Annotated in this window: 106 protein-coding genes, 2 tRNA genes, 1 other RNA gene, 1 pseudogene and 1 riboswitch (2 of these 111 only partly in view); of the genes and pseudogenes, 70 read left to right on the forward strand and 40 right to left on the reverse strand. The window is 70.9% G+C overall.

Annotated features, from left to right (window positions below):
• From ACFC51_RS05585 to ACFC51_RS05600, 4 genes are all read left to right on the forward strand, one after another.
• Nucleotides 1-663, forward strand: the end of a protein-coding gene (locus ACFC51_RS05585) for a serine/threonine-protein kinase (protein ID WP_376375057.1). 984 nt of this gene lie to the left of the window's left edge; only the last 663 of its 1647 coding nucleotides appear in the window; the start codon falls outside the window, past its left edge; it ends in the stop codon at nt 661-663.
• 146 nt (nt 664-809) lie between these two features.
• Nucleotides 810-2048 (forward strand): serine/threonine-protein kinase, encoded by a 1239-nt coding sequence (locus ACFC51_RS05590; RefSeq protein WP_376527106.1) that lies wholly within the window; start codon nt 810-812, stop codon nt 2046-2048.
• Nucleotides 2049-2117: 69 nt separating this feature from the next.
• Complete coding sequence (gene prfB, locus ACFC51_RS05595) at nt 2118-3224, forward strand: peptide chain release factor 2 (RefSeq protein ID WP_376375052.1); 1107 nt, start codon at nt 2118-2120, stop codon at nt 3222-3224.
• Nucleotides 3225-3582: 358 nt separating this feature from the next.
• Nucleotides 3583-4206, forward strand: coding sequence for an LPXTG cell wall anchor domain-containing protein (locus ACFC51_RS05600; protein WP_376527108.1), 624 nt, complete (start codon nt 3583-3585; stop codon nt 4204-4206).
• Nucleotides 4207-4338: 132 nt separating this feature from the next.
• On the opposite strand, the gene ACFC51_RS05605 is transcribed toward ACFC51_RS05600, so the two are convergent.
• Nucleotides 4339-4530 carry a hypothetical protein gene (locus ACFC51_RS05605; RefSeq protein WP_376375046.1) on the reverse strand — a complete coding sequence of 64 codons (192 nt, stop codon included), beginning with the start codon at nt 4528-4530 and terminating at the stop codon, nt 4339-4341.
• 258 nt (nt 4531-4788) lie between these two features.
• Between ACFC51_RS05605 and ftsE the strand changes: the two genes are divergently transcribed.
• From ftsE to ssrA, 5 genes are all read left to right on the forward strand, one after another.
• On the forward strand, nt 4789-5478 hold the full coding sequence (gene ftsE, locus ACFC51_RS05610) for a cell division ATP-binding protein FtsE (RefSeq protein WP_014046319.1): 690 nt from the start codon (nt 4789-4791) through the stop codon (nt 5476-5478).
• 23 nt (nt 5479-5501) lie between these two features.
• Nucleotides 5502-6422 (forward strand): permease-like cell division protein FtsX, encoded by a 921-nt coding sequence (gene ftsX, locus ACFC51_RS05615; protein ID WP_376375042.1) that lies wholly within the window; start codon nt 5502-5504, stop codon nt 6420-6422.
• 68 nt (nt 6423-6490) lie between these two features.
• Complete coding sequence (locus ACFC51_RS05620) at nt 6491-7678, forward strand: S41 family peptidase (RefSeq protein ID WP_376375039.1); 1188 nt, start codon at nt 6491-6493, stop codon at nt 7676-7678.
• Nucleotides 7679-7696: 18 nt separating this feature from the next.
• The gene (gene smpB, locus ACFC51_RS05625; protein WP_376375036.1) at nt 7697-8185 is read left to right on the forward strand and encodes an SsrA-binding protein SmpB; all 489 of its coding nucleotides are present in this window, start codon (nt 7697-7699) and stop codon (nt 8183-8185) included.
• A gap of 120 nt (nt 8186-8305) precedes the next feature.
• Nucleotides 8306-8692, forward strand: a transfer-messenger RNA (tmRNA) gene (gene ssrA, locus ACFC51_RS05630).
• A 113-nt stretch (nt 8693-8805) separates the two neighbouring features.
• Here ssrA and ACFC51_RS05635 read toward each other — a convergent pair.
• The gene (locus ACFC51_RS05635) at nt 8806-10053 is read right to left on the reverse strand and encodes an MFS transporter (RefSeq protein WP_376527110.1); all 1248 of its coding nucleotides are present in this window, start codon (nt 10051-10053) and stop codon (nt 8806-8808) included.
• A 28-nt stretch (nt 10054-10081) separates the two neighbouring features.
• On the opposite strand from ACFC51_RS05635, the gene ACFC51_RS05640 reads away from it, so the two are divergent.
• The 13 genes from ACFC51_RS05640 (at nt 10082) to ACFC51_RS05700 (ending at nt 26209) form a co-directional block, all read left to right on the forward strand.
• Complete coding sequence (locus ACFC51_RS05640; protein WP_376527112.1) at nt 10082-11053, forward strand: LysR family transcriptional regulator; 972 nt, start codon at nt 10082-10084, stop codon at nt 11051-11053.
• Between the two features lie 168 nt (nt 11054-11221).
• Nucleotides 11222-11875: a hypothetical protein gene (locus tag ACFC51_RS05645; protein WP_376375104.1), complete on the forward strand. Its 654-nt coding sequence runs from the start codon at nt 11222-11224 to the stop codon at nt 11873-11875.
• Nucleotides 11876-14068 carry a glycosyltransferase gene (locus ACFC51_RS05650; protein ID WP_376375027.1) on the forward strand — a complete coding sequence of 731 codons (2193 nt, stop codon included), beginning with the start codon at nt 11876-11878 and terminating at the stop codon, nt 14066-14068.
• Nucleotides 14065-15471 (forward strand): acyltransferase family protein, encoded by a 1407-nt coding sequence (locus ACFC51_RS05655; protein WP_376375024.1) that lies wholly within the window; start codon nt 14065-14067, stop codon nt 15469-15471. Before ACFC51_RS05650 ends, ACFC51_RS05655 begins: the two co-directional genes overlap by 4 nt.
• A 180-nt stretch (nt 15472-15651) precedes the next feature.
• The gene (locus ACFC51_RS05660; protein WP_376527114.1) at nt 15652-16983 is read left to right on the forward strand and encodes a nitrate/nitrite transporter; all 1332 of its coding nucleotides are present in this window, start codon (nt 15652-15654) and stop codon (nt 16981-16983) included.
• 130 nt (nt 16984-17113) lie between these two features.
• On the forward strand, nt 17114-18259 hold the full coding sequence (locus ACFC51_RS05665; protein ID WP_376527116.1) for a uroporphyrinogen-III synthase: 1146 nt from the start codon (nt 17114-17116) through the stop codon (nt 18257-18259).
• Between the two features lie 21 nt (nt 18260-18280).
• A complete protein-coding gene (locus ACFC51_RS05670; protein WP_376375015.1) occupies nt 18281-18844 on the forward strand; it encodes a GNAT family N-acetyltransferase in 564 nt (187 codons plus the stop codon).
• Between the two features lie 172 nt (nt 18845-19016).
• Nucleotides 19017-19610: a CGNR zinc finger domain-containing protein gene (locus tag ACFC51_RS05675; RefSeq protein WP_376375012.1), complete on the forward strand. Its 594-nt coding sequence runs from the start codon at nt 19017-19019 to the stop codon at nt 19608-19610.
• 122 nt (nt 19611-19732) lie between these two features.
• Nucleotides 19733-20320, forward strand: coding sequence for a sigma-70 family RNA polymerase sigma factor (locus ACFC51_RS05680; protein WP_376375009.1), 588 nt, complete (start codon nt 19733-19735; stop codon nt 20318-20320).
• Nucleotides 20317-21189: an anti-sigma factor family protein gene (locus tag ACFC51_RS05685; protein ID WP_376375006.1), complete on the forward strand. Its 873-nt coding sequence runs from the start codon at nt 20317-20319 to the stop codon at nt 21187-21189. The genes ACFC51_RS05680 and ACFC51_RS05685 overlap by 4 nt, the downstream gene beginning before the upstream one ends.
• A gap of 84 nt (nt 21190-21273) precedes the next feature.
• Nucleotides 21274-23643 (forward strand): HelD family protein, encoded by a 2370-nt coding sequence (locus ACFC51_RS05690; protein WP_376527118.1) that lies wholly within the window; start codon nt 21274-21276, stop codon nt 23641-23643.
• Between the two features lie 450 nt (nt 23644-24093).
• Nucleotides 24094-25527: an NAD-dependent malic enzyme gene (locus ACFC51_RS05695; protein ID WP_376375000.1), complete on the forward strand. Its 1434-nt coding sequence runs from the start codon at nt 24094-24096 to the stop codon at nt 25525-25527.
• A 400-nt stretch (nt 25528-25927) separates the two neighbouring features.
• The gene (locus ACFC51_RS05700; RefSeq protein WP_003968811.1) at nt 25928-26209 is read left to right on the forward strand and encodes an HU family DNA-binding protein; all 282 of its coding nucleotides are present in this window, start codon (nt 25928-25930) and stop codon (nt 26207-26209) included.
• A gap of 386 nt (nt 26210-26595) precedes the next feature.
• On the opposite strand, the gene murA is transcribed toward ACFC51_RS05700, so the two are convergent.
• Entirely contained in the window at nt 26596-27936 is a 1341-nt protein-coding gene (gene murA, locus ACFC51_RS05705; RefSeq protein WP_376527120.1) for a UDP-N-acetylglucosamine 1-carboxyvinyltransferase, read from the reverse strand.
• A 297-nt stretch (nt 27937-28233) separates the two neighbouring features.
• Between murA and ACFC51_RS05710 the strand changes: the two genes are divergently transcribed.
• The 11 genes and pseudogenes from ACFC51_RS05710 to ACFC51_RS05760 all read left to right on the forward strand — a co-directional run bounded on the left by ACFC51_RS05710 (nt 28234) and on the right by ACFC51_RS05760 (nt 41723).
• Nucleotides 28234-28794 carry a YqgE/AlgH family protein gene (locus ACFC51_RS05710; protein WP_376379022.1) on the forward strand — a complete coding sequence of 187 codons (561 nt, stop codon included), beginning with the start codon at nt 28234-28236 and terminating at the stop codon, nt 28792-28794.
• Between the two features lie 30 nt (nt 28795-28824).
• On the forward strand, nt 28825-29124 hold the full coding sequence (locus ACFC51_RS05715; protein WP_267075389.1) for a DUF3039 domain-containing protein: 300 nt from the start codon (nt 28825-28827) through the stop codon (nt 29122-29124).
• 331 nt (nt 29125-29455) lie between these two features.
• Nucleotides 29456-30760, forward strand: a complete 1305-nt coding sequence (locus ACFC51_RS05720) for an extracellular solute-binding protein (protein ID WP_376527122.1) — start codon at nt 29456-29458, stop codon at nt 30758-30760.
• A 2-nt stretch (nt 30761-30762) separates the two neighbouring features.
• The gene (locus tag ACFC51_RS05725; RefSeq protein ID WP_376379029.1) at nt 30763-31734 is read left to right on the forward strand and encodes a carbohydrate ABC transporter permease; all 972 of its coding nucleotides are present in this window, start codon (nt 30763-30765) and stop codon (nt 31732-31734) included.
• Nucleotides 31731-32579 (forward strand): carbohydrate ABC transporter permease, encoded by an 849-nt coding sequence (locus ACFC51_RS05730; RefSeq protein WP_376527124.1) that lies wholly within the window; start codon nt 31731-31733, stop codon nt 32577-32579. The genes ACFC51_RS05725 and ACFC51_RS05730 overlap by 4 nt, the downstream gene beginning before the upstream one ends.
• Nucleotide 32580: 1 nt before the next feature.
• Nucleotides 32581-34212 carry a beta-N-acetylhexosaminidase gene (locus ACFC51_RS05735; protein ID WP_376379035.1) on the forward strand — a complete coding sequence of 544 codons (1632 nt, stop codon included), beginning with the start codon at nt 32581-32583 and terminating at the stop codon, nt 34210-34212.
• Between the two features lie 249 nt (nt 34213-34461).
• Nucleotides 34462-35358 (forward strand): FAD binding domain-containing protein, encoded by an 897-nt coding sequence (locus tag ACFC51_RS05740; RefSeq protein ID WP_376379038.1) that lies wholly within the window; start codon nt 34462-34464, stop codon nt 35356-35358.
• Nucleotides 35355-36908, forward strand: a complete 1554-nt coding sequence (locus ACFC51_RS05745; RefSeq protein WP_376527126.1) for a (2Fe-2S)-binding protein — start codon at nt 35355-35357, stop codon at nt 36906-36908. Before ACFC51_RS05740 ends, ACFC51_RS05745 begins: the two co-directional genes overlap by 4 nt.
• Nucleotides 36909-36984: 76 nt before the next feature.
• The gene (locus ACFC51_RS05750) at nt 36985-39318 is read left to right on the forward strand and encodes a xanthine dehydrogenase family protein molybdopterin-binding subunit (RefSeq protein ID WP_376527128.1); all 2334 of its coding nucleotides are present in this window, start codon (nt 36985-36987) and stop codon (nt 39316-39318) included.
• A 67-nt stretch (nt 39319-39385) separates the two neighbouring features.
• Nucleotides 39386-40324 carry an aldo/keto reductase gene (locus ACFC51_RS05755; RefSeq protein WP_376527130.1) on the forward strand — a complete coding sequence of 313 codons (939 nt, stop codon included), beginning with the start codon at nt 39386-39388 and terminating at the stop codon, nt 40322-40324.
• Nucleotides 40325-40740: 416 nt separating this feature from the next.
• A pseudogene (locus ACFC51_RS05760) lies at nt 40741-41723 on the forward strand (MarR family transcriptional regulator).
• A 335-nt stretch (nt 41724-42058) separates the two neighbouring features.
• On the opposite strand, the gene ACFC51_RS05765 reads toward ACFC51_RS05760, so the two are convergent.
• The 4 genes from ACFC51_RS05765 to ACFC51_RS05780 form a co-directional block, all read right to left on the reverse strand.
• Nucleotides 42059-42622: a hypothetical protein gene (locus ACFC51_RS05765; protein WP_376379062.1), complete on the reverse strand. Its 564-nt coding sequence runs from the start codon at nt 42620-42622 to the stop codon at nt 42059-42061.
• Nucleotides 42623-42710: 88 nt separating this feature from the next.
• Nucleotides 42711-45011, reverse strand: a complete 2301-nt coding sequence (locus ACFC51_RS05770) for a hypothetical protein (protein ID WP_376527132.1) — start codon at nt 45009-45011, stop codon at nt 42711-42713.
• Between the two features lie 37 nt (nt 45012-45048).
• The gene (locus tag ACFC51_RS05775; RefSeq protein ID WP_376379068.1) at nt 45049-45543 is read right to left on the reverse strand and encodes a hypothetical protein; all 495 of its coding nucleotides are present in this window, start codon (nt 45541-45543) and stop codon (nt 45049-45051) included.
• A 440-nt stretch (nt 45544-45983) separates the two neighbouring features.
• A tRNA-Cys gene (locus ACFC51_RS05780) sits at nt 45984-46055 on the reverse strand.
• Between the two features lie 187 nt (nt 46056-46242).
• Between ACFC51_RS05780 and ACFC51_RS05785 the strand changes: the two genes are divergently transcribed.
• From ACFC51_RS05785 to ACFC51_RS05800, 4 genes are all read left to right on the forward strand, one after another.
• A complete protein-coding gene (locus tag ACFC51_RS05785) occupies nt 46243-47709 on the forward strand; it encodes an MFS transporter (RefSeq protein WP_376379070.1) in 1467 nt (488 codons plus the stop codon).
• A 208-nt stretch (nt 47710-47917) separates the two neighbouring features.
• Entirely contained in the window at nt 47918-49699 is a 1782-nt protein-coding gene (locus ACFC51_RS05790) for a DEAD/DEAH box helicase (protein ID WP_376379073.1), read from the forward strand.
• Nucleotides 49700-50190: 491 nt separating this feature from the next.
• Entirely contained in the window at nt 50191-50832 is a 642-nt protein-coding gene (locus tag ACFC51_RS05795; protein WP_109881333.1) for an IclR family transcriptional regulator, read from the forward strand.
• Between the two features lie 187 nt (nt 50833-51019).
• The gene (locus ACFC51_RS05800; RefSeq protein ID WP_376380871.1) at nt 51020-51808 is read left to right on the forward strand and encodes a S16 family serine protease; all 789 of its coding nucleotides are present in this window, start codon (nt 51020-51022) and stop codon (nt 51806-51808) included.
• On the opposite strand, the gene ACFC51_RS05805 is transcribed toward ACFC51_RS05800, so the two are convergent.
• From ACFC51_RS05805 to ACFC51_RS05840, 8 genes are all read right to left on the reverse strand, one after another.
• On the reverse strand, nt 51738-53057 hold the full coding sequence (locus ACFC51_RS05805) for an MFS transporter (protein WP_376380868.1): 1320 nt from the start codon (nt 53055-53057) through the stop codon (nt 51738-51740). The genes ACFC51_RS05800 and ACFC51_RS05805 overlap by 71 nt on opposite strands.
• A 2-nt stretch (nt 53058-53059) precedes the next feature.
• Nucleotides 53060-53242, reverse strand: a complete 183-nt coding sequence (locus ACFC51_RS05810) for a hypothetical protein (protein ID WP_376380865.1) — start codon at nt 53240-53242, stop codon at nt 53060-53062.
• A 13-nt stretch (nt 53243-53255) separates the two neighbouring features.
• Nucleotides 53256-53867 carry an ArsR/SmtB family transcription factor gene (locus tag ACFC51_RS05815; protein WP_376380862.1) on the reverse strand — a complete coding sequence of 204 codons (612 nt, stop codon included), beginning with the start codon at nt 53865-53867 and terminating at the stop codon, nt 53256-53258.
• 259 nt (nt 53868-54126) lie between these two features.
• Complete coding sequence (locus ACFC51_RS05820) at nt 54127-55095, reverse strand: glycine betaine ABC transporter substrate-binding protein (protein ID WP_376380860.1); 969 nt, start codon at nt 55093-55095, stop codon at nt 54127-54129.
• Nucleotides 55092-55946: an ABC transporter permease gene (locus tag ACFC51_RS05825; protein WP_376527134.1), complete on the reverse strand. Its 855-nt coding sequence runs from the start codon at nt 55944-55946 to the stop codon at nt 55092-55094. The genes ACFC51_RS05820 and ACFC51_RS05825 overlap by 4 nt, the downstream gene beginning before the upstream one ends.
• Nucleotides 55943-57214, reverse strand: a complete 1272-nt coding sequence (locus tag ACFC51_RS05830) for an ABC transporter ATP-binding protein (protein WP_376527135.1) — start codon at nt 57212-57214, stop codon at nt 55943-55945. Before ACFC51_RS05830 ends, ACFC51_RS05825 begins: the two co-directional genes overlap by 4 nt.
• On the reverse strand, nt 57207-57854 hold the full coding sequence (locus ACFC51_RS05835; RefSeq protein ID WP_376380853.1) for an ABC transporter permease: 648 nt from the start codon (nt 57852-57854) through the stop codon (nt 57207-57209). Before ACFC51_RS05835 ends, ACFC51_RS05830 begins: the two co-directional genes overlap by 8 nt.
• 16 nt (nt 57855-57870) lie before the next feature.
• The gene (locus ACFC51_RS05840; protein ID WP_376380850.1) at nt 57871-58344 is read right to left on the reverse strand and encodes an Lrp/AsnC family transcriptional regulator; all 474 of its coding nucleotides are present in this window, start codon (nt 58342-58344) and stop codon (nt 57871-57873) included.
• 122 nt (nt 58345-58466) lie between these two features.
• Here ACFC51_RS05840 and hppD point away from each other — a divergent pair, with 122 nt between their 5' ends.
• Entirely contained in the window at nt 58467-59612 is a 1146-nt protein-coding gene (gene hppD, locus ACFC51_RS05845; protein ID WP_376380847.1) for a 4-hydroxyphenylpyruvate dioxygenase, read from the forward strand.
• 166 nt (nt 59613-59778) lie between these two features.
• On the opposite strand, the gene ACFC51_RS05850 is transcribed toward hppD, so the two are convergent.
• A complete protein-coding gene (locus ACFC51_RS05850) occupies nt 59779-61431 on the reverse strand; it encodes a hypothetical protein (protein ID WP_376527137.1) in 1653 nt (550 codons plus the stop codon).
• Between the two features lie 97 nt (nt 61432-61528).
• Between ACFC51_RS05850 and ACFC51_RS05855 the strand changes: the two genes are divergently transcribed.
• Nucleotides 61529-62896 (forward strand): FAD-binding oxidoreductase, encoded by a 1368-nt coding sequence (locus tag ACFC51_RS05855; RefSeq protein ID WP_376380057.1) that lies wholly within the window; start codon nt 61529-61531, stop codon nt 62894-62896.
• 17 nt (nt 62897-62913) lie between these two features.
• Here the strand turns inward: ACFC51_RS05855 and ACFC51_RS05860 are convergent, their stop codons facing one another.
• The gene (locus tag ACFC51_RS05860) at nt 62914-63390 is read right to left on the reverse strand and encodes an SsgA family sporulation/cell division regulator (RefSeq protein ID WP_376527139.1); all 477 of its coding nucleotides are present in this window, start codon (nt 63388-63390) and stop codon (nt 62914-62916) included.
• 217 nt (nt 63391-63607) lie between these two features.
• Between ACFC51_RS05860 and ACFC51_RS05865 the strand changes: the two genes are divergently transcribed.
• A complete protein-coding gene (locus ACFC51_RS05865; RefSeq protein ID WP_376527141.1) occupies nt 63608-65101 on the forward strand; it encodes an RDD family protein in 1494 nt (497 codons plus the stop codon).
• Nucleotides 65102-65192: 91 nt separating this feature from the next.
• Nucleotides 65193-65852 (forward strand): RDD family protein, encoded by a 660-nt coding sequence (locus ACFC51_RS05870; RefSeq protein ID WP_376380065.1) that lies wholly within the window; start codon nt 65193-65195, stop codon nt 65850-65852.
• A 16-nt stretch (nt 65853-65868) separates the two neighbouring features.
• On the opposite strand, the gene ACFC51_RS05875 is transcribed toward ACFC51_RS05870, so the two are convergent.
• Entirely contained in the window at nt 65869-66156 is a 288-nt protein-coding gene (locus ACFC51_RS05875; RefSeq protein ID WP_376527143.1) for a hypothetical protein, read from the reverse strand.
• Between the two features lie 390 nt (nt 66157-66546).
• Between ACFC51_RS05875 and ACFC51_RS05880 the strand changes: the two genes are divergently transcribed.
• A complete protein-coding gene (locus tag ACFC51_RS05880; RefSeq protein ID WP_376380071.1) occupies nt 66547-68946 on the forward strand; it encodes an immune inhibitor A domain-containing protein in 2400 nt (799 codons plus the stop codon).
• A gap of 122 nt (nt 68947-69068) precedes the next feature.
• Complete coding sequence (locus ACFC51_RS05885; protein WP_376380074.1) at nt 69069-69413, forward strand: hypothetical protein; 345 nt, start codon at nt 69069-69071, stop codon at nt 69411-69413.
• A gap of 37 nt (nt 69414-69450) precedes the next feature.
• Here ACFC51_RS05885 and ACFC51_RS05890 read toward each other — a convergent pair whose 3' ends face one another.
• Together ACFC51_RS05890 and ACFC51_RS05895 are read right to left on the reverse strand one after the other, a co-directional pair.
• Nucleotides 69451-70035, reverse strand: a complete 585-nt coding sequence (locus tag ACFC51_RS05890) for an isochorismatase family protein (RefSeq protein WP_376380077.1) — start codon at nt 70033-70035, stop codon at nt 69451-69453.
• A 163-nt stretch (nt 70036-70198) separates the two neighbouring features.
• The gene (locus tag ACFC51_RS05895) at nt 70199-71527 is read right to left on the reverse strand and encodes a nicotinate phosphoribosyltransferase (RefSeq protein ID WP_376380079.1); all 1329 of its coding nucleotides are present in this window, start codon (nt 71525-71527) and stop codon (nt 70199-70201) included.
• A gap of 88 nt (nt 71528-71615) precedes the next feature.
• Between ACFC51_RS05895 and clpS the strand changes: the two genes are divergently transcribed.
• From clpS to ACFC51_RS05930, 7 genes are all read left to right on the forward strand, one after another.
• Nucleotides 71616-71924, forward strand: coding sequence for an ATP-dependent Clp protease adapter ClpS (gene clpS, locus ACFC51_RS05900; RefSeq protein ID WP_376380082.1), 309 nt, complete (start codon nt 71616-71618; stop codon nt 71922-71924).
• A gap of 43 nt (nt 71925-71967) precedes the next feature.
• Nucleotides 71968-72555, forward strand: coding sequence for a DUF2017 domain-containing protein (locus tag ACFC51_RS05905; RefSeq protein WP_376380085.1), 588 nt, complete (start codon nt 71968-71970; stop codon nt 72553-72555).
• 314 nt (nt 72556-72869) lie between these two features.
• A complete protein-coding gene (locus tag ACFC51_RS05910) occupies nt 72870-74300 on the forward strand; it encodes an amino acid permease (protein ID WP_376380088.1) in 1431 nt (476 codons plus the stop codon).
• 112 nt (nt 74301-74412) lie between these two features.
• Complete coding sequence (locus tag ACFC51_RS05915) at nt 74413-74847, forward strand: Mov34/MPN/PAD-1 family protein (RefSeq protein WP_376527145.1); 435 nt, start codon at nt 74413-74415, stop codon at nt 74845-74847.
• 119 nt (nt 74848-74966) lie between these two features.
• Nucleotides 74967-75080 carry a putative leader peptide gene (locus ACFC51_RS05920; RefSeq protein ID WP_015577357.1) on the forward strand — a complete coding sequence of 38 codons (114 nt, stop codon included), beginning with the start codon at nt 74967-74969 and terminating at the stop codon, nt 75078-75080.
• Between the two features lie 112 nt (nt 75081-75192).
• The gene (locus ACFC51_RS05925; RefSeq protein WP_376380094.1) at nt 75193-75471 is read left to right on the forward strand and encodes a MoaD/ThiS family protein; all 279 of its coding nucleotides are present in this window, start codon (nt 75193-75195) and stop codon (nt 75469-75471) included.
• Complete coding sequence (locus tag ACFC51_RS05930) at nt 75471-76421, forward strand: cysteine synthase (protein WP_365774433.1); 951 nt, start codon at nt 75471-75473, stop codon at nt 76419-76421. Before ACFC51_RS05925 ends, ACFC51_RS05930 begins: the two co-directional genes overlap by 1 nt.
• A 66-nt stretch (nt 76422-76487) precedes the next feature.
• Here ACFC51_RS05930 and ACFC51_RS05935 read toward each other — a convergent pair whose 3' ends face one another.
• Nucleotides 76488-76970 (reverse strand): type II toxin-antitoxin system PemK/MazF family toxin, encoded by a 483-nt coding sequence (locus tag ACFC51_RS05935; RefSeq protein ID WP_376367359.1) that lies wholly within the window; start codon nt 76968-76970, stop codon nt 76488-76490.
• 173 nt (nt 76971-77143) lie between these two features.
• On the opposite strand from ACFC51_RS05935, the gene ACFC51_RS05940 reads away from it, so the two are divergent.
• Nucleotides 77144-77896, forward strand: coding sequence for an MBL fold metallo-hydrolase (locus ACFC51_RS05940; protein ID WP_376367357.1), 753 nt, complete (start codon nt 77144-77146; stop codon nt 77894-77896).
• Nucleotides 77897-77969: 73 nt separating this feature from the next.
• Here ACFC51_RS05940 and ACFC51_RS05945 read toward each other — a convergent pair whose 3' ends face one another.
• Both ACFC51_RS05945 and ACFC51_RS05950 read right to left on the reverse strand, forming a co-directional pair.
• Entirely contained in the window at nt 77970-79235 is a 1266-nt protein-coding gene (locus ACFC51_RS05945) for a PTS transporter subunit EIIC (RefSeq protein ID WP_376367355.1), read from the reverse strand.
• Between the two features lie 251 nt (nt 79236-79486).
• Nucleotides 79487-80743 carry a PTS transporter subunit EIIC gene (locus ACFC51_RS05950; protein WP_376367354.1) on the reverse strand — a complete coding sequence of 419 codons (1257 nt, stop codon included), beginning with the start codon at nt 80741-80743 and terminating at the stop codon, nt 79487-79489.
• A 221-nt stretch (nt 80744-80964) separates the two neighbouring features.
• Between ACFC51_RS05950 and ACFC51_RS05955 the strand changes: the two genes are divergently transcribed.
• From ACFC51_RS05955 to rdgB, 4 genes are all read left to right on the forward strand, one after another.
• Nucleotides 80965-81198: a glucose PTS transporter subunit EIIB gene (locus ACFC51_RS05955; protein WP_014156020.1), complete on the forward strand. Its 234-nt coding sequence runs from the start codon at nt 80965-80967 to the stop codon at nt 81196-81198.
• A gap of 124 nt (nt 81199-81322) precedes the next feature.
• A complete protein-coding gene (gene rph / locus ACFC51_RS05960; RefSeq protein ID WP_376367352.1) occupies nt 81323-82060 on the forward strand; it encodes a ribonuclease PH in 738 nt (245 codons plus the stop codon).
• A gap of 102 nt (nt 82061-82162) precedes the next feature.
• Nucleotides 82163-82558 carry a hypothetical protein gene (locus tag ACFC51_RS05965; protein WP_376367350.1) on the forward strand — a complete coding sequence of 132 codons (396 nt, stop codon included), beginning with the start codon at nt 82163-82165 and terminating at the stop codon, nt 82556-82558.
• Between the two features lie 21 nt (nt 82559-82579).
• Nucleotides 82580-83182 carry an RdgB/HAM1 family non-canonical purine NTP pyrophosphatase gene (gene rdgB / locus ACFC51_RS05970; protein ID WP_376367348.1) on the forward strand — a complete coding sequence of 201 codons (603 nt, stop codon included), beginning with the start codon at nt 82580-82582 and terminating at the stop codon, nt 83180-83182.
• A gap of 52 nt (nt 83183-83234) precedes the next feature.
• Here rdgB and ACFC51_RS05975 read toward each other — a convergent pair.
• From ACFC51_RS05975 to bcp, 5 genes are all read right to left on the reverse strand, one after another.
• Nucleotides 83235-83309: transfer RNA gene (locus ACFC51_RS05975), tRNA-Leu, on the reverse strand.
• Nucleotides 83287-84162, reverse strand: coding sequence for an HNH endonuclease (locus tag ACFC51_RS05980; protein ID WP_376527147.1), 876 nt, complete (start codon nt 84160-84162; stop codon nt 83287-83289). The genes ACFC51_RS05975 and ACFC51_RS05980 overlap by 23 nt, the downstream gene beginning before the upstream one ends.
• Nucleotides 84159-84785, reverse strand: coding sequence for an HNH endonuclease (locus tag ACFC51_RS05985; RefSeq protein ID WP_376527149.1), 627 nt, complete (start codon nt 84783-84785; stop codon nt 84159-84161). Before ACFC51_RS05985 ends, ACFC51_RS05980 begins: the two co-directional genes overlap by 4 nt.
• 142 nt (nt 84786-84927) lie before the next feature.
• Complete coding sequence (gene proP / locus ACFC51_RS05990; RefSeq protein WP_376367344.1) at nt 84928-86424, reverse strand: glycine betaine/L-proline transporter ProP; 1497 nt, start codon at nt 86422-86424, stop codon at nt 84928-84930.
• 128 nt (nt 86425-86552) lie between these two features.
• A complete protein-coding gene (gene bcp / locus ACFC51_RS05995; protein WP_376527151.1) occupies nt 86553-87020 on the reverse strand; it encodes a thioredoxin-dependent thiol peroxidase in 468 nt (155 codons plus the stop codon).
• Between the two features lie 128 nt (nt 87021-87148).
• Here bcp and ACFC51_RS06000 point away from each other — a divergent pair, with 128 nt between their 5' ends.
• From ACFC51_RS06000 to ACFC51_RS06010, 3 genes are all read left to right on the forward strand, one after another.
• Nucleotides 87149-87499, forward strand: a complete 351-nt coding sequence (locus tag ACFC51_RS06000) for a DUF3618 domain-containing protein (RefSeq protein ID WP_376367340.1) — start codon at nt 87149-87151, stop codon at nt 87497-87499.
• A gap of 79 nt (nt 87500-87578) precedes the next feature.
• Complete coding sequence (locus ACFC51_RS06005; protein ID WP_099173024.1) at nt 87579-87914, forward strand: co-chaperone GroES; 336 nt, start codon at nt 87579-87581, stop codon at nt 87912-87914.
• A 60-nt stretch (nt 87915-87974) separates the two neighbouring features.
• A riboswitch (guanidine-III (ykkC-III) riboswitch) is annotated at nt 87975-88040 on the forward strand.
• Nucleotides 88041-88076: 36 nt separating this feature from the next.
• Nucleotides 88077-88397 (forward strand): DMT family transporter, encoded by a 321-nt coding sequence (locus tag ACFC51_RS06010; RefSeq protein WP_376367338.1) that lies wholly within the window; start codon nt 88077-88079, stop codon nt 88395-88397.
• Between the two features lie 9 nt (nt 88398-88406).
• Here the strand turns inward: ACFC51_RS06010 and ACFC51_RS06015 are convergent, their stop codons facing one another.
• On the reverse strand, nt 88407-90908 hold the full coding sequence (locus tag ACFC51_RS06015) for a transglycosylase domain-containing protein (protein ID WP_376527152.1): 2502 nt from the start codon (nt 90906-90908) through the stop codon (nt 88407-88409).
• Nucleotides 90909-91054: 146 nt separating this feature from the next.
• On the opposite strand from ACFC51_RS06015, the gene ACFC51_RS06020 reads away from it, so the two are divergent.
• From ACFC51_RS06020 to ACFC51_RS06035, 4 genes are read left to right on the forward strand one after another with little or no spacing between them, the layout of a single operon-like run.
• Nucleotides 91055-91855 carry an ABC transporter permease gene (locus ACFC51_RS06020; protein WP_376367334.1) on the forward strand — a complete coding sequence of 267 codons (801 nt, stop codon included), beginning with the start codon at nt 91055-91057 and terminating at the stop codon, nt 91853-91855.
• Complete coding sequence (locus ACFC51_RS06025; protein WP_376367332.1) at nt 91848-92717, forward strand: ABC transporter permease; 870 nt, start codon at nt 91848-91850, stop codon at nt 92715-92717. The genes ACFC51_RS06020 and ACFC51_RS06025 overlap by 8 nt, the downstream gene beginning before the upstream one ends.
• A gap of 9 nt (nt 92718-92726) precedes the next feature.
• Nucleotides 92727-93704 (forward strand): ATP-binding cassette domain-containing protein, encoded by a 978-nt coding sequence (locus ACFC51_RS06030; protein ID WP_376527153.1) that lies wholly within the window; start codon nt 92727-92729, stop codon nt 93702-93704.
• 34 nt (nt 93705-93738) lie between these two features.
• On the forward strand, nt 93739-94452 hold the full coding sequence (locus ACFC51_RS06035; RefSeq protein WP_376367329.1) for a DUF1707 domain-containing protein: 714 nt from the start codon (nt 93739-93741) through the stop codon (nt 94450-94452).
• A 191-nt stretch (nt 94453-94643) separates the two neighbouring features.
• On the opposite strand, the gene ACFC51_RS06040 is transcribed toward ACFC51_RS06035, so the two are convergent.
• A complete protein-coding gene (locus ACFC51_RS06040) occupies nt 94644-95906 on the reverse strand; it encodes an SGNH/GDSL hydrolase family protein (protein WP_376367327.1) in 1263 nt (420 codons plus the stop codon).
• A gap of 153 nt (nt 95907-96059) precedes the next feature.
• On the opposite strand from ACFC51_RS06040, the gene ACFC51_RS06045 reads away from it, so the two are divergent.
• The gene (locus tag ACFC51_RS06045) at nt 96060-97511 is read left to right on the forward strand and encodes a DUF445 domain-containing protein (RefSeq protein WP_376527155.1); all 1452 of its coding nucleotides are present in this window, start codon (nt 96060-96062) and stop codon (nt 97509-97511) included.
• A 174-nt stretch (nt 97512-97685) separates the two neighbouring features.
• On the opposite strand, the gene ACFC51_RS06050 is transcribed toward ACFC51_RS06045, so the two are convergent.
• Both ACFC51_RS06050 and argG read right to left on the reverse strand, forming a co-directional pair.
• Nucleotides 97686-97988 carry a hypothetical protein gene (locus ACFC51_RS06050; RefSeq protein WP_376367324.1) on the reverse strand — a complete coding sequence of 101 codons (303 nt, stop codon included), beginning with the start codon at nt 97986-97988 and terminating at the stop codon, nt 97686-97688.
• Between the two features lie 84 nt (nt 97989-98072).
• On the reverse strand, nt 98073-99521 hold the full coding sequence (gene argG / locus ACFC51_RS06055) for an argininosuccinate synthase (RefSeq protein WP_376367322.1): 1449 nt from the start codon (nt 99519-99521) through the stop codon (nt 98073-98075).
• A 155-nt stretch (nt 99522-99676) separates the two neighbouring features.
• Between argG and ACFC51_RS06060 the strand changes: the two genes are divergently transcribed.
• The 3 genes from ACFC51_RS06060 to ACFC51_RS06070 are packed head-to-tail and all read left to right on the forward strand — an operon-like array spanning nt 99677 to nt 102340.
• Nucleotides 99677-101149 carry an MFS transporter gene (locus tag ACFC51_RS06060; RefSeq protein ID WP_376367320.1) on the forward strand — a complete coding sequence of 491 codons (1473 nt, stop codon included), beginning with the start codon at nt 99677-99679 and terminating at the stop codon, nt 101147-101149.
• On the forward strand, nt 101146-101760 hold the full coding sequence (locus ACFC51_RS06065) for a TetR family transcriptional regulator (protein WP_376527157.1): 615 nt from the start codon (nt 101146-101148) through the stop codon (nt 101758-101760). Before ACFC51_RS06060 ends, ACFC51_RS06065 begins: the two co-directional genes overlap by 4 nt.
• Nucleotides 101761-101806: 46 nt before the next feature.
• Nucleotides 101807-102340 carry a hypothetical protein gene (locus ACFC51_RS06070; protein ID WP_376367316.1) on the forward strand — a complete coding sequence of 178 codons (534 nt, stop codon included), beginning with the start codon at nt 101807-101809 and terminating at the stop codon, nt 102338-102340.
• A gap of 15 nt (nt 102341-102355) precedes the next feature.
• Here the strand turns inward: ACFC51_RS06070 and ACFC51_RS06075 are convergent, their stop codons facing one another.
• The gene (locus tag ACFC51_RS06075; protein WP_376367314.1) at nt 102356-103135 is read right to left on the reverse strand and encodes a DeoR/GlpR family DNA-binding transcription regulator; all 780 of its coding nucleotides are present in this window, start codon (nt 103133-103135) and stop codon (nt 102356-102358) included.
• Nucleotides 103136-103161: 26 nt separating this feature from the next.
• Nucleotides 103162-104004 carry a ketose-bisphosphate aldolase gene (locus ACFC51_RS06080; protein ID WP_376527159.1) on the reverse strand — a complete coding sequence of 281 codons (843 nt, stop codon included), beginning with the start codon at nt 104002-104004 and terminating at the stop codon, nt 103162-103164.
• Between the two features lie 254 nt (nt 104005-104258).
• On the opposite strand from ACFC51_RS06080, the gene ACFC51_RS06085 reads away from it, so the two are divergent.
• Nucleotides 104259-105203, forward strand: coding sequence for an RCC1 domain-containing protein (locus tag ACFC51_RS06085; RefSeq protein ID WP_376527161.1), 945 nt, complete (start codon nt 104259-104261; stop codon nt 105201-105203).
• Between the two features lie 19 nt (nt 105204-105222).
• Here the strand turns inward: ACFC51_RS06085 and ACFC51_RS06090 are convergent, their stop codons facing one another.
• Nucleotides 105223-106113 (reverse strand): helix-turn-helix transcriptional regulator, encoded by an 891-nt coding sequence (locus ACFC51_RS06090; RefSeq protein ID WP_376527163.1) that lies wholly within the window; start codon nt 106111-106113, stop codon nt 105223-105225.
• A gap of 138 nt (nt 106114-106251) precedes the next feature.
• Here ACFC51_RS06090 and ACFC51_RS06095 point away from each other — a divergent pair, with 138 nt between their 5' ends.
• Together ACFC51_RS06095 and ACFC51_RS06100 are read left to right on the forward strand one after the other, a co-directional pair.
• Nucleotides 106252-106947: an SDR family oxidoreductase gene (locus tag ACFC51_RS06095; RefSeq protein ID WP_376367307.1), complete on the forward strand. Its 696-nt coding sequence runs from the start codon at nt 106252-106254 to the stop codon at nt 106945-106947.
• Nucleotides 106948-107283: 336 nt separating this feature from the next.
• A complete protein-coding gene (locus ACFC51_RS06100) occupies nt 107284-108213 on the forward strand; it encodes a Ku protein (RefSeq protein ID WP_376527165.1) in 930 nt (309 codons plus the stop codon).
• 51 nt (nt 108214-108264) lie between these two features.
• On the opposite strand, the gene ligD is transcribed toward ACFC51_RS06100, so the two are convergent.
• Entirely contained in the window at nt 108265-109224 is a 960-nt protein-coding gene (gene ligD, locus ACFC51_RS06105) for a non-homologous end-joining DNA ligase (protein ID WP_376527167.1), read from the reverse strand.
• Between the two features lie 136 nt (nt 109225-109360).
• Here ligD and ACFC51_RS06110 point away from each other — a divergent pair, with 136 nt between their 5' ends.
• The gene (locus ACFC51_RS06110) at nt 109361-109711 is read left to right on the forward strand and encodes a hypothetical protein (RefSeq protein WP_376367301.1); all 351 of its coding nucleotides are present in this window, start codon (nt 109361-109363) and stop codon (nt 109709-109711) included.
• Between the two features lie 97 nt (nt 109712-109808).
• On the opposite strand, the gene ACFC51_RS06115 is transcribed toward ACFC51_RS06110, so the two are convergent.
• The 4 genes from ACFC51_RS06115 to ACFC51_RS06130 form a co-directional block, all read right to left on the reverse strand.
• Nucleotides 109809-111149 (reverse strand): SGNH/GDSL hydrolase family protein, encoded by a 1341-nt coding sequence (locus tag ACFC51_RS06115; RefSeq protein WP_376527169.1) that lies wholly within the window; start codon nt 111147-111149, stop codon nt 109809-109811.
• 172 nt (nt 111150-111321) lie between these two features.
• Complete coding sequence (locus ACFC51_RS06120; RefSeq protein ID WP_376367298.1) at nt 111322-111906, reverse strand: cysteine hydrolase family protein; 585 nt, start codon at nt 111904-111906, stop codon at nt 111322-111324.
• A gap of 21 nt (nt 111907-111927) precedes the next feature.
• Nucleotides 111928-112215, reverse strand: a complete 288-nt coding sequence (locus ACFC51_RS06125; RefSeq protein ID WP_376527171.1) for a hypothetical protein — start codon at nt 112213-112215, stop codon at nt 111928-111930.
• 124 nt (nt 112216-112339) lie between these two features.
• Nucleotides 112340-113347 carry the 3' portion of a cellulase family glycosylhydrolase gene (locus ACFC51_RS06130; RefSeq protein ID WP_376527173.1) on the reverse strand. 672 nt of this gene lie beyond the right edge of the window, so 1008 of the gene's 1680 nt are visible here — the last part of the coding sequence; its start codon lies off the right edge, out of view — the gene reads right to left on this strand; the stop codon is at nt 112340-112342.

Here is a 113347-nt window from a genome sequence, read left to right on the forward strand (position 1 = left end):
GACCCCGCCGCCCCGACCAGCGTGATGCAGCAGACCCCGGGAGCGGGCGGCGGGGCCGACCCGACCGCGATGATGCCGCCCGTGCCGCCCGGCCCGCCGCGGCCCGACGAGCCGCACCCCTGGCAGTCCCAGCTCAGGGCGGCCCGGGACCGCAACGAGCAGACGCAGGTCCAGTACCTCGACCCCGGCCAGGACCCGCTGCGCCGCCGGCCTCAGCGCCAGCAGCCGCCGCAGAACCAGCACCCGCAGGGCCGGCAGGACCAGCGCCCGCAGCCCCAGCAGCAGCGCGCCCAGCAGTACCCGCAGCAGCAGCCGCAGCGCTACCAGCCGCAGCCCCAGCAGCAGCGGCCCCAGCAGCCGCAGCGGCAGCAGTACGCGCCTCCGCAGCAGCCGCCTCCGCAGCAGCCGGCCCCGCGCCAGCCGAGGCAGCGCAGCGCCAATCCGATGCGCATCCCCGGCCTCGGCTGCCTCAAGGGTTGCCTTTTCTCGGTGGTGCTGCTGGTCGTCGCCGCCTGGCTCATCTGGGAACTGACGCCGCTTCAGGACTGGGTCGCCCAGGGCAAGAGCTTCTGGGACGCCATAGGGGACGGCATCACCACGGTCACCGACTGGTTCGAGGAGCTCGGCGGGAGCGGTGGCTCCGGGGGCACGACCGGTCAGTAGCATCACCCACTCTGTGCCTTTGTCGACTTCTGCGGGCCCAATTCGCCCGCAGAAGTGAAGGTTGGCGCCATCCAGGGCACGCAGCACCCCGTTCGCCGCGTAACTTTGTCGACCGGGGGTCACCGCCAGCCGCTGAGGGAGCAGTCTTGGCACGGAATATCGGCAGCCGGTACACCGCGCACCAGATCCTGGGGCGCGGCAGCGCCGGCACGGTGTGGCTCGGCGAGGGGCCCGAGGGCCCGGTCGCCATCAAGCTGCTCCGCGAGGACCTCGCGTCCGACCAGGAGCTCGTGGGCCGCTTCGTGCAGGAACGCACCGCGCTGCTCGGGCTCGGGCATCCGCACGTCGTCGCCGTCCGCGACCTCGTGGTGGACGGCACCGACCTGGCGTTGGTGATGGACCTGGTGCGGGGCACCGACCTGCGCACCCGTCTCGACCGGGAGCGCCGCCTCGCGCCCGAGGCCGCCGCGGCGATCGTCGCGGACGTCGCCGACGGCCTCGCCGCCGCGCACCGCGCCGGCGTGGTGCACCGCGACGTCAAGCCGGAGAACATCCTGCTCGACATGGAGGGCCCGCTCGGCCCCGGTGGCTCGCACCCGGCGCTGCTCACCGACTTCGGTGTCGCCAAGCTGATCGACACCCCGCGCCGCACCAAGACCACCAAGATCATCGGTACCCCGGACTACCTGGCCCCGGAGATCGTCGAGGGCCTCCCGCCGCGTGCCGCCGTGGACATCTACGCCCTGGCGACCGTGCTCTACGAGCTCCTCGCCGGCTTCACCCCCTTCGGCGGAGGCCACCCCGGCGCCGTCCTGCGCCGCCACGTGACCGAGACGGTCGTCCCGCTCCCGGGCATCCCCGAGGAGCTCTGGCAGCTCCTGGTGCAGTGCCTGGCCAAGGCCCCGGCGTCCCGGCTGCGCGCCTCCGAGCTCGCGACCCGGCTGCGCGAGCTGCTCCCGCTCCTGTCCGGGATACCCCCGCTCGACGTCGACGAGCCGGACAACGAGTCCGAACCGCAGGCGTACGACGAGCAGCAGTACACCCCGGCCCAGGAGGAGCCCCGCCGTCGCGGCGCGGTGCCCCTGGTGCCCGGCTCCTCCCCGGACTCCAACCGGGACACCCACACGAGCATGCGGGTGCCCGCCCCCGACGAGCTCTCCGGCGGCCCCCTCGGCACGGCCCGCGCCCCGCGCGCCCCCGGCCGGCCGCGGCCCGGCTCGGCGCGGAACAAGTCGGCGGCCGTACGCAAGCGCAGGATCACTCTGGGCGTCGCGGCGGTGGCCCTGTGTGCGGCGGTCGGGGTGGGCGGCTGGCTCGCCACGAGCGGCGACGACCCGGGGTCGGCCCCCGAGGACACGCGGAATTCGGCGCCGGCGGCCCCCTGAGAGCCGTCCCGGGGAGGCCGGGATCCGGGGGAGGGACAGGTTCACCCGCCCAGCCGTTACGCTGGACCCGTGGCAGTCGTCGATATTTCCGAAGAGCTGAAGTCCCTCTCCTCGACCATGGGGTCGATCGAGGCCGTCCTGGACCTGGATGCGCTGAGGGCCGACATCGCCGCGCTCGAGGAGCAGGCGGCGGCCCCGTCCCTCTGGGACGACCCGGAGGCGGCGCAGAAGATCACCAGCAAGCTTTCGCACCTCCAGGCCGAGGTCCGCAAGGCCGAGGCCCTGCGGAGCCGTATCGACGATCTCGGAGTCCTCTTCGAGCTCGCCGAGGACGAGGGTGACGCCGACACGCAGGCCGAGGCCGAGGCGGAGCTCGAATCCGTCCGCAAGGCGCTCGACGAGATGGAGGTCCGTACCCTCCTCTCCGGCGAGTACGACGCGCGCGAGGCCCTGGTCACGATCCGGGCCGAGGCGGGCGGCGTCGACGCGGCGGACTTCGCGGAGAAGCTCCAGCGCATGTACCTCCGCTGGGCGGAGCGGCACAACTACAAGACCGAGGTCTACGAGACGGCGTACGCCGAAGAGGCCGGCATCAAGTCGACCACCTTCGCGGTGGAGGTCCCGTACGCCTACGGCACCCTCTCCGTGGAGCAGGGCACGCACCGCCTCGTTCGCATCTCGCCGTTCGACAACCAGGGCCGGCGCCAGACGTCCTTCGCGGGCGTCGAGGTGCTGCCGGTCGTCGAGCAGACCGACCACGTCGAGATCGACGAGTCCGAGCTGCGCGTCGACGTGTACCGCTCCTCGGGCCCCGGCGGCCAGGGCGTCAACACCACGGACTCCGCGGTACGCCTGACCCACCTGCCGACCGGCATCGTCGTCTCCTGCCAGAACGAGCGCTCGCAGATCCAGAACAAGGCGTCCGCGATGAACGTCCTCCAGGCGAAGCTCCTCGAGCGCCGCCGCCAGGAGGAGCAGGCCAAGATGAACGCGCTCAAGGGCGACGGCGGCAACTCCTGGGGCAACCAGATGCGTTCCTACGTCCTGCACCCGTACCAGATGGTCAAGGACCTGCGTACGGAGTTCGAGATGGGCAACCCCGAAGCGGTCTTCAACGGCGAGATCGACGGCTTCGTCGAGGCCGGCATCCGCTGGCGCAAGCAGAGCGAGAAGTAACTCCAGCCGTGAGGCTGCGGGGCCCGGACGGGATTCACCGTCCGGGCCCTTCGCATTCCCATCCCGCCCGATGTACAGGGCAGTTGAGGGGAACGTGTGGCGAACGCGTCACAGTCGTGATTCCTATTAGCCGTCAAGAACCCTCATAGCGGCTCTTATCCCCCCGGAACGTCCTTGACGTACTCCTTATCTCTGGACAGGGTGCTGAAGCAGCACGCGTATGTCTGGGACAGGTGTGATCGGGGGAGGGCGGGATGACCACGGTACGGCGTGGCCCTGCAGAGCGAGTGACCCCGCAGGGCCGTGGACCACATATGGCTGCTCCATCGACGAGATCAGCTACTGGGGGTAGCAACAGATGACGAAGAAGACGCGAATCCGCGTCGCGCGGATAGCCGCTGGTGCGGTTATTGCCGCGGGTGCCTCGCTCACGGCGGCGGGCGCCGCACAGGCCGCGGGCATCGGCCTCGGCCTCGGGATCGACGGGGACGACGCCACCACGAGCGTGAGCCTCACGGTCGGGGAGGAGGACCCGACCGTCGAGCCGCCGAACCCGGGTGAGACCACGGAGGAGCCCCCGACGGAGGAGCCTCCGACGGAGGAGCCCCCGACCGAGGAGCCTCCGACGGAGGAGCCTCCCACGGAGGAGCCCCCGACCGAGGAGCCTCCCACGGAGGAGCCCCCGACCGAGGAGCCCCCGACCGAAGAGCCGACCGACGAGCCGACCGACGGCCCGACGGAGGAGCCCAGCGACGGGGTGACCACCGCCCCGTCCGACCCGTCCTACCCCGACGCCGGTGACAACACCGACACGGACAGTGTCGGCAACCAGCCGGTCGAGCAGGGCAAGGGCAAGGACGAGCTCGCCGAGACCGGTGCGGCGGAGACCACGTTCCTGCTGCTCGGCGCCGCGACGATGATCGCCGGCGGCATCGGCTTCCGCATCCTGCCGCGCCTGGCCGGCGGCCGCACGACCGCCTGAGCCTCACGCGCACGCTGAAGGGCCCGGGAGAGCCTTCGAGGCCTCCCGGGCCCTTTCGTGTACCGGAGCCGCTCGTGCGGCCGTACGCGCACGCCTCAGCCCTGCTGGGCGGGCGGCGACGCGGCTTCCCGCTCAGACGGCCTGGTGTGCCAGCAGGGCCAGGGCGGCCACCAGGATCACCATCAGCGCTATCAGCATCGCGGGGTTGAGCCCCGCGAACATCCCCTGCTCCTGCATGCGCTCCCGGCTCGCCCGGCAGACACGGCAGCGGCCCTCGCTCACGGGCGCCGCGCAGTTCGCGCACACCAGTCGGTCATAGGTCATGCGCACTCCTCCTCCCGCGCGGCGGAGCCGCATCCACGTTCTCTCCGCACAACGCTCAGGGAAACGCAACCGTTCCCCCTACCACTGTGCCAGCTCGCGGCGGTTTCGGCGCGGCCCGCCGGACAAGGTCCGGCACGCCCCGTTTCGTTCCGTACCGCGTTCCGTCACAAATCCCTCATTGCCGGACGCCGACTGCACGCGCTCACCCGGTTCGCGTATGGTCACGCTCACCTACCCCCGGCCGACCGTGGTGCATCCGTGATCCGATTCGACAACGTCTCCAAGACCTACCCGAAGCAGAGCCGCCCAGCTCTCCGGGACGTCTCACTCGACATCGAGAAGGGCGAGTTCGTCTTCCTGGTGGGCTCCTCCGGCTCCGGCAAGTCCACCTTCATGCGGCTCATCCTCCGGGAGGAGCGCGCCAGTCAGGGCATGGTCCATGTCCTCGGCAAGGACCTCGCGCGGCTGTCCAACTGGAAGGTGCCGCAGATGCGCCGCCAGCTGGGCACGGTGTTCCAGGACTTCCGCCTCCTCCCCAACAAGACCGTCGCCGAGAACGTGGCCTTCGCGCAGGAGGTCATCGGCAAGCCCCGCGGTGAGATCCGCAAGGCGGTGCCGCAGGTTCTCGACCTCGTCGGACTCGGGGGCAAGGAGGACCGGATGCCCGGTGAGCTCTCCGGCGGTGAGCAGCAACGTGTCGCGATCGCGCGGGCGTTCGTCAACCGCCCCATGCTGCTGATCGCGGACGAGCCGACCGGCAACCTCGACCCGCAGACCTCCGTGGGCATCATGAAGCTGCTGGACCGGATCAACCGGACCGGCACCACCGTGATCATGGCGACCCACGACCAGAACATCGTCGACCAGATGCGCAAGCGCGTCATCGAGCTCGAGCAGGGCCGTCTCGTACGTGACCAGGCGCGTGGCGTCTACGGCTACCAGCACTGAGCATCGAGTACTGAAAGGACGCCATGCGCGCCCAGTTCGTCCTGTCGGAGATCGGCGTCGGTCTTCGTCGCAACCTCACGATGACCTTCGCGGTCGTGGTCTCCGTCGCCCTCTCGCTCGCCCTGTTCGGCGGTGCGCTGTTGATGCGCGAGCAGGTCAGCTCGATGAAGACCTACTGGTACGACAAGGTCAACGTCTCGATCTTCCTCTGCAACAAGAACGACGCCAAGGACGTCCCCAAGTGCGCCAAGGGCGCCGTCACGGCGGAGCAGAAGAAGGAGATCAAGGCCGACCTCGAGAAGATGGAGGCCGTCCAGAAGCCCGTCCTCTTCGAAAACGTCGACGACGCGTACAAGCACTACCAGGAGCAGTTCGGCGACTCGCCGATGGCCGGCAACATCACGCCGGACCAGATGCAGGAGTCGTTCCGGGTCAAGCTCAAGGACCCGCAGAAGTACAAGGTGGTCGCGACGGCCTTCGCGGGACGTGACGGGGTGCAGTCCGTCCAGGACCAGCGCAGCATCCTCGACAACCTCTTCGGGCTGATGAACGGCATGAACGTGGCCGCGATCTTCCTGATGGGGCTGATGCTGGTCATTGCGCTGATGCTCATCGTGAACACCGTCCGCGTCTCGGCGTTCAGCCGGAGGCGGGAGACGGGCATCATGCGGCTGGTGGGGGCCTCGGGCTTCTACATCCAGATGCCGTTCATCATGGAGGCCGCCTTCGCCGGTCTGATCGGCGGACTGCTCGCCTGCGTGATCCTGATAGCCGCTCGGTACTTCCTGATCGACGGTGGTCTCGCGCTCCAGGAGAAGCTGAACCTGATCGACTTCATCGGCTGGGACGCGGTGCTCACGAAGCTTCCGCTGGTGCTCGTGATCGGTCTGCTGATGCCCGCGGTCGCCGCCCTCTTCGCCCTGCGCAAGTACCTCAAGGTGTGACGAGCGCCCCGTCCCGCATGCGGCCAACGCGCCGTGTGCGGACGGGGCGTTGTCCTACACTCGGCCACATGCCGGGCCATACGTACCATTTGAAACCCCGCGGTGTCCGCCGCGGGGCGGCCCTGACGTTGGTGTTCGCGAGTGTGCTGGCCACCGCCGCGGCCACCGGGTCCCTGCCCCGCGAGGGCGGCACGGGCACCGAGATAAGGACCCGCGCCGTGTCCTCCACCGTCGGTTCCGTCGACCGCGAGGAGATCGCGGAGGCCGTCGCCGACGCCGAGGCCGACGGGAAGTCGGGCACGGACGCCGCCGAGGAGGTCGTCAGCCGCAGCGGCGACCGCTGGGGGGCGGTCTACGACGAGCGGGAGTACGAGGAGCTCGAGCAGGCCCTCGACGGCTCGTACACCGGTGTGGGGATCTCCGCCCGCCGCTCGGCCCGTGGCGAGGTCACGGTGACGGCGGTCCAGCCCGGCGGGCCGGCGGACCGGGCGGGCGTGCGCAGGGGCGACCTGGTGCGCACCCTCGACGGCCGGCCCGTGGAGAAGCGCCCCGTCGCCGAGGTCGTCGCGCTGCTGCGCGGGGACCGCACCAAGGCGGCCGAGGGCTCCTCCGTCGTCCTCGGGCTGAGCCGCGGCGGTCACTCCTGGACGACGACCCTGCGCAGGGCGCGGCTCAGCACCGACCCGGTGAGCGTCCGGCGCCTCGGGCGGTCCCCTTCCTCCGCCGTGCTGATCAAGGTCTCCGCGTTCACCAAGGGCGCCGGAACCGCCGTGCGCGACGCCGTGGACGAGGCGCCGGGGGACGCGGGCATCCTCCTGGACCTCCGGGCCAACGCGGGCGGTCTCGTCACCGAGGCCGTCACCGCCTCCTCCGCCTTCCTCGACGGCGGCCTGGTCGCCACCTACGACGTGCACGGTGAGCAGCGCGCGCTGTACGCCGACCCCGGAGGGAACACCGAGCGGCCCGTGGTGGTCCTGGTGGACGGGGGCACGATGAGCGCCGCCGAACTGCTGACCGGTGCGCTCCAGGACCGGGGCAGGGCCGTCACCGTCGGGTCCCGCACCTTCGGCAAGGGCTCCGTGCAGATGCCCAGCAAGCTCCCGGGCGGTTCGGTGGCCGAGCTGACCGTCGGGCACTACCGCACTCCGGCCGGCCGCAGCGTCGAGGGGAGCGGCATCACACCGGACGTCGGGGCGGGCCCGGAGGCCCAGCAGCGGGGCGAGACGGTATTGAGTGGCCTCGGGGGTGGGTCGTAGTGCGAAAATGACCGCACTATGGCCAAGGAAAAAGACACCGGGCGCAAGATGATCGCGCAGAACAAGAAGGCGCGGCACGACTACCACGTCCTCGACACCTACGAGTGCGGTCTCGTACTCATGGGTACGGAGGTCAAGTCGCTGCGGATGGGCAGGGCGTCGCTGGTCGACGGCTTCGTCCAGATCGACAACGGCGAGGCGTGGCTGCACAACATCCACGTCCCGGAGTACGTGCAGGGCACGTGGACCAACCACGCGGCCAAGCGGAAGCGCAAGCTGCTGCTGCACCGGGCCGAGATCGACAAGCTGGAGTCCAAGTCGCAGGAGACGGGTCACACCATCGTGCCCCTCGCCCTGTACTTCAAGGACGGCCGGGTCAAGGTCGAGATCGCGCTCGCCAAGGGCAAGAAGGAGTTCGACAAGCGGCAGACGCTGCGCGAGAAGCAGGACACGCGGGAGACGAACCGCGCGATCGCGGCGGCCCGCCGGCGCCAGCGCAGCGCGTAGGCACCACCCGGTCCGGGGCGCGCGCCCGGGGCCGCCGGAATACGGTGGCATCCGTGCGCGTTGGTCACGTACGATGGGCCGTGCACCTCAGCGAAGGTGCGCGATTTGAAAAATCAACATGGGGATGATCGGTTTCGACAGCGGATGTCGAGGCAGGGGAAGCGAGTCGAGGAAGCGACAATGATCTCGTAAACCATATGTCGCAAACAATAATCGCCACTTCTAAGCGCGATTCCTCCGCCTTCGCCCTCGCTGCCTAATTAGCAGCTAGCGAAGACTCTGCGGAGTGTCAGCCCGGGGGTGATCCCGACCCGGATCCTGGCATCAACTAGGGATCTAAACTTCTAGGCCCGGTCACGGGGCCTGGAAGGAAATCAAACAGTGGCTGAGCCTGTCGGAGGCTTGTTCGCGTGACCTCCGGGGCCGAGAAAAGCGCAGCGAACTGCACTCGGAGAAGCCCTGGTTCTGCACCGTTGGACGCGGGTTCGATTCCCGCCATCTCCACAATTCCCATGTGAACGAGGACCCCGTTGCCCCTGGCAGCGGGGTCCTCGTTTTTTGTGCCGCCCCATCGGGGCCCGTCTCCGCCCCACCGGGTTCCCCTCTCTGTCCCGCCGGCCTCAGGCTCTGCGTGTCCCGACCGCGGCGACGGCCAGGGCGAGGGCCGCCGCGCACATGGGGACGGCGTAGCCGGTCACCGTGCCGGAGTGCTCCACCGTCCAGCCGCCGACCGCAGAACCCGCGGCTATGCCGCCCAGCAGCGCGGTGACGGCGAGCGTCATGCCCTCGTTCAGCTGGGCCCGCGGGGTCAGCCGCTGGATCAGGGTCATGCCCGTGACCATGGTCGGCGCGGTGGCCGCGCCCGCCAGCAGCAGGCAGCCCGCGAGGACGGGCAGGGAGCCGGTCGTCGCCGCGGCGGCCAGGGGGAGCGACATCAGCGCGGTCATCCCCGCCAGGCAGAGCATCAGCAGGTGTCCGGCGTGCGCCGCGGGGCGGAGGGAGCCGTAGAGCAGCCCGGCCACGCAGGAGCCGCCGGCCTGGAGGGCGAGGATCGCGCCTCCGGCATGGGCGATCGAGACGACCTCCATGGCACCGAAGACCGCGCCCGTCGCGAGGAAGACGGCGAGCAGCGCGGGGACCCCGGGGGTGCGCAGAGGTGAGGCGGTCCGGGTGCGGGGTGCCACCGGGGGTTCCGTCGCGCGCTGCGCGGCGAACACGAGGACCCCGGTCATCAGCAGGATCGCGCCGGTGAGGGTGCCGGCCTCGGGGAAGAGCGCCCCGCAGAGGGAGGCGGCGAGCACCGGACCGAGCATGAAGCACAGCTCGTCGGCGGCCTGTTCGAAGGAGTTCGCCGCATGCAGGGCCGCGGTGTCGCCCTGGTGCAGATGGGCCCAGCGGGCCCGTGACATGCCGCCGGTGTTGGGGGTGGTGGCCGTCGCGGCGTAGGCGGCGAAGAGGGTCCAGACCGGTGCGTCGTGGTGCACGCAGAGGACCAGGGCCACGGAGCCCGCCACCGCCACGGCGGTGGCGGGTACCGCGACCCGGGCCTGGCCGTACCGGTCGACGAGGCGTGCGGTCCAGGGGGCGACCAGGGCGGTCGCGGCCAGTCCGGTCGCGGTGACGGCCCCGGCCAGGGCGTACGAGCCGTGCGCCCCGGCGATCATGATGACGGCGCTGACGCTGAACATCCCCATGGGCAGCCTGGCGAGCAGGTTCCCCGCGGTGAAGGCACGGGCGCCGGGGGTGGCGAGCAGCCGGAGGTACGGGTGGCGCGATGCCGGAGGGCGGGCCGGGGCGGTGGTTTCGTGGGACACGCGTTCACCCTCGGGCCGGCGCTCCGCGGCGTCCAACACCTGTTCGGAGCACATTCACGCACATCTGTTGTAAGTTACGGGCGTGGCCGTCCCCGACATCGATCCCCGGCTCCTCCGTGCGTTCGTCGCCGTCGCCGAGGAACTCCACTTCACCCGTGCCGCCGCCCGGCTCTACGTCGCCCAGCAGGCCCTGAGCCGGGACATCCGCCGGCTGGAGCGCGAGCTGGGGAGCGGCCTCTTCGTCCGCACCACGCGGCAGGTGTCGCTCACCGCGGACGGTGAGCGTCTTCTGCCGTTCGCCCGCCGGGTGCTCGACGCGCACGCCGCGCTCTCCGCCGCCTTCGCCGACCCGGCGGACCGCCCGCTCCTCGTCGATCTCAACACCGACGGGATGACGGCGGCGCGCGTGCTCGCCCGCGCGCGGGAGCTCGCGCCGGAGTGCGAGCTGATGGCGCGCTTCGAGAGCGGACTGGCCTGGGCGGCGGACGAGGTGCTCGCGGGACGGCTCGACGTATCCTTCGGGAGGGCGGCCGGTCTCGATCCCGCGGTGCTCGCCCGTCTCTCCGTGCAGCCGGTGCGGTACGAGCCGATGGCCGTCCTCCTGCCGGACGACCATCCGCTGGCCGGGCGTGAGACGGTCGCCATGGGCGAACTGGCCGGTGAGACCGTCTACGCCGGTGCAGGCAACGCGCGTACGTCCGAGTGGACGGATCTCGCGACCGCGCTCTTCGCGGAATGGGACATCGTCCTGGCGCCACCCGCCCCGCTCGCTGTCGGAGTGGCCGAATTCCAACGGGTCATGGCGAAGACGGGGAACCCCGTGCTGGCCGTCGCCGGCTTCCCGCCGCTGCCCGGGACGGTGCTGCGTCCTCTTGTGCGCCCGGTGCCGCTCTCCCCGCTGCTGATGGTGTGGCGCAAGGGTTCCGAGCACCCCGGACTGGCCGCGTTGAGGGCTGCGATCAGGGAACTCGCCGCAGTGGAAGGGTGGATGGTGCGACCACCCACCTCGTGGCTGCCCGAAGCCGATTCGTCACTCATGCGTCACTGTTCATGAACAACACGTGAGACCGCCCCCTGGCCGTCGCCGCCGTGCGCTACATTCGGTGCTTCGGGTGCACGGTGGCAGGTGGCGCGCGGACGGGGTGGGGGCTCCGATCCGATGGCAGGATTCCAGTCATTTCCCGCGCACCTGTTTCATTGAGTGGGGGAAGTGCAAACACCTGTGGAAAATTGGCGCGAAGGTACCCGAACCGGGCACACGCATGAGCCGAGCGATGTCACCGTCCAACTGGACGGACTGGGCCGTCAGCTCTCCGAACTACCTGTTGAACCCGGCGTTCCGGACCCGTCCGACGGGCCGGTGTTCGTCGACGAGAGCGGGCGCCGCAGCAAGACCTACCGGCGTGCGGGCTGGGTGCTCGCCACGATCTGTGCGGTCTACGCGGTGACCCTCGTGGTCGCGGTGGTCGGCGGGAACTCCGCCGCTCCCTGGCTGCCGCTGTCCGGACAGGACGAGAAGCACGCGGAAGAGGTCGAGGTGCGGCCCGCCCCGAGCGACGACGTCGTGTCCCGGAGCCCGGGAGCCACGCCCGACGCCTCCGCCCCGGCCTCCGGATCCGCCTCGGCGACCCCGTCGGACGGCGCGTCCGCGACGGCCCCGTCCGCACCCGGCGCGAGTTCCCCGGCCTCCGCGTCCGTCAGGCCTCCCCGGGAGAACACCTCTTCCGCGCCCGCCGTCCCGGGCCATTCGGCCTCCACGACGCCGGGCGGTGAGCCGTCGGTGTCCACCAGCCCCGAGCCGCCCGTCGAGGAGAGCCCGCCGGCCTCCCCCGACCCCTCGGAATCCCCGGTGCAACCACAAGAAGGCACTCAGTAAATGACGACCCCCGTTTCGCGGGGCAGGCACAACCGGAAGAAGAAGCGGACCGTCCGGCGCAGGCTTCCCATGCGCTATCTGCTTCCGTCGCTCCTTCTTGTGGCCCTGCTCGCCATGCTCATGCTGCGCGGATACGTGCACAGCGAGATCCTCGCCGACCACCGGATCCAGGCACCGGCCGCCACCACCCAGGTGCCGGACGACGTCCTCGACGGCGGGCCGGTCATCGACGCCCGTACGGCGGGCCAGGACGCCAAGACGCTCCGGATACCCGACCACAAGATCGTCCTGACCTTCGACGACGGCCCCGACCCGGTCTGGACCCCGCGGGTCCTGGACGAGCTCAGGAAGCACCACGCGCACGGCGTCTTCTTCGTCACCGGCACCATGGCGTCGCGCTACCCGGACCTGGTGCAGCGGATGGTCGACGAGGGGCACGAGGTCGGACTGCACACCTTCAACCACCCCGACCTCTCGTTCCAGTCCACCAGCCGCATCGACTGGGAGCTCTCCCAGAACCAGCTGGTGCTGGCGGGAGCGGCCGGCATCCGTACGTCGCTGTTCCGCCCCCCGTACTCCTCGTTCTCCGACGCCATGGACAACAAGTCCTGGCCGGTCACGCAGTACATCGGCAGCCGTGGCTACCTCACCGTCGTGAACAACACCGACAGCGAGGACTGGAAGCGCCCCGGCGTGCCCGCGATCATCGAGCGCGCCACACCCGAGCACGGTGAGGGCGCCATCATCCTGATGCACGACTCCGGCGGCGACCGGTCCCAGACCGTGTCCGCGCTGGGGGAGTTCCTCCCGCAGATGCAGAAGCGGGGCTACGAGTTCACCGACCTCACCTCGGCACTCGGTGCTCCCAGCGCGCACACCCCGGTCACCGGGTTCGCGCTCTGGAAGGGCAAGGCGTTCATCGGGGCGGTGAAGATCTCCGAGAACGTCACCGGCGTCCTGGTGGTCGGCCTCGCCGTCATCGGCGTCCTGGTGATGGTCCGCTTCGGGCTGATGCTGCTGCTCTCCTTCCTGCACGCCAGGAAGGTGCGCCGCAGGAACTTCAGCTGGGGCGAGCCCTTCACCCGCCCGGTGTCCGTCCTGGTGCCCGCCTACAACGAGCGCGAGTGCATCGAGGCCACCGTGCGCTCGCTGGTGGCCAGCGACTACCCGATCGAGGTCATCGTCATCGACGACGGCTCGACCGACAACACGGCCGACCTGGTCGAGGCGATGTGGATCCCGAACGTCCGGGTCGTCCGCCAGCGCAACGCGGGAAAGCCCGCCGCCCTCAACAACGGCATCGCGCACGCCCGTTACGACATCGTCGTGATGATGGACGGCGACACGGTCTTCGAACCCTCCACCGTGCGCGAGCTCGTCCAGCCGTTCGCCGACCCCCGGGTCGGAGCGGTCGCGGGCAACGCCAAGGTCGGCAACCGCGACTCGCTGATCGGGGCCTGGCAGCACATCGAGTACGTGATGGGCTTCAACCTCGACCGCAGGATGTACGACCTCCTGGGCTGCATGCCCACCATCCCCGGTGCGGTCGGCGCCTTCCGGCGGGACGCGCTGGACCGGATCGGCGGCATGAGCGAGGACACCCTCGCCGAGGACACCGACGTCACCATGGCGCTGCACCGCGACGGCTGGCGCGTCGTCTACGCGGAGAACGCCAGGGCCTGGACCGAGGCCCCCGAGTCCGTGCAGCAGCTGTGGTCGCAGCGCTACCGGTGGTCGTACGGCACGATGCAGGCCATCTGGAAGCACCGCCGCGCGGTCGTCGAGCGGGGACCCTCGGGCCGCTTCGGGCGGGTGGGACTGCCGTTCGTCTCGCTGTTCATGGTCGTCGCCCCGCTGCTGGCCCCCCTCATCGACGTCTTCCTCCTGTACGGACTGGTCTTCGGCCCGACGGGGAAGACGGTCGCGGCCTGGTTCGGCGTCCTGCTGGTGCAGGCCGTCTGCGCCGCGTACGCCTTCCGGCTCGACCGGGAGCGCATGACCCATCTGATCTCCCTGCCGCTCCAGCAGATCCTCTACCGGCAGCTGATGTACGTCGTGCTGCTCCAGTCGTGGATCACCGCTCTCACCGGCGGCCGGCTGCGCTGGCAGAAGCTGCGGCGCACGGGCGTGGTGGAGGCACCGGGCGGCACACAGAACCGCCGCAAGGAGACGGACCGGAGGCCGGTGGCATGACCTACCCCGACCGTCCGCGCCACGACGGCGCCGGACACGCGGAAGGCGCCGGCGGCGCCCGGCCGTCCTCCGGCCCCGCCTGGACGCCGTCGCCCCCGCCGGGCGGTGCCACCCGCCCGGCGCACGCCGGCGCCGCGTCCACCGCTCCGTATCCGCCCGCCTCCGGGTACCCCGCCCCGTCGGGCCACCCGGGGCAGGCCCCCGTCGTCACCGTCCCCGCCCCCGCGGCGCACCGGGAGCCGTCGGACACCGTCCCGGGGACCGCTCCCGCACCCCCGGCCGGACCCGGCCGTGACCGCTACCTCGACCTGCTCAGGGCCGTCGCCCTCGTACGCGTCGTCGTCTTCCACCTCTTCGGCTGGGCCTGGCTGACCGTCCTCTTCCCGTCCATGGGCGTGATGTTCGCCCTGGCCGGATCGCTGATGGCCCGCTCACTGTCCCGGCCCGCCCTGAGCGTCGTACGGGGCCGCCTGCGCAGGCTGCTCCCGCCGATGTGGGCGTTCTCGCTCGTCGTCGTGCCGGTGATGTTCGCGCTGAGCTGGAAGCCGGTGAGGGAGGAGGGGCTGTGGTGGTTCATCAAGCTCGGCAGCTACCTCCTCCCGCTCGGCTCGCCTCCGTACCCCGAGGAGAGCGGTTCCGCCGGGGGCTGGCTGGAGCTGAGCTGGGCGGACCAGGCGGCGGGACCGCTCTGGTACATCCGGGCCTACCTCTGGTTCGTGCTCGCCTCGCCCCTGCTGCTCAAGGCGTTCCGCAAGCTGCCGTGGGTCACGCTGCTCGCCCCGGTCGCCCTCACCGCCGTGATCGGGACCGGCCTCGTCACGGTGCCCGGCACCTTCGGTGAGGGGCTCGTCGACTTCGCGGTGTTCGGCTCCTGCTGGATCCTGGGCTTCGCGCACAACGACGGGCTGCTGAAGCGGATCCCGCGCTACCTGGCGGTGTCGTCGGCCGCGATCGTCATGGGCTTCGGCCTGTGGTGGGCGTCCGGCCACCTCACCGAGGAGGGCTGGAACCTCGACGAGATCCCGCTCGCCCAGGCCACCTGGTCCCTCGGCTTCTGCGCGATCCTGCTCGTCTACGCACCGTCCTGGCAGAAGCTCCCCGGCCGGCTCGCCGGGTGGGACGGCCTGGTCACGCTGGCCAACAACAGGGCCGTGACGATCTACCTGTGGCACAACCTGCTGCTCATGGCGGCCGCGCACCTCGTGGACGAGCTCTGGTCCGTCCCGTGGCTGGGCGACACGTTCGGTACGTACATAGAGCAGTCGTACGAGGTGCTGGTCCTCCTCGCGATCTGGCCGCTGATCGGGCTCGCGATCCTGGCGTTCGGCTGGGTCGAGGACGTCGCCGCCCGACGCCGGCCGCGTCTCTGGCCCAACGGGGCCGGCCGGAGGCGCCGGGCCTGAGACCGGCCGAGGGGGTGTGGCGGGTCCGGCTCACCGCACCCCCGAGGGGGGTCCGGCTCACCGCACCCCCCTCGGCCGAGTGAGAGCAAGGTTGCGCACCGGTCACCTCACGGCACCGCACCGAAACGCGGACTCCCTAGCGTCGGCAGGACAACACCCCGACCCCTGTGGAGGCGCGTGATGGCCGGTCGTTGGATCGAGCAGTGGGAGCCGGAGGACGAGACCTTCTGGCGAGAGAAGGGCGAGAAGGTCGCCCGGCGGAACCTGTGGTTCTCCGTGCTCTCCGAGCACATCGGGTTCTCGATCTGGTCCCTGTGGTCCGTCATGGTGCTGTTCATGGGGCCCGAGTACGGCGTGGACCCGGCCGGGAAGTTCTTCCTCATCTCCACGGCCACCCTGGTCGGCGCCCTCGTCCGGGTGCCGTACACCTTCGCGGTCGCGCTGTTCGGCGGGCGCAACTGGACGATCTTCAGCGCCCTGTCGCTCCTGGTGCCGACCGGCGCCGCCTTCTGGGTGATGGAGCCCGGCACCTCGTACACCACGTTCATCGTCGTCGCCGCGCTCACCGGCGTCGGGGGCGGCAACTTCGCCTCCTCGATGACGAACATCAACGCCTTCTTCCCGCTGCGCAAGAAGGGCTGGGCGCTCGGGCTCAACGCCGGCGGCGGGAACATCGGCGTCCCGGTCGTCCAGCTCATCGGTCTCCTGGTGATCGGCACCGCCGGCGCCGCGCACCCGCGGATCGTGCTCGGGGTGTACATCCCGCTGATCGTCGTGGCGGCGCTCGGCGCCGCCCTGCGCATGGACAACCTCCGGCCCGTCCAGAACGACACCGGGGCGGCGCTCCAGGCCGTGCGGGAGCCGCACACCTGGATCATGGCGGTCCTCTACATCGGTACCTTCGGCTCCTTCATCGGCTACAGCTTCGCCTTCGGACTCGTCCTGCAGACGCAGTTCGGCCGGACCCCGCTGCAGGCCGCCTCCCTCACCTTCATCGGCCCGCTGCTCGGCTCCCTGATCCGGCCCGTCGGCGGCCTGCTGGCCGACCGCTTCGGCGGGGCGCGGATCACCCTGTGGAACTTCGCGGGCATGGCCGCCGCGACCGGGGTCGTCGTCCACGCGTCCGGCATCGAGTCGCTCTCGGTGTTCCTCCTCGGCTTCATCGCCCTGTTCGTGCTGACGGGACTGGGCAACGGGTCCACCTTCAAGATGATCCCGGGCATCTTCCACGCCCAGGGGATCGCCAAGGGCCTGGACGGCGAGGAGGCGGCGGCCTACGGGCGGCGGCTCTCCGGGGCGTCCATGGGGCTCATCGGGGCGATCGGGGCCCTGGGCGGTCTCGCGATCAACCTGGCGTTCCGTCAGTCCTTCGCGACCTCGGGCACAGGGACGGCCGCCTTCTGGTGCTTCCTCGGCTTCTACGCCGTCTGCTTCATCCTCACGTGGGCGGTATACCTTCGCCGTACCGAAGCGGTGGCCGCGAAGCCCCAGCTCAGCTACGCCGAGGTGTGAGGATGACCACAGCGCGTCGCAGGACGTAACGGGCGGGAAATACAGGAGAACCGAGACTGTCACGCAGCGTTGACAGTCTCGGTCATCCGCATCATCGAGCAACAGCGGGACGAGAGCCGGGTATCACGCCATGCACGACGACGACGCACAGCACGGGCCCCTGGCGGGCTTCACGGTCGGGGTGACCGCAGCCCGTCGCGCGGAGGAGCTCGGGACGCTCCTCACGCGCAGGGGCGCCTCCGTCATGCACGCGCCCGCCCTGCGGATCGTGCCGCTCGCGGACGACAGCGAACTCCTGGCCGCCACCAAGGAGCTGATCGACACCCCTCCCGACGTCGTGATCGCCACCACCGCCATCGGTTTCAGGGGCTGGGTGGAGGCCGCCGACGGCTGGGGCATCGGTGACGAACTCCTCGACCTGCTCCGCGGCATAGAGGTGCTCGCCCGTGGGCCCAAGGTCAAGGGCGCCATCCGCGCGGCCGGGCTCACCGAGGAGTGGTCGCCGCAGTCCGAGTCGATGGCCGAGGTCCTGGACCGGCTGCTGGACGAGGGCGTCTCGGGCCGCCGGGTCGCCCTCCAGCTGCACGGCGAACCGCTGCCCGGTTTCGTCGAGTCGCTCCGGGCGGCGGGTGCCGAGGTCGTCGGCGTGCCCGTGTACCGGTGGATGCCCCCGGAGGACATCGCCCCGCTCGACCGCATGCTCGACGTCACGGTCGCCCGCGGCCTGGACGCCCTCACCTTCACCAGCGCTCCCGCCGCGGCCTCCTACCTGAACCGCGCGGAGGCCCGGGGCATCCTCCCGGAGGTCCTGTCGGCGCTGAGCCACGACGTCGTCACCGCCTGCGTGGGACCGGTCACCGCCCTTCCCCTGCAGGCCAAGGGCATCGACACCGTCCAGCCGGAACGCTTCCGGCTGGGGCCGCTCGTCCAGGTGCTCTGCGCCCAACTGCCCGCCCGCGCCCGCACGCTGCCCGTCGCCGGCCACTCCGTGGAGATCCGTGGCCACGCCGTGCTGGTCGACGGCGCCCTGCGCTCCGTGCCGCCGGCCGGCATGGCCCTGCTGCACACGCTGGCCCGGAGGCCGGGCTGGGTGGTCGCCCGCGCCGACCTGCTGCGGGCCCTGCCCGGCAGCGGCACCGACGAGCATGCCGTGGAGACGGCGATGGCCCGGCTGCGCTCGGCGCTCGGGGCACCGCGGCTGATCCAGACGGTCGTCAAGCGCGGTTACCGGCTGGCGCTGGACCCCGCTGCGGACACCAAGTACGACGGCGCCTGAGGCGGGGGCTAGCGTGCGGGGATGACCAACGACATCCATCCCCTGCCCGGCGGGGTCGCGCTCAGACCGGTGACCCTCGACGACGCGGAGTCCTTCGCGGCGGCGCTGACCCGCAGCCGCGCGTACATGCGGCGGTGGGAGCCCGTGCGCCCGGACGCCTTCTACACCCCCGAGGGCCAGGTCCAGCGGCTCACCGGGCTGCTGGCCGACCGGGACGCGGGGCGTGCGATGCCCTGGGCGCTGGTCGACGACGAGGACCGGGTCGTGGGGGCCATGACGCTGGCTTCGATCGAACGCGGCCCCTTCCGCAACGCCCGGCTCGGCTACTGGATCGACGTCGACCGGGCCGGCCGCGGTCTGGCGACCGCCGCCGTCACCCGCGTCTGCGAACTGGCGCGGGACGGGCTGGGACTGCACCGGATCGCCGCCGGCACGGTCCTCGACAACACCGCCTCGCAGCGCGTCCTGGCCAAGTGCGGGTTCGAGCGGTACGGCACGGCGCCGCGCTACCTCCACATCAACGGCGCCTGGCAGGACCACCACATGTTCCAGCGGATCCTGCACGACGGCCCTCCGCAGGGCTGAGCGGCGCCTCCCGGGACTGCCGCCGGCCGTCCCTGGGCGGTCCGGCAGGGACGGCCCCGGCCCCCGGCGCCGGGACAGGTTCCGGGCGCCGGGAGGGGTTCCGGGCCGGGACGGTTGCGGGCACTCTGGGGGTGGCTTCCCCCTGGGCGACCCCTGAGGCGGTGACGGGCTCATGACGGCGGGCACGGGTGCGTACGTCCGGCGGTTCGACTCCGGTCGCGTCTGCCTGGACCTGGTGGCGACGGGGGCGGAGACCTCCGGTGCGTGCGAGCGGCTCGGCTCGCCCCCGCTCCTCGCCGAGTGGCTGGTGGCGTCGCGGCTGGTGCCCCGCGGGACCCCGCTGGCAGCCGTCGACGACTCCTGGGTGGCGCGCTTCCTGCACCTGCGCACGTGTGTCGACGGGCTGATGACGGCCCAGCTGGCCGGCGGCACGGCCGACGAGGCCCTGGAGCGCGTCAACGCGCTCGCCGCGGGCGCACCTCCGGGCCTGCGCGCCGTGCGGGCCGAAGGCGGGGTGCTCGTACGGGCGCTGAGCGCCGATCCGGCGTGCGGGGCGCTGCTCGCCGCGGTGGCCCGGGACGCCGTGGATCTGCTGACGGACCCGGTGGCGCGGGCCGGGCTGCGCCGGTGCGAGGGGGACGCCTGCCGGCGGCTCTACCTGGACACCTCGCGGGGGCGGCGGCGCCGGTGGTGCTCCAGCGAGGTCTGCGGCAACCGGGAACGGGTGGCACGCCACCGGCGCCGCGTCAGGGCCGTACGGCCGTGAACGTCACGAACGGTCCCAAAACCGCACCTGTGAAAGAAAGTTGCCCGGTCCTTGAATGAACCGGCGTCCACTTCCGTACCGATGGCCACAGAGCTCGACAGGGTCTCGACCGGGAGGTTCGGGTGCGCAAGGATGCGGCCGTGGCCGATGACCGTCCGCACAGGGCTCGACATCGCGGTGCCCCGCCCCGCTCTCCTTCGGACGTTCCCGACGAGGAGCTGATGCGGGCGCTCTACCGTGAACACGCGGGCCCACTGCTGGCGTACGTCCTGCGACTCGTCGCGGGCGACCGCCAGCGGGCCGAGGACGTGGTGCAGGAGACGCTCATCCGTGCCTGGAAGAACGCCGGTTCGCTCAACCGGGCCACCGGCTCCGTCCGACCCTGGCTGGTGACGGTCGCCCGGCGCATCGTCATCGACGGCCACCGCAGCCGGCAGGCCCGGCCGCGCGAAGTCGATCCGTCGCCGCTGGAGGTCATCCCCGCGGAGGACGAGATAGACAAGGCGCTGTGGCTGATGACCCTCTCGGACGCCCTCGACGATTTGACCCCGGCCCACCGGGAAGCATTGGTCGAGACCTACTTCAGGGGACGTACGGTCAACGAGGCCGCCGAAGTGCTCGGCATACCCAGCGGGACCGTGCGGTCCCGGGTGTTCTACGCACTCCGTTCCATGAAGCTCGCACTCGAGGAGAGGGGGATCACGGCATGAGCGACAGCGACTGGCAGCCCTTCGGGCCCCGGCCGGCCGGTCCCCGCGGACCGTCGGGCCCGCCGGGACCCACCGGGCCGGACGCTCTCTTCGGCTTCCCCCCGGAGGGCCCCGGACACGACGCGGCCGGCGCCTACGCCCTGGGCATCCTCGACGACGCCGAGGCGAGCGCCTTCGAGGCCCATCTGGCCGGATGCGCGCTCTGCGCCGCCCACCTCGACGAGTTCGCCGGTATGGAGCCCGTGCTGGCCATGCTGGCGGAGTCCCCGGCGGCCGCCCCCGGCGCGCGCCCCGTCCCGCACGTCCCGGAACGCCCCGCGCCCCGGCTGCTCGACGGTCTGGTCGACGAGGTCGCGCGGAAGCGGTCGCAGCGCCGCAGGCGCGCCCGGTTCCTGATCGCCGCGGCGGCGGCCCTCGTGATCGGCGGCCCGGTGGTCGCGGTCACCGCCACGGCCGGCGGCGACCCGGGCCGGCAGGTCGAGGCGGCCGACCCGCATCCCACGAGCCCCGCCGAGGACGCCTTCTTCCACCACATGCCGGAGAAGGTACGGGCCACCGACCCCGTCACCCGGGTCGACGCCACGGTCGGCATGGAGCCCAAGGCCTGGGGCACGCACACCGTCCTGGAGCTGAAGAACGTCAAGGGCCCGCAGAAGTGCAGCCTGGTCGCCGTGTCCAGGAGCGGAGAGGAGGAGGTCGTCACCTCCTGGTCCGTGCCGAAGTGGGGATACGGGATCGAGGGTTCCACCCACGAGAGCGCGGCACGCCCGCTCTACGTGCACGGCGGCGCGGCGATGGCGCGCGGGGACATCGACCACTTCGAGGTCCGCACCTTCGACGGCGAGCGGCTCGTGGAGATCGACGCGTAAACGCGACCCGGACGGCAGGTGCGCTCGGGGCCCCCTTTCGCGTACGGTTGACGGCTGCCCGATGCACGTCAGAAGGGGGCCTCGGTGGCCGCGCAGGATGCCGCTGTCGATTCGTTGCGGGACCGGGAGATCGGTGTCGAACAGACACATCTGGACCGGGTCTACCGCCGTCTCGAAGAGAAGATCGACGAGGCGGAATTTCTCATGCAGGACGCCAGCAAACGGGGCCAGGTAGGCACCCCCGGGGCGCTCGCCGAACGGGACGCCCAGGTCTTCCGGGCCGGGGTCCACCTCAACCGGCTGAACAACGAGTTCGAGGACTTCCTCTTCGGACGGATCGACCTGCTGCGGGGCAAGGACGGCGAGCGCGGCCCGGACGGCGCCTTCACCTCGGTGGAGGCGGCCGACGACGCCGTGGGGGAGGACGGCACCGCCGAGATCGCGGAGACGCTCCACATCGGCCGCATAGGAGTACTCGACTCCGACTACGCGCCGCTGGTCATCGACTGGCGCGCGCCGGCCGCCGCGCCGTTCTACCGGTCGACGCCGAAGGAGCCCGGCAGGGTCGTGCGCCGCAGGGTCATCCGCTCCAAGGGCCGCAGGGTCCTCGGTGTCGAGGACGACCTCATGCGCCCGGAGCTGACCGCCTCCCTGGGCGGGGAGAAGCTGCCCGTCATCGGCGACGGCGCCCTCATGGCCGCACTGGGCCAGGCCCGCAGCCACACCATGCGGGACATCGTCTCGTCGATCCAGGCGGAGCAGGACCTGGTGATCCGCGCCCCCGCCGCGTCCGTCACCGAGGTCTCCGGCGGCCCCGGCACCGGGAAGACGGCCGTGGCCCTGCACCGGGCCGCGTACCTCCTCTATCAGGACCGGCGGCGGTACGCGGGCGGCATCCTCGTGGTCTCGCCTACGCCGCTCCTGGTCGCGTACACCGAAGGGGTGCTTCCCTCGCTCGGCGAGGAGGGCCAGGTCGCGATCCGCGCCGTCGGCTCGCTCTCCGACGAGGCCGCGGGCGTGGAGGGCGCGACCACGTACGACGATCCCGCCGTCGCCCGGATCAAGGGCTCGTCCCGGATGCTCCACGTGCTGCGCAAGGCCGCCCGCGGGGCGCTGGAGCAGCCCGCGGCCAGGCCCGCCCCGCAGGAGGGGCAGCTGGAGTTCGGCGAGGCCCCGGCCGAGACCGGTACGCCCACCCGGCTGAGGGTGGTGGCCTTCGGCGCCCGCGTCGAACTGGAGGCGGACGAGCTCCGGCGGATCCGGCACAACGTCCTCGGCGGCACCGCGCCCGTCAACATGCTGCGCCCGCGCGCCCGCAAGCTGCTCCTGGACGCCCTGTGGAACAAGTCGTCGGGGCGGGGCCGCTACACCGACCCCGAACTGGTCGCGGAGCTGCGTTCCTCGTTCGACGAGGACGTGTCCACCGAGACCCCCTTCCTCACCTTCCTGAACGCCTGGTGGCCGGAACTGACCCCTCGCCAGGTGCTGGCCGCGCTCTCCGACGAGCGCCGCCTGAACCGGTGGGCACGCCGGATCCTCAACCAGGGCGAGGTGCGCCGCCTCGCCCGTTCGCTGAGACGGCTGGACGGGGACGGCAAGGGACCGCTCTCCGTCCACGACGTGGCGCTCCTGGACGAGCTCCACACGCTCCTGGGCACTCCCGCCCGTCCCAAGCGGAAGCGGGAGGCCGACCCGCTGGACCAGCTCACGGGGCTGGAGGAGCTGATGCCGCAGCGCGAGGAGACCCAGCGCGAGCGGGCCGAGCGGCTGGCGGCGGAGCGCACCGAGTACGCCCACGTCATCGTCGACGAGGCGCAGGACCTGACGCCGATGCAGTGGCGGATGGTCGGCCGCCGGGGCCGGCACGCCACCTGGACGATCGTCGGCGACGCCGCGCAGTCCTCGTGGTCCGACCCGGACGAGGCGGCGGCCGCCCGGGACGAGGCGCTGGGCAACCGGCCGCGGCGCCGGTTCACGCTCACCGTGAACTACCGCAACCCGGCGGAGATCGCCGAGCTCGCGGCGAAGGTGCTGGCGCTGGCCATGTCGGGGATGGAGTCCCCGTCCGCGGTCCGCTCGACGGGCGTCGAGCCGCGCTTCGAGACCGTCCGGGACGGGGATCTCGCCTCGACGGTCCGCGAGGAGGCCCGCAGGCTCCTCGCCCAGGTGGACGGCACCGTCGGTGTGGTCGTCGCGATGAACCGGCGTGCGGAGGCCCGCGCCTGGCTGGAGGAGCTCGGCGAGCGGGTCGTGGCGCTGGGCAGCCTGGAGGCGAAGGGCCTGGAGTACGACGCCACGGTGGTGGTCTCTCCCGCGGAGATCGCCGACGAGTCGCCGGCGGGACTGCGGGTGCTGTACGTGGCGCTCACCCGTGCGACGCAACAGCTCACCGTCGTCTCCGGGGAGCGTGACATGCCGGACGAGGACGGTGTCCCGGACCTGCTGAGGGACTGAGAGGGGCAGCCGGTGTCCCGCGTGCGGAGTACTTCTCCGAGTCAACACGTCGCGCGGGAATCACTTCTCCGGGGTCTTTGTTAGCCTGGTGTCGGCACCGGTTCGATCCAAGCCCCCGGGCCCAACCTTCGTCGCTACGAGCGACCACTTGCCGCGAGGCGAGCATGGCGGGCCGGTGCCACCCAAGTGAAGAAGACAGACCCGCGTCACCTGCCGGTGACGCGGGTCTGTTTCTGTTTGCGGTGGCGCAGACCCGGCCCGGATCCGGAGTTTCACCGCCTGTCCGGGGTTACGCGGAACGGCTACTTCTCGTATGGTGGAAAAAAGTTTCCGAAAGGTGGCAGTCATTACCTGCTACCGGCCGGTAGGTGCGACGATCGGAACGCACGTGCGGGGCTCTGTCCCCTTCTGCGTGCGGCAACGAAGCTCAGGAAAGCGAAGGACTCGGCCATGGCAACGGCGCCCAGCGTCTCGTACTCGATGACGGTCAGGCTGGAGGTGCCCGCGAGCGGCACAGCGGTCTCCCAGCTCACCACGGCCGTGGAGTCCTCCGGAGGCTCGGTCACCGGCCTCGACGTGACCGCTTCCGGCCACGAGAAGCTGCGGATCGACGTCACGATCGCGGCGTCCTCGACCTCCCACGCGGACGAGATCGTCGAGGGACTGCGCGACATCGAGGGTGTCGTCCTCGGCAAGGTCTCCGACCGTACGTTCCTGATGCACCTCGGCGGCAAGATCGAGATGGCGTCCAAGCACCCCATCCGCAACCGTGACGACCTCTCGATGATCTACACCCCCGGTGTGGCGCGGGTCTGCATGGCGATCGCCGAGAACCCCGAGGACGCCCGCCGTCTGACCATCAAGCGCAACTCCGTCGCGGTGGTCACGGACGGCTCGGCCGTGCTCGGCCTCGGCAACATCGGGCCGATGGCCTCGCTCCCCGTCATGGAGGGCAAGGCGGCCCTCTTCAAGCGCTTCGCCGGCATCGACGCCTGGCCGATCTGCCTGGACACCCAGGACACCGACGCCATCGTCGAGATCGTCAAGGCGATCGCCCCGGGCTTCGCGGGCATCAACCTGGAGGACATCTCCGCACCCCGCTGCTTCGAGATCGAGGCGCGGCTGCGTGAGGCCCTGGACATCCCCGTCTTCCACGACGACCAGCACGGCACCGCCATCGTCGTCCTGGCCGCGCTGACCAACGCGCTGCGCGTGGTGGGCAAGGGGATCGGCGACGTACGGGTCGTCATGTCCGGCGCCGGAGCGGCCGGTACGGCCATCCTGAAGCTGCTGATCGCCGCGGGCGTCAAGCACGCGGTCGTCGCCGACATCCACGGCGTGGTGCACGCGGACCGCGAGGACCTGGTGGACGCCACCCCGGACTCCCCGCTGCGCTGGATCGCCGACAACACCAACCCCGAGGGCTACACCGGCACCCTCAAGGAGGCCGTCGTCGGCTCCGACGTCTTCATCGGCGTCTCCGCCCCCAACGTCCTGGACGGCACCGACGTGGCGGCCATGGCGGACGGCGCCATCGTGTTCGCGCTCGCGAACCCGGACCCCGAGGTCGACCCGGCAATCGCCCGCGAGACGGCGGCTGTTGTCGCCACCGGGCGCTCCGACTTCCCGAACCAGATCAACAACGTACTGGTCTTCCCGGGTGTCTTCCGCGGCCTGCTCGACGCCCAGTCGCGGACCGTCAACACGGAGATGATGCTCGCCGCCGCGCGCGCCCTCGCCGACGTCGTCGCGGAGGACGAGGTGAACGCGAACTACATCATCCCGTCGGTCTTCAACGACAAGGTCGCGGGCGCCGTCGCGGGCGCCGTACGGGAGGCCGCGAAGGCGGCCGGTGTCGCCGAGGCCGCGGGCGACCCGGCGTAGGAACGTCCTCCGGACGGCCCCACCACACGCCGTCCGCGGGGGTCGGCCACGGCTCCTGCGGACGGTGCCGCAGCTCACGTCCGCGCCGTCCGTACGGCGCGTCGCGGGTCGCGGCGTCCCAAACGCCCCTTTAGGGTGGGCGGGCAGCGAGCCCCACAGGCCCGGCATCCGCTGCGGACCGCTCCAACAAGTCGACGGAACGTCATCACAGGCAGTCGGTGGTGCTTTTCGTGTGACGTCAGGGGTTCCGGATTGGCGTTAGCGCCGCAGGTGGGGGCAGGATGCGTATTCGGGCGCGAGGGTCTGACATCAGACCCGGGTCCGGGGACTGTCAGAGGGCCCTGGCAGCATCGGCTTCGATCTCACGCCTCACAGGCAAGAAGAACACGGGAGTACAAACATGAACCGCAGTGAGCTGGTGGCCGCCCTGGCCGACCGTGCCGAGGTGACCCGCAAGGACGCCGACGCCGTTCTGGCCGCCCTCGCCGAGACCGTCGGCGAGATCGTCGCCAAGGGCGACGAGAAGGTCACCATCCCCGGCTTCCTGACCTTCGAGCGCACCCACCGTGCCGCTCGCACCGCTCGTAACCCGCAGACCGGCGACCCGATCAACATCCCGGCCGGCTACAGCGTGAAGGTCTCCGCGGGCTCGAAGCTCAAGGAAGCCGCCAAGGGCAAGTAAGGCCTTCCAGGCGTCAAGAAGGGCGGCCGTCCTGACCGGGGCGGCCGCCCTTCGGCGTACCCGGAACCCCGTCCCGGACCCTTCGCTCCCGCGCACACCGCCCGTGCGGGCGCTGTGAGGCGGGCTGCGGCCCTCGGACGCCGCGACGGTCCCCCGGGAGGGCCGGACGCCGCGTTCGGCCCTGTACGGGCGTTCTGCGGCGTCCGCCTCTCAGGGGGCCGGGGTGACAGGACCGGGGACCGGGGCGGACGGACCCGGCCGGCTGCCCGGGACCTGGCGTCCACGGACGGAGAAGCCCGCCGCCCCGGCCCCTCGCAGGGGACCGGGGCGGCGGGCTCCGGTGCGCAATGCTGTGTGCGGCAGCACTGTGCGCGCGGTCAGGTGCCTCAGACGAGTGAGCCGCCCGGCAGCTCGACCTTGGCGCCGAGCTTCTCCAGCTTGTCCATGAAGTTCTCGTAGCCGCGGTTGATCAGGTCGATGCCGTGCACCCGGGACGTGCCCTGGGCCGCCAGCGCGGCGATCAGGTACGAGAACCCGCCGCGCAGGTCGGGGATGACCAGGTCCGCGCCCTGGAGCTTCGTCGGCCCGGACACGACCGCGGAGTGCAGGAAGTTCCGCTGCCCGAAGCGGCAGTCGGAGCCCCCGAGGCACTCGCGGTAGAGCTGGATGTGCGCACCCATCTGGTTCAGCGCGGAGGTGAAGCCGAGCCGGGACTCGTAGACCGTCTCATGGACGATCGAGAGGCCGGCGGCCTGCGTCAGCGCCACCACGAGCGGCTGCTGCCAGTCGGTCTGGAAGCCGGGGTGCACGTCCGTCTCCAGGGCGATGGCGTTCAGCGCGCCGCCCGGGTGCCAGAAGCGGATGCCCTCGTCGTCGATCTCGAAGGCACCTCCGACCCGGCGGAAGGTGTTGAGGAACGTCATCATCGAGCGCTGCTGGGCGCCGCGCACGTAGATGTTGCCCTCGGTCGCCAGTGCCGCGGACGCCCAGGAGGCCGCCTCCAGGCGGTCCGGGATCGCCCGGTGGGTGTACCCGTCGAGCCGGTCGACACCCGTGATCCGGATGGTCCGGTCGGTGTCCATGGAGATGATCGCGCCCATCTTCTGCAGTACGCAGATGAGGTCCTCGATCTCCGGCTCGACGGCCGCGTTGGACAGCTCGGTGACGCCCTCGGCGAGGACGGCGGTCAGCAGCACCTGCTCGGTGGAGCCCACCGACGGGTACGGCAGCCGGATCTTCGTGCCCCGCAGCCGCTGCGGCGCCTCCAGGTACTGGCCGTCCGCCCGCTTCTCGATGGTCGCGCCGAACTGGCGCAGCACCTCGAAGTGGAAGTCGATCGGCCGGCCGCCGATGTCGCAGCCGCCGAGGCCCGGGATGAAGGCGTGGCCCAGCCGGTGCAGCAGCGGGCCGCAGAAGAGGATCGGGATGCGCGACGAACCCGCGTGGGCGTCGATGTCGGCGACGTTCGCGCCCTCGACATGCGACGGGTCGAGGATGAGTTCGCCCGGCTCGTCACCGGGGCGTACGGTCACGCCGTGCAGCTGCAGCAGCCCCCGGACCACCCGCACATCGCGGATGTCGGGCACGTTGCGGAGCCGGCTGGGCCCGCTGCCGAGCAGCGCGGCGACCATTGCCTTCGGCACCAGGTTCTTGGCGCCTCGGACGCGGATCTCGCCCTCCAGCGGGGTTCCGCCGTGGACAAGCAGGACATCGTCTGTGCCGGTCATGTATCTCGCGTTCCGGAGTGGTCGGGCAGGGGGCCATCAAAAGGGTAATGGGCTTCCGCACCCCTTCCGTAAGGCGCCGGGGGCCGTACGGACGTCATGATTACGCCACACCACGCTCTGCTCCAGGAGTCTCGCGGAGCGTCACCGCCCGCAGAGGCCCTCCGGACGGCCCGCGCGCGTGCGCTCCCCGTGCGCCTGTGCGGCGTCCGTGCGCCCTGAGCTGCGGAGGGGCGCCGTCCGGGAACGGGCGGGCCACTTGGACCCCGCCGAGGGCGAAGATGCGGGATCATCTGTGCCATGACGGAGGTGTCCTCGCTCACAGGACGGCTGCTCGTGGCCGCGCCCGCTCTTGCGGACCCGAATTTCGACCGTGCGGTGGTGCTGCTCCTCGACCATGACGAGGAGGGTTCGCTCGGCGTGGTCCTGAACCGCCCGACCCCGGTCGGCGTCAGGGACATCCTGGCGTCCTGGGCCGGCCTGACCGGTGAGCCGGACGTGGTCTTCCAGGGTGGGCCGGTCTCCCTGGACTCGGCGCTGGGCGTGGCCGTGATCCCCGGGGACGAGGGGCCGCTGGGCTGGCGCCGGGTGCACGGGGCGATCGGTCTGGTCGACCTGGAGGCCCCGCCGGAGCTGCTCGCGGCGGCGCTCGGTTCGCTGCGGATCTTCGCCGGATACGCGGGCTGGGGGCCCGGTCAGCTGGAGACGGAGCTGGCCGACGGTGCCTGGTACGTGGTCGAGTCGGAGCCCGGCGACGTCTCGTCGCCGCGCCCGGAGAACCTCTGGCGTGCGGTTCTGCGGAGGCAGCGCAGCGAGCTGGCGATGATCGCCACGTATCCGGACGACCCTTCGCTGAACTGATGCGCGGAGCTTTCAGTACGCTTGGCAGTTATGAGCACTCTTGAGCCCGAGCGCGGGGCAGGTACGGGGACCCTCGTAGAGCCGACGCCGCAGGTGTCGAACGGCGACGGCGACCACGAGCGCTACGCCCATTACGTCCAGAAGGACAAGATCATGGCGAGCGCCCTGGAGGGCACTCCCGTGGTGGCGCTGTGCGGCAAGGTCTGGGTCCCGGGGCGCGACCCCAAGAAGTATCCGGTCTGTCCCATGTGCAAGGAGATCTACGAGTCCATGGGCGCCGGCGGCGACAAGGACAAGGGCAAGGGCGGCAAGGACGGCGGCAAGAAGTAGCCCACGCGGGCCTCTCCACTCCTTCTCGTACCTGACCCCGGCCCCCGGGGCGCGCGGCGACGCGTGCCCCGGGGGCCGTTTCGCGTTCCCGGGGGCCTTAGCGGGTGCCCTTCGCATACCCCTGGGGCGTTCGCCTGCCGTTCGCGCGCCCGGGCGTGCCCGCCCGAGCACGTCGGGCGGGCGGGGTGGGCGTTGCACGGGCTGCACCGCGTGGTCACAGAGTGGTAGAGACCACTTGTCGGCGTGCGGAGGCCCCCTTAGTCTCCTGCCAGTTGTGCAGAACGAAACGCACGTTGCATGGAATGCAACGATTGACCGGTAGGGGTCCCGGATGAAGCTTTCTGCCCGAATTGCCGCTCCGGCTGCGGCCCTTGTGCTGGCCGGCCTCACCGCCACCGCCTGCGCGCCGCAGACCTCCGACACCAGCGCCGGGGGCGACGAGAAGAGCGGCACGCTCCGCGTCTGGCTCTTCCAGGAAGTCGGCAACAAGCCCAAGGAGAAGGTCGTCGACGCCGCCGTCGCCGACTTCGAGAAGGCCCACGAGGGGGCCGAGGTCGAGGTCGAGTACATACCCGTCGACACCCGGGCCCAGCGCATCAAGGCCGCCTTCAACGACCCGAAGAGTGCCCCCGACCTCATCGAGTACGGCAACACCGACACCGCCGGCTACGTGAAGGACGGCGGGCTGGCCGACATCAGCAAGGAGTTCGCGGCCTGGGACGAGGCCAAGGACACCGACCCGACCGCCAAGCAGTCGGTGACGGTGGGCGGCGAGGTGTACGGGGCGCCGTTCTTCGTCGGCGTACGGGCGCTGTACTACCGGACCGACGTCTTCGAGGACCTCGGGATCGAGCCCCCGAAGACCCAGGACGAGCTGATCTCCACCGCGAAGAAGATCCACCGGGAGAAGCCGGACCTCTACGGCCTCGCGGTCGGCGGCGCGTACACCTACGGCGCGATGCCCTTCATCTGGGCGCGGGGCGGCGAACTGGCCGACGAGACCGGCGTGACCTACACGTCCGCCGTCAACAGCGCGAAGGCCCGCGAGGGCATCGAGGCCTACACCTCGCTCTTCGGGGACGACAACTGCCCGGCGGCCAAGTGCGCGGCCATGGGCGGCAACGCGACCGTCACCGCCTTCGCCTCCGGCAAGGCCGGCATGGCGATCGGCGGCGACTTCAGCCACGCCGCCGTCGAGGCCGGCACCGTGAAGGGCAAGTACGCCGTCGTGCCGCTGCCCGGTGTGAAGGAGGGGTCGATCGCCCCGGCCTTCGCGGGCGGCAACAACATCGGCGTCCTCAAGAGCAGTTCGCACCGCACGCTCGCCGTCGACCTGATGAAGTCGCTGACCGGCAAGAAGACCCAGGCGAAGATGTTCGACGCGATGGGCTGGCTGCCGACGTACACGGACGTGCTGGACGCCGCCGCGGAGAAGGAGCCCTTCATCGGCCCCTTCGTCGACACGCTCGGCGCGGGCGCCAAGTTCGTCCCGGCCTCCCCGGCCTGGGGCCAGATCGACGCCTCGCTGGTCCTGCCGACCATGTTCCAGGAGATCGTCAGCGGCCGTAAGGACGTGGCCGCCGCCTCGGACGACGCGGCGAAGAAGATGGACGCGGCGTTCGCCGAAGCGGGCTGACGATGACCGTCGACACCACCCTCCACAAGGCCCCCGGAGGAGCCGGGGCGAGCGGGGCACCGGCCCGCCCGCCCCGGCGCCGCCCGGCATCGCCGGCACGGCGCTCCGGCTGGACGCCCTGGCTCTACCTGCTGCCCGCGCTCGTCCTGCTCGGCGGGCTCCTCGTCTACCCGATCTACCAACTGGGCCTGATCTCCTTCCTGGAGTACACCCAGGCCCAGGTCAGCGGCGGCGAGCCGACCACCTTCCAGGGCTTCGGCAACTACGCCACGCTCTTCGGGGACGGCCAGTTCTGGCAGGTGCTCCTCGCGACCGTGCTCTTCGCCACGGCCTGCGTGCTCGCCACCCTGTGCGTCGGCTGCGCCCTGGCCGTCCTGCTGACCCGGATCCGCGCCGTGCCCCGGCTCGCGCTGATGATGGCCGCGCTCGGGGCGTGGGCGACTCCGGCGATCACCGGCTCGACCGTCTGGGTGTTCCTCTTCGACCCGGACTTCGGCCCGGTCAACAGGGTGCTGGGGCTCGGCGACTTCTCGTGGACGTACGGGCGCTACAGCGCCTTCGCCCTGGTGCTCCTCGAAGTGCTCTGGTGCTCTTTCCCGTTCGTGATGGTGACCGTCTACGCGGGCATCCGTGCGATCCCCGCCGAGGTGCTGGAAGCGGCCTCGCTGGACGGCGCCTCCCAGTGGCGGATCTGGCGGTCGGTCATGGCACCGATGCTGCGGCCGATCCTGGTCGTCGTCACCATCCAGTCGGTCATCTGGGACTTCAAGGTCTTCACCCAGATCTACGTCATGACCAACGGGGGCGGCATCGCCGGCCAGAACCTGGTGCTCAACGTGTACGCGTACCAGAAGGCGTTCGCGTCCTCGCAGTACAGCCTCGGGTCGGCGATCGGCGTCGTGATGCTCGTGATCCTGCTGGCCGTCACGCTCGTCTATCTGCGCCTGGTGCGGCGCCAGGGGGAGGAACTGTGAGCGCACGCACGCTTCTGCGCGTCCGCCGGCCAGGAAGGCTGGCGGCGGAGGCCGCGGCCCTGCTCATCGCCGTCGTCGTCGCCTTCCCGCTGTACTGGATGGTGCTCTCCGCCCTCAAGCCCGCGGGGGAGATCCAGTCCACCGAGGCGCGCCCCTGGACCCTGGCGCCGTCCCTCGACTCGTTCCGCCGCGTCTTCGAACAGCAGGAATTCGGCCGTTACTTCCTCAACAGCCTGGTCGTCGCCGGCACCGTCGTCATCGCCTCCGCCCTGATCGCCTTCCTCGCCGCGACGGCCGTGACCCGGTTCCGCTTCCGGTTCCGCACGACGCTGCTGATCATGTTCCTCGTGGCGCAGATGGTGCCGGTCGAGGCGCTGACCATTCCGCTGTTCTTCCTGATGCGGGACTTCGGCCAGCTGAACACCCTGGGATCGCTGATCCTGCCGCACCTCGCCTTCTCGCTGCCGTTCGCGATCTGGATGCTGCGCGGTTTCGTCAAGGCCGTCCCGGAGGCGCTGGAGGAGGCCGCCTACATCGACGGCGCGAGCCGCACGCGATTCCTGTGGCAGATCCTCTTCCCGCTCGTGTTCCCCGGCCTCGTGGCGACCAGCGTCTTCTCCTTCATATCGACCTGGAACGACTTCCTCTTCGCGAAGTCGTTCCTCATCAGCGACACCTCCCAGTCGACGCTCCCCATGGCGTTGCTGGTCTTCTTCAAGCCCGACGAGAACGACTGGGGAGGGATCATGGCGGCCTCGACCGTGATGACCGTTCCCGTACTGGTCTTCTTCGTCCTCGTACAGCGACGCCTGGTCTCCGGACTCGGCGGAGCGGTTAAGGACTGACGTGCACGAACTGATTCCGGCGCCGGCGCACACCGACGGCGAGGACAGCGGCGGATTCCTCCTCGACGAGGCCACGACCCTCGCGGCGGGCCCCGGCACCGAGGGGACGGAACGCTGGCTCCGCACCACGCTGGGAGCCGCCTTCGGGGTGCCGCTCGCCCCGGGCGCCGGGGGCACCTCCAACACCGTCGAGCTGCGCATCGACCCCTCGCTCGCACGTGAGGGTTACCGGCTTGGTGTGTCGCCCGCCCGTGGCGTGCACATCACCGGCGGGAGCGCGGCCGGGGTGTTCTGGGGCGCGCAGACCCTGCGTCAGCTCCTGGGCCCCGACGCCTTCCGCCGCGCACCCCTGGGCCGCGGTGCACGGCCGGGCATCCCGTCCACGGAGATCGAGGACGGCCCCCGCTTCGGCTGGCGCGGGCTGATGCTCGACGTGGCACGGCACTTCACGCCCAAGGACGGCGTCCTGCGCATGCTCGACCTGCTGGCCGCCCACAAGCTGAACGTCTTCCACTTCCACCTCACCGACGACCAGGGCTGGCGCGTCGAGATCAAGCGCCATCCCCGGCTCACGGAGGCCGGCGCCTGGCGCGCACGGACCAAATACGGCCACCGTGCCTCCGAACTCTGGGACGAGACACCGCACGGGGGCTTCTACACGCAGGACGACATCCGCGAGATCGTCGCGTACGCGGCCGAGCGGCACATCCGGGTCGTCCCGGAGATCGACATCCCGGGCCACTCGCAGGCGGCCATCAGCGCGTACCCGGAACTGGGCAACACCGACGTCGTCGACACCTCCGCGCTCTCCGTGTGGGACACCTGGGGCGTCAATCCCAACGTCCTCGCCCCCACCGACCACACCCTGCGCTTCTTCGAAGGGGTCTTCGAGGAGCTCCTGGACCTGTTCCCCGCCGAGGTCTCCCCCTTCATCCACGTCGGGGGTGACGAGTGCCCCAAGGACCAGTGGAGGCAGTCGCCCGCCGCGCAGGCCCGGATCGCCGCTCTCGGCCTGAAGGACGAGGACGAGCTCCAGTCCTGGTTCATCCGGCACTTCGACCGGTGGCTCACCGACCGGGGCCGCCGCCTCATCGGCTGGGACGAGATCCTGGAGGGCGGCCTCGCCGAGGGTGCGGCCGTGACCTCGTGGCGCGGGTACGCCGGCGGGATCGCCGCCGCCGAGGCCGGGCACGACGTCGTGATGTGCCCTCTCCAGCAGGTGTACCTGGACTACCGTCAGGACGGCGGCCCCGACGAGCCGATGCCCATCGGCTACGTCCGCACCCTGGAGGACGTCTACCGCTTCGAGCCCGTGCCCCCCGGGCTCTCCGAGGAGGCCACCGGACACGTCCTGGGCACCCAGGCCAACGTCTGGACCGAGGTCATGCAGAACCGGGACCGCGTCGACTACCAGGTGTTCCCCCGGCTCGCCGCCTTCGCCGAGGTCGCCTGGTCGCGGCTCCCGGCCTCCGGTGAGCGGGACTTCGCCGATTTCGAGCGGAGGATGCACACCCACTACGCCCGGCTCGACGCCCTCGGCGTCGCCTACCGCCCGCCCGCGGGCCCGCAGCCGTGGCAACGCCGGCCCGGCGTCCTGGGTCGCCCGATCGAGGGACCTCCCCCCACGGTCTGACCCCTGCCGTGCGCGACGACCAGGGGAACCGAATAAGTCGTACGAACTCGCTGAAGAGTGGCAATTCACGCGACGGGCAGATCACCTGCCAAAGGCGACTTTTCCCCTGGTCGGGGACGGAAACACCCTTCGTGGACCCTCGCGTCGGAGAGCCCGGAAGATGTGCCAGAGTTGCCACGTCCCGGCCGTGAGCACGTACCGTACGGCGGACAGGCGGGACTGCCGGGACACCGGGAAGGGGCAGCTGGGTTGACCACGCACGCACCGCAGGCGATGCAGTCGGTGACGCTGCCGGCCTCGCTCGACGAGGCCGTGGCGGCTCTCGGCGCCATGCCCGCAGCCGTTCCTGTGGCCGGCGGCACCGACCTCATGGCGGCCGTCAACAAGGGCCTGCTACGGCCCTCGGGGCTGGTCGGCCTCGGCCGGATCAGCGAGCTGCGCGGCTGGCACTACCAGGACGGCCACGCCCTGCTCGGCGCCGGCCTCACCCACGCGCGCATGGGCCGGCCCGACTTCGCCGCGCTCATCCCGGCGCTCGCCGCCTCCGCGCGCGCCGCGGGCCCGCCCCAGATCCGTAACGCCGGGACGCTCGGCGGCAACATCGCCACCGCCGCCCCGACCGGCGACGCCCTGCCGGTGCTGGCCGCGCTGGAGGCCGAGCTGGTCATCGCCGGCACCGGGGGATCCCGTCGTGAGATCCCCGTCTCGCACCTGCTGGCGGGCCGCGAGATGCTGGAGCCCGCCGAGCTGATCGGCTTCGTCCGCGTGCCGCTGCTGCACGCACCCCAGGTCTTCCTCAAGGCGACGGGCCGCACCGGCCCCGGCCGTGCCACCGCCTCCGTCGCGATCGTCCTGGACCCGGCGCGGCGCGGCGTGCGCTGTGCGGTCGGCGCGATCGCCCCGATGCCTCTGCGGCCCCTGGAGGCCGAACGCTGGATCGCCTCCCTGATCGACTGGGACGGCGAACGGGGCCTGGCCCCCGACGCGCTGGCCGCGTTCGGCGAGTACGTCGCGGCCGCCTGCATCCCGGACCAGGCACCACCGGACGACGGGGGAGAGGCACCTCCGCTGTCGCCCGCCGTCCTGCACCTGCGGCGCACGGTCGCCGCGCTCGCCCGACGCGCACTGGGGAGGGCACTGTCGTGAGCAATGAAGAGAACCCCGAGCAGCAGCACGGGCAGCCCGACCCGTACGCCGGCTGGGAGCCGACCCCGCAGGGCGGTGAGTACGACGCCGAGGCGACCGCCTTCGTCCACCTGCCCCCGGAGGACCTGGCCGCCCTCGGGTCCGATCCGCTGGCCGCCCCCGGCCACAGCTACGTGCCGCCGATGATCCTGCCGCTGACCCCCGCCGCGGGGCTCGACCCCGCGGCCACCGGCAGCTGGGTCGTGCGGACGCAGGGGCAGCAGGAGCGGGCGGCGGACCCCGCGAGCGGCGAAGCCGCCCCGGAGGCGGTGCACTGGCCCGACCCGAACCAGCAGCAGGATCCGTACCAGCAGCCGTACCCGGACTCGTCGCAGTACGCGCAGACGTCGTCCACGACCGCCCAGTGGAACTTCACCGAGCCGCTCCCCGCCGAGCCCGAGCCCGAGCCGGTCCCCGAGCCCGCCGGACACACCGGCCAGTGGACGATCCCGGTGGCGGACGGCGACCTCCCGGACGAGTCCGGCGAGTTCGCGGCCTCCGCGATGGCCTCCCAGTGGTACACGGACACGCGCCCGGCCACCCTGCCGGGCGGAGCACCCGCTCCCTGGGCGACGCCGGAACCCCAGGAGCACACACCGGCCACCTCCCCGGAGGAGGCCGTCGGGGTGGCACCGGAAGCGGCCCCGGAAGCGGCCCCCGACACAGCCGCGGAAGCGGCCCCCGTGGCGCCCCCTGAGCCCGACGAGGCACCCGAGGCACCCGAGGCCGCCCAGGCGGCCTCCGGCAGGCCCTACGGGGCCGTGGACGCCCCGGAGGCCCCGGCTGAAGATGCTGCACCCGACGCGCCTGCACCCGAGGCACCCGCACCCGCGGTCGAGCTTCCCGCGGCCGACGTCGCTGCGCCCGCGGCCGACCCCGGGCACGCCCCCGCCCTCCCGGAGGAGCCCGCGGCCCCGGCCGGCCCCAGCGAGCACCCCTCCGCGTCGTACGTCCTCCATGTGAACGGCGTGGACCGCCCGGTGAGCGACGCGTGGATCGGCGAGTCCCTGCTCTACGTGCTCCGGGAGCGCCTCGGCCTCGCCGGCGCCAAGGACGGCTGCTCCCAGGGGGAGTGCGGTGCCTGCAACGTCCAGGTCGACGGACGCCTCGTGGCCTCCTGCCTGGTCCCCGCCGCCACGACGGCGGGCAGCGAGGTCCGCACCGTCGAGGGGCTCGCGGTCGACGGCGAACCCTCCGACGTGCAGCGTGCCCTGGCCGAGTGCGGTGCCGTCCAGTGCGGCTTCTGCATCCCCGGGATGGCCATGACCGTGCACGACCTCCTGGAGGGCAACCACGCTCCCAGCGAGCTGGAGACCCGGCAGGCCCTGTGCGGCAACCTCTGCCGGTGTTCGGGCTACCGGGGCGTGCTCGACGCCGTACGCGACGTCGTCGCCGGCCGGGAGGCGACCGCCGAGGCGGCCACCGCCCCGGACGACGCCGAGCCGCGGATCCCGCACCAGGCCGCCCCCGGCGCGGGCAGCGTCCAGGCACACGAGGGAGACGTCCGGTGAACGCCGTGCCGTCCCCTGCACCACCGGTCACCCCCACCACCAGCCGCCGCGGCGGAGCGAACGACAAGGAGGCGGCGTGACCAGCGACGCAGCCACCGCGACCAGCACCACGCACACGGCACCGCCACCCGAGGGCCCCGCCCCGGACCAGGAGCCGCCCGCGCTCGGACTCGGCACCTCGCTACCGCCCGCCGACGCCCGCGCCAAGACCGAGGGCACCTTCCCTTACGCCGCCGACCTCTGGGCCGAGGGACTGCTGTGGGCCGCGGTGCTGCGTTCGCCGCACCCGCACGCGCGCATCCTGTCGATCGACACGACGGCCGCCGCCGGCATGCCGGGTGTGCGCGCGGTCGTCACGCACGAGGACATCCCCGGCGACGGGTCGTACGGCCGCCGGGTCGTCGACCGTCCCGTGTTCGCCTCCGAGCTGGTGCGCCACCACGGCGAGGCCATCGCCGCCGTCGCCGCCGACCACCCCGACACCGCCCGGCTGGCCGCCGCCGCGATCGCCGTCGAGTACGAGGTCCTCGAACCGGTCACCGACCCCGAGAAGGCCTTCGCCGCCGAGCCCCTCCACCCCGACGGCAACCTCATCCGGCACATCCCGCTGCGCTACGGCGACCCGGACACCGTGGGCGAGGTCATCGTCGAGGGCCTCTACCGCATCGGCCGTCAGGACCCCGCCCCGATCGGCGCGGAGGCCGGTCTGGCCGTGCCGCGGCCCGACGGGGGCGTCGAGCTCTACACGGCGTCCACCGACCCGCACACCGACCGCGATCTGGCCGCTGCCTGCTTCGGCCTGGACCCCGAGCACGTCAAGGTCGTCGTGACCGGTGTCCCCGGGGCGACCGGCGACCGCGAGGACCCCGGCTTCCAGATCCCGCTCGGCCTGCTCGCCCTGCGCACCGGATGCCCCGTCAAGCTGGCCGCCACCCGCGAGGAGTCCTTCCTCGGGCACGCCCACCGCCACCCCACCCTGCTGCGCTACCGCCACCACGCGGACGCCGAGGGCAGGCTGGTCAAGGTCGAGGCCCAGATCCTCCTCGACGCGGGCGCGTACGCCGACTCCTCGTCCGAGTCCCTGGCCGCCGCCGTGGCCTTCGCCTGCGGCCCGTACGTCGTCCCGCACGCCTTCATCGAGGGCTGGGCGGTCCGTACGAACAACCCGCCCTCCGGCCATGTGCGCGGCGAGGGCGCGATGCAGGTGTGCGCCGCGTACGAGGGGCAGATGGACAAGCTGGCGGCGAAGCTGGGCATCGACCCGGTCGAACTCCGGCTGCGCAACGCCCTCTCCACGGGCGACATCCTCCCCACCAGCCAGACCGTGACCTGCCCCGCACCCGTCGCCGAACTCCTCGGTGAGCTGCGCGACTTCCCGCTGCCCGCGCTCCCCAAGGATGCGCCCGAGGACGACTGGCTGCTCCCCGGAGGCCCGGAGGGGGCCGGTGAGCCCGGCGCCGTGCGCAGGGGCGTCGGCTACGCCATCGGCATGGTCCACATGCTCGGCGCCGAGGGCGCCGACGAGGTCTCCACGGCCACGGTCCGGGTCCACGACGGTGTGGCCACGGTCATCTGCGCCGCCGTCGAGACCGGCCAGGGCTTCACCACGCTCGCCCGCCAGATCGTCCAGGAGACCCTGGGCGTCGAAGAGGTCCACGTGGCGGCGGTGGACACCGACCAGCCGCCGGCGGGCCCGGCGACGCACGGCCGGCACACCTGGGTCTCGGGCGGGGCGATCGAACGCGCGGCCAAGATGGTCCGCACCCAGCTCCTCCAGCCGCTGGCGCACAAGTTCGGCATGTCCACGGAGCTCCTCCAGATCGCCGACGGCAAGATCACCTCGTACGACGGTGTGCTGTCCACGACGGTCATGGAGGCGATGGACGGCAAGGAGCTGTGGGCCACCGCCCAGTGCCGCCCGCACCCCACGGAGCCCCTCGACGACTCCGGGCAGGGCGACGCGTTCGTGGGCCTGGCCTTCTGCGCCGTCCGCGCCGTGGTCGACGTCGACATCGAGCTCGGCTCGGTCCGGGTGGTCGAGATGGCCGTCGCGCAGGACGTCGGCCGGATCCTCAACCCGTCCCAGCTGGCGACGCGCATCGAGGCGGGCATCACCCAGGGCATCGGCGCGGCCCTCACGGAGAACCTGCGCACCGCCCGCGGTCTGATCCGTCACCCGGACCTCACCGGGTACGCGCTGCCGACGTCGCTGGACGCGCCGGACATCCACATCGTGAAACTGATCGAGGAACGCGACGTGGTGGCTCCCTTCGGCGCGAAGCCCGCCTCGGCGGTCCCGGTGGTCACGTCCCCCGCAGCGGTGGCCTCGGCCGTCCGCGCGGCGACGGGCCGCCCCGTCAACCGCCTCCCGATCCGGCCCCAGGCGGCGGTGGCGACGCCCAAGTCCTGACCCGCTCGAAGCCGGACGACCTGACGCGCTTGACTTGGAGTGCACTTCATTTCGCAGCATGGCGTGCATGAACTTCACCAACGCCGAGGTTGTCCTCGGAACGATGGCCTTCGGTACCTCTGTCGGACCCGACGACGCCTTCGCGATTCTCGATGCCTTCGTCGCCGGCGGCGGGGTCTGGCTCGACACCGCGAACTGCTACTCCTTCTGGGCCGATCCCAGCGGCGTCGGCGGCGCCAGTGAGCGCGTCATCGGCGCGTGGCTCCGAGCACGCCCCGGCATGCGCGACGCGGTGCGGATAGCGACGAAGGTCCGGCAGAACCCGCTCGTCCCGCACTCCTGGCCGGAGAGCGCCGAAGGGCTTTCCGAGCGCGCCGTGCACGCAGGGGGCCAGGAGAGCCTGGGACGTCTCGGGGTCGATCACGTCGACCTGCTCTGGGCCCACGCCGAGGACCGCACCGTGCCGCTGGAGGAGACGGTCGGCGCCTTCGGTGAGCTGGTCACGAAGGGGGTGGCCCTGCGGATCGGGGCCGCCAACCACGCCGCGTGGCGCGTCGAGCGTGCCCGCTCGCTCGCACGGGAGCAGCACGTGGAGCCCTGGACGGCCCTGCAACTGCGCCACTCACTGGCCCAGCCGCGCCCGCTCACCCCCCTCGCGGAGGCCGGCCACCGCATGCTCACCGACGAGGACATGGACCTCGCCCGGTCGGAGGGGCTCACCGTGTGGGCGTACAGCGCGCTGCTGTGGGGCTCGTACGTGCGTGCCGACAAGCCGCTTCCCGGGACCTACGAGCACCCCGGCACCACCCGGGTGCTCTCGTCCCTGGACGACATCGCCCGGGAGCTGTCGGCCACGAGGAACCAGGTCGTCCTCGCCTGGCTGATGCGGCAGGGGATCGACCCCATCGTCGGCGTGAGCCGGGTCGAGCAGATCGAGGAGGCACTCGCCGCCCGCGGTGTGCGGCTCGATGACGAGCATATGGAGCGCTTCGCCCAGGCCCGGTAGCAGCGCCGGACGGCTCGTTCCCCCGGTTCGGCTGCCGGAACGGGGAGCTGACCGGCGTCGTGACCCGGTGCTCGGGCCCCGAGACTCGGGGCCCGAGCACCGGGTGTGGCGCTATCACTCGTTCGGGGGGCCGGGGGATGCCCGCCGGGCCGACGCTTGAGCTTCGGGTTTCGAGGGGCGAGACGCGAGGGTCGGGATTCGAGCCGTGTTGTTCATCCGGGGGGTAGGTAAGGGCTTTTGGGTAAACCTCCCCTCCCTCCCACCCCGTCACGGCCAGCAAGTATGACTAATTGTGAGCGAGTTGCGGCGGAGAGTCGCGGCTGCTTACGGTGCCCACAACGAGACGACCCCGACACGGTGTTAGCTGCACCGGCCGGGGTCTGACCCAAGATCGCACCTCAAGGAAAGACGATCTCGTGGTTACCCAGCACCTTAGCTCCGCCCCGCCCGCCCCCGCAGCATCGCGCCCGTACCGCAAGGCGCAGCCCGGCTACGGCAAGCAGACTGTCCCGGCCCAAGGCCCCTCCGACGCAGGCGCCTTCACCCACCTGCCCGAGCGCGAGCGTTACGTCGCCGGATACGTCGACCACCTCCCCGACGGCGCCGCCATGGACATCAAGTCGCTTGCCAAGGACCTTCCCCTGTACGGACAGATGGCCATCGGCACCGCCCTGCGCGCCCTCGCCGTGGCCGGACACCTGCGTCGCGTGCGCTGCCGGGTGGAAGGGGCCGGTCAGTGCCGGTGGGTGACGCTCACCTACTGGTCCCGTACCGCCCATGACAACGAGTGGTGGGCCGCCAGGCTGGCAGGCGAGGTTGTGCCCCCGCCCCGGGGCAGGCGCCCGAACCGGCGGTCGTACCCCAGCAGCGCTCGGAGGAGCGCCCCAGCCCGAACCCGCCCCCGCCGCCGCAGGAGGGGCCGGGCACAGGCACCCCCACGGCAGTGACGGCCCCTTCCCCCGCCTACCGGACCCTCGCCGAACTCGGCCGCCGCGAACCCCGCCTGGCGCTCTCCGCCGCCGACTGCGCCGCGCTGGAACCGCTCGCCGCAGCCTGGTTCGCTCGCGGCGTCAGCGCCGACTACCTGACCTCGGCGCTCACCGCCGGACTGCCCGAGCGCATCGGATCCCCCATCGGCCTGGTACGCCGCCGCCTCACCGACAAGATGCCGCCCCAGCTTCCCGCAGGACCCACCCCGGCTCAGAGCTCTCCTGTCCACAGCGTCTTGGTCGAGTGCACCGAATGCGGCCGCCCCGGCCCGGCCGAAGCCCTCCCGGACGGTCTCTGCCGCCCCTGCGGGACCGCGCACCAGCCGGCGGAGGCCGCAGCCCCCGCCGAGGTGGAACGCGACGTACCTGCCCTCGTCGCGAGCCTTCGCAACCTGATGCGCACTCCCTGAGCGGTCACGCGTCGGCCACACGTGGGGATCCGCCGGGGGCGAGTTGGGCTGTCACCAGCCCGTACAGCAGCTCCGCGTCCACGAAGTCCCCGTCCTGCGGAGGCCCGCACCGCCAGCTCAGCGGATACGTGTTGCCGTGGGCGGCCGGAATCCCCACGTACTGGTCGCGGGCCGCCGGGCCGAAGCACGTCGCGCCGGGCGAACTCCCGTGATCCCGGGCCCGGAAATGGCGCCAGATTAGGCCGTGGTTCTACACCCACGGCTTACGGCGCATCAGGCCGACGGTCCCGGATACCCGGACGGAGCGGCTCTCCTGGCAGTCACCGCGCGGCGAGTCACTCACAGGCCGCCGACCGCTCGACCGCCTTGGTGTAGTCGGTGATCAGACTCTTCATGGCCGTCTGGTCGTCGATGCCGTCTTCGGAGACCTGGACCACCGCGTAGAGGTCCTGCTCCGGGTGCTCCGACGAGGTGCAGGAAGAAGTCTTGCCGACGCCGGCTTTCCCGGTGTAGACGAAGCGCTCGTCGTCCGACAACACCCCGTCGTCCGTGCCGGCGTATCCCTCCGAGACCATCGCTGTGCTCTGCCCCTCACTCCACCATGACTGGGTGAGGCTCAGTGCCGCCTTGCCATCCACGGACACGTCGCAGCGTGTCGCTCCTCCGCTCAGCCTCGAGGGGGCCGCCGCGATGGAGTCACCGCCAGGCAGCACGGCCTTCACCAGTGCGGAGTCCACGGGGGTCCCGCACAGCGACGTGGGCACGGTGTACTTCTTCTCTGCCGTGTCGTCGCCGTCGCCGGAGCAGGCCGACAGGCTGGACGCGAGGACGACGACGGCCGACAGGGAGACCGCCGTGCCGATGAATCGGCGACACCGGAGAGATCCACGGACAGACAACGTGAGTAGCCTTTCGAGGTTCGGACGGGGGCGACTTTCGGGGTTCGGACGGGGAGCGACGTGGCGGGCGTCGCTCCCGGACAGTCGATCAGATGTCCGTCTTCAAGTGCGGAGACATATGGGCGGTGTTGACGCCCGCAGCGCGGAAGCCCTCCTGAGCGGCAGTGCGCGCCTTCTCGTCGATGCTGTCGTCCATCAGGTCGTCACGGTGGTGCGCCTTGGCCGCGTTCTCAACAGCCTTCTCGGTGTACCCCGAGTTCTGGTCGTTGCCCCTCTCCCAATGTTCGCCCATGACGGCGCCCGCGTCGTCCTTGGCCTTCCCCTCTGCGTCCTGGAAGAGGGCTTCGAGGACCATGCTGCTCGCCGTCCCCGCCAGACCACCGGCCACGGCCCCGCCGACCGGAGTGGCGATGAACGACGTACCGACGCCGATACCCGTACCGATCCCCCCGGAAATCGCGTTCTTCCACTGCGCCACAGACTGCTCGTACTTCTTGTCGGCTGCCTCGGCTTCGCCGGCGACCGCCTCCTGGCGGCCGATGGCCAGCGTGCCGGATACCTCACCCGAACCCATGGCGACCTGATTGACAGTGAACTCCAGGTCCTTCGAGTAAACCTTGTCGGCAGGCAGGTCCGGGTTCAGGTGGTAGTCCATGAGGTTCGCCATGTACTCCTTGTTGGCCACCTCCACGGCCGCGTACCCCTCAGCGTTCTGTCCAACTGTCAGCAGCAGGGCATTGACGTCTCGGTGGTTGAGCGTGGCGGAGCTGCCGGCGACGGGGAACAGCTTGTTCGTCTCCTCGTCGTAATCGTCCGTCATGGCCCGGTTGATGTCCGGCAGGTACTCCGAGGTGATCTGACCGATGCTGTCGGTCATGTAATTGTGGCCCGTGAGACGTCCGTTGTCGTCCGCGACGGAAGACACGATGGACTCGAACAGCTTGGTCTGCCCCTCGTTGTGCGCGGGCGTGTCCGCCGTCGGCAGCTCGCCCGCCGGGTGCCCCGTCGTGGCGGCTTCCAGCGCGAGGGCGAGATTGTTGCGGCCGGTGATGTCGTCGTCGCCCTTGAGGTTGGTCTCCTGCGGCCACTCCCGCTCCTCGAAGAGGTACTGGAAGTTGGAGAGCGGGACCTTCCCGTTCTTGCCGTTGCCGTCCGTGTCGCGCTCGAAGGGGGAGTCGTCCTTCGAGACGTACTCCTCGTTGAAGAAGTCGGTCGCCGCGTCCGGGCTGTTGGACAGGCCCTTGAGGTAACCGGTCAGCGGGTCGTCGCCGCTGTCGTCACCGATCCGGTTGAGCCAGGGGTCCATGCCCATGTGCTGCCACGCCAGGTTGGCGTGCTCGCCGTTGCCGGTGAGCTTGCGTTCCATCTCCATGAGCTTGGTGCCGTAGCTCTTGAGGAACTGGTCGTCGTAGTCGCCGGTGCGCATCAGGTTGCTCATGACCTGGAAGCCCATGGGGCCCCCGCCTTCCCGGCCGATGGGCTGGTCGCCGAGCTTGATCATGTTGCCCTTCCAGCTCGTCATGTCGGCGGAGTCGCTCTGCGTGGCGGTGGCGAGCGTCAGACCGAGATTGCGCTGGAGGTCGTCGAGCTTGTCGAGCCGCTCGCGGCCGACGTTCGGGTTCACGGCGGGGTCGTTGATGCCCTGCCAGAGTTCGAGGGTCTTCTGGGGCCCGAGCTGTGTGGCGAACCGCTCGGCGAACAGCGGGTCGTCCTTGTACTTGGCCAGACCGTCGTTGATCTTGTCGAACTCGGCGGGCGTGAGGTCCTTGGGGTTCTTCGCCGCGATCTTGGCGAGGTCCTCCGCCGCCTGAACGGCCTCTGCCGCGGAGTCGCGGTCCTTGTAGTTGGCGTCCGAGAAGCCCGTCTTGGCCTGATCTGCTATCGCGATCAGTACCTTGCTCGCCGAATCGTCGCTCTCCGAGGCCTTCTTGAGGATCCCTTGCACCTCGTCGCGCAGCGCGGTGACATCGCTCTCGCTGTGCTCCGGAACGGACGTGCCCTTCGCGGCCCGGTCCGGGTGGATGTTCATGGTGACGGTGAAACCGCCGCCGCCGGTGCTGGTGACGGTCAGATTCTTCTTCTGCCCGCGGCTGATGGCGGCCTCGAGATCCTTCTTGTGCTGGCGAAGCTCGTCCCGGGTGTCACCAAGGATCTTGTGAATCGTGTTGGCCTGCGTGTGCGCATCTTTGAACTCGCCGGCGCTCTTGCCGACGAACTCCTTGGTGACCTGAGCGTTCATGCCGGTCCAGTCGGCCGTCCTGGCAGCCTTGTGCAGCCCCTCCTCAGCCTGTTTCTCCAGTTCCGCGAGATGTCGTACGAGCAGTTCCCAGTCGGAGACGGCGGTGTCCAGCATCGCGAAGTTGGCGAAGCGCAGGGCGTCGAGATCCATGAGTTGTCGATTCTCCTGTACGTCTGTGGTCGCGCCGCTACTTCTTGGGCTCGTACGCCGGGTTCTTCTTGCCCGGCTCACCCACCCGCTCGTCGAATCCGGCGTCCAAGGCCTCGATGCTGCTCACCTGCCGCTGGATGTAGTGCTCGTCACCGGCGTGCACCTTCTTGGTGACCTGCATGTGGTTGGAGATGTGCGCACAGGCGTCCATGAGCGACTTCAGCTGTTCGTCCCACCGTGTCGACACGTGCTTCAGTGCGCCGCCCAGCGCGAAGCCCTGACCGCTCAGGTCACCGGCGGCCTTGTCGCTGCTGGGAACGGCCACCCGGGCCTTGCCCCAGAGGTCGTTGTAGAGGCTGTGCGCCTGGCTGCCGATCTTCACCAGATCGCTGTGTCCCACCCTGAGATCGCCCGTTTGCCCGGGCAGAGCCGCAGAGCCCCCGCCGCCCGGTTCGAGCTGGTTCAACTGCATCCCGGTCGAGCGCCGATCGGAGGCGTCCGCCTTGAGCTGCTCCCACTCGTCCCATGCCATGGAAACCCTTCCCCCGTCTACCTGTCCTGCCCTCTGTCGCGCCCCGGTGGGTGCCTCGGCTTCCAGGCCAAGCTAGCAACTCGCCAAGAGGTTCACACGAGGCGGAGTTCGAATCCTGACCCGTGGTTGTGCACACCTCGTGGAGGCTTCGAGCGGTGCGGACAAAATGCCTCAATCGATCCGGACGGGATCGGTCTGATGGCCGACGACGGGCACGAGGGGGCGAGTCGATCGGCGTGCGGGCGGTGCCGCGGCGTCCGTCAGGGCGGATGAGGCACTGACCGCGGTCACTGGCTCCTCAGGTACGACGCCGTACCCACGGCCGCGTACCCCTCGGGCCTCCGAAGCTCCGTGCTCACCACGACATGACTTCCCGGCGCACGGCAACGGCCGCCCCCGCACCATGGAGGCGGCCGTTCTCTTCGTTTTCTCCTGTGTAGAGGCCGTGACCGGATTCGAACCGGTGTAACTCGAGTTGCAGTCGAGCCCCTGAACCACTCGGGCACACGGCCGTGCGCTTCTTGATCTGCTGTCGACCGTACGGGGCCGGTGGGGCCGGGCCAAGGGATGCGGGCAGGCCGCAACGTGACTGCCACACCGCGTTCATCGAACAGCCCACGCGGCCTACGACCAAGGGACCAGCCCGATACCGTCCCCCGACAGGGTCCATCTGGCGTTTAGGCCCTTACTCTGAGGCTCATGACTGCCCTGGAACCCCGTGACGCCGAGGTCACCGCCGCCCTCGTGGAGACCACCGTCGACGAACCGGCGGAGGGCGTACTCGGGCGGACCTACCGGGCACTCAGCATCGGCATCGTCTCCGTCGTCCTGCTCATCGCCTTCGAGGCCACCGCCGTGGGCACGGCGATGCCTGTCGCGGCCAGGGAGCTGCACGGCATCCCGCTCTACGCGTTCGCCTTCTCCGCGTACTTCACCACCAGCCTCTTCGCCATGGTGCTCTCCGGGCAGTGGGCCGACCGGCGCGGGCCGCTCGCCCCGCTGGCCACGGGGATCGGCGCCTTCGGGGCGGGCCTGCTGCTCTCCGGGACGGCGAGCGGCATGTGGATGTTCATCCTGGGGCGGGCCGTCCAGGGCATCGGCGGCGGACTCGTGATCGTCGCGCTGTACGTGGTCATCGGGCGGGCCTATCCGGAACGGATCCGGCCGAGCATCATGGCCGCGTTCTCGGCGGCGTGGATCGTCCCGTCCGTCGTGGGACCGCTCGCCTCGGGGACCGTCACGGAGCACCTCGGGTGGCGCTGGGTCTTCGTCGGGATCCCGGTCCTCATCCTTCTGCCGCTCGGACTCGCGCTTCCCGCGATACGTCGGATGGCGGGCGGTCCCACGGACGCGGAGGCCGCGGCGGAGCCGTTCGACGGGCGCCGCATCCGGCTCGCGCTCGGGATCTCGGCGGGCGCCGGGCTGCTCCAGTACGCGGGTCAGGAGCTGCGATGGCTTTCGCTGGTCCCGGCGCTGGCCGGTGCCGCGCTGCTCGTTCCCGCCGTACGCGGGCTGCTGCCCCGGGGGACCCTGCGGGCCGCGCCGGGGCTGCCCGCCGTGATCCTGCTGCGGGGCATGTCGTCCGGCTCCTTCATCGTCGCCGAGTCCTTCGTCCCGCTGATGCTCGTGACGCAGCGGGGCCTGTCCCCGACCCTGGCCGGCCTCTCCCTGGCCGCGGGGGGTCTGACCTGGGCACTCGGTTCGTACGTGCTGGCCCGGCCCAGGCTGGAGCACCACCAGGGGGCACTCGTGACGGCGGGCATGGTGCTCGTGACGCTGGCCATCGTCGCCGCGCCGAGCGTGCTCATCGCGGCGGTGCCGGTGTGGACCCTGGCCGTGGTCTGGGGCGTCGGGTGCTTCGGGATGGGCATGGTGATCGCGTCGACGAGCGTGCTGCTGCTGAAACTGTCGGCCCCGCGGGAGGCGGGTGCCAATTCGGCGGCCCTCCAGATCTCGGACGGCCTGTCCAACGCGCTGCTGCTCGCCGCGGGCGGTGCTGCGTTCGCCGCGCTCGGCGGCGGCGCGGTGGGCTCGGCTGCCCATGGGGCGGCCGGCAGCGAGGCCGCCGTCGCGCACCCCGGTGCGTTCGTGGTGGTGTTCCTGCCGATGGCGGCGGTGGCGCTGGCGGGGGTGTGGGTCGCGGGCAGAGTCAGGGAGAAGGCGTAGGGCCTCCCGTCCGGATCGTGCGGGGCTCGTGTGCCCCGGTGCCCGTACGCGGCTGTGAAGAGCGTCTCAGCGGCGCCCGGCCGCCGCTGATTCGTACGGGGTTCCGCGCCGCCCGCCGGTAGGGTGGCCCGGTTGTCGTATCGCGTACGGGCCGGTCTCCGGTCCGTACGGCCAGCGCCCCACGTACCCGAGTGCCGAACCGGAGACCGTGACTACTACCGCCTCCCACCACCTCTCACCCGCCTTTCCCGGCCGCGCCCCCTGGGGTACGGCCGGCAAGCTGCGAGCCTGGCAGCAGGGTGCGATGGACAGGTACATCCAGGACCAGCCGCGCGACTTCCTCGCCGTCGCGACCCCCGGCGCGGGGAAGACCACCTTCGCGCTGACCCTCGCCTCATGGCTGCTCCACCACCACGTGGTGCAGCAGATCACCGTCGTGGCGCCCACCGAGCACCTCAAGAAGCAGTGGGCGGAGGCCGCCGCCCGCATAGGCATCAAGCTCGACCCGGAGTACAGCGCCGGACCCGTGAGCAAGGAGTACCACGGGGTCGCGATCACGTACGCCGGTGTCGGCGTGCGCCCCATGCTGCACCGCAACCGGTGCGAGCAGCGCAAGACGCTCGTGATCCTCGACGAGATCCACCACGCCGGTGACTCGAAGTCGTGGGGCGAGGCGTGCCAGGAGGCGTTCGACCCGGCGACCAGGCGCCTCGCGCTCACCGGCACGCCCTTCCGGTCGGACACCAACCCGATCCCCTTCGTCGCGTACGAGGAGGGCAACGACGGCATCCGCCGCTCCTCGGCCGACTACACCTACGGCTACGGCAACGCCCTCGCCGACGGGGTCGTCCGCCCGGTGATCTTCCTCAGCTACAGCGGCAACATGCGCTGGCGCACCAAGGCCGGGGACGAGATCGCCGCGCGGCTCGGCGAGCCGATGACCAAGGACGCCATCGGGCAGGCCTGGCGCACCGCGCTCTCGCCCACCGGTGACTGGATCCCCAATGTGCTGGCCGCCGCCGACAAGCGCCTGACCGAGGTGCGCAAGGGCATCCCGGACGCCGGCGGGCTGGTCATCGCGACGGACCAGGAGTCGGCGCGCGCGTACGCCAAGATCCTGAAGTCGGTCACCGGCGAGAAGCCGACCGTGGTCCTCTCCGACGAGAAGGCCGCCTCCAAGAACATCGACAGGTTCAGCGAGGACGGATCGCGCTGGATGGTCGCGGTGCGCATGGTGTCGGAGGGCGTCGACGTCCCGCGTCTCGCGGTCGGCGTGTACGCGACGACGATCTCCACGCCCCTCTTCTTCGCCCAGGCCGTCGGACGTTTCGTACGGTCACGCAGGCGTGGCGAGACGGCCTCCGTGTTCGTGCCGACCATCCCGATGCTGCTCGACTTCGCGAACGAGATGGAGGTCGAGCGCGACCACGTCCTCGACAAGCCCAAGAAGGGCAGCGACGAGGAGAACCCGTTCGCCGAGGAGGACCAGCTCCTCGCGGACGCGGAGAAGCTCGAGGACGAGGAGACCGAGGACCAGCTGCCCTTCGAGGCGCTGGAGTCCGACGCGGTCTTCGACCGGGTGCTCTACGACGGCGCCGAGTTCGGCATGCAGGCGCACCCCGGCAGCGAGGAGGAGCAGGACTACCTCGGTATCCCGGGGCTCCTCGAACCCGACCAGGTGCAGCTGCTGCTCCAGAAGCGGCAGACCCGGCAGATCGCGCACAGCCGCCAGAAGCCGGCCGCGGAGGCCGATCTCCTGGAGAAGGCGGCCGAGGACCGGCCCGTGGTGACGCACAAGAAGCTGCTGGAGCTCCGCAAGCAGCTCAACACCATGGTCTCGGCGTACACGCACCAGAGCGGCAAGCCGCACGGCGTGATCCACACCGAGCTGCGGAGGGTGTGCGGCGGTCCGCCCAGCGCGGAGGCGACGGCCGGGCAGATCCAGGACCGGATCAAGAAGGTCCAGGAGTGGGCCACCCGGATGCGGTGAGCCCGTACGGGCAGGGCCCCGGTGCGCGGGCGGTTCACACCGCCGCGCACCGGGGACCTGCCCGTGAACGGACGTGCTGGACGAGAGGGCGTGGCCCGGCACGGCAGGGCGCGCGGGGGTGCGGAGGAGCGCGGGCGGAAGATTTTTGCAACAGTTCTTCACGAGGCGTTAACAACCGTTCACCCATGGTGTACGGAGGGTCGCCGCGGTGTCACCCGAGTTGAACGCGCGTAGATGTTCGGTTTCCGGACGGTCCGCCGCTGACCGGCGGTTATGTGGTGCCGTTCCGGAGGGAGACCGGATTCTGGACGAGGGCTTCCGCTGAGCGAACCCGCTCGCTAATGTCCCCGAAACATGAACGCCCCGTGGCAGTGTGGCCGCGGAGCGCAGCCGGTGCCATGGCCAGTCGGCGGCCTCTCGGTGCGTCGCCGTGGGACCGGCGTCGGCACCCCGGAGACAACCGCCCCGCTCACCACGAGGGAGAGGGCGTCGTGACCGCGGAGACTTCTCAGACGCTCGACCGGGGACTGCGTGTCCTCAAACTGCTCGCCGATACCGATCACGGCCTGACCGTCACCGAGTTGTCGAACAAACTCGGCGTCAACCGCACCGTGGTCTACCGACTGCTCGCCACCCTGGAACAGCACGCGCTCGTCCGGCGTGACCTGGGCGGCCGGGCCCGAGTGGGGCTGGGCGTGCTGCGCCTGGGCCGACAGGTGCACCCGCTCGTCAGGGAGGCCGCGCTGCCCGCGCTGCGTTCCCTGGCCGAGGACATCGGGGCCACCGCGCACCTCACGCTCGTCGACGGATCGGACGCGCTCGCGGTCGCCGTCGTCGAGCCGACGTGGACCGACTACCACGTGGCCTACCGGGCCGGCTTCCGCCACTCCCTGGACAGGGGCGCCGCGGGCCGGGCGATCCTCACGGCCCGGCAGAAGACGGTCGACCACCCCGGCTACACCCTCACCCAGGGTGAGCTCGAAGCCGGTGCCTGCGGGGCCGCGGCGCCGCTGGTCGGGGTGTCCGGGGTGGAGGGCAGCGTGGGTGTGGTGATGCTCGCGGACGCCGTGCCCGAGCGGGTCGGGCCCCGGGTCCTGGACGCGGCCCGCGAGGTCGCCGACGCGCTGCGGTAGCCGGACAGGTCCCGGAGCCACCGGACAGGTGCCGGAGAGCCACCGGACAGGTTCCGGAACCACGGGACAGGTCCCGGAGCCACCGGACAGGTGCCGGAGAGCCACCGGACAGGTTCCGGAACGCCGGACCGCCCCGGTGGCGTCGGGGCGGTCGGGGCCCGGCGCGTGTGGCGGATAGATTGGTCGGGTGGCCATTCGTCTCTCCCGCCCTCGCGCCCTCGCCCTCTGCGCCCTGCCCGTTCTCGCCCTGTTCGGCACGGCGGCCTTCGCGCCCCTGCCGTTCACCGTGGCCCAGCCGGGCAGTACCGCCGATGTGCTGGGGGACGACAAGGGGACGCCGGTCATCACGATCAAGGGTGCGCCGACCCGCAGCACCGACGGCGAGCTGCGGATGACGACGATCCTCGCGACCTCGCCGACGGCCGACATCGGCATCGGGGACGTGGTGGACAGCTGGTTCAGGGCGGACCGGGCGGTCATGCCGCGCGACTCCGTCTACCCGACCGGTGACACCGAGAAGGAGATCGAGCAGCACAACCTCCAGGACATGGAGAAGTCGCAGAACGTCGCCGTCGACGCCGCCCTGAACTACCTGGACAGGAAGCCCGGCTCGGTCGACATCACCCTGCACCTCGCCGACGTCGGCGGCCCCAGCGCGGGCCTGTTCTTCTCGCTGGGGATCATCGACAAGCTGGACGGCGACGGTTCCGGCGGAGACCTGACCGGCGGCCGCAACGTCGCCGGCACCGGGACGATCGAGGCCGACGGCAAGGTCGGCGCCGTCGGCGGGGTCTCCCTCAAGACGCAGGCCGCCCGGCGCGACGGCGCCACCGTCTTCCTCGTGCCGAAGGCCGAGTGCAAGCAGGCGAAGGCCGAGAAGCCCGAGGGTCTGCGGCTGATCCCCGTCACGACACTGGAGAGTGCGGTGTCCTCGCTGCGGGCGCTGGATCAGGGCGGCACGGTCCCGAGCTGCTGACCTGGGGCTCCGGGCTTCCCATTCCGCGCCAGGCGGGGAAGACGAGCGGGCTCAGCGTCGCCAGGAAGTACACCCCACCCATCGCCAGCAGTGCCCCGGTCGCACCCATGCCCTCGACCAGCAGGCCCGCCGCGAGGCCGCCGACCGGCATGGCGAGTTCACAGCCGGCCGTGAGCGCGCCGGACACCCGGCTCCGCAGGTCCTCGGGGACCCGTTCGTACGTCACCGTCGTCAGGATCGGGTTGAGCATGCCTCCGGCGACGCCTCCCAGCGCCATGGTGACCGCGAGGGGCAGCGTCGTCCCGGTGAGGGCCGCGACCGCGAATCTGGGGGCTCCGCACAGCACCACGCACACCGCGAACACGGTCCGGCGCGAGAAGCGGTGCCCGACCGCCCCGTAGAGCAGGGCGCCCGTGAGGCCGCCCGCGCCGAACAGCGCGGTGAGCAGGCCGAGATCGGTGGCGCCGCCCAGCTCGCCCTCGGCGTGCACGGGCAGCAGCACGGCGTTCCAGCCCTGGTCCGTCCCGTTCATGAACATCACCATGACCACCACGGCGAGCAGCAGCCGGTTGCCCAGCAGATAGGCGTAGCCCTCGCGCAGCTCGGCGCGGTACGTACGCAGGGAGACCGGGGCCGTGGCCCTGCGGGGCTCGGCCGCGCGGATCCCCCGTACGCCCGCCGCGACGAGCAGTGCGGACAGCGCGAAGGTGGCGGCGTCCAGGAGGAGCACGGTCTCGGCCCCGACGACGGCGATCAGGACGCCCGCCAGTGCGGCACCGACCATGCGGGCGCCGCGCGACACCGCGTCGAAGAGGCTCGCCGCGCGGGCGAGCGTGGTGCCCGCGTGCTCGGCGAGGTCAGGCACCAGGACGTAGCGCGCGGTGTTGCCGGGCGTGTGCGCCAGCCCGTTGACGGCCATCAGCGCGCACAGCATCCAGAAGTCGAGCACTCCCGCATGGTGCAGCAGAGGGACGGAGGCGACGGCGGCCGCGCACACCGTGTCGGAGGCGACGGCGACCCGCCGCCGGCCCACTCGGTCGATGACCGGCCCGCCCACCAGGGCCGCGACGACGATCGGCAGGGTCGCGCAGAACGCGACGACCCCCGCCTTCCCGGCGCTCCCTGTGGTCTCCAGGACGAACCACGGTACGCCGATGAGGGTCAGCGAAGTCCCTGCCGTCGATATCGAGTTCGCCGCGAGGACGGCCACCAGCGGGGTGCGGTGCGGTGTGCGTCTCCCCCCGTCCACGGTCACACCGCCCGCGGGGCGCGGGTCCGTGCGGGAGGTGCCTGGGTCAGCTTGAGACCCAGCTCGATCATCGTCCAGCCCATGCGGTGGCGGATCCCGGGACGCAGCGGGCGCAACTCGGCTGCTTCGGCGTGGAGTTCGGCGGCGCGGTAGGTGTGCAGCAGGAAGTGGATGTCGCTGTGCATGACGGTGATCCCCTCAGTCGGTGGGGCGCGGGAACATGTGCAGGTGGGTGCGGACGACGGCCGACCCCTCGGTGTCGTCGGGGACGCGGCCCCGGTAGCTGTTCACCAGGTCCTGGATCTTCTGGGCGAGTTCCTGGGACAGCTCCGGGGTGAGCCGTAGCTTGAAGTCGCTGAGGTCGAAGCTCTCGCGCCACGCCTCGGGCCACTCGTGCATCGTCCCGAGCCAGGTGTTCAGCTCCTGGGCGTGGGTGGAGGCCGACTCGTGGAGCAGCACCCCGACGGCGCCGCGCACCTCGGCGTCCGGGTGGTCCAGGAAGCTGCTGCTGTCGAGGGTGGTGCCCATGTGGACGGCCTTCCACCACCGCTCGCGCCCCTTGCCGCGCTCCGGGGCGTCCTCGACGAAGCCGTACGCCGCGAGCTGGCGCAGGTGGTAGCTGGTGGCGCCGCTGGACTCGCCGAGTCGCTCGGCGAGTCCGGACGCCGTCGCCGGGCCGAACTCCCGGAGGGCGTTCAGCAGGCGGATGCGCAGGGGGTGGGCGAGCCCGCGCAGCGTACGGGCGTCGATCCGGTGGAGGTTCAGTTCATCCGCACCGGGTTCGCGGTCCTTGTGCTCGTTCGATGGCATGGCACGACCATAAAGTTGCAAAGACTACTTTGCAACATTTTTTTGCAACGAGTTCTTTGCATGCACTCCGGGAGGCCGGGAGGCCGGGAGGCCGGGAGCCGAGGGCCGGACGCAGTGACGCCGGGGTCCGCACCGCGTGTTGCGGCGCGGACCCCGGCGTACAGGCGGTCCCGGGCGTATCGAGCCGGTGGGCTCCGCATATCGGGCCGGTGGGCTCCGCGTACGGATCCGGTGGGCTCCGCGTACGGATCCGGTGGGCTCAGCCCTCCTTGATGAATCCTTCCTGCACCAGCCAGTCCTTCGCCACCTCGTGCGGGTCCTCACCGTCCACATCGACCTTGGAGTTCAGCTCCTGGGCGAGCCGGGTGGTCAGCTTCTCGGTGACCGGCGCCAGGAGTCCGGCGATCTCCGGGTACTTGTCGAGGGTCGCCGTGTGGATGGCGGGTGCGGCGTTGTAGTTGGGGAAGAACTGCTGGTCGTCATCGAGGACGTCGAGGTTCATCGCCTTGATCCGGCCGTCCGTGGTGTACACCTCGCCGAGCAGGCAGCCGCCGGTGTTCACCTGGGTGTAGATGATCCCCGCGTCCATCTTCTTGATGTTCGCGGCGGGCAGCTTCATCCCGTAGTGCTTCTGCATGCCGGGCAGCCCGTCGTCGCGCGAGGCGAACTCGTTCTCCACGCAGACGGTGACGGCCTTCGGGTCCTTCTTGGCGAGCGCGGCCACGTCCGAGAGGTTCTTCAGGTGGTACTTGGCGTTGTTCTTCTTGCTGATCGCCAGGGCGTACGTGTTGTCGAGGGTGGACGGCGGCAGCCAGGTCACCCCGTTGCCGATGTCCTCGTCCCGCACGGCCTTCCACTGCTTCTGCGGATCGACGATCGGCTTGGCGTGGCCCAGGTAGGTGATCCACGCCGTGCCCGTGTAGTCGTAGAGCGCGTCGGCGTCGCCCTTGACGACCGCCTCGCGCGCACTGATCGACCCCGGCAGGTTCGTCCGGTCCAGGACCTCGGCACCCGCCGCCTTGAAGATCAGGCCCATGATCTGGCCGAGGACGATGTTCTCGCTGAAGTTCTTCGAGGTCACCGTCAGGGAGGCGCCCTTGAGCGGCTGCCCCTTCCCGACCGACCCGGGTTCCACCTCGTCCACCAGCGGCGATCCGCTCTTCAGCCCGCACCCCGTGAGGAGGAGGGCGAGCGCGGCCGCCGATGCCAGGCCCGTACGTACCCTCACGCTTCCTCCAGTCCACGCGGCGTCAGCCACAGTTCGACCAGCGAGGCCAGCCAGTCCACCAGCAGTGCGAGCACCACCGTCAGTACGGAACCGAGCACCAGCACGGGCATGCGCTGTGTCTGGATGCCCGAGGTGATCAGGTCGCCGAGACCTCCGCCGCCGCCGAAGGTGGCGAGGGTCGCGGTGCCCACGTTGAGCACCAGGGCGGTGCGTACGCCCGCCAGGATCAGCGGGACGGCGAGCGGCAGCTCGACCTTGGTGAGCGTCCCCCTCGCCGACATGCCGATGCCCTTGGAGGCCTCGACGAGCGTCGGCTCGATGGCGTTCAGACCCGCCACCGTGTTGGAGAGCACGGGCAGGACGGCGTAGATCACCATGCCGATGATGGCCGTCGACGGACCGATGCCCAGCCAGATCACCAGCAGGGCCAGCAGCCCGATCGCGGGCGTCGCCTGGCCGATGTTGGCGAGGGCCGTGACGCCGGGGGCCGCCTTCTTGAGGCCGCGCCGGGTCAGCGCGATACCGAGCGGGATCGCGATGATCAGCACCCAGAAGGTGGAGATCGCGGTCAGCCTGACGTGCTGCCACCAGCGCAGCTGCACGGTGTCGCCGGCCAGCGAGTTCTCCGCGACCGAGTCGAGGTCGACGTTGGTGATCCACAGATAGGTCGCGACCAGGACGACCGCGCAGACGGCCGGCACCAGCACGAGCTTCTTCCAGGTGAGACGGCGCGCCGGACCGGACGACGACGGGGTGGGCTCCGCCTCGTCGTCGCGGAAGGGGTGGCCCTGCACGTCGTGCTCGCCGGGTGGCCGCTCCCCCTTCGGGGGTGCCTGATGACTGGGGGTCACAGCCCGCCGTCACCCCCCTCGAGCTCGTGCTCCGTCCGGTGGACGCGCAGCTCCTCCAGGTCGTGCTCGTGCTCCATCGCGGCGAGCCGGTCGGCCTCCAGGAGCTCCTGCACGGAGTTCATCAGGGTCTGCATGTCGACGACGCCGATGAACTCACCGCGCCGTCCCGTCACGGCGACCCGGCCGCCGCTGTCGGTCAGTACCGCTTCCAGCGCGTCGTGGAGCGTCGCGTCCCGGGTCACCGTGTCGTGCACCAGCTGCCCGGCGCGGGCCAGCGAGCCCTTGGCCCGCATCAGGTCGCCGCGCCGCAGCCACTTGTACGGACGGTTACGGCGGTCCAGCATCAGCAGCTCGCTGTGCCGGCCGTCCCGCAGCTTGTTGAAGATCGACTGGAGCGGGTCCTCGACGGTCACCGTCGGGAAGTCGGCGATGCCCACGTCCCGTACGCGGGTGAGGTTGAGCCGCTTCAGGGCGGCGCCTGCTCCCACGAACCCGGAGACGAAGTCGTCGGTCGGGTTGGTCAGGATCGCCTCGGGGGTGTCGAACTGCGCGATGTGCGACCGCTCCCGCAGCACGGCGATGCGGTCGCCGAGCTTGATGGCCTCGTCGAAGTCGTGGGTGACGAAGACGATCGTCTTGTGCAGCTCGTGCTGGAGCCGGATCAGCTCGTCCTGCAGGTGGTCGCGGGTGATCGGGTCGACGGCGCCGAACGGCTCGTCCATGAGCAGCACCGGCGGGTCGGCGGCGAGGGCGCGCGCCACCCCCACTCGCTGCTGCTGGCCGCCGGAGAGCTGGCGCGGGTAGCGCCCGTGGAACTCGCGGGGGTCCAGCCCGACCAGGTCGAGCATCTCCTCGACGCGGTCCTTCACGCCCGACTTCGACCAGCCCGTCATCTTGGGCACGAGGGCGATGTTCTCGGCGACCGTCATGTGCGGGAAGAGACCGGAGGACTGGATCGCGTAGCCGATCTTGCGGCGCAGCTTCACCGGGTCCATGTCGGTGACGTCCTCGTCGTTGATCTTGATCCGCCCGGACGTCGGCTCGATCAGACGGTTGATCATCTTGAGCGTGGTGGACTTCCCGCAGCCGGAGGGGCCCACGAGGATCACGGTCTCGCCGGCCTTGATGTCCATGGACACGTCGTCCACGGCGGGGGCGGGACTGCCCGGGTAGGACTTGCTGAGGTTCTCCAGCCGGATGGTGGCGCCCGAGGTGGTGGCCGGGCGCGGCGGGTCCTGCTCGGTCGACGCGGTGGTGGTCTCAGGCACGGATCCCCCTAGGGATGGTGAGCCGCCCGAGCAGGACGTACGCGGCGTCGAAGAGCAGGGCGAGAATGACGATGCCGATCGTGCCGGCGAGAACCTGGTTGATGGCGTTGGCGCTTCCGAGTGAGGCGAGGCCGCGGAAGATCTCGTTGCCGAGTCCGGGGCCCGAGGCGTAGGCGGCGATGGCGGCGATGCCCATCAGCATCTGGGTGGAGACCCGGATGCCGGTGAGGATCGGCGGCCACGCGAGGGGCAGTTCCACCCTGAGCAGCCGCCGGGTCCGCGACATGCCGATGCCCTTGGCCGCGTCGACCAGGGACGGGTCGACCCCGCGCAGCCCGACGATGCAGTTACGGACGATGGGCAGCAGCCCGTACAGCGTCAGGATGATCACGGTGGGCGGGACACCGAGGCCGACCAGGGGGATCAGCAGACCGATCGCGGCGAGCGACGGAATGGTGAGGATCGCCGAGGTGGACGTGATCGCCAGGGAGCCGCCCCAGCCGCTCCGGTAGCTGACGACACCGATCAGGACGCCGATGAGCGTGGCGATGACCATGCACTGGAAGACGGCGCTGGCGTGTTGATACGTGTCAGTGAGCAGTTGCTGATGGCGGGTGCCCACATACTCCCAGAAGTTCACATGTTGCTCCGTAGGCTCAGTCGGTGTCCCCTGCAGCCTGCTCAACCAGCGGGATAATACGCAGCGGCACCGGGTTTTCCATGACGATCGCCGTGGAAGCCCGGACAATGCCATCAAAACCGACCACGCGGTCGATCACCCGCTGGAGGTCGGCGTTGGAGCGGGCCACCAGGCGGCAGAGCATGTCCCCGTGCCCGGTCGTGGTGTGCAGCTCCAGCACCTCCGGTACGCCACGCAAATGGGCTCGTACGTCGGCGCCTTGGCCCTGCTTGATCTCCAGCGTGGCGAACGCGGTCACGGGGTAGCCGAGCGCCGCCGGATCGACGTCCGGGCCGAGGCCCCGGATGACGCCATTCGATTGAAGCCGGTCCAGCCGGGCCTGCACCGTCCCGCGCGCCACCCCGAGCCGCCGCGACGCCTCGAGTACACCGATACGGGGCTCGCGGGCCAGCAGCACGATGAGCCGTCCGTCCAGATGATCGATCGCCATGGTCCGCCTCCTGATGGTCAGCCTGTACAGATAGCCCGCTCATCCTGGCGTTCCGCTGCACAGATTGACCAGGGGATCGGCGAACTGTTGCGCACCTTGCGAACCGGCGGGAACCTTCGGACATGACTGAGACTGTGCACACCACCCCCGACACCGCCCGGCAGGCCGATCCCTTCCCGGTCAAGGGAATGGACGCGGTGGTCTTCGCGGTGGGCAACGCCAAGCAGGCGGCGCACTACTACTCGACCGCCTTCGGCATGAAGCTCGTCGCCTACTCCGGGCCGGAGAACGGCAGCCGCGAGACCGCGAGTTACGTCCTGACCAACGGTTCGGCCCGCTTCGTCCTCACCTCCGTCATCAAGGCGTCCTCCGAATGGGGCACCTTCCTCGCCGACCACGTGCACGCCCACGGTGACGGCGTGGTCGACCTCGCCATCGAGGTCCCCGACGCCCGCGCCGCCTACGCCTACGCCGTCGAGCACGGCGCGCGGGGCATCACCGAGCCGTACGAGGTCAAGGACGAGCACGGCACGGTCACCCTGGCGGCCATCGCCACGTACGGGAAGACCCGGCACACGCTGGTCGAACGCGGAGGCTACGACGGCCCGTACCTCCCCGGCTACGTGGCCGCCGCCCCGATCGTCGAGCCGGCCGCCAAGCGCACCTTCCAGGCCATCGACCACTGCGTCGGCAACGTCGAGCTCGGCCGCATGAACGAGTGGGTGGCCTTCTACAACACGGTCATGGGCTTCACCAACATGAAGGAGTTCGTCGGCGACGACATCGCCACCGAGTACTCCGCCCTCATGTCGAAGGTCGTCGCCGACGGCACGCTGAAGGTCAAGTTCCCCATCAACGAGCCGGCGATCGCGAAGAAGAAGTCGCAGATCGACGAGTACCTGGAGTTCTACGGCGGTGCGGGCGTCCAGCACATCGCGCTCGCCACGAACGACATCGTCGCCTCCGTGAAGGCGATGCGGGCGGCCGGCGTGCAGTTCCTGGACACCCCGGACTCCTACTACGACACGCTGGGGGAGTGGGCGGGCGAGACCCGCGTCCCGGTGGAGACCCTGCGCGAGCAGAAGATCCTCGTCGACCGCGACGAGGACGGCTACCTGCTGCAGATCTTCACCAAGCCGGTCCAGGACCGGCCGACGGTCTTCTTCGAGATGATCGAGCGGCACGGCTCGATGGGCTTCGGCAAGGGCAACTTCAAGGCCCTGTTCGAGGCGATCGAGCGCGAGCAGGAGAAGCGCGGCAACCTCTAGGCATCCGGCCCTCCGGCTCCCACGTTCCTCAGCTCTCCGGCCCTCCGGCTCTCACGTTCCTCAGCTCTCCGGCCCTTCGGCTCTCACGTTCCTCAGCCCTCCGGCCCTCCGGGACACACGGAAGGGGCCCACCTCCCGACGGGAGGTGGGCCCCTTCCGTGTGTCCCTACGGAGCCGCCGTGGCCCCGGACTTCGTGGCGGACGGCGACGGGGCCGCCGACCCGCCGGGCTGCGCCTTCGGCTCCTCCTCCGTCTTCGCCCCGGGCCCCGTCTCCGCCTTCGGTTCCTGCCGGGGCTGCTCCTGCTTCTGTTCGGGCTCGGGCGAGGGCTCGGCCGAGGGCTCCGGCGCGGGCGGCCGCATGTCCGCCGGGCCGCCCTCCGCCGGCTCGCCCAGCGCCTCCAGTCCCTCACGCGCCAGAGGGGCGGCCAGCGGCGAGAAGCCCGGGTCGGTGCGCAGGGCCTCCTCCAGATGGCCCCGGGCCGGCCCGTCCTGGCCGAGAGCGCTCTCGATCATGCCCAGGTGGTAGGCGTACGAGGCATCCCGCACGCCCGTCTCCACTGCACGCTCGGCGTACTGCACGGCCTCCTCGCTCCGGCCCGCCCGGTGCAGCGACCAGGCCAGGGTGTCCGCCACCGCCGCGCTGCGGCGCTGCGCGTCCCACGCCGTGCGCATCAGCGCCACCGCCGCCTCCGGGTCGCCGTGGTCGGCCTCGAACCGGGCCTCGGTCAGCGACTCGTCGACCCCGGCCGACCGCGCCCGCGTGAGGAGGTCGCGGAGCGCGGCGTACTGGGTACGGGCGTCACCGTCGAGGTCCAGCGACTCGTACAGCTCGCCCAGTTCGAGCAGGTACTCGGGGCGGGGCAGCTTCGCCGTCACCGTGCGGTAGTCCGCCAGCGCCCCGTCCGTGCGGCCCAGGGCGGCCAGGGCGCGGGCGCGGCCCGCGAGGGAGGCGAGGTGGCCGCGGTCGGTCCGCAGGGCCGCGTCGTACTGCGCGAGGGCCTCCGCGGGTTCTCCCCGCTCCGCGGCCAGGCCGCCGAGCCGGTGCAGGGCCGCCGCCTTCGCGGCGGGCGTGGGGGAGCGGTCGGCCGCCTCCTGTGCGGTGGCCAGGGCGTCCTCGCGCCAGCCCTGGTTGCGGTACATCTCCGACGTCCTGGCGAGAGCGGGGGCCCCCTTGCGCAGCGCCGCGAACTTCTCCGTCGCCCTGGCCGCCGCCGCGTACTCGCCGAGGCCGTTGTACGCGTCGATCAGGACCGGGTACACCGTCCAGTTCTTCGGCTCCCGCGCGCGGACCGTCTCGCCCCACCTCTTCGCGGCGACGAAGTCGTTGCGCGCGGCGGCGAGTGCCCCGAGACCCACCCAGGCCTCCGCGTTGCCGCGCTCGCCCGGCTGGGCGGCCAGCGAACGCTGGAGGGCCTGCTCGGCCCGGCCGTAGTACCCCACGTCCGCCGACCGCCGACCCCATTCCACGTACGCCGTGCCGAGCACCGCCCACGACGGGGCGTCGGCGGGGTGCGTCTCCACCCAGGTCTGCCGGTCGCCGATCAGCGCCGTCAGGTCGGACAGGGAGGCGGGGGAGCCCGCGGCCGCCGCGGCCTCGGCCCGTGCCACGGGCCCCGCCACGGGCGGCGCGGCCTCCTCCGCGTCGTCCGGTACGGCGATCACCGCGCCGGCCACGAGCACCGCGCCGGCCAGCGCCCCGAACGCCGCCCTGCGCAGCGTGGTGCGCATCGGCGTGGGAGGCGGGGGGACGGCCGTCGCGCCGTGGGGCGGCAGGGGGGAGAGGGGCGGCTCCGGATTCTGCTGCGGCTTGGCATCCATGGCCATCACTCTGCGTCAGTACGAAGATCGCATCGCGCTCCGCGAAGGCTGACGCAGACGGGTTCACACCATTGGCCCCGGGTGTCACGCTTGGATCATGGACGATCTTCTCGAACGACTGCGCGCAGGGCTTCCGGCCGAGGCACTGATCACGGACCCGGACATCACCGCCTCGTACGCTCACGACATGGCGAGCTTCTGCGACGCCGGAGCCCCCGCCGTCGTGGTGCTCCCCCGCACGGTCGAGGAGGTCCAGCACGTGATGCGGACCGCCACCGCCCTCCGGGTCCCCGTCGTGCCCCAGGGCGCGCGCACCGGTCTGTCGGGGGCGGCCAACGCCACCGACGGCTGCATCGTCCTCTCCCTGGTGAAGATGGACCGCATCCTGGAGATCAGCCCGGTCGACCGGATCGCGGTCGTCGAACCCGGCGTCGTCAACGCCACGCTGTCCCGCGCCGTCAACGAGCACGGGCTGTACTACCCCCCGGACCCGTCGAGCTGGGAGATGTGCACGATCGGCGGCAACATCGGCACGGCGTCCGGCGGCCTGTGCTGCGTGAAGTACGGCGTCACCGCCGAGTACGTCCTGGGGCTGGAGGTCGTCCTGGCCGACGGGCGGCTCCTGAACACCGGGCGGCGCACCGCCAAGGGCGTCGCCGGATACGACCTCACCCGGCTCTTCGTCGGCTCCGAGGGCAGCCTCGGCATCGTTGTCAAAGCCGTCCTCGCACTGCGCCCCCAGCCTCCGCAGCAGCTCGTGCTCGCCGCCGAGTTCCCCTCCGCGGCGACGGCCTGCGACGCGGTCTGCCGGATCATGGAGCGGGGACACACCCCGTCACTCCTCGAACTGATGGACCGTACGACCGTGCGTGCCGTCAACGCGATGGCCTCCATGGGGCTCCCGGAAACCACCGAGGCGCTGCTGCTCTGCGCCTTCGACACGCCCGACCCGGCGGCCGACCTCGCCGCCGTCGGGGAGCTGTGCACCGCGGCCGGGGCCACCGAGGTCGTGCCCGCCGACGACGTCGCCGAGTCCGAACTCCTGCTGCAGGCCCGCCGGCTGTCCCTCCCCGCCCTGGAGACGGTCAAATCCGCCACGATGATCGACGACGTGTGCGTGCCGCGCTCCCGGCTGGGCGCGATGATCGAGGGGACGGCCGCGATCGCCGAGAAGTACGGACTGACCATCGGGGTCTGCGCCCACGCGGGCGACGGCAACACCCACCCGGTCGTCTGCTTCGACCACACCGACGCCGACGAGTCCCGCAGGGCACGCGAGTCCTTCGACGAGATCATGGCGCTCGGCCTCGAACTGGGCGGCACCATCACCGGCGAACACGGCGTCGGAGTGCTGAAGAAGGAGTGGCTCGCCCGCGAGCTGGGAGAGGTGGGCGTCGAGGTGCAGCGCGGCATCAAGGCCGCCTTCGACCCCCTCGGACTGCTCAACCCCGGCAAGCTGTTCTGACGCCTCCGCCCCGCTGCTCAGCCCTCGCCGTCCGTCGGCTCGTCCTGCGACCAGGGGTCGCTGAGCCACAGGTCGTCGGCGGGCAGCGGGGTGAGCAGCTCGGCGAGGGCCCCGTCCAGCCCGAGCAGCGTGCTCTCGGTCCCCGGAGGCACCACCCGCAGAGTGCGCTCCACCCACGCGGCCAGGGCGGCCGAGGGCACCTCCAGGAGGGCGTTGCCGTCCGGCGAGGTGAGCGCGACACAGATGAGGGCCCGCTCCTCGACCCTGGTCGGCCAGATCCGTACGTCCCCGTGCCCGCACGGCCGGAACACCCCTTCCACGAGCAGCTCCCGGGCGAACGTCCAGTGCACCGGCGACTCGGAGCCGATGTGGAAGATGATGTGCACGGCGTACGGGTCGTCGGTGAAGTAGGAGAGCCGGGCCGGTACGGGGACGGACCGCTCGGGCGACAGGACCAGCTTCACTTCCAGCTCGCGTTCCACGGCGTTCAGCATGAGGGTGTACGACCTTCCGATGCTCGTAGGGGCCGGTCCCTCGACCGGTCCGCACAAGGAGAGAGCGCCCTCCCGGACGTCTATGACGCGACTTCCCAGAAAAACTTGCCCGGACCCTGAAAGTGGTCCAAACAGCAGGACCGGCCCGGGGGTGCTCGGAGGTCTGGTAAATGTGGACCCTTGTATTGAGGACTCGAAGAGATGCGGGACCACGGTCATGAGCGCCCCAACCCCGGCACCCGGTGACGAAAGCCCCCGCGAGGGGTACTACCCCGACCCGTCCATTCCCGGATACGTCCGGTACTGGAACGGCGCCTCGTGGGTCCCCGGTACGAGCCGGCCCGCGCCCCCGCAGGGCGAGACGACCCCGGGGACGCCGCCCGCCCCCGCGGCCGACGCGGCTCCCGTGCCGCCCGCCCCGGTGGACGAGACCGGGCCGATGTACCTCGACGAGGTCGGCGCACCGGACGGCGGCGGCGAGGTGGACGCGGCGCCCGGCCGTCCCCGGCCGGCGTCCGCCTGGCAGGCCGACACCTCCCGGCAGACCGGTTTCGGCGGTGAGCGCGACCACCGAGTCTCGTGGGGCGGCCAGGACCCGCGTACGACGGAGCCGGAGCCGTCCGACGCTCCCGCATCCCCCGCTCCGGCGGACGGCCCGCGGGCCGACCCGCGGCGCCCCGCCGGCCAGGACCCGACGCGCGGTGCCCTGCCCGGGATGCGGGACGGCAACGACGAGGTTGCCGACGGCACCGCCGTCCTCCGCCTCGACCGGCCCGGCGGCAGCGGTGGCGACACCGTCCGCCCGCCCTCCGACGGCACGGTCACGATCCGTGCCGTGGGTCCCGGCGGCGCCGCGCGTCCCCCGCACCCCCGTGCGGAGGAGCCGGCGGTGCCCGACGGCACCATGGCGATCCGCGCCGTGCCGCCCGGCGGTTCCACCCCGTACCCCTCCGCCCCGTCTCCCACCCCGCCCCGGGCGCAGGCCCAGGCACCGGCCCTGAACACGCCTCTGACACCGGGCCCCGGCGGCGGATCGGCCTCCTGGGCGCAGCAGGCGCACCCGTTCGCGCAGCCCGAGCGGACGGCCCGCCCGCAGCAGCCAGGGCCCCGGCAGCAGAGCCCGATGCCGGCGCAGCAGCAGGGTGCCGGGGCGGAGCAGCAGCAGCCCGTCGTGCCCTGGAAGCCCCCGGTGGACGATCCGTTCCAGCAGCTCGCCCGGTCCCAGGCCGCCGCCCGGCCCGCCGCGCTCGGGAAGCGGCTGGCCGCCCGGATCCTGGACACGGTCGTCCTCGGCGCGCTCGTGGGAGCGGCCGGTTTCCCGTTGGTCTCTCAGGCGATGGACCACATCGACCAGAAGATCGAAGCGGCCAGGATGTCCGGCGAGACCGTGACGGTCTGGCTCCTCGACACCACCACGGCCGGGCTCCTCGGCGGAGTGCTCGCCGCCTTCCTGGTCCTCGGCTTCCTCCTGGAGGCCCTGCCCACCGCCAAGTGGGGCCGCACGCTCGGCAAGAAGCTGTGCGGCATCGAGGTGCGGGACATCGAGTCCCACGACGCGCCGGCCCTGGGCGCCGCGCTGCGCCGCTGGCTGGTCTACGGGGTGCTGGGGCTGCTCGTCGTCGGTGTGCTCAACGTGCTGTGGTGCCTGATCGACCGGCCGTGGCGCCAGTGCTGGCACGACAAGGCGGCCCGCACCTTCGTCGCGGGCTGAGAAAGGCCGCGTACGCCCGTGTGCTGACGCCCCGTCCCCCGAAGGGACCTCAGCCGTTGCGGGTCTTCGCGGGCCGGGGTGCACTGCCCCCATGAGTACTGAACCACCGCCTCCGCCGCCCGACGACGACCCCTTCTCGAAGAGGCCGCCGCAGGGCCCCCCGCCCCCGTCGGGCGGCTCTCCCTACGGCGGGGGGACGCCACCGCCGCCGCCTCCGCCGAACGACCCGTACGGGGGCGGTGGTCCGTACGGCGGTGCGGATCCGCTGGCCGGGATGCCGCCGCTCGCCGAACCGGGCAAGCGGATCCTGGCGCGGCTGATCGACTTCCTCATCATCTCGATCCCGCTGTATCTGATCTCGCTGCCCTTCGGCGGGGCGGTCGACGTCTCGTCCGACGACGGCAACGACGACTTCGGCAACGCGGTCGGCAACGCCTACACCGGCCATCAGCTGGTCTGGTCGCTGATCGGCCTGGTCGTCTACGTCGCCTACGACACCTACTTCACCCACAAGGACGGCCGGACGCCCGGCAAGCGGCTGCTGAAGATGCGGGTCGCGATGCTCAACGACGGCTCGGTCCCCGACACGAGCTCCTCGCTGATGCGGGCCGTCGTGCTGTGGCTGCCGGCCCTGCTGTGCTGCCCGTGCCTGTGGTGGCTCATCAACATCGTGCTGATGTTCACCGACAAGCCCTACCGGCAGGGCCTGCAGGACAAGGCGGGCAAGACCGTCGTCGTCAGCGTCCCCTGAGCAGCGGGTCAGCGGGTCAGCGGTGCAGGGAGTGCTCGCCGACGCGCTCCCGCTGGGCGGCGGCGATCTCCACGCCCTCGATGGTGCGCCGGGTGCGGGCCGCGGTGGGCGGAGCCGTCCTCCGGACCGTTCTCGCGCGGGCCGGCAGGGCCAGGGCGACCAGCAGGCCGAGCACCAGCGCCACGGTGCCGACGACGGCGACGCCGATGCCCGATCCGGTGCGGAAGAGCAGCAGCATGGCGAGGGCGGAGCAGACGACGGTGGCCGAACCGTAAAGGATCTGTGCGGCAGTCGGACGCGGCATGGCGGTATCCGTCCTCGGGGTGTCGGATAGGGAAGTCTCTCAACACGTTCGCACTGTCAATCGACTCTACGACGGTGGATGCCCCTGAGGAACGGGTAGTAAGCGTGACCTAACCCACGGTACCGGTGCACAGGGGGCGCACGGAGTCACGTCGTCGCCAACGGGAGCCCCCGACGCGCCGGTCGGACGAAGGGGTGCGAAGGGGCCGCCTCGATGCACGTCCGGATAGCGGGAAAGGGCTCCCGCATAGTGCACTTGGTGTGTGCAAGTCAAGATCTGTCTTTTCTCTCATAACTCCGATCGAATGTCGTCACTTGTGACGCGTTGAACGCGCGCGGCCCGTTCTCACCCCCTGGCCGCGGACGCGAACGCCGGGGAGGACTGCATCAAGTGACCACTCAGAGACGGGCGATACGCGCCACCGCGGTAGCCGTGGCCCTGGCCGCCACCGCCGCTACGGCGTCCACCTTCGCCACCGCCCAGGCGGACGACAAGGGCCCGGGATCCGGCGCCTCCGTCGTCGACCGGCGCGACCCCGCACCGGTCAAGGCGAGCGAGCACGACCTGGAAGGCCCCTTCAGCAAGGAGCAGGACGCCCAGCGGCAGGCCGCGCTGGAGCAGGTCCTGTCCGGCGACAAGAAGGTCACCTCCAAGGGAGGTTCCAAGGTCGTCAAGCTCGGCAAGAGCAAGTACGTCGAGCTGGGCCGGGAGAAGACCGACAAGATCTTCACCGTCCTCGTGGAGTTCGGCGACAAGGTCGACGACACCACGATGTTCGACCCCGACGGCGACGGCCCGAAGCCGCCCGTCAAGAAGTACGGCGGCACACCGGGCCCGCTGCACAACGAGATAGCCGAGCCCGACCCGGCGAAGGACAACAGCACCGCCTGGCAGGCCGACTACGACCAGCAGCACTTCCAGGACCTGTACTTCGGTCAGGGCAAGGGCAAGGAATCGCTGAAGACGTACTACGAGAAGACGTCCTCCGGACGCTACTCGGTCGACGGCGAGGTCTCGGACTGGGTCAAGGTCCCGTACAACGAGGCCCGTTACGGCTCCAACTACTGCGGATCGACCAACTGCGCCAACGTCTGGGACACCGTCCGCGACGGCGTCAACGCCTGGGTCGCCGACCAGAAGGCCAAGGGCCGCACCCAGGACGAGATCAAGGCCGACCTCGCGCAGTACGACGCGTGGGACCGCTACGACTTCGACGGTGACGGCGACTTCAACGAGCCCGACGGCTACATCGACCACTTCCAGCTGGTCCACGCCGGCGAGGACGAGTCCGCGGGCGGCGGTGTCGAGGGCACGAACGCCATCTGGGCGCACCGCTGGTACGCGTACGGCACCAACGCGGGCGCCACCGGCCCCGAGGGCAACAAGGCGGGCGGCGCCGAGATCGGCGACACCGGCATCTGGGTCGGCGACTACACCGCGCAGCCCGAGAACGGCGGCCTCGGCGTCTTCGCCCACGAGTACGGCCACGACCTGGGCCTCCCGGACCTGTACGACACCTCCGGCGGCGGCGAGAACAGCGTCGGCTTCTGGTCCCTGATGTCGGCCGGCTCCTGGCTCGGCACCGGCGACGGCCAGATAGGCAACCTCCCGGGCGACATGACCGCCTGGGACAAGCTCCAGCTGGGCTGGCTCGACTACGCGACGGCCAAGGCCGCCACGAGGTCGACGCACAAGCTGGGCGTCTCGGAGTACAACACCAAGGACAAGCAGGCGCTCGTCGTCGAGCTGCCCGAGAAGGAAGTCACCACCACCGTGACGAAGCCCGCCGAGGGCTCGAAGCAGTGGTGGAGCGACATGGGCGACGACCTGTCGAACACCCTGACCCGCACGGTCGACCTGACCGGCAAGTCGTCCGCCTCGCTGGACCTTTCCGGCTGGTACGACATCGAGGCCGACTACGACTACCTCTACACCGAGGTCTCGGAGAACGGCGGCACCAGCTGGACCGCGCTCGACGGCACCGCCGACGGCAAGGCCATCCCGCGTGACGCCAGCGACAAGCCGGCCCTCACCGACGTCTCGGGCGCGTACAAGAAGCTCGTCTACCCGCTGGACGCCTACGCGGGCAAGAAGATCGACCTGCGCTTCCGCTACCAGACGGACGGCGGCGCGGGCGGCAAGGGCTTCGCGGCCGACGCCATCACCGTCACGGCCGACGGCGCAGCGATCCTCACGGACGGCGCCGAGGGCGACGACAACGGCTGGACCGCCAAGGGCTTCTCGCGGATCGGTGAGTCGTTCACCAACGACTACCCGCAGTACTACATCGCGGAGAACCGCCAGTACGTCTCGTACGACAAGACCCTCGAGGTCGGCCCGTACAACTTCGGCTTCTCCACGACGCGCCCCGACTGGGTCGAGCACTACTCCTACCAGAACGGCCTCATGGTGTGGCTCTGGGACACCTCCCAGAAGGACAACAACACCTCGGTCCACCCCGGACAGGGTCTGATCCTGCCGGTGGACTCGCACGCCAAGCCGCTGAAGTGGTCGAACGGCACGCTGCTGCGCAACAAGATCCAGCCGTTCGACGCGCCGTTCAGCTGGTACCCGAACAAGGGCTTCACGCTGCACAACGCGGACGTGGCGCTGAAGATCAAGCCCTCGCTGGGCGTCCCGGTCTTCGACGACCGCAAGGGAACCTACTGGTACGCGGAAAACCCGACAGGAAGTGTCAAGGTTTCTGACACCAACACCCGGCTCACCATCGTGAACGAGCCGCTCAGCGGCTCGACGATCACCGTGAACGTCGGACCCTCGGGCAAGTAGTCCGAAAAACGCCTGGTCACAGCATGATCGGCCGTCGCCCTCTAGCCGGGCGGCGGCCGGTCGTGTTTAGGTGCGTCCTACCGATCCTTATTGACACGAAGTCTTACGGGGGAGCGCGAAGCATGGCAGGCGGAGGTTTCTGCAGGTTGCCCAACGGCACCGTGGTGGTGGCACTGACCCTGAACGGCCCGGCCGGCGGATCCGGCCCCGGAGAGCCTGTCCGGGTGCTGGTGCACGCGGCGAACCGGGCGCGCGCCCTGACCAGGCTGCGCAACCTCGGACTGCGGGCCGTCTATCTGAGGGGCAACGCCCAGCCGCCCACACCGGACGAGGTCACGGCGGTCCTGCACCACCCGGACGGGCTGCTGTGGCGGACGGCGCCCCAGACGGGCCAGGAGCTCTGGCACCCGATACGGGCGCTGCTGGGACCCTCCGGCTACGCGGGACCGGCCCGCCCGGCGGCCTGAGCGGGCCGGCAGGGGGCCCGGAGGGGCGGGGGAGGGGTCAGACGACCGGCTTGCCCGACAGCTCCACGCCCGCGGTCCGCAGCTCCTCCAGGGCGCGCTCCGTGGTCCCCTCGGCGACGCCGGCCGTCAGCTCCAGCAGGACGTGCGTGGCGAAGCCCTCGCGGGCGGCGTCCAGGGCGGTGGCCCGTACGCAGTGGTCCGTGGCGATGCCGACGACGTCGACGGCGGTGACGGAGCGGTCCCGCAGCCACTGGGCGAGCCCGACGCCGTTCTCGTCGACGCCCTCGAACCCGCTGTAGGCCGCGGAGTACGCCCCCTTGTCGAAGACGGTGTCGATCGCTCCGGACGCCACGGCGGGGGCGAAGTTGGGGTGGAAGCCCACCCCCTCCGTGCCGGCGACGCAGTGCGGCGGCCAGGAGCGCTCGAAGTCCGGGGCCGCGGAGAAGTGGTCACCGGGGTCGATGTGGTGGTCGCGGGTGGCCACCACGTGGCTGTATCCGGGCTGGGCCTCACCGATCAGGTCGGTGATGGCGGCGGCGACATCGGCGCCGCCCGCCACCGCGAGGCTGCCGCCCTCGCAGAAGTCGTTCTGAACGTCGACGACGATCAAGGCGCGATGCATGGCGGTTGTCCTTCGGTGGGGGTTCGGCGGGTCGGGTGGACATCTACGGCGGGGATGCCACCGAGCCTAGAGACTCGGCGCACCCTGCGGGAGGGGGCACACACCCCCGCTCTCGCGCCGGGACCGGCCGGGTGTCACGCCCGCGGCCCGGCCGGGTCCCGCCTCACACGTACTCGGTGGGCAGCACCGGCTCCCCGCGGGACAGCTGCATCGCCGACATCGGGAGCCCCGCACGCGCCGCGACGTGCCGGTCGCGGGCCGCCTCCAGCGGCTCCCGTCCGACCACCTCGCCGCCCCTGACCAGCTCCACCAGCAACTGCCGGTCGGTCAGCTCAGCCGGGACCTCCCCGCTGCCGATCACCTCGGCCTCGGCCACCCCGGCCTCGTCCAGCCGGCGTGCCGCCCACTTGCGGCCGCCCCTCGACGACTTCGCGCCGAGCGACTTCTTCACCACCGGAAGCAGCGGATCGGCCGGATCGGCGGACCGCGCACGCGCCACCAGCTTGTAGACCATGGAGCACGTCGGGTGCCCGCTCCCGGTGACCAGCTGGGTGCCCACGCCGTACGTGTCGACGGGCGCGGCGGCCAGCGAGGCGATCGCGTACTCGTCCAGGTCGGACGTCACCACGATCTTCGTCTCCGTGGCCCCCAGCTCGTCCAGCTGCTGCCGGACCCGGTGCGCGACGAGCAGCAGGTCGCCCGAGTCGATGCGTACGGCGCCGAGCTCAGGACCCGCGACCTCCACGGCCGTGCGGACGGCCTCGGTCACGTCGTAGGTGTCCACCAGCAGCGAGGTGCCCCGGCCCAGGGAGTCCACCTGCGCCTGGAAGGCGTCGCGCTCGCTGTCGTGGAGGAGGGTGAAGGCGTGCGCGCTCGTCCCGACCGTCGGGATGTTGTACCGGAAGCCGGCCGCCAGGTCGGAGGTGGTGTGGAAGCCGCCGATGTACGCGGCACGGGCCGAGGCCACCGCCGACAGCTCGTGGGTGCGCCGGGCGCCCATCTCGATGAGCCTGCGGCCGCCGGCGGCGGCCGACATCCGGGAGGCCGCGGCGGCGATCGCCGAGTCGTGGTTGAGGATCGACAGGATCACGGTCTCCAGCAGCACGCACTCGGCGAAGGAGCCCTCGACCCGCAGGAGCGGCGAGCCAGGGAAGTACACCTCGCCCTCCGGGTAGCCCCAGATGTCGCCGCTGAAGCGGTAGTCGGCCAGCCAGTCGACGGTGGGGCCGTCCACGACCTTCTGCTCGCGCAGGAAGCCGAGCATCTCGTCGTCGAAGTGGAAGTTCTCCACCGCGTCCAGCACGCGCCCGGTGCCCGCGACGACGCCGTAGCGCCGGCCCTCGGGCAGCCGGCGGGTGAAGGCCTCGAAGACGGAGCGCCGGTCGGCGGTGCCCGCCTTCAGCGCCGCCTGCACCATCGTGAGCTCGTACTGGTCGGTGAAGAGCGCGGTCGACGGGACACCGACCCGACGACCAAGGTCCGCTGAGTTCATGCCGGGGATGCTACTCCCTATTCGTCAGAGTGACGAGATGGGGGCGCCGTTTGTGCGCGGGCCCCCCTCTGGTGGCAGCATGGGGTAGGTGAGCGTTGCTGCCCCCGTAGAGATCGAACGTCCCGAATCGGCCGAGGAGACCTTCGCCGTCCCTGAGCCCGATGTCCCCTGGGTGACGCTGGTGCACAACGACCCGGTCAACCTCATGAGCTATGTGACGTATGTCTTCCAGGCCTACTTCGGCTACCCGAAGGACAAGGCGCACAAGCTGATGCTCGACGTCCACCAGAAGGGCCGCGCGGTCGTCTCCAGCGGCAGCCGCGAGGAGATGGAGCGCGACGTCCAGGCCATGCACGGCTACGGGCTCTGGGCAACGCTGACCCAGGACCGCAACTGACCCACCGCTGCCCTCCGTCCGTAGACCCACCATCGGAGAACTCATGGCCGGCCACTTCGAGGCCACCCCAGGCGGCGGCGCGTCCGTCGCGCTCGACGAGGTCGAGATCGCCATCCTGCGCTCCCTCGCCGTCCAGCTGCTCGAACTGATCGGCCCCGGCGACGAACCGGCCGAGGGCGAGGACCCGCTCGCCGCCCTGTTCGCGGAGGGCCCCAGCGAGCCGCCCACCGACCCCGCGCTGGCCCGGCTCTTCCCCGAGGCGTACGGGGACGAGGACAAGGAGCTGCGCGAGGCGTCCGCCGAGTTCCGCCGCTTCACCGAGAACGACCTGCGCACCCGGAAGCGGGAGGACGCCCTCGCCGTCGTGCGCTCGCTGGACGCCCTCGCCCCCGTCCCGGACAGCGGTGCGGTGCTCCACCTCACCACCGGCCAGTGCCACCACTGGCTGGGCTCGCTCAACGACCTCCGGCTCACCATCGGCACCCGCCTCGAGGTGTCCGACGAGGACGAGGGGCAGGACGGCTCGCTCTACCGGCTGCCCGACAGCGATCCGCGGAAGCCGATGGTGATGGCCTATCTCTGGCTGGGCGCACTCCAGGAAACGCTCGTGGAAACGCTGATGCCCGACTGACGACCGGCCGGGTCCCGCCGGGTTCGCTCAACGGATGCTCAAATCCGAATAACGATCCCGTCACCTGAACGGCCTTCTTTGCAGTGCCTGGAAACGCTTGTCCGCTTTTTCCTGTGGCGTGCGCCACATAATGTCCGGTGGCCCCTGCCCGGGCCCGTGATAAATCTTCACGACCGCCCGGGGACGCCACCCCTGTCCCCGGGGGCGCTACAAGCCGGCCGAACGCCGGCGGCACTCCATCCATATCCGGGGGGATCAGGACCTGATCCGACGCCGACGACGGCGCGGATCGGCGTGGAGAAAGGCGCACCACCATGACATCGGCGCAGGTCGACAAGGGACAGGCGGACGGCCAGGGAGCCGTCGACGCCCCGGCGGGCGAGGGCTACCAGCGTGGCCTCGGAGCCCGCCAGATCCAGATGATCGCCATCGGCGGAGCCATCGGCACGGGGCTCTTCCTCGGCGCGGGCAAGGCCATCGACAGGGCCGGGCCCAGCCTCATCCTGGCGTACGCCATCGCGGGCCTGGTCATCTTCTTCATCATGCGCGCCCTGGGCGAACTCCTCATGTACCGCCCGGTATCCGGCTCCTTCTCGGAGTACGCGCGTGAATTCCTCGGCCCCTTCTTCGGATTCGTGACCGGATGGACCTACTGGCTCTTCTGGGTCGTCACCGGAATCACCGAAGTCACTGCCGCGGCCACCTATATGACGTACTGGTGGGATATTCCGCAGTGGCTGTCCGCACTGGTGTTCACCTTCATTCTGTACGGCGCCAACCTGATCTCGGTGAAGCTCTTCGGCGAGCTCGAGTTCTGGTTCTCGATGGTCAAGGTCACCGCGATCCTCGGCATGATCCTCATCTGTGCCGGCGTGCTCACCCTCGGCTTCTCCGACGCCGGTGACACCGCGACCGTCGCCAACCTGTGGAACGACGGCGGCTTCTTCCCCGAGGGCATCAGCGGCACGCTGATGACCCTCCAGATCGTGATGTTCGCGTTCCTCGCCGTCGAACTGGTCGGCGTCACCGCGGGCGAGTCCAAGGACCCGAAGACCGTCCTGCCCAAGGCCATCAACACCGTGCCGTGGCGCATCGCCGTCTTCTACGTCGGCGCGCTGATCATGATCCTCTCCGTGGTCCCGTGGAGCACCTTCAAGCCCGGCGTCTCGCCCTTCGTCGCCGCGTTCCAGGAGATGGGCCTCGGCATCGGCGCCGCGATCGTCAACTTCGTCGTGCTCACCGCCGCGCTCTCCTCCTGCAACTCCGGCATGTACTCCACCGGCCGCATGCTGCGCGACCTCGCGCTCAACGGCCAAGGCCCCAAGGCCTTCACCAAGCTGACGAAGAACGGCCTCCCGCTCGTCGGCACCACGTTCTCCGCCGCGCTGATGCTCGTCGGCGTCTGGATCAACTACCAGTGGCCGGGCGACGCCTTCAACTACGTCGTCTCCTTCGCGACCATCTCCGGCATGTGGGCCTGGATCATGATCCTGATCTGCCAGATCCGCTTCCGCGCCAAGGCGGACCGCGGCGAACTGCCCCAGTCCACCTTCAAGGCCCCCGGCGCACCCTTCAGCAGCTGGTTCGCCCTCGCATTCATCGCCCTGGTCATCGTCATGATGGCCATCGACAAGGACGCCAGGATCTCGCTGTACTGCGCACCCGTCTGGGGCCTCATCCTCGGCGTCTCCTACCTGGTGCTCAAGGCACGCAACCCCGAGAACACCGCGTTCGCCAAGCGCTGACCCGCGCCACGGCGCCTCCGGGACACGGCCGCCCCAACGGCCCTGTCCGGCATCCGGGCCCTCCCGTACCACCCCTCGGTACGGGAGGGCCCGTCTGCTTATCCTGGGCGCCATGCTGACCATCACCCAGGCGCTCCACGACCAGATCGTCGCCCACGCCCGCGCCGACCACCCCGACGAGGCGTGCGGCGTGGTCGCCGGCCCCGCGGGAACGGGCCGCGCCGAACGCTTCGTCCCCATGCTCAACGCCGCACGCTCACCCACGTTCTACGAGTTCGACTCCGCGGACCTGCTGAAGCTCTACCGCGACATGGACGACCGCGACGAGGAGCCGGTGATCATCTACCACTCCCACACCGCGACCGAGGCGTACCCCTCCCGCACCGACCTCACCTACGCCAACGAGCCCGGCGCCCACTACGTGCTGGTCTCCACCGCGGACACCGACGACGCCGGCCCCTTCCAGTTCCGCTCGTACCGCATCGTGGACGGTGAGATCACCGAGGAAGAGGTCGAGATCGTCGAGGCGTACCCCCCGGCGGCCTGACGCCCGCGGGCGGATCCGGAACCGCCGGCTCCCGCCGCATGTCCGACTGGCGAACGCTCGCCATCCAGCATGTGGGATCACACTCCGGTTCCGGGGTGGGGAATCGATACGATGAGCGCATGGTTCCCCATGACGTGAGCGACAAGACGCCGGGCATGCTGCTCGTCGCGCGGCTGCACGTCGACCTGTGCAGGCTCTCCAGCGCGATGTGTCCGGCTGCCGCCTGCCCGTGAACCGCCCGGCCTGAGCCGCGGCCCGAGCGCACCACGTACGCACCACCCCCGCGCGGGGGCACACAAACGCGCGCCCCACGCCACCTCACCGCTTTCGACAGGAGCCCACGCCATGGCCATCGAGGTCCGCATCCCGACCATCCTCCGCACCTACACCGACGGCGCCAAGGCGGTCGAAGGCAGCGGGGAGACCCTCGCCGACCTCCTGACCGACCTGGAGACCCGCCACAACGGCATCCGTGAGCGCATCGTCGACGGCGACCAGCTGCGCCGCTTCGTGAACGTCTACCTCAACGACGAGGACGTCCGCTTCCTCGACGGCATCTCCACCAAGCTCGCCGACGGCGACAACGTCACCATCCTCCCGGCCGTCGCCGGCGGCATGCGCTGATGCGGTACGACTCCCCGCTGGCGGCCGTGGGCAACACCCCCCTGGTCCGCCTCCCGCGGCTGTCCCCGTCCGAGGACGTCCGGATCTGGGCCAAGCTCGAGGACCGCAACCCCACCGGCTCGATCAAGGACCGCCCCGCGCTCCACATGGTCGAGCAGGCGGAGAAGGACGGCCGCCTGACACCCGGCTGCACGATCCTCGAACCCACCAGCGGCAACACCGGCATCTCGCTCGCCATGGCGGCCACGCTCAAGGGCTACCGCATCGTCTGCGTCATGCCGGAGAACACCTCGCAGGAGCGGCGCGACCTGCTCACCATGTGGGGCGCCGAGATCATCTCGTCCCCCGCCGCCGGGGGCTCCAACACCGCCGTACGCGTGGCCAAGGAACTCTCCGCCGAGCACCCCGACTGGGTCATGCTCTACCAGTACGGGAACCCGGACAACGCCGGCGCCCACTACGCCACCACCGGACCGGAGATCCTCACCGACCTCCCGTCCATCACACACTTCGTGGCCGGACTCGGCACCACCGGCACCCTCATGGGCGTCGGCCGGTACCTCCGCGAGAACAAGCCGGACGTCAGCGTCGTCGCCGCCGAACCGCGCTACGACGACCTCGTCTACGGCCTGCGCAACCTCGACGAGGGCTTCGTGCCCGAGCTCTACGACGCCTCCGTGCTCACCACCCGCTTCTCCGTCGGCTCCGCCGACGCCGTCACCCGCACCCGCGAGCTCCTCCAGCAGGAGGGCATCTTCGCGGGCGTCTCCACCGGCGCCGCCCTCCACGCCGCGATAGGCGTGGGCAGGAAGGCGGTCAAGGCGGGCGAGTCCGCCGACATCGTCTTCGTCGTCGCCGACGGCGGCTGGAAGTACCTGTCGACCGGCGTCTACACCGCCCCCACGACGGAGGCCGCCATCGAGACCCTGCAGGGCCAGCTCTGGGCCTAGCGGGCACGTTCTTCACCACGGAGGGCGCGGCGCGGGAGGACATCCCGCGCCGCGCCCTCCGTCCGCTCACCCCAGCCCGCGCACCCGCCCCCACACCGCGGGGTCCAGCTCGCCCGCCTTCCGCCGGAACCCCGACACCGCCACGTCCCGCAGCTCGTCCGTCTCCAGGAAGCTCTGCCGGCCCCGCGCGTCACCCACCGAACCGGGCGGCAACGCGATCACCCCGGGCCGCTCCTCGTGGTGCTTGCTCGTGATCTTGGCGACGACCGCCGTGCCGCCCCGCACCGACAGCACCAGGCACGGCCGGTCCTTGGACCCCGGCCCGTCCTCGTACGGCACGTCCGCCCACCAGATCTCCCCGGGCCGCGGAGCCCCGTGAGGCCGGCCCCTCTTCCGTTCGGGAGCCCGCCCCGGAGCACGCCCCGGCGGACGCGTCCGCCCACCCGGACGCCGCGGCCCGCGCCCTCCCCGGCCTCTCGCATCGGAGACCGTCGCCACGAGAGCGAGCAGCACGACCACGGCCAGCGCCAACCACCACCACATGTTCATGTCCCGACCGTACCGGCGACCCCACCGCACCCGGCCTTCCATCGAACCGGTGACAGCACAGGTGAGTTCCCCCACAACGGCAGGCCGTAGAGGAGCGACCAGCGGTTTCGCGCCTTACGCTCGACGGACCGCACGAACCCTCCCCGTTCCCACGCCTCGGAGGTTCACGCTCCATGAAGCTCACCGTCGTCGGCTGCTCCGGCTCGTTCCCCTCCACGGGTTCGGCATGCTCGAGCTACCTCGTAGAGGCCGACGGCTTCCGGCTGCTCCTCGACATGGGCAACGGCGCCCTGGGCGAGCTGCAGCGCCACGTAGGTCTCTACGACCTCGACGCCATCTTCCTCAGCCACCTCCATGCCGACCACTGCATCGACATGTGCGCGTACTTCGTCGTCCGCTACTACCGCTTCGACGGAGGACGCCCCGCCGCCATCCCCGTGTACGGACCCGAGGGCACCGAGCAGCGGCTGACCACGGCCCACGCCGACACCCCGTCCGACCACGCGATGGGCGAGGTCTTCGACTTCCACACGCTGAAGTCCGGATCGTTCGACATCGGCCCCTTCTCGGTCCGTACGGAGAAGCTCTGCCACCCGGTCGACACCTTCGGCATCAGGATCGAGCACGGCGGGCGCACCCTCACGTACTCCGGCGACACCGGCACCTGCGACGCGCTGGCCGAACTCGCCGAGGGCGCGGACCTGTTCCTCTGCGAAGCATCGTTCGTCCACGGCAAGGAGGACATCCCGGACCTCCACCTCAACGGCCGCGAGGCGGGCGAGTACGCCGCCGGAGCCGGAGCGGGACGCCTCGTCCTCACCCACATCCCGCCGTGGACCGACGCCGACCGCAACCTCGCCGACGCGCGCGAGGTCTACGACGGCCCGGTCGAGCTGGCGGTGCCGGGCGCGGTGTACGAGGTCTAGGCCACGACGACACGGCGAAACCCCGCCCTCCACGAGGAGGACGGGGTTTCGCCGTCGAGCGGGCGGGGCCGGACTACTTGGCCTCGGCCTTCTGGAGCTCGGCGAGCTCCTCGTCGGACTCACGGCCCGGCGTCGGAAGGTTGAACTTGGTGATCGCGAACCGGAAGACCACGTAGTAGATCACCGCGAAGCAGAGGCCGACCAGGACCAGCATCCACGGCTTCGACGCGATGCCCAGGTTCAGCAGGAAGTCGACCAGACCGGCCGAGAAGCCGAAGCCGTCCTTCATGCCGAGCGCCCAGGTCAGGGCCATCGAGACACCGGTCAGCACCGCGTGGATCGCGTAGAGCACCGGGGCGATGAACATGAACGTGAACTCGATCGGCTCGGTGACACCCGTGACGAACGAGGTCAGCGCGAGCGAGAACATCATGCCGCCGACGACCTTGCGGCGCTCCGGACGGGCACAGTGGACGATCGCCAGGCACGCCGCGGGGAGGGCGAACATCATGATCGGGAAGAAGCCGGTCATGAACTGTCCGGCGTTCGGGTCACCCGCGAGGAAGCGGGAGATGTCACCGTGGGCGCCGTTGTACTCGCCCGCCTGGAACCACGGGAAGGAGTTCAGCAGGTGGTGCATGCCGACCGGGATCAGCGCACGGTTGGCGACACCGAAGATGCCCGCGCCGACCGCGCCGGAACCGACCAGCCACTCACCGAAGTTGTGCAGGCCCGCACCGAGCACCGGCCAGATGAGACCGAAGACGATGCCGATGACCAGACCCGCGAAGGCGGAGAGGATCGGGACCAGACGGCGGCCGCTGAAGAAGCCCGCCCAGTCGGGCAGCTTCGTCCGGTAGAACTTCTGGTACAGCAGGGCCACGACTATGCCCATCACGACACCGCCGAGCACACCCGCGTTGACCGGGGCGTCGTTCATGACGATCTTGCCGTCGGCGACGCTCGCGACCTGCGGAAGGTTGCTGTCGGTGAAGGTGGCGAGCACCTTCTGGAAGACCAGGTAACCGGTGACCGCGGCCAGGGCGGTCGAGCCGTCCGACTTCTTCGCGAAGCCGATGGCGATGCCGACGGCGAACAGCAGGGCCATGTTGTCGAGAATGGCGCCACCGCCGGCCGCCATGTAGCCGGCCAGCTTCGTGATGACGGTGGGGAACGACTCGCGGCCGAGCATGTCGGCATTGCCGAGCCGGACCAGCAGCGCCGCCGCGGGCAGGACCGCGACCGGCAGCATCAGGCTGCGGCCGATGCGCTGCATGACAGCCATCACGCCGGCGCCACGCTTCTTCGCGGGGGCCGCCGGAGCGGTGTCCGTACTCATCAACTTCCTCCAGTAGGCAAGGCGCCGCCAGGGACAGGGTTTCGGAGGGCGGCGACTCGAGGAACGCGGCGGCAAAGACGGCCGCGTGGTCTGGACCACTCAGTGGTGTAGACCAGTTTTAGCACGGTGAGGGTTAGATAAGGAACCTGCAAATCCTTACGATCTGGGACGTAGTTCCCCCGCCACCCTGGGTGACAGGCGAAGGCCCCCGGACCGAAGGGTCCGAGGGCCTTGCGGAGCTGGAGAAGCCTCTACTTCGTGAGGTCCTCCTCCGTCTTCGCCTCCTCCTCCACGGGCTCGCGCCCCGGGGTCTGGAGGTTGAACTTCGTGATCGCGAACCGGAAGATCACATAGTAGATCACCGCGAAACACAGCCCGATCGGGATGATCAGCCACGGTTTCGTGTCCAGATGCCAGTTGACGACGTAGTCGATCAACCCGGCGGAGAAGCTGAACCCCGCGTGCACGCCGAACGCCCACGTGACCCCCATCGAGACGCCCGTCAGGATCGCGTGCACCCCGTACAGCAGCGGCGCCACGAACAGGAACGAGAACTCCAGCGGCTCCGTCACCCCCGTCACGAACGACGTCAGCGCCACGGACAGCATCAGTCCGGACACCTCCTTGCGCCGCTCCGGACGGGCGCAGTGCGCGATGGCCAGTGCGGCCGCCGGCAGGCCGAACATCATGATCGGGAAGAACCCGGAGGTGAACTGGCCCGCCGACGGGTCCCCGGCGAAGAAGCGGGAGATGTCGCCCTGCACGGTGCCGTCGGAGCCGGTGAACTCGCCCGCCTGGAACCAGAAGAAGGTGTTCAGGAACTGGTGCATACCGATCGGGATCAGCAGTCGGTTCGCGAAACCGAAGATCGCCGCACCCCACGCACCCAGATCGATCAGCTGCTTGGCGAACCACGTCAGCGCGTCGCCCACCGGCTGCCACAGCAGCCCGAACAGCGTCCCCAGGATCACGCAGAGGAACGCCATCAGGATCGGGACCAGGCGGCGCCCGTTGAAGAAGCCCAGCCAGTCCACCAGCTTCGTCCGGTGGTAGCGCTGCCACACGACGGCGGTCAGCAGCCCGATGATGATGCCGCCCAGGACGCCCGGATTCTGCGGCACCCCGTCCGGGGTGGCCTCGGTGACGGAGTCGTCCACCGGGAACGCCGCCAGTACGCCCCGGTAGACGAGGAAGCCGGCGACGGCGGCGAGCGCCGTCGAGCCGTCCGCCTTCTTCGCGAAGCCGATCGCGACACCGATGCAGAACAGCAGGGGCAGGCCCAGCTCGCCGTCGAGGATCGCCGTCCCGCCGTTGAGAAGCACCTTCGCGAACTTGTCCCAGAACGCGCCGTGCAGGGAGGAGTCGAAGAGATTGCCGAGGCTGACGAGGAGACCCGCCGCGGGCAGGACGGCCACCGGCAGCTGCAGGCTGCGGCCGACCTTCTGCAGCCCCTGGACCGGCCCGTTCCACCACTTCCGCTGCGGTGCTGTCGCCGCGTTCGAGCTCATCGGCATCCTCCCGGAACACGCCAGGTTTGGCGGTCGTTGCAAACTGGTGTAGACCAGTTGCGATACGGTGCGGAGCCCTGCCGAAAGGCGGAGCGCCGGTGATCGTCATCATTGGGGACTGCGCGGTTACCCGCCCGTGAAGTTGGGCCAACCGTGCGTTACCGTGACGAAACGGACCCATGGTGGGCCGCCCCACGCACGCACAGACCAGGGAGAAGGACATGGCCAGCAAGGCTGAGAAGATCGTCGCCGGGCTCGGCGGTATCGAGAACATCGACGAGATCGAAGGCTGCATCACCCGCCTCCGCACCGAGGTCCACGACCCCAGCAAGGTCGACGAAGCCGCGCTCAAGGCCGCCGGAGCCCACGGCGTCGTCAAGATGGGCACCGCGATCCAGGTCGTCATCGGCACCGACGCCGACCCCATCGCCGCCGACATCGAAGACATGATGTGACCGGCTGACCGGCCGGCCCACCCAGGTCCCACGCGCAGGCCCCGCTCCGCCCCCGACCGGACAGGAGCGGGGCCTGCCGTGCACCCGAACGGACCCGGCCGCCCCAGCCGATAGGCTCGACGCCATGTCTCGTATCGACGGCCGCACCCCCGAACAGCTCCGCCCCGTCACCATCGAACGCGGATGGAGCAAGCACGCCGAAGGCTCCGTACTCATCTCCTTCGGCGACACCAAGGTCTTCTGCACCGCCTCCGTCACCGAAGGCGTCCCGCGCTGGCGCAAGGGCAGCGGCGAAGGATGGGTCACCGCCGAGTACTCCATGCTGCCCCGCTCCACCAACACCCGCGGCGACCGCGAATCCGTACGCGGAAAGATCGGCGGTCGTACCCACGAGATCAGCCGCCTCATCGGCCGGTCCCTGCGCGCCGTGATCGACTACAAGGCCCTCGGCGAGAACACGATCGTCCTCGACTGCGACGTCCTCCAGGCCGACGGCGGCACGCGCACCGCAGCCATCACCGGCGCCTACGTCGCCCTCGCCGACGCCATCGCCTGGGCCCAGGGCAAGAAGATCATCAAGCACGGCCGCAAGCCCCTCACCGGCACCGTCGCAGCCGTCAGCGTCGGCATCGTCGACGGCATCCCCCTCCTCGACCTCTGCTACGAGGAGGACGTCCGCGCCGACACCGACATGAACGTCGTCTGCACCGGCGACGGCCGCTTCGTCGAGGTCCAGGGCACCGCCGAGGCCGAGCCCTTCGACCGCGCCGAGCTCAACGCCCTCCTCGACCTCGCCACCGCCGGCTGCACCGACCTGGCCAAGCTCCAGGAAGAGGCACTCGCCCGCACACTCGGCGAGTAAAGAAGCAACCAAATACGCAGCGCACAGCGTCGTAGCGGGTACGGGCGCACGGGTCGAACCGTGCGTCCGTCCACGTATCCGCCCCCGGGGAGGGACCGCACCATGGCCACGCGCCGACACCACCGACGCCGCACCGCACTTGCCGTCACGGCCACGCTGCTGACGCTGACCGCCGCCGTCGGCTGCGGCGCCGTCGACAAGGCCCTGGACTGCGTCCGCACCGCCGACGCCATCGCCACCAGCGTCAACAACCTCCAGCAGGCCGTGTCCAACGCCTCCGACGACCCGACGCAGGCGTCCGAATCCCTGGACCAGATCGACAAGGAACTCAAGGACCTCGGCGACACCACGGACAACGCCGACCTGAGCAAGGCCGTCGACGACCTCCAGGCAGGCGTCACCAACGTCCGCGACTCCATCGACAAGGGCGACGCCACCCCCGACATCACGCCCGTCACCGACGCGGCCGCCGAGATCGGCAAGGTCTGCACCCCCTGACCCGGCGGCGATAATCGACGCATGACGCGCCTGATCCTCGCCACCCGCAACGCCGGGAAAATCACCGAACTCCACGCGATCCTCGCCGACGCGGGCCTCACCCACGACCTCGTCGGCGCGGACGCGTACCCCGACATCCCCGACGTCAAGGAAACCGGCGTCACCTTCGCCGAGAACGCCCTCCTCAAGGCCCACGCCCTGGCCCAGGCCACCGGCCACCCGGCCGTGGCCGACGACTCCGGCCTCTGCGTCGACGTCCTCGGCGGCGCCCCCGGCATCTTCTCGGCCCGCTGGTCCGGCGTCCACGGCGACGACCAGGCCAACCTGGACCTGCTCCTCGCCCAGCTCGGCGACATCTCCGCCCCCCACCGCGGGGCCTACTTCGCCTGCGCAGCCGCCTTGGCCCTCCCCGACGGCACAGAACGCGTGGTCGAGGGCCGCCTCACAGGCACCCTGCGCACCGCCCCGGCCGGCGCGTACGGATTCGGCTACGACCCGATCCTGGAACCCGACGGCGAGACCCGGACGTGCGCGGAGCTCACCCCGGCGGAGAAGAACGCGATCAGCCACCGCGGCAAGGCGTTCCGGGCCCTGGTGCCGGTGGTGCGGGAGCTGGTGGGGTAACAGAAACGAGGCCTTCACCTTTGATGTGAAGGTGAAGGCCTCATTTGACCTGTGGGCCCGGTGGGATTTGAACCCACGACACACCGGTTCTAAGCCGGCGCCCTCTAGCCTGCTGGGGTACGGGCCCGCGTTTCACTACTGTACTGGGTGGGTCTTTGCCGCTTTGAGAAGGTGGCGGTCTGACTGTGGCACGACGGACACAAGTAGCGCAGGTTCTCGCGACGATTGTCCAGATGGTCACCGTTGATGTGATCGATCTCCAGTACAAGACGCTTGCCCTGCCAGGTGTCCCCGATGTCACACGCGGAACACACGCGCGGGCGTCCGATCTCATCAAGTGCACGACGCAGAAGTGAGGTTCGGGTTCGTGTGGCCCCGGACTCCCTGCGCTGAAGGATCTCGGATGCAGCTCTGCGGTAAGGAGAGCTGGAGCCCCTGGTGTGCCCCTGTCCGGTGAAGTGGGCGGTTGAGAGGCCGTATTCCGTGAGACTCCGTTTCACGCGGGCGCGCGCCGCGCCGTTGTTCGTCTGGCAGAGAAGCTTCAATACTCCGGCCAAGCTCGTGGACTCCGCGACGGCGGAGGCCAGTTCGTGTCGGGGAGTCACAGGCGGGCCGTATCTGCGGCCGTTGGTGAAATGTGAGGTGTCGATCCCAAGGTGATCGAGCCTCCTCCTGATGTAGCCGTAGGGGCCGTCGTCGGGCGGGACGTCCATGTATTCCAGCATTTCCCGGATGCTGTGTGAGTGAGTGGCAGCTTCCTCGAGCAGTTCCCGTGTGTACGACCGCCTCTGTCGTTCAGGGAGGGCGTCGTCAACGAAGTGTGTGGTGTCGATGCCGTACAGCTTGAGTCGGTCGCGCACGTAGCGCAGAGGTCTACTGCCAAGCGGTGCACCCAGTCGCCTGAGCAGGTCGACGAGGCTGGTCGAGGCGGCCGCGGTCCGGGTCAGCAGTTCGCGAGGGTATTTGTGCTGGCCGCTCATGCGTACCTCCGTCGATTGCGCCCGCGATAGGTATCCGTCACGGCATGGCAGTTCGGGCAGAGCAGACGCAGATTCTCGGGTCGGTTGTCCCACCACTTGCCGCTCATATGGTCGACCTCGAGCCGCAGCGGCCTGCCGTTCCATTCCGTGCCGATGCCGCACAGGGCGCACGACTCCGCGATGCCTGTCCGGATGAGCTCACGGTGTAGCCGGTCGCCGGGAATTCTGCCGTTCGACGGAGATCCCAGGGTCAGCGGGTTACCCAAAGCGCCCTTGGGGCGGCTTCGGTGAGTGCGCAGAAAGTGCGACGTGTCGATCCGGAGAGCGGTGATCCGGCGACCGATGTGGGCTTGGTTGCCCCCTACCGGGTTGATACCCAGTCGGCGAACGACTTCCGCCACGCTCTTGGAGCAGGCGACCAACTCGCGCAACCGCTCCTCTGTGTGGCGCACTCTGGGATCGGTGAAGTGCGAGATGTCGATCTTCGATTCGGCCATCTTCGCCCGCAGATAGCGCCTGCTCCCTGGTGTCGGTGTCCCCCCGCACCATCGAACGGCGTCGTTGCAGTTGGTCGTCTCGCGCGCTGCTTCTTCGAGTAGCTCGCGGGTGTATCGAACCGGCATGTCCCCTCCGCATCCGGCCGCGCGTTCGTGGCCTCGTACGGAGCAACGAACCGTTAATCGGATGGTCACGTCCGGAATGCGACGAGATGTGGAAGGGCCCGTACCGCTTGATGGCGGTACGGGCCCTTCCGTGGGGACGGGGTCAGAACTTCGGATCCGGGCTCTGGGCGTGGACCAGTTCGGCGGCTTCCTCTTCCGTCTCGACCGACGGCGGGGAGCCGGCCAGCGGCTTGTTGGCCGTCTCCTTCATGCAGGCCACCGCGATCACACCGACCAGGGCCGCCGCCATCGCGTAGTACGCCGGCATGAGGTTCGAGCCGCTCCAGCTGATCAGGGCGGTGATCACCAGCGGGGTCGTACCGCCGAAGATCGAGGCCGAGAGGTTGTAGCCGACCGACAGGGAGCCGTAGCGGACGTTGGTCGGGAACAGGGCCGGGAGCGCCGCGGACATCGTGCCCAGCATGCAGACCAGGGAGAGGCCCAGCATGACCATGCCGATGGCGATCGCCGGGATGCTGCCCTGGCGGATCAGGAGGAACGACGGCAGGGAGAGGAACAGGAAGCCGAGCATTCCGGCCATCAGCAGCGGCTTGCGGCCGAAGCGGTCGGAGAGCTTGCCGAACTGGCTGATGATCACCATCAGCAGGACCATGACGCCGAGCAGGATGAGCAGGCCGTGGGTCTCGCTGTAGCCGAGCTCGTCCGAGAGGTACGTCGGCATGTACGAGAGCAGCATGTAGTCGGCGATGTTGTACGCGCCGACCAGGGCGATGCAGAGGATGAGCGTCGGCCAGTACTGGCGGAAGATCTTCGCGAGGTCGCCCTTGGCGGTGGACTCGACGTGGTCGGCGGCCTCGGTGGCGTGGGCCGTGCCGCCCTCCAGCTTCTGGAAGGCGGGGGTCTCGTCGAGGCGCAGTCGCAGGTAGAGGCCTACGAGGCCGAGAGGTCCGGCGACGAGGAACGGGATGCGCCAGCCCCAGGACTCCATCTGGCCGTCGTCGAGGACGGCGTAGAGGAGGGTGACGAGGCCGGCGGCGCCGACGTATCCGGCGAGGGTGCCGAATTCGAGGAAGCTGCCGTAGAAGCCGCGGCGCTTGTCGGGGGCGTACTCGGCGATGAAGGTCGAGGCGCCGCCGTACTCACCGCCGGTGGAGAAGCCCTGGAGCATCCGGAAGAAGATCAGCAGGACCGCGGCCCAGACGCCGATGGTGCCGTGGGAGGGGATGAGGCCGATCGCGAAGGTGCCGATCGCCATGAGGATCATGGTGAGGGCGAGGACCTTCTTGCGGCCGATCTTGTCGCCCATGGGGCCGAAGAACATTCCGCCGAGGGGCCGGACGAGGAAGGCCACGGCGAAGGTCGCGAACGACGAGAGGAGCTGGGTGGTGTCGTTCCCGGACGGAAAGAACACGTGTCCGATGGTGACGGCCAGGTAGGAGTAGATGCCGAAGTCGAACCACTCCATGGCGTTACCGAGTGACGCCGCCTTCACCGCGCGCTTGACCGCCTGGTCGTCGGTGACGGTGATGTCGGTCCGACGGAGCCGGGGGTTCTGGCGCTTCCGGATGGCCCGGAAGAGCGCAGGATGGCGCTTGACCGCATCAGGGTCGGCCACCTGGTGGGGGTCGGAGGCCGCCATGGCCGGTTCCTTTCGTCGAACGGTGTTCCAGGAAAGGCTTCTGCGCGGTCATGGCGGTTGCAAACCGAATCAACGGCTGATTGCGATCTCGATCACATCCATTTCGGCCAGGATCGGCCGGAAAGGGATCAGATGCCGAGGTCCTTGATGATCTTGGCGACGTGGCCGGTCGCCTTGACGTTGTAGAGGGCCTTCTCCACCTTGCCCTCTTCGTCGACCACAAACGTGGAGCGGATCACGCCCGTCACCACTTTGCCGTAGAGCTTCTTCTCTCCGAACGCGCTGTACGCCTCCAGGGTCTCCTTGGAGGGGTCGCCGACCAGTGTGACCTTGAGGTTCTCCTGCTCGCGGAACTTGGCGAGCTTCTCCGGCTTGTCGGGCGACACGCCGATGACGTCGTAACCGGCTCCCGCGAGGACGTCCAGGTTGTCGGTGAAGTCGCAGGCCTGCTTGGTGCACCCGGGGGTAAGTGCGGCGGGGTAGAAGTAGACGATGACCTTGCGGCCCTTGTGGTCCGCGAGCGAGATCTCGTTGCCGTCGGCGTCCGGAAGGGTGAAGGCGGGGGCGGTGTCGCCGGTCTGGAGTCGCTCGCTCATGTTTCTCCTCGAGTGGCACGTGGGCTGTGTGGCACCGAGCGTAATAGGGGGTGCCGCCGGGTGTAGGGGCGGCCGAGCTGACAGACTGTCGATGAAGGTTTACCCGAGACGACCACGGAGGCGGCGCAGTGTCGGACACGAGGAGCCCTGCGCAGATCGAGGCGGACATCATCAGCAGGCGTGCGCAGCTCGCCGTGGTGCTGGACGAGATCGGGGTGCGGGTGCACCCGAAGACGATGATCGGTGACGCGAAGGCGAAGGTGGCGTCGACGGTGGACCGTACGGCGGGGCGTGCCTTCGTCGCGGTGAACCGTTCGGTTTCGGACGTGAAGGCGCAGTTCGTGGCCGAGGACGGGTCGCCCCGGCTGGAGCGGGTGATTCCGGCGGCGCTGGTGGTGGCCGGTGCGGTGGCGCTGCTGACGCTGTCCTCGGGGTCTTCGAGGTCGTCGCGTCGGTCTTCGCGGCGCAAGAGGCGCTGACGGCGGCGGGTTCCGGGCTGCCCTGGGGCGTGCGGACGGGCTCGGGGCAGGTAGGTTTCGGGGCGTGAGGGACAACGGCATGAGCAACACCGACGACAAGCTGCCGATCCGGATGCTGCACGACCGTGTGCTGGTCCGGTCCGATTCGCCCGAGGGTGAGCGGCGGTCGGGCGGCGGCATTCTGATTCCGGCGACGGCTGCGGTCGGCCGGCGTCTGGCGTGGGCCGAGGTGGTCGCGGTGGGTCAGAACGTACGGACCGTGGAGCCGGGTGACCGTGTGCTGTACGACCCGGAGGACCGTGCCGAGGTCGAGGTGCGGGGTGTGGCGTACGTGCTGATGCGTGAGCGGGACCTGCATGCGGTGGCGGCGGACCGGTTCGAGGGTTCGGTGGATTCGACCGGGCTGTATCTGTAGGCGGACGTGGCGTGAGTGGGCCTGGTGACTGTCGTCACCAGGCCTTTTGTCTGTTCTGTGGGCTTGCTACGGTGGTGTGACCCCGACGAGACGCGCCGTACCGGGTTTCCGCAAAGACGACGCACCCGTGTGTTTCGCGTGTGTCGTCGTGGAGGTGCCGTCGTGGCGTGGGTTCTGTTGATCGTGGCCGGTCTGCTGGAAGTGGGCTGGTCGATCGGGATGAAGTACACCGAGGGGTTCACCCGGCTGTGGCCGAGTGTGGGCACCGGGCTGGGGATCGTGCTCAGCATGCTGTTGCTGTCGCAGGCGGCGAAGACGCTGCCGATCGGTACGGCGTACGGCGTGTGGGTGGGGATCGGTGCGGCGGGTGCGGCGGTGCTGGGCATGGTCGTGCTGAACGAGCCGGTGACCGCCGCCCGTATCTTCTTCGTCTGTCTGCTGCTGGTGGCCGTGGTGGGGCTGAAGGCGACGTCCGGGCACTGAACCGAGGTGTCAGGGGCGGGTGGGGCCGTGGGGGTCCTGCCCGCCCCTTTCCTGTCGGTCGGCGGGCCGGTCTCCGGGCTGGTCGCCGGGTTCCCTGTCCTCGTGCTCCCCGCCGGGTCGCAGGGCGGCGGGTTCGCGGAGTCCGGGGGCGCGTGACGGTGCGTCGGCGGGGGTGGCGGTGCGGGGGTTTCCCGCGGCGGGGGAGGCCGCGGAGGGTGTGTCCTGTGTGCGGGTGCCGCCGTCGCGTTCCTGGCGGGTTTCCCCGGTGCCCGGCTCGTCCGTCCCGTCCCGCTGTCCGCCGTCCTCGCGTTCGCGGCGTTCCCTGCGCTCCCTGCGTTCCTGGCGGTCCCCGGTGTCTCCGGCTTCCTCGGTGTCCTCGGTGTCCTCGCCCTCGGCGCTCTCGTCCGGGTCGGGTTCCTCGGGGCCTTCGTCGGCTTCCAGGTCGAAGCCCCGCACCTCGCTGCCTTCGAGTGCGGCGCGGGTGTACGCGGCCCAGGTCTGGGCGGGGGCGCCGCCGCCGTTCATGCGGGCGAGGCCGAGAGCGCCGTAGAGGGGTTTCTGGACGCCGGTGCCGGGATCCTGGCCCATGACGGCGACGACGGTGGCGAGCTCGGGGGTGTAGCCGGCGAACCAGGCGGCCTTGTCCTCCTCGGCGGTGCCGGTCTTTCCCGCGGCGGGGCGGCCGGCGGCCGATGCGGCGGTGCCGGTGCCGCCGTCGACGACGCTGCGCAGGACGGAGGTGGTGGTGTCGGCGGCTTCGCGGGGGATGGCGCGCCGGGTGGTCCTCTTGGGGACGGCGAGGGCGGTGGCGTTCTTAGTGATCTTGGTGACCAGGGTGCGGGGGCGCTGTCTGCCGTGGTCGGCGAGGGTGGCGTAGGCGGAGGCCATGTCGAGGACGCTGGCGGTGGCGGGGCCCAGGGCGATGGAGGGGGAGGCGGTGAGGTCGGGGGTGTCGCGGGGGATGCCGAGGGCGATCGCGGTGTTCTTGACCTCGTCGGGTCCGACGTCCTGAGCCATCTGGGCGTAGACGGCGTTGACGGATTTGTCGGTGGCCTCGCGGACGGTGATGGAGCCGTAGTCGACGTCGTCCTCGTTGGCGGGGGAGTAGTCGGTGGGGCCGGTGGCGGCCTGGACGGTGCGTTCGTTGTCGCCGTTGTAGTGGGTGTTGGGGGTGATGGGGCGGTCCTTCTGGGTGGTGGACCCGTTGGCGAGGGCGGCGGCGAGGACGAAGGGCTTGAAGGTGGATCCGACCTGGTAGTCGCGGCGTGTGGCGTTGTTGACGAACTGCTTGGTGTAGTCGATGCCGCCGTAGAGGGCGACGACGTGGCCGGTGGCGGGGTCGACGGAGGCGCCGCCGGCGCGGACGTTGCGGTCGGCCTCGCGGTCGGTGCTGGTCTTGGCGAGGACGTTGTCCTCGACGGCTTCGACGAGGGCGTCCTGCTTCTTCTTCTGGAGGGTGGTGGTGATGCGGTAGCCGCCGGTGGCGAGGGTCTTCTCGTCGATGATCTTGTTCTGGGCGAGGTAGTCGTCGACCGCGTGGACGATGTAGCCGCGCTGGCCCGAGAGGGCGGTGGCGGGCTTGGCCTTGCCGGGGACGGGGAAGGTCATGGCGTCGCGGTCGGCTTCGGTGAGCCAGTGGTGCTTGACCATGCCGTCGAGGACGTACTTCCAGCGGGCGAGGGCGGCCTTCTTGTTCTCGGGGTGGGTGACGACGTCGTAGGAGCTGGGGGCGTTGAGGAGGGAGGCGAGGTAGGCGCCTTCGCCGGCGTCGAGGTCCTCGACGTCCTTGCCGTAGTAGGCGTGGGAGGCGGCCTGGATGCCGTAGGCGTTGCGGCCGAAGTAGCTGGTGTTGAGGTAGCCCTCGAGGATCTCGTCCTTGCTCTGTTCGCGGTCGAGCTTGATCGAGATGAAGAATTCCTTGGCCTTGCGGACGACGGTCTGCTCCTGGCCGAGGTAGTAGTTCTTGACGAACTGCTGGGTGATGGTGGAACCGCCCTGTCTGCCCTTGCCGGTGACGGTGTTCCAGCCGGCGCGGAGGGTGGCCTTGATGTCGATGGCGTCCTCGGAGTAGAAGTCCCGGTCCTCGGCGGCGAGCACGGCGTGCTGGATGGTGCGGGGGATGCGGCGGAGGGGGATGTTCTCGCGGTTGATCTCGCCGTCGCGGGCGATGACGGTCTTCCCGTCGGCGTACAGGTAGACGTTGGACTGGGCCGTCGCGCTGGCGTTGGCGGCGGGGATGTCGACGATCTGGTAGCCGGCGATGAATCCGCCGACGAGGAGCAGGGCGAGGAGGAGCACGCCGCCGAGGACCATGCGCCAGGTGGGGACGGCGCGGCGCCATCCGGTGCGCTTGGGCCGCTTGGGGCGTTTTGTGCGCCCCTTGGTGGCTTGTGCGCCGTTCGGGTGCGGGGTGTCGGCGGTGGGGGACGCGGCCGAGGGGTCTCGGGGGGCCCAGCCCCCGGAGCCCTGCTGACCAGGGTCTCCGCCGTGCTGCTGTGGCTCGTCGCTCATGACTGTGGAGGCTCCTCGACTGCGGATGATTTTCCTATAGTGCACTTTTCGGACGGATAACCCTCGGAACCCTCCACGGAAATGGGGTCGCGGCGGCCGAACGCCGTGGACTAACGTCGTGCGCTTTGGCGGAGGAGGGGGGCGAGGTGCGGCTCTATGCCGTGGTGGCGGCCGGAGGGTTCCGGCGGTATGCCACCTACCGGGTGGCGACGCTCGCGGGGGTGTTCACCAACACCGTCTTCGGCTTCATCATGGCGTACACCTACATCGCCCTGTGGGACGAGCGTCCGCAGCTGGGCGGGTACGACATGTCCCAGGCGGTCACCTATGTGTGGCTGGGTCAGGCTCTGCTGATGACCTGCGCGATGATGGGCGGCGGCTTCGAGGACGAGCTCATGGAGCGCATCCGTACGGGCGACATCGCGGTCGACCTGTACCGGCCGGCCGATCTGCAGCTGTGGTGGATGGCGGGGGACCTGGGCCGGGCGGCGTTCCATCTGCTGGGGCGCGGGATCGTGCCGATGGTCCTGGGGGCCCTCGCCTTCGACCTGGCGCTGCCCGCCTCGCCCTGGACCTGGCTCGCCTTCCTGGTGTCCGTGGCGCTCGGGGTCGTGGTGAGCTTCGCGGTGCGCTTCCTGGTGGCGCTCTCCGCGTTCTGGCTGATGGACGGGGCGGGGGCGATGCAGATCGCCTGGCTGGCCGGGCTGTTCTTCTCCGGGATGCTGCTGCCGCTGAACCTTTTCCCCGGGGCGCTGGGGGAGGTGGCGCGGGCCCTGCCGTGGTCGTCGCTGCTGCAGGTGCCCGCCGATGTGTTCCTCGGTACGTACACGGGCGCGGATCTGCTGGGGGCGTACGCCTTCCAGGCCGGCTGGGCGGTGGCGCTGCTGCTGGCGGGGCGGCTGCTCCAGTCGGTGGCGACCAGGAGGGTGGTGGTCCAGGGTGGTTGAGGCCGGGACCGGGACGGCCCGCGTCGAGCCGGAGACCGTGTTCGCCGAGCGGTCGCGGCTGGTCGAGGGGGTGCGGGCGTACGGGCTGATCGTGGCGATGTGGCTGCGCTCGACGATGGCGTACCGCGCGTCGTTCGTGATGACGGCCCTCGGGAACTTCGTGGCGACGGGGTTCGACTTCGTCGCGATCCTGCTGATGTTCACGCACGTCGACGTGCTGGGCGGCTTCACGCTGCCGGAGGTCGCGTTGCTGTACGGGGCGTCGGCGACCGCGTTCGGCCTGTCCGACCTGCTTCTGGGGTCGATGGACCGGCTGGGTCGGCGAGTGCGGGACGGGACGCTGGACACACTGCTGGTGCGGCCCGTGCCGGTGCTGGCGCAGGTGGCGGCGGACCGGTTCGCGCTGCGCAGGCTGGGGCGGATCACGCAGGGGCTGCTGGTGCTGGGCTACGCGCTGGGGGCGCTGGACATCGCGTGGACCCCGCTGAAGGTGGCCATGCTGCCGCTGATGGTGCTGAGCGGGGCGGCCGTCTTCGGGGCGGTGTTCGTGGTGGGCGCGGCGTTCCAGTTCTACGCCCAGGACGCGTCGGAGGTGCAGAACGCGTTCACGTACGGGGGGACGACGCTGTTGCAGTACCCGCCGTCGGTCTTCGCGAAGGAGCTGGTGCGCGGGGTGACGTTCGTGGTGCCGCTGGCCTTCGTGAGCTGGCTGCCCGCCCTGTACGTGCTGGGCCGGGACTATCCGCTGGACCTGCCCCGGTGGGTGGCGTTCCTGCCGCCGGTGGTGGCCGCGGGGTGCTGGGTGCTCGCGGGGCTGGCGTGGCGGGCGGGGCTGCGGGCCTACCGCAGTACGGGAAGCTGAGGAGTGGGCGTGGACGACAGGGACTTCATCGAGCTCGACGGTGTCGAGAAGGTGTTCGACGTACGCCGGAGGACCGGCTTCATGCGCCGTGAGCGGCGTGAGGTGCGGGCGGTGGACGGGATCAGCTTCCGGGTGCCCCGTGGCGAGATGGTCGGCTACATCGGCCCGAACGGGGCGGGGAAGTCGACGACGATCAAGATGCTGACGGGCATTCTCACCCCGAGCGGCGGACGGCTGCGGGTCGCCGGGGTCGACCCCTCCCGGGACCGTACGAAGCTGGCGCACCGGATCGGTGTGGTGTTCGGGCAGCGCACGACGCTGTGGTGGGACCTGCCGCTGCGTGACTCGTACCGGCTGATGCACCGGATGTACCGGATCCCGGACCGCCGCTACCGGGAGAACCTGGAGCGGTGTGTGGAACTGCTGGACCTGGGTGAGCTGCTGGAGGTGCCGGTGCGTCAGCTCTCGCTGGGGCAGCGGATGCGGGGGGACATCGCGGCGGCGCTGCTGCACGACCCGGAGGTGCTCTACCTGGACGAGCCGACGATCGGGCTGGACGTGGTGTCCAAGGCCAAGGTGCGCGGGTTCCTGCGGGACCTGAACGCCGAGCGGTCGACGACCGTCCTGCTGACCACCCACGATCTGACCGACATCGAGCAGTTGTGCAAGCGCGTGATGGTGATCGACCACGGCCGTCTGGTGTACGACGGCGCGCTCGCCGGGCTGCACGAGGCGGGGGAGAGCGAGCGGATGCTGGTCGTGGACCTGGAGCGGGAACTGCCGCCGATCGAGCTGGGGTCGGAGCCCTCGGTGCGGGTGGTGAGGGTGGAGGGGCCCCGGCAGTGGCTGGCGTTCCCGGCGGCCGCCTCGGCCGCGCCGCTGGTGGCGCGTATCGCGGCGGACTATCCCCTGGTCGACCTGTCGGTGCGCGAGCCGGACATCGAGTCCGTGATCGCCAGGATGTACGTGCCGGATCCTGCTCTCTAGGCCCGTCCCGAGGTTGCTCTATAGGGTGCGCGGTATGACAAGTGAAAACCCGGACATGCGTGCCTCCGACGCGGAACGTGAGCGGGTCGCCGAGACCCTGCGTGAGGCCGTGGCCGAGGGCCGGCTGGAGTTGGACGAGTTCGAGCAGAGGCTCGACGCGACGTTCAAGGCGCGTACGCACGGGGAGCTGGTGCCGCTCGTGCGTGACCTGCCGGTGCCGGGTGGGCCGTCCGGGGCGGTGACGGGTGCGGTTGCGGGGGCGAGCGGCTCGGCCGTGGACTGGCCGTCCCGGATCGGCGGCACCCCCACCTCGTCGGGAGGGTTCGCCTTCTGGGGAGGGTTCAGCAGGAAGGGCCGCTGGACGGTGGGGCCGACGTTCACCGCGTTCGCGATGTGGGGCGGTGGCGAGATCGACCTGCGCGAGGCCCACTTCGCGGAGCGCGACGTCGTGATCCGCTGCTTCACGATCATGGGCGGGATGCAGGTGACCGTGCCGCCGGACCTCGATCTCCAGGTCAGCGGGTTCGGTGTCATGGGCGGGTTCGGCGAGCACTCCAAGCTCGACGAGGAGCCGGAGGCCGCCCCTGGCGCCCCGCGGGTGACGGTCACCGGGTTCGCGCTGATGGGCGGGGTCGGTGTGGAGCGCAAGCGGCGGAAGGCGGAGAAGCGGCGGCTCCAGGAGCAGGAGCAGGAGCGGCTGCGGCTGGAGAAGCGGGACCGCGGGGACGGGCGCAAGGAGCTGGGCTGACGCGCCCCGGCGCGCTGGGCGGCCGGGTGGTGCACCCCCGGCCGCGGGGCGCCGGACCGCCTCCGGCCGGGGCTCCGGACCGCCCCCGGCCGCGGGGCGCCGGACCGTGTCCCCCGGCTGCCGGGTCGTGAGGGCGGCCGAGCGTGCGGGGGCCGGCGCAGGAAGACCGCCCCCGTCTGCGGCCGTTCGCGTCAGAAGGCGTCGGAGCGGGGCGTTCCGTCCACCGTGCCGAGGTCGACGGCGTGGCCCAGGGCGCGGTAGCCGGCGTCGTTGAAGTGGAGCCGGTCGCCGGAGTCGTACTCGGGCAGGATCCGGTTCGGCGCGTAGGGGTCGCGTACGGCCCGGTCGAAGTCGGCGTACGCGTCGAAGATCCGGCCGGAGCGGATCTCCTTGTTGACGGCCAGGCGTACGGCGTTGTGCTCGGGCGTCCAGGTGGAGTAGCCCTGGAAGGGCGTCAGCGTCGCTCCGACGACCCGCAGTCCCTGGGCGTGCGCGCGCTCGGTGAGGGCGCGCAGTCCGGCCGTGATGCGCCGGGGGTCGGGTTCCTGGGGGTACTGCTGCACGTCGTTGATGCCGAGGGCGATGATCACGGTCTTCGCTCCGGACACGGACAGGACGTCCCGGTCGAAGCGGCGGGCTGCGCTCAGCCCTCCGAGGTTCTGCGCGCCGCCCAGCGCGAGCGGGCTGTCACGGAGCAGGCGGTTGCCGGCGATGCCCTGGTTGGCGATCCCGTAGACGTGGCGCAGCCGGTCGGAGAGGACGTCCGGCCAGCGGCCGTTGGCGTCGGTGGTGGAGCCGCTGCCCGCCGTGAGGGAGTCGCCGATGACGACGATCGCTCCGGGGGACGTCTTGTTGCGGACGTCGACGGCCGTCAGGTAGCGCCAGCGGGTGGTGCTCCAGGTGGCGCGCTCGTCGGCCAGGTAGGACGTCTGGTGGGTGTTGGGGTGCTGGGTGACGGCTCCGGCGGCCTGCGGGGTGCGGAGGGTGACCTCCAGGTCGGAGTCCGGGGCGACGGGCACGACGACGGGGTCGCTGACGACCTGTCGGCCGGCCGCGACGGTGACGGCGGACAGGCCGCGGAAGGTCACCTGACGGGTGTTGACGGCGACCTGGTCGATGACGAGCGGGGTGGCGCCGAAGAGGTTGGACAGGGTGATGCGGGCGGCGTCCCCACCGACACTGGTGTGCACGATGTTGCGGATGGTGCGGCCGGGATAGCCCTGGGCGGCGTTCGGCTCTGCGCTGACGGGTGCTCCGGTCCAGGTGGCGACCCAGGTACCGGCGGAGTTGGCCGGTGCGGCGGGATTGCGGGCCGCCGCGTGGGTCTGCGACCCGTCGAGCGGTGCCCGCCGGTCCTCGGTGATCAGCGCCGTGCCGAACGCCGCGGCGGTGGCGAGCGTGACGGTGCCTGCTGCGAGGGCGATGAGCAGGGCATACCCCTGGCGCCTGGGCATCTGCGGTGATTCTCCTTGTGGTGTCCGGCCCGTTGTTCGGGTTGTTCTCATGATGCGACAGGCCCCGGGGAACTCGACGTGCGCCCCGGGAGTAGGTGAGGTAGGGACAATGCGTACGGCACGGCGTGACGCGTACGCGGACGGGTGGAGCGGATGGAACAGGACGCGGGACAGGGAACGGGCCCCGGGCCGGACGGGCATGGGCCCCGACGGCCCGGGGCCGCGCCGCCGGGCATCGGTGCCGCGCCCGAGGGGCAGCCGGCCCCGATGCCGGAGGGCGCCGGGGCGGGGCCCTCCGTGGCGGCCGGAGCCACCGGCGTGCGGCGGGGGCCGTCGCTGGGCGGGTTCGCGTACACCGCCGCCGATGAGGAGAAGCAGCGCGGTGTGCGCCGCATGAAGACCACCGCCACAGGCCTGCTCCTGCTCGTCGCTCTCGTGTACGTCCTCGCCACCTGGGCGGGGAACGCGGGTGTGGGCGGCTGGCCGGGCTACGTCGCAGCGGCTGCCGAGGCGGGGATGGTCGGTGCGCTGGCGGACTGGTTCGCCGTCACGGCGCTCTTCCGGCGCCCGCTCGGTCTGCCCATTCCGCACACCGCCATCATTCCCACCAAGAAGGACCAGTTGGGGGCATCACTCGGTTCCTTCGTCGGCGAGAATTTTCTCTCCGGGGACGTCGTTCGTGACCGAATTCACGCGCTGGGCGTCGGTTCGCGCCTCGGGGCGTGGCTGGCGGAGCCGGAACACGCGGACCGGGTCACCGCCGAGCTGGCTACCGCGCTGCGCGGCGCGCTGACCGTCCTGCGGGACTCCGACGTGCAGGCGGTGGTCGGGGAGGCGATCACCCGGCGGGCGGACGCGGTGGAAGTCGGCCCGGGCATGGGCAAGATGCTGGAGAAGATCGTCTCGGACGGCGGGCACCGAAGGGTGGTCGACCTCGTCTGCGTACGGGCGCACGACTGGCTGGTCCTGCACGGCGACTCCGTGATGGACGCGGTGCAGGGCGGGGCGCCCGGCTGGACGCCGCGGTTCGTCGACAAGCGGGTGGGGGAGCGGGTCTACAAGGAACTCCTGCGCTTCGTCACGGAGATGCGCGACATGCCGGGCCATCCGGCGCGCGGCTCGATCGACACCTTCCTGACGGACTTCGCCGCCGACCTCCAGACGGATCCGGACACCCGGGCCCGGGTGGAGCGGCTGAAGTCGGAGATCCTGGGGCGTGGTGAGGTCCAGGACGTCATCGCCTCCGCCTGGTCCTCCGTCCGTTCGATGATCATCGCGGCGGCCGAGGACGAGCGGAGCGAGCTGCGGCTGCGGGCCCGGGCCTCGCTGATGTCGCTGGGCGCGAGGCTGTCCACGGACGAGCGGCTCCAGGCCAAGCTGGAGGGCTGGCTGGAGGACGCGGCGGCGTACGTCGTCACGACGTACCGGACCGAGATCACCTCGCTGATCAGCGACACGGTGGCTGGCTGGGACGCGCACCAGACGTCGAGGAAGATCGAGGCGTACATCGGCCGCGACCTTCAGTTCATCCGGATCAACGGCACCGTGGTGGGCGCGCTGGCGGGCCTGGCGATCTATTCGGTGTCGCACGCGCTGGGGGGCTGACCGGAGGCGCGTACGTGCTGTCGTCACGCACGCGCCCCCGGGTCACGCGGGGAGTTGCTCTTCAGTACGCACCCCGCGGCGCCCGTGTTCAATCCCCGGGCACGGACTTTTTCGATGCGCGGTGCGCGGGGAGCGGTGATCCGGCGGGTGCGGCGCCGGCCGGAGGCGCGGTGGTCAGGCGCTGCGCCGGGTGACGGCCCAGGACGCGGCGGCGACCCCGCCCGCGACGGCGAACACCGCGGGCCAGGCGCCGACCTTCTTGGCGAGCGGGTGCGATCCGGCGAACGCGGCGACGTAGGCGACGGTCAGCCCGGTGGCCGCCTTCGCCCCGGCCTGCCGGTTCCATCCGTACGCGGCGACGGAGCCGGCGGCAGCCAGTGCGACGCCGCCCAGCGGGCGCTTCTTCGTCCAGCGGGCGATCCCGTATCCGCCGACGAGTCCGCTCGCCGCCACTGCTGCTGCCGGGACCTTCGCCATTGCCGCCACCTTCGCTCTTCTGCGTATCCGTCCGGGGATCCGAGGATAGGCCGCCCGCCCGGAGGCGGGCCGGCCCGGTCCCCGTCAGTCGGTGCCGAACTCCATCGCGGCGCGGTCCAGCAGCTCCTCGTCGCCGGAGACCTCGCCGCGCGAGGCGATGGCCTGGGCGCCGCCTTCCGGCATGGCGCCGATCAGACCGGTCGCCGCCGCCTGTGCGGCGCCGATCAGCGAGGGCTGCGTCGTGCCGACGAGGCCCATGCCGGCGAACTGCTCCAGCCGGGCACGGGAGTCGGCGATGTCGAGGTTGCGCATGGTGAGCTGGCCGATACGGTCCACGGGACCGAACGCCGAGTCCTCGGTGCGCTCCATCGAGAGCTTGTCCGGGTGGTAGCTGAACGCGGGGCCGGTGGTGTTCAGGACCGAGTAGTCCTCACCGCGCCGCAGTCGCAGGGTGACCTCGCCGGTGACGGCCGAGCCGACCCAGCGCTGGAGCGACTCGCGGACCATCAGGGCCTGCGGGTCCAGCCAGCGGCCCTCGTACATCAGCCGCCCGAGGCGCCGGCCCTCGTTGTGGTAGTGGGCGAGGGTGTCCTCGTTGTGGATGGCGTTGACGAGACGCTCGTAGACGATGTGCAGGAGCGCCAGGCCCGGGGCCTCGTAGATGCCGCGGCTCTTCGCCTCGATGATGCGGTTCTCGATCTGGTCGGACATGCCCAGTCCGTGGCGGCCGCCGATGGCGTTGGCCTCCATCACCAGGTCGACGGGGGAGGCGAACTCCTTGCCGTTGATCGTGACCGGGCGGCCCTGGTCGAAGCCGATCGTGATGTCCTCGGTGGGGATCTCGACCGAGGGGTCCCAGAACCGGACACCCATGATCGGGTCGACGGTCTCCACGCCGGTGTCGAGGTGCTCCAGGGTCTTGGCCTCGTGGGTGGCGCCCCAGATGTTGGCGTCGGTGGAGTACGCCTTCTCGGTGCTGTCGCGGTAGGGCAGCCCGTGGGCCACCAGCCACTCCGACATCTCCTTGCGGCCGCCCAGCTCGGTGACGAAGTCGGCGTCGAGCCACGGCTTGTAGATGCGCAGGTGCGGGTTGGCGAGGAGCCCGTAGCGGTAGAACCGCTCGATGTCGTTGCCCTTGAACGTCGATCCGTCACCCCAGATCTGCACGTTGTCCTCGAGCATCGCCCGGACCAGCAGCGTGCCGGTGACGGCGCGGCCGAGCGGCGTGGTGTTGAAGTACGCGCGGCCGCCCGAGCGGATGTGGAACGCACCGCAGGCGAGCGCGGCCAGGCCCTCCTCGACGAGCGCGGCCCGGCAGTCGACCAGGCGTGCGATCTCGGCGCCGTACGCCTTCGCGCGGCCGGGTACCGACCCGATGTCGGGCTCGTCGTACTGGCCGATGTCGGCGGTGTAGGTGCACGGGACGGCACCCTTGTCGCGCATCCACGCGACCGCGACCGAGGTGTCGAGGCCGCCCGAGAAAGCGATGCCGACGCGCTCGCCGGTGGGCAGGGAGGTGAGAACCTTAGACATAGGAAGAGTATGCACTCATTGGTATGTATATGCAAATGGCCTGCGTGGGGGCCATCGGAGCCGGATCCGGCGCTTTCGAGGCGCCGGGGGTGCACAGGCGTTTACCCTGGGGGTGAACATCTGTGCACCCCCCTCCTCCCGCATACGGAGCTCCGATGACCGCACCCGCCCCTGCCGCCGCCCCGCACCACCCACGCCTCGCCGTCGGGGTCCTGGCCTTCTGCGGCGTCGTGGTCGCGATCATGCAGACGATCGTCGTCCCGCTGCTCCCGCACATACCGGAGCTCACCGGTGCGACCCCCTCGGCGGCGAGCTGGCTGGTGACCGTCACCCTCCTCACCGGCGCGGTGTTCACCCCCGTGCTCGGCCGGGTCGGTGACATGTACGGCAAGCGGCGCGTCCTCGTCGCCTCCCTGGGCGTCCTCGTCGCCGGCTCCGTGCTCTGCGCCGTCAGCTCGCAGATCGGCGTGCTGATCGCGGGACGCGCCCTCCAGGGCGCCGCCATCGCCGTGGTGCCCCTCGGCATCAGCATCCTGCGCGACGAACTGCCGCCCGAGCGGGTCCTGTCCGCGGTCGCACTGATGAGTTCCACGATGGGCATCGGCGCGGCCGTGGGGCTGCCGGTGGCGGCGGTGGTCATCCAGAACTTCGAGTGGCACACCATGTTCTGGGTCTCCGGCGCCATCGGCCTCCTCGACGTCGTCCTGGTCCTGCGCTTCGTACCGGAGTCCCCGGTCCGCTCCCGGGGCCGGTTCGACGTGCTGGGCGCGCTGGGCCTGACCGCCGCGCTGGTCTGCCTGCTGCTCGCCGTCACCCAGGGCGGTGGCTGGGGCTGGACGTCGGTGACCACCCTCGGCCTCCTCGCGGCCTCGGTGGTGATCGCGCTGGTGTGGGGGGCGTACGAGCTCCGGGTGCGCACCCCCATGGTCGACCTGCGGGTCTCGGCCCGCCCCGCCGTGCTGCTCACCAACATCGCGGCCCTGCTGATCGGCTTCGCGTTCTACGCCAACTCCCTGGTCACCGGCCAGATGGTGCAGGAGCCGAAGGCCACCGGCTACGGGCTCGGCGCCTCGCTCGTCGTCAGCGGGCTGTGCCTGCTCCCGGGGGGCGTCACGATGGTGCTGCTCTCGCCGGTGTCCGCCCGGATCTCCGGCAAGCACGGCCCGAGGACCAGCCTCCTGCTGGCCTCCGTGATCATCGCCGTCGGCTATGTGGTGCGGTACTTCACCAGCCACAGCCTCTGGATGATCATCGCGGGCGCCACCGTCGTCTCGGCGGGCACGGCGATCGCTTACTCCGCACTCCCGGCGCTGGTGATGCGGGGCGTCCCCGTCAGCGAGACGGGCGCCGCCAACGGCCTCAACACCCTGATGCGTTCGATCGGCCAGGCCTTCTGCAGTGCCACGGTGGCCGCGGTGCTCGCCAACATGACGTTCCTGGCGGCGGGCCACGAGGCCCCGACGCTCGGGGCCTACCAGCTGGTCTTCCTCATCGCGGGGGGCGCGGCGCTGCTGGCCCTCGCCGTGACGCTGTGCCTTCCGGGCGCCCGCAAGGATGCGGGTACGGTCGGGGGGAAACGCAGGAGCAGCGGCCGTACGCGGTCGATGCCGATCCAGGGGGGCGCATGACCGCCCGAACCACCACGACGTCGCCGGCGGAGGCGGGCACGACGGCGCCGGGCGCCGCGGGCACGGCACCGGGAGGCGCGGCCACGGGCAAGGACGCGATCCTCCTCGCCGCCCGCCGGGCGTTCACGCAGCGGCCCTACGCGGAGGTGACGATCCGCGGGATCGCGGCCGACGCGGGGGTGAGCGCGTCCCTCGTGGTGAAGCACTTCGGGCGCAAGGAGGAACTCTTCAACACGGTCGCCGACTTCGGTCCCGCCGCCGAGGAGCTCTTCGACGCCCCGCTCGACGGGCTGGGCCGCCACATGGTGCTGACCCTCGTGCGCCGGCGCCGGGAACAGAAGGGGGACCCCCTGCTGCGGGTCGTCTTCTCCCTCGGCAACCACGACGAGCGCTCCCTGCTCCGCGACCGCTTCCACGAACAGGTCACCGCGCGCCTGGCCGCGCGCCTCCCCGGCCGCGAACGCGCCCTGCGCGCCGAGCTGATCGCCGGTCACCTCATCGGTCTGGGGGCCACCCTGAGCCTGCACCGCGAGGGCGCGGGCTCCCATGCGACGCCCGAGCACCTCGCGGACCTGTACGCCCCCGCGTTGCAGAGCCTCGTCGCCCGCTGACCCGCGGCGGAGGATAAGGTCCGGTCCAACCGACGAGGGGGGCCTCATGACGATGATCCGTACCAGCCTGCGCGCCGTGATACCGGCCGTGGTCCTGGGGGCGTTCCTGGCGGGCTGCAGTGCGGCGACCACCACCGACGGGCCGGGCGGTGACGTCCCGTACGTGGCCCCGTCCGTGGCCGCCGCGGCGGCGGAGAAGGCGCAGGCGTCCCTGATGCCGACGCCCTCGCCCACGCCCACGCTCATCATCCAGGCGGACCCCGCCGCGCCGGAGCTGGTCCGTGACGCCTTCGCCGGACTCCAGGCGACCTACCAGGACGGCTGCGCCCCCGGGGACGGGAACTGCGCCTACTTCCTGGGCCGGGTCGAGGAGGAACTGGACGGCCTGGACAAGGCGATGAAGGCGGACAAGCAGGGCCCCGGCCACTTCGAGGAGCCCCTCGCCTGGATCGGCACCCTGCGTACGGGGCTGGGCGGCGACAGGTCCACGCCCAACCTGGAGAAGCACCGCTCCGAACTGCTCGGCACCCGGGACCGCATCAACACGTGGATGCAGGGCCACCCGGAGGACTACCGCTGACCCGCGGCGGCCGGGTCACACCCGCAGGACCTCGATGCCCAGGGCCGTGAACTCCTCGACGACGTCCTCGGACGCGTCCTCGTCCGTCACCAGGACGGACACCGCGTCCGTCCCGCAGACCTGGGCGAAGGCCCGGCGTCCGAGCTTGGACGAGTCGGCGACGACGATCACCGTGCCCGCGCACTCGGCGAGGGCGCGGTTGGCGCCGGCCTCCGACTCGTCGTGCGTGGCCGCTCCGAAGCGGGGGTGCACCGCGTCCACCCCGAGGATCGTGTAGTCGAGGGCGAAGGTGCGCAGGACGGAGTCGACCAGGGGGCCCACGAGTTCGTACGAGTTCGGCCGGGCCACCCCGCCGGTGACGACGATCTTCACCTGGGGCCGTACGGCCAGCTCGTTGGCGATGTTGATCGCGTTGGTGACCACGGTCAGCGCGGTGCCGCCGCCCGAGGGCTCCGGCCGCAGCGCCAGCTCCCTGGCGACCTCCGAGGTCGTCGTCCCGCCGTTGAGGCCGACGGTGGAACCCGTCGGGACCAGCTCGGCCGCGGCCTTCGCGATGCGCTGCTTCTCGTCGGCCCTGCGGGCCGCCTTGTAGCGCAGCGGCAGGTCGTAGGCGACGGCGCTGACCACCGCACCGCCCCGGGTGCGGGTCAGCAGGTTCTGCCGGGCGAGCTCGTCCAGGTCGCGGCGCACGGTCGCGGCGGAACAGCCGAGCTGTTCGGCGGCGTCGAGTACGTCGAGGTGGCCCTGGTCGCTGAGGATCTCCAGCAGCCGGGTCCATCGTGTGTGTGCCGCCACCTGGTCCTCCTCGCTCGCGGCAAACCCTATCCCGTGGGCCGGGCCAGGACGCCCAGCAGGCGTGCCACCTCCGCGGCGACCACGTCGCGGGCGGGGCCGAGGTAGGCGCGGGGGTCCGCGGCGTCGGCGTGGGTGTCCAGGTGGGCGCGTACGGCCCCGGTGAACAGCTTGTTCAGGTGCGTCGAGATGTTGACCTTCGTCATGCCTGCACCGACCGCCGCGGCGAGTCCCGCGTCCCCGACACCCGAGGAACCGTGCAGGACGAGCGGTACGGCCACCGCGTCGCGCAGCCGCGAGACGAGGGCGAGGTCGAGGACGGCGTCGCGGGTCAGCATCGCGTGCGAACTGCCGACGGCCACGGCGAGCGCGTCGATGCCCGTGGCCTCGACGAACGCCCGCGCCTCGTCCGGATCGGTCCGCACGCCGGGTGCGTGCGCCCCGTCCTTGCCGCCGATCTCGCCGAGCTCCGCCTCCACCCAGACCCCGTGGTCGTGGCAGTACGCGGTGATCTCGCGGGTCGCGGCGACGTTGTCGTCGTAGGGGAGCGCCGACGCGTCGAACATGACGGAGGTGAAGCCCAGCCGTACGGCCTCGCGGACCAGCCCGGCCGACTCGGCGTGGTCGAGGTGCACGGCCACGGGCACGCCCGCGGCACGGGCGACGGCGAGCGAGGCGAGCCCGATGGGTTCGAGGGCGCCGTGGTAGCGGGCGGTGTTCTCGCTGATCTGCAGGATCACCGGCAGCCCGGCGGCCTCCGCCCCGCCCGCGATGGCCTGCGCGTGTTCGATCTGCACGACGTTGAAGGCCCCGACGCCGGTCGCGCCGGTCCGTGCGCCGTGCGTGATCTCGCCGGTGGATATGAGCGGCATGGGGATCCTTCGCGGATGCGGGGTGCGTGAACCCGGGCGAGTGATGCTCGAAGTTGCTCATTTATAGCCTGTTTGAAGCAGATCGGAAAAGAGCCGATCGTGATCAGCCCTGGTCGTGGAGGTCCGGTGGGCAACGGCTCTCGTACTCCTCTCGCGCGCGGAGTTGGCTGATTGACGCCCCCTGACAGCAGGGCCGGTGCACTTGGATGGCGATCAACATCCGGGATCCACAACGACCTTGCGAGGTTCGGTCCATGCTGAACGGAATCGTCCGACTCCATCGATTCGGAGCGGCGTTGGTGATGAGCGGCCTCCTGTCCGTGCTCGCGGGCGGACCCGCTGCCGCGGCCGGACCGTCCGGGGCGGCGCCCGCCGCGGACGCGGTCATCTCCTGGGGCGGGAACAACGACTGGAGCGAGGGCACCGTCCCGGCCGAGCTGAAGTCCGGCGTCGACGCGATCGCCGGCGGGTACTTTCACGCTCTGGCGCTGAAGGACGGACGGGTGCTCGGCTGGGGGACGAACTTCGACGGGCAGCTGACGATGCCCGCCGCGACCCAGTCCGGTGTGGACGCGATCGCAGCGGGGAACGACCACAGCCTGGCCCTGAAGGACGGGGCGGTCATCGCCTGGGGCAGCAACGAGTACGGACAGACGGACGTGCCTGCCGAAGCCCGGTCGGGCGTGGACGCGATAGCGGCCGGCAGCCTGGTGAGCCTGGCGCTCAAGGACGGCGGGATCATCGCCTGGGGCCGCGACTGGCAGAGCCAGACGACCGTACCCGCCGCAGCCCGGTCCGGCGTCACCGCGATGGACGGGGGCCCCTACACCACGCTCGCGGTGAAGGACGGTGGGGTGCTCGCCTGGGGCAACAACTCCTTCGGCCAGACCACGGTGCCCGCGGAAGCGCAGTCCGGTGTGAACGACGTCGCCGCCGGAATGTTCCACAGCCTGGCGCTGAAGGGCGGCAAGGTCATCGCCTGGGGCGACAACCGCTACGCCCAGACCACGGTGCCCCAGGAGGCCCTGTCCGGGGTGTCGGCGATCGCCTCGGGCGAGTGGTACAGCCTGGCCCTCAAGAACGGCAAGGTCCTCGCCTGGGGCAGCGGACGCAGCGACGCGACGACCCCGACCTCCGTGAAGTCCGGGGTGACCGCCATCGACGCGGGTCCGAACTCCGCCTACGCCCTGAAGGTCTGACGGGGCGCCGCCCGGTGGCTCAGGTCATGGCCTGGGTGCCGATGACGTCGAGCAGAGCGAGCCGGGCGGCGGCCTCGCTGCCGGGAGCCGCCGTGTACGCGACGACCCGGAGGTCGCTGCCCGGGGCGATCAGCACGTCGCAGTCGAGGGCGAGCGGGCCGACCTCGGGGTGGTCGATGGTCTTGCTCGCCGACTCGTAGGCCCCCACGATGCCCGAGTCCCACAGCTCCGAGAAGCGGGTGCTCACCTGCCGCAGATCCTTGATCAGGGAGCGCAGTTCCTGGTCGGCGGGGTAGCGGGCGGTGGTCGCCCTGAGGTCGGCGACCATCGCCTCCTCGAATCCGGCGCGCTGCTCGGGGGTGGGCCGGGCGTAACCGTGGCGTCCGGTGAACTGCCGCCAGGCGATGTTGCGTTCGCGTCCGCGGAGTGCGGACGGATCGCCGAGCAGGGCCGCCCAGGACGGATTCCACTCCAGGAGGTTCCACGCGGCGTCGTGGACGCTCAGCGGGGCGCCTCTCAGCTGGTCGAGCAGCCTGCGGAGCCCGGGCGGGACATGGCACGAGATGTGGCCGGGGCCGGGTTCGGGCTGTCCTGCGAGGAGGTACAGGTAGGTGCGTTCGTCGCCGGACAGGCGCAGAGCGCGTGCCAGCGAGGCCAGGACGGGTCCGGACGGGGAGGTGGCCCGGCCCTGTTCGAGGCGGGTGATGTAGTCGACGGACAGGGAGGCGAGCTGGGCGAGTTCCTCGCGGCGCAGGCCCGCGGACCGCCGGACCCCGCCGGCGGGGAGCCCCACGGCGGCGGGGGAGATCCGGTCGCGCCAGCCGTGCAGTGCCCTCCCCAGGTCGTTGGAGCCCCGTGCTCCCGAGGGGGTGTTCGGGGCCTTGGACGGATTCTGCCGGGATGCGCTCACCCCTTCAGTATCCGTGCGCGGCCGCCGGACAGCCTGGTACCGGCAGTCCACCCGCTGAGGCGGGTACTGCCTGTGCCCCGCGGCCCCGAGCAGGCTGGACGCGTCAACCGGCCATCTGCTGAACACGGGAGCGTCACCATGACCACCACCCTCGTCACCGGAGCGAACAAGGGCCTCGGCTTCGAGACCGCCCGCCGTCTCGTCGAGGCCGGGCACACGGTCTACGCAGGGGCGCGCGACCCCCGGCTCGGGGAGGAGGCGGCCGCCCGCCTCGGCGCGCGCTTCGTCCGGCTCGACATCACCGACGAGGACTCCGTCCGGGCCGCCGCCGACTTCGTCCGCGAGGACGCGGGCCGGCTGGACGTCCTCGTCAACAACGCCGGGATCGCCGGTGCCGGCAAGCCGGTGGGCGAGACGACCGGGTCGGACATGCGGAGAACGTTCGAGACCAACGTCTTCGGCGCCGTACGCGTCACGAAGGCCTTCCTGCCGCTGCTGGAGGCGGGGAAGGACTCGGTCGTCGTCAATGTGGCGAGCGGTCTCGGTTCGCTGGCGGCGACGAACGACCCGGGCCGTATCGAGTCCACCGTCGCCCTGCTCGACTACAACTCCTCCAAGACCGCGCTGGTCATGGTGACGTCGCAGTACGCGAAGGCGTACCCGGGCATCCGGTTCAACGCCGTGGACCCCGGCTACACCGCCACCGACCTCAACGGGAACACCGGGCACAAGACCGTGGAGGACGGTGCGGAGGTCATCGTCCGGATGGCGCTCATCGGCTCGGACGGCCCGACCGGCGGCTTCTTCGACGAGGACGGCGTCGCGGCCTGGTGACCGCCGCGCGCACCGGGCACGGGCCGCGCGCACCGGGCCGGGAGCCGTTGCGACGGCCCGGCGCCCGGGTCCGTACGGTGCGGGCCCGCGGGCCCGCAGGACCGGCCGCGCTCCGGCCTCCGGCGGCCTGCCGTCGCGGCGGGCGATCCGCCCGGGCGGCCGGTCCCCGGGGGGTCCGTCCCCGGTGATCCACATGCGGTCCAGGGGCCGGGGAGCGAGGATCGTGCATACGGGCGGTGGCCCGGCCGCGCCTCGGCCCTCTCGGGTCGGTCTCTCCCTTCCAGGCGCACCGGTCCGCCTCCCGGCCAAGCCACCAGGGGGGTCTGGAGGTACCGGATGCCGCGGCCCCTGTGGACAGGAGCGATCAGCTTCGGTCTGGTCACCATCCCCATCAAGGTGGTGGCCGCGACGGAGAACCACTCGATCTCCTTCCACCAGTACCACCAGGAGGACATGGGCCGGATCCGCACCCGCAAGGTGTGCGAGATCGACGGCGAGGTCCTCTCGCAGGAGGAGATCGGCAAGGGGTACGAGGTCGCCAAGGACCGGACCGTGCCCGTCACGGACGAGGAACTCGACCGGATGCCGCTGCCGACCGCGAAGGCCATCGAGATCGTCGCGTTCGTGGACGCCGACACCATCGATCCCGTACGCATCAGCGACAGCTACTACCTGGCCGTCGACGGCCAGGTGGCGGCGAAGCCGTACACCCTGCTGCGGAGGGCGCTGGAGCGCAGCGACAAGGTCGCCGTGGCGAAGTTCGCCTGGCACAACCGCGAGCGGCTCGGCCTGCTGCGGGTGCGGGAGGACGCGATCGTGCTGCACTCGATGCGCTGGCCGGACGAGATCCGCAGCCCCGAGTCCCTCGCCCCCCGGGAGACCGAGCTGGACGAGGACGAGATCGCGCGCGCCGTGCAGCTCACCGACAGCATGGCCCTGAACGGCATCTCCGGCTTCCGTGACCGCTACCGGGAGGCGCTGGAGGAACTCCTCGCCGCCAAGTCCGAGGGCAAGGCGCCCCCGGCGGTGCCGGGTGAGGCGGAGGAGGAGCCGGGGAAGGTCATGGACCTGATGGCGGCGCTGAACGCCTCGGTGAAGGCCGCCAAGGAGACGCGGGGCGAGGACGCCACCGTGCACGAGATGACGCCCGGCAAGCCCCGCGCCCGGAAGAAGGCGGCCCCGGCGGCGAAGAAGCGGGCCTCGGGCAAGGCGGCGGCCAAGAAGACGGCCAGGAAGACGACGGCGAAGAAGCGGACGGCCTCCTGACCCGTACGCCCCTCCCGCGAAGCCGTTCCGCGACGTCGTGAGGCGACTGCGTCACCCGATGTCGTCCGGAGCCAGGTCCGGACGCAGCCGGTGCCAGGACGGCTGGCGCAGCCGTCCCGCCTTCGTCCGCGTCGCGTAGCGCACTTCGCCGACCAGCCGGGGCAGCACCCAGTGGGTGCCCGCGACCGGTGGCGTCTCGTCGAAGGGGCACGTGTCGACCGCGGCCACCCGGAGGAGCTCGCCGAGCCTGGTCCGCTCCGCGTCGCTCCACCCCGTGCCGACGCTGCCCGCGTAACGCAGGCCTCCGGGGTGCCGCTCGCCGACGAGCAGCGCTCCCGGCAGCCCGCCCAGCCGGCCGCGTCCGGGCACCCACCCGCCGACGATCACGTCCACCGTGCGGGCATGGCGGATCTTGATCCACGTACGGGCGCGGACCCCGGGCTCGTACACCGAGCTCAGCCGCTTCGCGACCACGCCCTCCAGCCCGGCGTCCCGCGTCATGGCCAGGGCCTCCTCGCCGTGCCCGACGACCACCGAGGGCGTCGACCAGCGCGGTCCGTTCAGCCCGAGCCCCTCCAGCGCCGCCCGCCGCTCCGTGTAGGGCAGCGGGGCGAGGCTGCTGCCCCGCAGGAACACGGCGTCGAACAGGACCAGGTGCGCCGGGACGCGCCGCGCCGCCTGTGCGGCCTTCGCGGGCGAGCCGGAGAGCCCCATCCGCTGCTGGAGCCGCTCGAAGTCGCTGCGTCCCCGGTCGTCCAGGGCGACGATCTCTCCGTCCAGCACCGCCGGTACGCCGCCGAGCGCCGGGCCCAGTGCCGCCAGATCCGGATAGGCCGGGGTGATGTCGGCCCCGGACCTGGCCAGCAGCCGGACCGTCCCGTCCCCCGGCAGATAGGCCATGGCCCGCTGGCCGTCCTGCTTCACCTCGTACGCCCACTGCTCGTCCACGGCGGCGGGCGGAAGGCGGCCGGGGGTGGCGAGCATGGGGGCGAACCGGGGCAGAGGGGCCATGGCGGCAGCCTCTCAGCAGACGGCGCGTGAGGAGGCCCGTCACGGCCGGAGGCGGCGGGGGAACGCCGGGAAATGCACGGGACAGCCGTGCGCGGGCGTGGCACCCTGTGCGGCATGACGACGAACCGAAAGGTCCATGCCGCGTAGCCGCGCAGGACACCTCCCCGCAGGCAGGCACCGTCCGAACGGCCCGAGCACCGTCATCGACGGGCTCTCCTCGCGCACGCTGGCCGAGATCGCCCGCCTGGAACGGAGCCGCACCTACCTGGAGCCGGGCCGGGTCAGCGGGGCGCTGCGCCTCTGGAAGCACCATGTACGGCAACCGCTGGGCGCGCTCTGGCGCGCGGACGAGTCCGGCGACAGCCACGCGGACTGCTGCGGCGATCCGCTGGAGGCGCGGGAGCTCCTCGGCACCGTGACGGCCGCGCTGTCGCCGCGCGCGGCCCGTGAACTCCGGCGTGTGGTCGGCAGGCTCGACGGGGACTGACCGTGAGGAAACGGCCTCGGGCCCCCGGTGTCCGTCAGCCGGTCGCCGGCCGCGAGCAGGAGAGACGCTCCGGGATGCAACTGGCCTTCCGTGGTTGTCAGTTGTAGCCGAACCCCCGGGGCAGCGGAGCCTGGCGGAACAGGTGGGCGGGGACGGCCTCCGCCATGACCCGGTAGCCCGCGGGGTTGAGGTGGAGGTGGTCGCCCGTGTCCAGGTCCGCCCGGAGCCGACGGGGCGCCCCGGGATCGCGGACGGCACGGTCGAAGTCGATCACGCTGTCGAATCGCCCGCTCGTGCGGATCCACGCGTTGACCGTCTGCCGGGCCTGCTCGCGGTGGCCGTCCGGATCGTCGTACCCGGTGTTGCCGCCGATCGGGGTCAGCGTCGCCCCGTACACACGGATGCCGTGGGTGTGGGCCCGGGTGATGATCTGCTCGTAGGCGGCGATGACGTCGGCGGCGACCTGTTCCTGCGCGGCGGGTGTGGCCCCGGCCGTACCGATGTCGTTGACGCCCTCGAAGACGAGGAGCCAGTCCACGCCGCTCTGCGCCAGGACGTCACGGTCCAGGCGGGCCAGTCCGTTGGGGCCCAGGCCGTCGTCGAGCAGCCGGTTCCCGCCGGCCGCCTGGTTGACGACGGCGGTCTTCGACGTGGCCGCACCTGACCGCAGCCGCTCCTGCAACTGGTCGGGCCAGCGGTCGTTCCCGTTGGTGGTGGAGCCCCGGCCGTCGGTGAGCGAGTCGCCGAGCACCACGGCCGCCGAGGTGGTGCTCCTGGACCAGACCTCGACGCCGCTGAGGAAGTACCAATGGTCCGTGGGTGTCGCGCCGGGCAGGTCCGCGTCGGCGACGTGGTCACCGGAGTGCAGGTAGGACGTCGTGCGGGAACCGGGGTGCGAGGTGACGGAGGTGGAGGCCTGGCCGGCCGCCAGATACACCGTCGCCGTGAGGTCGGAGCCCGGCGCGAGTGTGAAGTCGAGGGGATCCGACACCGCCTGGGAGCCGATCGGGATCGACACCGAGGAACGGCCCTGGAAGGTGACCGGGCGCGTGGTCCCGGCCTCGACGGCGCTCGTGCCCGCCCTGCCGCCGAGGGGCAGGGCCACGGACACCTTGGTGATCGGCAGCGCGGCACCGCCGAAAGCGTTCGAGAAGCGCAGCCGGATGTGTTCACCGCCCGCGGAGACATGGACCGTCTGGCGCAGCGTGGCATCCGCCAGGACCGAATCGCCCTGGGTGAAGGGAGCCGGAGGCATGTTCCCCGGCTCCGTCAGCTGCGGCATGGACGTCCAGGTGCTCACCCAGCGGGCATGGCGCTCGTCGGGCGCCGGTGAGCTGCCCGGGCCGCGGCCGTCCCCGGCGCCGAGCGCGGGGGAGACGACCGCGGCGGTGAGCGCGGCGGCGGCGAACAGGCTGAGGATCGACGATCTTCGGATCACGGTGGTGCTCCCTCGTGCGGGGTGGGGGAAGCAGGGCGAATCCACGGATGTGGACAGCGCGTTCACTGAGGTCCGGAGGACTCGAGCGGCAGGCTAGCCGCTCCGATAAATTTCGGTCAATGCATCGAAACGTTCGAAAACTTTCGATGGTGGACGGCTCGCCGAGGGGGTGTCAGGGAGTGGTGGCCCGGGGCGCGGTGAACGTGACGTCGGCGGCCCGGACGGTGACATCGGCGTCCCTGCTCAGAGGCCAGGCGGCGACCCGCGAGACCATGGCGGCCGGGACCACGGGGCTGATGCCGGGCTCCGCCGGGACGTCGTACGTCGCGTGGGCGTCGTGGGGCAGGGCGACCCGGTAGCCCCGCGCCACCGCTGTACGGGCCGTCGCCTGCACGCACATCTCGGACATCAGGCCGCAGACGACGACGGACCGCGCCCCGGACGCGGACAGCAGGGACTCCAGCGAGGTCTCCTGGAACGCGTCGTCATGGGTCTTGCGGATCGCCGCCTCGGCGGGTCCCGTCCCGACGGGGTGGTGGAGCTCCCATCCGGGTGTGTGGGGTTCGTCGTCTGCGCCGGGCGGCCCGTCGTTCTGGACGTGGACGACGAGCGCCCCGGCCGCCCGTGCCCGTGCGATCAGCCCGGCCGTCCTGTCCACGAGGCGCTCCGCCTCGGGCAGCGCGCCGTCACCTCGGACGAACGCGCGCTGGACGTCGACAACGACAAGGGATTCGAAGGGAGTTGTGTGCAGCGTCATGCCGCCATGATGACCCGGGTGTCAGACGCCCGGCACCTGGTCCGCGAGGGACAGGCGCATGGAGCACGCGTCCTCCGCCTCGACCGTGACCGGGATGCCCCAGTGCGCGCTCAGCATGCCGCCCACGGCGACGAGCCGCCGGCGCTCCTCGACGGTGTACGCGGGGAAGCGGGTCCAGCCCCGGTCGGCGATGGCGTTGCCCAGCTCCGTGAACAGCGTTGCTCTGGCGCGCTGTTCCTCGTCGCTCGTCAGAGGGGTGGGTCCGGGGCCGGGCCCCACGGGGTGCACGTTGTACAGGTCACGGATCACGGGACCATCCTCCCAGGAGCGCCCGCGTCGCGCGGGGCAGCCCGACGGGCGTGCGGTCCCGCCGCGATGCCGGAAGGCGCCGGCCGGCAGGAGTGGTGGCCCCCGCCGGCCGGCCCGGCCGGGGTCAGGCCTTCGTGCAGGTCGTGCCGCTCAGCGTGAAGGCGGCCGGGGCCGTGTTGGTGCCGCCCTTGGTGCCGGTGAAGCCGAGGGTGACCGATCCGTTCACCGCGATCTGCGCCGTGTACCCGGCGGGGGCGACGCTGACCGCGGAACCGCTCTGCGTGGGCGTCCCGCCCCACATGTTGGAGACGGTCTGGCCGTCGGCGAAGGCGAAGCCGAGGTTCCAGCCGTTCACGGCGCTCGTACCGGTGTTGCGGATGACGATCTCGCCCTGGAATCCGCCGGGCCACTCACCGACCACCCGGTAGCCGACGGAGCAGCCCACGCCCGGCGTGGGGCCGCTCCTGTCCGTGGTGAAGGCCACCGTGGCCGACCTGGCCGACCGGTTGCCGGCCGCGTCACGGGCGTAGACGGCGAAGGTGTAGGCCGTGTTCGCGGTGAGGCCCGTCACCGTGACGCTGCTGGTGGTGGACGAGGCGGCCGGGGTCTCGGTGCCGCCGCTGACGCGGACGACGTCGTACCCGGCGATGGCAACGTTGTCCGTGGCCGCGGCCCAGGTGAGGGTGGCGGAGGTGGCGGTCACCGCGGAGGCGGCCGGGGTGCCGGGGGCGGTGGGGGCCTGGGTGTCACCGGGGTTGCCGCCACCGCCGAATACGGTGGCCTCCTCGGAGGTCTGCGCGATGCCGTTGGCGCCGTGGAAGATGCGCTCGCCCCAGGAGCTCAGCCGGCTCGGGTCGAAGTCGATGGCCAGATCGAGGATCGGGTCGGTGTTGCCGCTCCAGGACCAGGCCAGGTAGCCGAGGCCGAGCTGCTCGGCGGTGGCCATCATGGTGTCCTCGTCCGGGTCCCCCCACTGGTCGGCCGGTCCTCCGAACTCGCCGATCAGGAGCGGGAGTCCGGCGTCGACGAAGGCGTTCAGGTAGTCGGTGACCGCCTGGGCCGTGTTGTAGACGCTGTACATGTGGATCGAGAAGATCAGGTTGCCCGTGGTGTCGGCGTCGTACACGGCCTG

Source organism: Streptomyces sp. NPDC055962 (genome assembly GCF_042270185.1).
GTDB lineage: Bacteria > Actinomycetota > Actinomycetes > Streptomycetales > Streptomycetaceae > Streptomyces.

Excerpts from the sequence above, each read along its gene's own strand:
- ACFC51_RS05600 (WP_376527108.1), top strand. The coding sequence starts at position 3,583 with ATGACGAAGAAGACGCGAATCCGCGTCGCGCGGATAGCCGCTGGTGCG.
- ACFC51_RS05605 (WP_376375046.1), bottom strand. The coding sequence starts at position 4,530 with ATGACCTATGACCGACTGGTGTGCGCGAACTGCGCGGCGCCCGTGAGC.
- ftsX (WP_376375042.1), top strand. The coding sequence starts at position 5,502 with ATGCGCGCCCAGTTCGTCCTGTCGGAGATCGGCGTCGGTCTTCGTCGC.
- ACFC51_RS05620 (WP_376375039.1), top strand. The coding sequence starts at position 6,491 with ATGCCGGGCCATACGTACCATTTGAAACCCCGCGGTGTCCGCCGCGGG.
- smpB (WP_376375036.1), top strand. The coding sequence starts at position 7,697 with ATGGCCAAGGAAAAAGACACCGGGCGCAAGATGATCGCGCAGAACAAG.
- ACFC51_RS05635 (WP_376527110.1), bottom strand. The coding sequence starts at position 10,053 with ATGTGCTCCGAACAGGTGTTGGACGCCGCGGAGCGCCGGCCCGAGGGT.
- ACFC51_RS05650 (WP_376375027.1), top strand. The coding sequence starts at position 11,876 with ATGACGACCCCCGTTTCGCGGGGCAGGCACAACCGGAAGAAGAAGCGG.
- ACFC51_RS05655 (WP_376375024.1), top strand. The coding sequence starts at position 14,065 with ATGACCTACCCCGACCGTCCGCGCCACGACGGCGCCGGACACGCGGAA.
- ACFC51_RS05660 (WP_376527114.1), top strand. The coding sequence starts at position 15,652 with ATGGCCGGTCGTTGGATCGAGCAGTGGGAGCCGGAGGACGAGACCTTC.
- ACFC51_RS05665 (WP_376527116.1), top strand. The coding sequence starts at position 17,114 with ATGCACGACGACGACGCACAGCACGGGCCCCTGGCGGGCTTCACGGTC.
- ACFC51_RS05670 (WP_376375015.1), top strand. The coding sequence starts at position 18,281 with ATGACCAACGACATCCATCCCCTGCCCGGCGGGGTCGCGCTCAGACCG.
- ACFC51_RS05675 (WP_376375012.1), top strand. The coding sequence starts at position 19,017 with ATGACGGCGGGCACGGGTGCGTACGTCCGGCGGTTCGACTCCGGTCGC.
- ACFC51_RS05685 (WP_376375006.1), top strand. The coding sequence starts at position 20,317 with ATGAGCGACAGCGACTGGCAGCCCTTCGGGCCCCGGCCGGCCGGTCCC.
- ACFC51_RS05695 (WP_376375000.1), top strand. The coding sequence starts at position 24,094 with ATGGCAACGGCGCCCAGCGTCTCGTACTCGATGACGGTCAGGCTGGAG.
- ACFC51_RS05700 (WP_003968811.1), top strand. The coding sequence starts at position 25,928 with ATGAACCGCAGTGAGCTGGTGGCCGCCCTGGCCGACCGTGCCGAGGTG.
- murA (WP_376527120.1), bottom strand. The coding sequence starts at position 27,936 with ATGACCGGCACAGACGATGTCCTGCTTGTCCACGGCGGAACCCCGCTG.
- ACFC51_RS05710 (WP_376379022.1), top strand. The coding sequence starts at position 28,234 with ATGACGGAGGTGTCCTCGCTCACAGGACGGCTGCTCGTGGCCGCGCCC.
- ACFC51_RS05715 (WP_267075389.1), top strand. The coding sequence starts at position 28,825 with ATGAGCACTCTTGAGCCCGAGCGCGGGGCAGGTACGGGGACCCTCGTA.
- ACFC51_RS05720 (WP_376527122.1), top strand. The coding sequence starts at position 29,456 with ATGAAGCTTTCTGCCCGAATTGCCGCTCCGGCTGCGGCCCTTGTGCTG.
- ACFC51_RS05725 (WP_376379029.1), top strand. The coding sequence starts at position 30,763 with ATGACCGTCGACACCACCCTCCACAAGGCCCCCGGAGGAGCCGGGGCG.
- ACFC51_RS05755 (WP_376527130.1), top strand. The coding sequence starts at position 39,386 with ATGAACTTCACCAACGCCGAGGTTGTCCTCGGAACGATGGCCTTCGGT.
- ACFC51_RS05770 (WP_376527132.1), bottom strand. The coding sequence starts at position 45,011 with ATGGATCTCGACGCCCTGCGCTTCGCCAACTTCGCGATGCTGGACACC.
- ACFC51_RS05775 (WP_376379068.1), bottom strand. The coding sequence starts at position 45,543 with ATGGCATGGGACGAGTGGGAGCAGCTCAAGGCGGACGCCTCCGATCGG.
- ACFC51_RS05785 (WP_376379070.1), top strand. The coding sequence starts at position 46,243 with ATGACTGCCCTGGAACCCCGTGACGCCGAGGTCACCGCCGCCCTCGTG.
- ACFC51_RS05810 (WP_376380865.1), bottom strand. The coding sequence starts at position 53,242 with ATGCACAGCGACATCCACTTCCTGCTGCACACCTACCGCGCCGCCGAA.
- ACFC51_RS05815 (WP_376380862.1), bottom strand. The coding sequence starts at position 53,867 with ATGCCATCGAACGAGCACAAGGACCGCGAACCCGGTGCGGATGAACTG.
- ACFC51_RS05840 (WP_376380850.1), bottom strand. The coding sequence starts at position 58,344 with ATGGCGATCGATCATCTGGACGGACGGCTCATCGTGCTGCTGGCCCGC.
- hppD (WP_376380847.1), top strand. The coding sequence starts at position 58,467 with ATGACTGAGACTGTGCACACCACCCCCGACACCGCCCGGCAGGCCGAT.
- ACFC51_RS05850 (WP_376527137.1), bottom strand. The coding sequence starts at position 61,431 with ATGGATGCCAAGCCGCAGCAGAATCCGGAGCCGCCCCTCTCCCCCCTG.
- ACFC51_RS05855 (WP_376380057.1), top strand. The coding sequence starts at position 61,529 with ATGGACGATCTTCTCGAACGACTGCGCGCAGGGCTTCCGGCCGAGGCA.
- ACFC51_RS05860 (WP_376527139.1), bottom strand. The coding sequence starts at position 63,390 with ATGCTGAACGCCGTGGAACGCGAGCTGGAAGTGAAGCTGGTCCTGTCG.
- ACFC51_RS05865 (WP_376527141.1), top strand. The coding sequence starts at position 63,608 with ATGAGCGCCCCAACCCCGGCACCCGGTGACGAAAGCCCCCGCGAGGGG.
- ACFC51_RS05870 (WP_376380065.1), top strand. The coding sequence starts at position 65,193 with ATGAGTACTGAACCACCGCCTCCGCCGCCCGACGACGACCCCTTCTCG.
- ACFC51_RS05875 (WP_376527143.1), bottom strand. The coding sequence starts at position 66,156 with ATGCCGCGTCCGACTGCCGCACAGATCCTTTACGGTTCGGCCACCGTC.
- ACFC51_RS05885 (WP_376380074.1), top strand. The coding sequence starts at position 69,069 with ATGGCAGGCGGAGGTTTCTGCAGGTTGCCCAACGGCACCGTGGTGGTG.
- ACFC51_RS05890 (WP_376380077.1), bottom strand. The coding sequence starts at position 70,035 with ATGCATCGCGCCTTGATCGTCGTCGACGTTCAGAACGACTTCTGCGAG.
- ACFC51_RS05895 (WP_376380079.1), bottom strand. The coding sequence starts at position 71,527 with ATGAACTCAGCGGACCTTGGTCGTCGGGTCGGTGTCCCGTCGACCGCG.
- ACFC51_RS05905 (WP_376380085.1), top strand. The coding sequence starts at position 71,968 with ATGGCCGGCCACTTCGAGGCCACCCCAGGCGGCGGCGCGTCCGTCGCG.
- ACFC51_RS05910 (WP_376380088.1), top strand. The coding sequence starts at position 72,870 with ATGACATCGGCGCAGGTCGACAAGGGACAGGCGGACGGCCAGGGAGCC.
- ACFC51_RS05915 (WP_376527145.1), top strand. The coding sequence starts at position 74,413 with ATGCTGACCATCACCCAGGCGCTCCACGACCAGATCGTCGCCCACGCC.
- ACFC51_RS05920 (WP_015577357.1), top strand. The coding sequence starts at position 74,967 with ATGGTTCCCCATGACGTGAGCGACAAGACGCCGGGCATGCTGCTCGTC.
- ACFC51_RS05925 (WP_376380094.1), top strand. The coding sequence starts at position 75,193 with ATGGCCATCGAGGTCCGCATCCCGACCATCCTCCGCACCTACACCGAC.
- ACFC51_RS05930 (WP_365774433.1), top strand. The coding sequence starts at position 75,471 with ATGCGGTACGACTCCCCGCTGGCGGCCGTGGGCAACACCCCCCTGGTC.
- ACFC51_RS05935 (WP_376367359.1), bottom strand. The coding sequence starts at position 76,970 with ATGAACATGTGGTGGTGGTTGGCGCTGGCCGTGGTCGTGCTGCTCGCT.
- ACFC51_RS05940 (WP_376367357.1), top strand. The coding sequence starts at position 77,144 with ATGAAGCTCACCGTCGTCGGCTGCTCCGGCTCGTTCCCCTCCACGGGT.
- ACFC51_RS05945 (WP_376367355.1), bottom strand. The coding sequence starts at position 79,235 with ATGAGTACGGACACCGCTCCGGCGGCCCCCGCGAAGAAGCGTGGCGCC.
- ACFC51_RS05950 (WP_376367354.1), bottom strand. The coding sequence starts at position 80,743 with ATGAGCTCGAACGCGGCGACAGCACCGCAGCGGAAGTGGTGGAACGGG.
- ACFC51_RS05955 (WP_014156020.1), top strand. The coding sequence starts at position 80,965 with ATGGCCAGCAAGGCTGAGAAGATCGTCGCCGGGCTCGGCGGTATCGAG.
- rph (WP_376367352.1), top strand. The coding sequence starts at position 81,323 with ATGTCTCGTATCGACGGCCGCACCCCCGAACAGCTCCGCCCCGTCACC.
- ACFC51_RS05965 (WP_376367350.1), top strand. The coding sequence starts at position 82,163 with ATGGCCACGCGCCGACACCACCGACGCCGCACCGCACTTGCCGTCACG.
- rdgB (WP_376367348.1), top strand. The coding sequence starts at position 82,580 with ATGACGCGCCTGATCCTCGCCACCCGCAACGCCGGGAAAATCACCGAA.
- ACFC51_RS05980 (WP_376527147.1), bottom strand. The coding sequence starts at position 84,162 with ATGAGCGGCCAGCACAAATACCCTCGCGAACTGCTGACCCGGACCGCG.
- ACFC51_RS05985 (WP_376527149.1), bottom strand. The coding sequence starts at position 84,785 with ATGCCGGTTCGATACACCCGCGAGCTACTCGAAGAAGCAGCGCGCGAG.
- proP (WP_376367344.1), bottom strand. The coding sequence starts at position 86,424 with ATGGCGGCCTCCGACCCCCACCAGGTGGCCGACCCTGATGCGGTCAAG.
- bcp (WP_376527151.1), bottom strand. The coding sequence starts at position 87,020 with ATGAGCGAGCGACTCCAGACCGGCGACACCGCCCCCGCCTTCACCCTT.
- ACFC51_RS06005 (WP_099173024.1), top strand. The coding sequence starts at position 87,579 with ATGAGCAACACCGACGACAAGCTGCCGATCCGGATGCTGCACGACCGT.
- ACFC51_RS06015 (WP_376527152.1), bottom strand. The coding sequence starts at position 90,908 with ATGAGCGACGAGCCACAGCAGCACGGCGGAGACCCTGGTCAGCAGGGC.
- ACFC51_RS06035 (WP_376367329.1), top strand. The coding sequence starts at position 93,739 with ATGACAAGTGAAAACCCGGACATGCGTGCCTCCGACGCGGAACGTGAG.
- ACFC51_RS06040 (WP_376367327.1), bottom strand. The coding sequence starts at position 95,906 with ATGCCCAGGCGCCAGGGGTATGCCCTGCTCATCGCCCTCGCAGCAGGC.
- ACFC51_RS06045 (WP_376527155.1), top strand. The coding sequence starts at position 96,060 with ATGGAACAGGACGCGGGACAGGGAACGGGCCCCGGGCCGGACGGGCAT.
- ACFC51_RS06050 (WP_376367324.1), bottom strand. The coding sequence starts at position 97,988 with ATGGCGAAGGTCCCGGCAGCAGCAGTGGCGGCGAGCGGACTCGTCGGC.
- argG (WP_376367322.1), bottom strand. The coding sequence starts at position 99,521 with ATGTCTAAGGTTCTCACCTCCCTGCCCACCGGCGAGCGCGTCGGCATC.
- ACFC51_RS06060 (WP_376367320.1), top strand. The coding sequence starts at position 99,677 with ATGACCGCACCCGCCCCTGCCGCCGCCCCGCACCACCCACGCCTCGCC.
- ACFC51_RS06065 (WP_376527157.1), top strand. The coding sequence starts at position 101,146 with ATGACCGCCCGAACCACCACGACGTCGCCGGCGGAGGCGGGCACGACG.
- ACFC51_RS06070 (WP_376367316.1), top strand. The coding sequence starts at position 101,807 with ATGACGATGATCCGTACCAGCCTGCGCGCCGTGATACCGGCCGTGGTC.
- ACFC51_RS06080 (WP_376527159.1), bottom strand. The coding sequence starts at position 104,004 with ATGCCGCTCATATCCACCGGCGAGATCACGCACGGCGCACGGACCGGC.
- ACFC51_RS06085 (WP_376527161.1), top strand. The coding sequence starts at position 104,259 with ATGCTGAACGGAATCGTCCGACTCCATCGATTCGGAGCGGCGTTGGTG.
- ACFC51_RS06095 (WP_376367307.1), top strand. The coding sequence starts at position 106,252 with ATGACCACCACCCTCGTCACCGGAGCGAACAAGGGCCTCGGCTTCGAG.
- ACFC51_RS06100 (WP_376527165.1), top strand. The coding sequence starts at position 107,284 with ATGCCGCGGCCCCTGTGGACAGGAGCGATCAGCTTCGGTCTGGTCACC.
- ligD (WP_376527167.1), bottom strand. The coding sequence starts at position 109,224 with ATGGCCCCTCTGCCCCGGTTCGCCCCCATGCTCGCCACCCCCGGCCGC.
- ACFC51_RS06110 (WP_376367301.1), top strand. The coding sequence starts at position 109,361 with ATGCCGCGTAGCCGCGCAGGACACCTCCCCGCAGGCAGGCACCGTCCG.
- ACFC51_RS06120 (WP_376367298.1), bottom strand. The coding sequence starts at position 111,906 with ATGACGCTGCACACAACTCCCTTCGAATCCCTTGTCGTTGTCGACGTC.